Below are 92716 nucleotides of genomic sequence, written 5' to 3'. Positions count from 1 at the left end.
CGTTATCGAGTTAATCCGTATTTATAGCTTCGACGTTGACTTCCAGCGCGACATCCGTTCGGGCGATAGTTTCGAGATGATGTTCGAGCGTTTTCGGGACGAAGACGGAAGGGTCGTTCACAACGGAGTCGTGCTTTACGCGGAACTCATACTGGGGGGCAAGCCTTACCCGATCTACCGCTTCTCCCCGGAGAAAGAGGTCACGGATTATTTCAACGCGAAGGGCGAAAGCGTCCGAAGGGCTCTGATGCGCACCCCTATCGATGGGGCCCGCCTCAGCTCCGGTTTCGGGAAACGGCGGCATCCCATCCTTGGCTACACGCGCATGCACCGCGGTGTGGATTTTGCCGCGCCGACCGGCACGCCAGTCTTCGCTTCCGGCAACGGCGTGGTGGAACGGGCGAACTGGTATGGCGGTTACGGGAAATACATCCGCATCCGCCACAACTCCCGCTTCAAGACCGCCTACGCCCATCTCCAAAGCTATGCAAACGGCCTACGGAAGGGCGCGCGCGTCCGCCAGGGCCAGATCATCGGCTATGTCGGAACGACCGGGCGATCGACGGGGCCTCACCTTCACTATGAAGTCATCGAATTCGACCAGCAGATGAATCCGATGGGGTTGGATCTGCCGACCGGCCTGAAACTCGAGGGCCGGTTGCTGGCCGAATTCGAAACGAAGCGCGCCGACATCGACAAGCAGTTTGCCAAGCTTCCCCTGCAAACCCAGCTTGCCAGCAACGAAGACGACAAATAAGCGGGGCTCTTCTTAGGCCGCCTTCGCCTTGGCGGCTTTGAGAACGAGCCCTTCCTTGCCCTTCGAGACGCGAACGACGTCCCCTTCCTTAAGGCTGCCTTCCAGAAGCTGCACCGAAAGCGGATTCTCGAGATGGCGCTGGATGATCCGTTTCAAGGGGCGGGCCCCATAAACGGAATCGTAGCCGGCTTCGGCTAGCCAGGCGAGCGCTTCCTTATCAAGATCGAGGCGAATTTTGCGCGCCTCCAGCCGAGCACGAAGTCGGCGCAGTTGAATCTCGACGATTTCCGCCATGTGTTCCCGTTTCAGATGATGGAAAAGAAGAATCTCGTCCAGCCGGTTCAGAAATTCCGGCCGGAAGGCCGCCCGAACAATTTCCATAATCTGGTTGCGCACGGCGTTTGCGTCTTCGCCTTCCCGCTGACCGGCCAGGATATCGCCGCCCAGATTGGACGTCAGGATGATCAGCGCGTTCCGGAAGTCGACGACACGCCCCTGGCCGTCCGTAAGCCGGCCATCGTCCAGCACCTGCAGAAGAATGTTGAAGACGTCCGGGTGCGCCTTCTCAACCTCGTCGAACAGGATGACCTGGTAAGGCCGCCGCCGCACGGTCTCGGTTAGCGCGCCGCCTTCCTCGTAGCCGACATAGCCGGGCGGCGCACCGATCATGCGGGCGACGGAATGTTTTTCCATATACTCCGACATATCAAGGCGGGTGATCGCCGTTTCGTCATCGAAGAGGAAGGCGGCGAGCGCTTTTGAAAGCTCCGTCTTGCCGACTCCGGTGGGCCCGAGAAAGAGAAAGGAGCCCAGCGGCCGATTCGGATCCTGAAGTCCGGCGCGCGCCCGGCGAACGGCGTTGCTGACGGCAACGACCGCCTCGTCCTGGCCAACCACGCGGGCATGGAGGCTTTCCTCCATGCGAAGCGTCTTCTCCTTCTCGCCCTCGAGCATTTTTTCGAGCGGGATCCCCGTCCAGCGAGCGACGACGCTTGCGATGTCCGCTTCCGTCACCTCCTCGTTCAACATACGGTGGGTTTCTTCCGCTTCCCCTTTCTGCAGCTTGCGCTCCAACTCCGGGATAACCCCATACATGAGCTCGCCCGCCCGGTTGAGATCGCCGCCACGCTGGGCGACATCGAGTTCGTTTCGCGCTTGATCGAGCCGTTCTTTCAGCTTATGGGCGCTGAGAATCTGCTCCTTCTCGGCTTGCCAGATTTTCGTCAGTTCTTGCGAGCGCCTCTCAAATCCAATCAATTCCTTTTCCAGCTTCTTCAAACGGTCTTGCGAAGCCGGATCGGTCTCCTTCTGCAGCGCCGACCGTTCGATCTTGAGCTGGATAATTCGTCGATCAAGTTCGTCAATCTTTTCCGGTTTCGAATCCACGACCATGCGTAGCCGCGAGGCGGCCTCGTCAACCAGGTCGATCGCCTTGTCCGGGAGAAAACGGTCCGTGATGTAACGGTTCGAAAGCGTGGCAGCCGCCACGATTGCCGGGTCCGTAATGCGCACCCCATGGTGCAGTTCGTATTTTTCCTTCAAGCCGCGAAGAATAGAGATCGTATCCTCGAGGGAAGGCTCAGCAATGAGAACGGGCTGGAACCGCCTGGCAAGGGCGGCGTCTTTCTCGATATGCTTGCGGTATTCATCGAGGGTTGTGGCGCCGACACAGTGCAATTCGCCCCGCGCCAGCGCTGGTTTCAGGAGATTCGAGGCATCCATGGAGCCTTCCGCCCGGCCGGCGCCGACCAGGTTGTGCAGCTCGTCGATGAAAAGAACGATCTCGCCTTCGGCGCCGGTAACTTCCGCCAGGACCGCCTTCAGTCTCTCCTCGAATTCGCCACGGAATTTCGCCCCGGCAACCAGTGCCCCGAGATCAAGCGCCATCAGCTTCTTGCGTTTCAGGCCCTCCGGCACGTCACCGTTGACGATCCGCAAGGCGAGACCTTCGACGATCGCCGTCTTGCCAACACCGGGCTCGCCGATGAGAACGGGGTTGTTCTTCGTCCGGCGCGACAGCACCTGGATCGTGCGGCGGATTTCCTCGTCCCGCCCGATGACGGGATCGAGCTTGCCATCGCGGGCGGCGGCGGTGAGATCGCGCGCATATTTTTTAAGCGCGTCGTAGCCTTCCTCGGCGGTCGCTGAATCCGCCTTGCGGCCCTTGCGCAGATCTTCGATCGCGCGGTTCAGGCCTTGGGGCGTAACGCCGGCTTCCTGAAGAATCTTCGCCACGGGCGTGCCCACGGCCAACACCATTGCCAACAGGAGCCGTTCGGCCGTAACGAAGCTGTCCCCGGCTTTCGAGGCGATTTGCTCCGCCTGGTCGAAAAGACGCGCCGTTTCCGGCGCCAGGTGGACTTGACCGGCGCCACCGCCTTCAACCTTCGGAAATTTTGCAAGCACTGCCTCGACGGCATCCTTGGCCTGGGCCGCTTTGCCGCCGGCCGTCGAAATGAGCGAAGCGGCCAAACCTTCCGCGTCGTCGAGCAGAACCTTCAGCACATGTTCGGGTTTTAAAAACTGGTGGCTGGCACGAAGGGCCAGACCTTGCGCCGCCTGGATGAACCCACGCGAACGTTCGGTATATTTCTCAAAATCCATTCGACCCCCTTCACTCCGGCAGGTTGAATCCCCAGGCCCGTTCCGGCACCCGGAATTCTATATGGATTCCGATCCCCATTTTTCAAGTATGGGATTGGCGTTGGCTAAAAGAAAACGGCCCGCAGTCGTAGAAAGCGGGGGTATCAGGTCTCCCCGGCGGCGGGGTTTGCTTGCGGAGATTTCTGCCCCTCGCCCGCCGCCTGGCCATTGCCTGGCTTGGCGGACTGCGACGCCTCGTGCCGGTCCTGATCGGCGTGCAGGAGACGGTAGTAATGTTCGGCGTGCTGATAATAATTCTCTGCCGCGACCCGATCGCTGGATGAGGCAGCGTCTCGGGCAAGGGAGAGATATTTTTCAAGAACCTGGGAGGCGTTTCCGCGTACTTTTACACTTGGCCCGCCGCTTTCGAGCGACTTATGCCGATTTCCGCCGCCATTCCCACGACCGCCGCCGTTTCCACGGCCGCGATTTTTACGTGAACCCAAATCGCGTTTCATCGTCCTTTCGTCAACCCTTGTTACCACGGAAGCAACAGCAGCACTCCGCACAGTACTGTCACCGGAAATCGGGCGGCGGCAGCACCATAATTACAAAAAGCTGAGGGGCGATCTATCTCGCCGCTAGCCAAGAATCGGATCGTGGCTGTCGGGGCTAAGCCTAATCGGGATGCCGGAGATTTCCAACTTCTTTTTCGCCCCCTACCTTTGGAATTGAGCCACGATGCACCGCGGAAGGCCGGCAAGATCCTTGCAAAGCCTCCTCACCTCGAAACCATGCTCGGCCAGAATGCGAACAACCGCTGCCGCCTGCCCGTCGCCGATTTCCAGAAAAACGGCACCTTCCGGACAAAGCAGCCGGCGAAGATGCGGGGCCATTTCCCGGTAGCGAACGAGGCCATCGGCACCTCCTTGAAGCGCAATCCGCGATTCATATCGGGCAATTTCCGGTTGCAGGCAGTCAATATCGGCATCCGGAATATAAGGGGGATTCGAAAGAATAAGATCGAATCGCGCATCGATCCCCCTCCCCCAATCGGACACGAGAAAACGCGCGCGATCGTCATACCCAAGCGCCTCCGCGTTTCTTCGCGCGATCGCCAGAGCGGCTTCCTGAAGGTCCACCCCAAGTCCCGTCGCGTTCGGCAATTCGGAAAGAAGCGATAGAAGAAGGCAGCCGCTTCCCGTCCCAAGATCGAGGATACGCAACGGCGCTTCCCGGTTCGCCACGCGATCGAGCGCCGCCCGGATCAGGGTTTCGCTGTCGGGGCGGGGATCGAGGGTCGCGGGCGTCACCTGGAAGGGCAGACTCCAGAATTCCCGCACCCCCAACAGGTGCGAAAGAGGCTCGCGACTCGCCCGCCGCCGGAGCAAGCCGGCAAGCCGGTCCGCGGCGGAAGACGGGAGGGCGCGCTCAGGATGGCCTAGAAGGCTTTCCCGTGAAACGCCAAGGGCATAGGCAACCAATAATCGGGCCTCAAGGGGGGCCGAATCGCCGATGCCGGCGCGCCGAAGCATGGCGGCAGCGGTGCGGATTGCCTGACCGGCCGGGAGCACGGGCGGCAGATGGGAAACGTTCATGACAGTTCCGCCAGCTGATTCGATTCGTCTTCGGCGATCAGCGCCTCGATGATTTCATCCAGCGCCTCACCCTCCAGCACCTTGTCGAGCTTATGAAGCGTAAGTCCGATCCGGTGGTCCGTGACACGCCCTTGTGGAAAATTGTAGGTGCGGATTCGTTCGGAACGGTCACCCGAGCCAATCTGTCCGCGCCGGGTAGCGGCACGTTCAGCCTCTACTTCTTGCCGCTTGCGATCGTAGAGGCGGGCGCGCAGCACCTTCATGGCTTTCGCGCGATTCTTGTGCTGGGATTTTTCATCCTGCTGCTGAACGACGATACCGGTCGGCAGGTGGGTGATGCGAACGGCGCTGTCCGTCGTGTTCACGGACTGGCCGCCGGGACCGCTCGAACGAAAGATATCGATTCGAATATCCTTCTCATTTACTTCGATATCCACTTCCTCCGCCTCGGGCAGCACGGCAACCGTCGCCGCTGAGGTATGGATGCGGCCTCCGGATTCGGTTTCAGGGATACGTTGCACCCGGTGGACGCCGGATTCGAATTTAAGCCGCGCGAAAACGCCACGTCCCGAAACGAGGGCGGAGGCTTCTTTGTAACCGCCGATCCCGGTTTCGGTGATGCCCAGAAGCTCGACCTTCCAGCCCCGGCGTTCGGCGTAACGCAAGTACATCCGGAAAAGCGTCGCCGCAAAGAGCGCCGCTTCCTCCCCGCCGGTCCCGGCCCGCACTTCGAGAATGGCGTTCTTCGTGTCCGCCGCGTCCTTTGGCAGAAGGCGGACGCGCAGGTGCCGCTCGAGGTCGGGAATGTCGCGTTCCAGGATTTTCGCCTCCTCCTCCGCCAGGGCCCGCATTTCCGGCTCCGCGTTCTTGTCGTCGCGAAGAGCGGTAAGCTCCGCCAGCTCCTTTTGGGCCTTGCGAAGGGCGCGGATGGCTTCCACGACCGACGTAAGGTCGGCGTACTCTTTCGACATCTGGGCGTATTCACGCGAAGCCGGCCGCACCTCACCCGCCAGCGCCGAGGCGAGATCTTCGTGCCGTTGAACGATGCGATCGATATTCTGTTCGAAACTCACGCCCTTATTCTCCCTGGGCAACCGCAGATACCGTTATATGTGGAAAGATCAAAACCGATAACAAGCTGTGGTCGGCTTGCCAACTTGGATACCCGGCGTGACCGGCTAGCGGAAAACGGCGAGACGGTCTTGCAGCGCCTCGAGGGAAACGACTTCCTGTTTGCCCGAATCAAGGTTGCGAAGCGTTACCGAGCCCTTCGCAATTTCCTCCTCGCCCAGCAAGATTGCCGCCCTCGCGGAGAGTTTGTCGGCACGCTTCAGGCGCTTCGACAGGTTCCCCCGGTAACCGAGTTCGACGATGAAACCCGCCGCCCTAAGCTCTTGGGTAAGATGTAGGGCGGCTTTTTCGACGTTGCCGCTGACTGGCACGATGGCGATAGGGCGTGGCGTCGGTGGCACCGTTTCAAGCATCATCGCCATCCGATCCACACCGGCCGCCCAGCCAATGCCGGGCGTGGCCGGGCCGCCCATGGCGGCGACCAAACCATCGTAGCGGCCGCCCGCCAGAACCGCCGACTGGGCGCCCAGCGCCTCCGACGTGAACTCGAAGGCGGTGTGGCAGTAGTAATCGAGCCCCCGGACGAGGCGCGGGTTCAGCGTATAGGCAATCTTGAGATCGTCGAGCCCGGCGCGCACGGCGGCAAACATTTCGGCTGACTTCGCGTTCAAATATTCCGGAAGTAGCGGCGCATCTTTAAGGATCTTACGGTCGTTCGCGTCCTTCGAATCAAGAACGCGCAACGGGTTGCGATCGAGGCGGGTTTGGCTGTCCTTGGAAAGTTCCAGGCGGCGGTCTTGCAGGTAGCCGACGAGCGTCTGGCGATAGGCGGCCCGGCTTTCGGCATCTCCGATCGAGTTAAGCTCCAACGTCGCCATCCGAAGCAGGCCAAGTTCCGAAAGAACTTGGGCGCCAAGCGCGATAATCTCCACGTCGCCGAGCGGCTCCTCAACGCCGAGAAGTTCGACCCCGATCTGATGAAACTGCCGAAGGCGCCCCTTCTGCGGCCGCTCGTAACGAAACATAGGCCCCTGGTAGAAGAATTTGAGCGGCAGGTGCTGATGCAGACCTCCCGAGACAAGCGCGCGGGCGACGCCCGCCGTCCCTTCCGGGCGAAGCGTGATTTCATCGCCGCCCCGGTCTGCGAAGGCGTACATCTCCTTCGTGACGATATCCGAGGCATCCCCCAGCGTCCGCGTGAAAACCTCGGAAAATTCGAAAATCGGCGTTGCGATTTCCCGATAGCCGTAAAGCTCGGCGACGCGTCTACCGGTCTCGCAGATATGGCGATGACGACGAATCTCATCGGGCAGGATGTCATGCGTGCCGCGGACTGGCTGCAGGGACGACACGAAAACCTCCCGCCGGATTCAGGAAGCGGCTGCGATGGGTTCGGTGGGCTGAGCCGAAGTCTTGGCTGATTCTTCCGCCTCGATTTCGGCGACCTTCTTTTCCACCAGCCCGACGATGTGATCAACGATTTGCAAATCGTCAATCTTGTGGTCGGCAATGCCATTCAAATAGACAAGATGCTTGCCGCCGCCCCCACCCGTCAACCCAATGTCCGTTTCCCGCGCTTCACCCGGTCCGTTCACGACACAGCCGATCACGGAAACCGTAAGCGGGGTCGTAATGTGGGCGAGGCGTTCTTCCAGAACCTCGACCGTCTTGATCACCTGGAACTGCTGGCGGGCGCAGGAGGGGCAGGCCACCACCGTCACGCCGTGGCGCCGCAGTTGAAGCGCCTTCAGAATTTCGTAGGCCGTCTTGACCTCTTCCACCGGATCCGCCGAAAGCGAAACCCGGATTGTGTCGCCAATACCCGACCAAAGAAGCATGCCGATACCGATCGAGGACTTGATGTTTCCCGTCCGAAGCCCGCCCGCTTCCGTAATACCGAGATGGAGGGGGTAATCGCAGGCCTCCGCCAGCCCCTGATAAGCGGCGACGGCGAGAAAGACGTCGGAGGCTTTGACACTGATCTTGAACTCGAAAAAATCGTTGTCTTCGAGAATCTTGGCATGATCCAGCGCGCTTTCGATCATCGCCTCCGGACAAGGCTCGCCATAGCGCTCGAGCAGGTCCCGCTCGAGGCTTCCGGCGTTCACACCGATGCGCATCGCGCAACCGTAGTCCTTCGCCGCCTTCACGACGTCGCGCACGCGGCTTGCCTCTCCGATATTGCCGGGATTGATTCGGAGGCATGCCGCCCCCGCTTCCGCCGCTTCGATGGCACGCTTGTAATGGAAATGGATGTCCGCAATGATCGGTACCGTCACTTCCGGCACGATTTTCTTGAGCGCTTCTGTTGATTCTTTGTCCGGACAGGAAACCCGCACGAGATCGGCGCCGGCGATTTCGAGCGCACGAATCTGGTTGACCGTCGCCTTGGCGTCCGAGGTCAGCGTGTTTGTCATCGACTGAACGGTGATCGGCGCATCCCCGCCAACCTTGATCTTGCCCACCTGTATCTGACGGCAGGGCCGGCGGTGAATTTCCCGATAAGGACGAACGGACATGGGAACTGTATCGCTCTGTTAATGGACAAGCCGGCACGGCCGGACGGGTAATTTTATCTGCGGCAACCCTACGTAGCCCCCCATGCGATTATAGGGTGGGTAGAACGTATATAGCGTAAAACGCCCGCCAAATGAAGGCCGCCGGGCGGCGCGCTTCAATCGAGGACGGCGTTCCCGGCCTTGAGACGCACCGGGTCCAGCAGCACCTTGCGCAGGATGGCCCCACTCGGACCCAAGGGGGCGATCCCCTTGCCGTCTATCAGGATATCGACGCCGCGGGCGTCGCCCACCGCCAGCGTCAGCCCTTCCAGCCTTGGCGGCCTATAGCTTTCGTTCGCGTGTAAAATCTTGGCCAGGATCGAACGATCTTCCCTGGTGCGGATTTCGATCCAGACGTCGTGAACGGCCCGAAGTTCGATCGTGCCGAAAGCCACCGTGGCGGTCTGCGCCGCAGGTTGCACTTTGTCCGCCTGCGCCGCCGCAGGTTGCACTTTGTCCGCCGCCGCCGGGGAAGGGGGCGGGCTTGCCACCGGCGGCCCTGCGAGGATGGACGTCGGCGTTTCGGCCGCCTTCGTACTTTCTTCGGATGCCGCCGTCGCCGAAGGCCCTGCGTCCATTGCCACTTCCGCTTCCGCCGTCGCCGAAGGCCCTGCGTCCGCGTCCGCGTCCGCTTCTGCTTCTGCTTCTGCTTCTGCTTCGGTCTCCACCGCCAACGGGGCCGGAGCCGCTTCTTCTACCGGCGCGGTCCGTTCGGGCGGAGGCGTCCGATAGGACATGGCGTACCACACGCCATAGACAGTGAGCGCCAACAGGACGGACAGCAGAAGGATAACACCCCTCGGGGCTCGCCCCTCGCGGGCCGGAATGGGAAAGATGAGGGATGTCGCCTGCCCGGAAACGGCGGCCTCGCTCTTGAATCGACGGACGATTTCCTCGCCGTCCAGACCCAGATAATTTGCGTAAGACCGCACGAATCCCATGGCGTACGTATCTCCCGGAAGGTCTCGATAGCGGCCTTCCTCAATCGCCTGAAGATAGACGGCACGAATCCGCAGCCGGTTAGAAATATCGGCAATCTGTTCCTGTTTTTTCTCACGCGCATCGCGCAGCGCCTTGGCGACGCCCCGCTCGCCGCCCGGCTGATTGCCGAACAGACGTTTGCTGCGCTGAACGTCCTCGCTCATCCTGTCGAAAGACGTGGGATCCGACTCTTGCATGCTATTTTCTTTTCCTAAGGATCGATCTTGCCTAACGGCGAGCACGCGGCTAGCCCTAAGGATCAGGCTCTATTTACCATATCGCCGGGGGTTTTGCTGCCGCCGCAGCATAGAAAGGTTCGCCGAGGACGGTCAAGGCAAGGTATGGCGCCTCAAACGGCAACTCCACGATCCAGGGCATAGGCACGCAATTTGTCCCGCACGCTGTGATCGGGCAGGTTGTAAAGCGTTTCCAAGTAGCCGGAAAAATTCGCCAGATGGAGGCTCAAAGCTGCCGTTTTGACCGGCCCGATGGCGCCGGAAGACATCGAAAGGTTGCGAAAACCCAGCCCAAGCAGCGCCATGGCGTCGAGCGGGTGGCCCGCCATCTCGCCGCAAAGCGCCACCGGCATGTTCGCCGCCTGGCATTGCTGAACCAGCGTATGAAGGAACCGGAGAACGGCCGGTGAAAGCGAGTCGTAACGGTTGGCAAGGCGGGGGCTTCCCCGATCGCTTGCAAAAAAGAATTGAAAAAGGTCGTTGCTTCCAACGGAAAGAAAATCGATCTGGGGAAGAAGCGTCGGCAATTGCCAGAACAGCGCGGGCACCTCGAGCATAACGCCGACTTCGATCGTATCCGGCAGTTTCTCGCCGCGCTGTCTCTCGCGTGATACTTCCATCTCCAGAAGCTTACGGGCCGCAACGTATTCCATAACTTCCGCCACCATCGGAAACATGATGCGCAACCGACGGCCAGCGGCTGCGCGAAGAAGCGCCCGCGCCTGCTGGCGCAAAAGCTGGGGCCGGTCGAGAGCGATGCGAAGCGCCCGCCACCCCATGGCCGGGTTTTCCTCGGAATCGCTGCCGACGGAAAAGTAGGGGAGCTGTTTATCGCCGCCGATGTCGAGCGTGCGGAAGGTGACCGGCTTGTCCCCCGCCTGGTCTAGGATACGGCTATAAATTTCCGTCTGCTCCTCGACCCCCGGAAAGGAAGGACGCACCATGAAGAGGATTTCTGTTCGATAAAGGCCAATACCGTCCGCGCCGCTTTCCTCCAGGTGCCGAAGATCTATAAGCAGCCCCGCGTTCAGATTAAGTGAAACGGGAACGCCATCGGTCGTTACCGTCGGTTTATGCCGGATCGCCGCGTAAAGCGCCCGACGCTCAGCCAGTGCGCGCAGGCTTTCGGCGAAGGTTTGTTGGACGTCTTCCCCCGGCCGGATGAAGACCTGGGTGTTGTCGCAATCGACGATGACCGGCTCCAAATGGTCGATTTTCTCCAACACCCCCTTCACGCGCGCCAGCACCGGGATATCCAGCGTCCGCGCGATGATGGCCACGTGGCTTGTGGGCGAGCCTTCCTCGAGGACGAGCGCCCTGAGTTTCTTCGAGTCGTAGTCCAAGAGCTCGGCCGGCCCCATGTTGCGGGCGATGAGAACGACATCGGCCGGCAAATCGGCCGAAGGCATTTTGTTGTCGTGACCGGTCAGGTACTGGATCAAGCGATTGGCGAGGTCATCCAAGTCATAAAGGTTCTCGCGGATGATGGGGTCGACGATCGCCTCCATCCGCACCCGGGTTTCTTCCTGCACCTTTTGGACGGCCGCCGCCGCCGTCAAGCCGCTGACGATCGCTTCGTTGATCCGACCAAGCCAGCCCCGGTCCCTTGCGAACATCCGATAACTTTCAAGGATATCTTTATGCTTGCCTCCGATCACGATGTCGGCGGCGGTTATCAACTCGTCCAGAGTGCTATGAAACTTGTCGAGGGCCTCTTCGAAGCGGACGCGCTCGCGCTCCGGGTCCTCGGCCACGAGTTCGTGGAGTTCAATGCGCGGCCGATGCAAAACCGCCTGCCCCATTGCCAGGCCCGGACTCAACATAACGCCCCCGAGCCGAATAGGCAGGACGACGTTACCTTCGACTTGGAACAGTTCCTCCCTTGAAACGAGTTCGCCGCCGGCGACAAGTTCCGCCAGAACCATGGCGATCGTTTGCAGCAACTCGATTTCGATTTCGGAGTAGAGGCGGCGGGTTTTATTCTGCACGACGAGAACGCCGACCACGCGCCCGTCATGCAGGATCGGCACCCCCAGAAAGGAGTGATAGATTTCCTCCCCCGTTTCGGGGCGATAGGCAAAGTGCGGGTGGGTTTGTGCATCCGCCAGATTCAACGGCTTAGCCGTTGCCGCGACTTGGCCGACGAGCCCCTCGCCCACGCGCAAGCGGGTCACGTGGACCGCTTCCCGTTTCAAGCCCTTGCTTGCAAAAAGTTCCAGCACCTCGCCGGCGCGGAGCAAGTAGACCGAACACACTTCGGCCACGATGTCGGCGGAAATGATGTTGACGACTTTGTCGAGACGCTGCTGCGCTTTCCCGGAGGAGGCCATGACGTCCCGCAGCCGTCGTAACAGACGGCGGGGCGCGCCTTCGTCGACCTTCATCGTCATGACATTTAACTCAGGTTCGGCATCGTGCCTCCGCAGGGGCGCGCGCTTGCTCCAACAGTTCCTGGATGATATCCCGGGCGGGTTGCTCCTGCGTTACCATACCAACGCTTTGCCCTGCCATTATTGATCCATTCTCGACGTCACCCTCAATGACGGCCCGGCGAAGCGCGCCCGCCCAAAAGTGTTCGATCACAAGCTGGGCTTCCTTTTGGCTGAGATCCCCGCGACGAAACTTTTCGATGACATCGCGCTGCGTCTCCAGGAAGCGCTGGGTTGCCCGATTGGGCAAGGCCCGGACCGGGATGACGGAAAATTGCGGATCCAGCTGGACGGAAGGCACAGCGTCCCGGGCGCTTGCCTTAATGAACGCCCGTTTGAAGTTGGGGTGCGCGATCGATTCCGTCGCGCAGACGAAGCGCGTTCCCAACTGGCACCCGGCGGCTCCCATTTCTAGGTAAGCAAGAATGGCCTCCCCTCGGCCAATTCCACCGGCGGCGAAGACCGGCACCTCGCGGACATGGGGCAGAATTTCCTGGGCGAGCACGCTCGTCGCAACCGGCCCGATATGCCCACCGGCTTCCATACCCTCGATGACGAGCGCGTCCGCCCCTCGCCGGATCAATTTGCGCGCAAGGTTCAGGTTCGGCGCAAAACAAAGGACCTTCCTGTTCGCGGCCTTGACCCGATCGATCGCGCTGACCGGCGGAATACCCCCGGCCAGCACGATGTGCGTCACCTTAAGATCGAGGCACACCTCGATCAGCGCCATAAGCTCGGGGTGCATCGTGATCAGGTTGACGCCGAAGGGACGCGCGGTCAGCGCGTACGTCGCCTTAATTTCCTCCGACAACTGACCGGGAGACATCGCGCCAGAAGCCAGGACACCGAAGCCACCCGCGTTCGATAGCGCCGCAACCAGGCGGCGTTCCGACACCCACGTCATGGCACCGCCCAAGATGGCGTGATCAACGCCCAAGAATTCGCAACCTCGGCGCTGCAAGCGTTCGAGGTAGGAACCATTCCCGCCCATTGAACTACGAAACGTCCAGGCCGTAGGCCGAATGCAGCGCCCGGAGCGCCAACTCGGTATATTCTTCCGCGATCAGGACGCTGACCTTGATTTCAGAAGTGGAGATGACCTGGATGTTGATGCCCTTGTCGGCAAGGGTTTGAAACATGCGCTGGGCAACTCCGGCGTGGCTTCGCATGCCGACGCCAATAACTGAAATCTTCGCAACGTTCGGGTCTGGAACGAGAGATTGGTAGTTTAGCTCTTGCCTCTTGGCCTCGATAATCTCAATGGCGCGCTGAAAATCCCCGCGGGTCACCGTAAAGGTCAGATCCGTTGCGCTCCCGTCCTCGGAAACGTTCTGGACGATCATGTCCACGTTAACGTTTGCCTCCGCCAACGGCCCAAAAATGCCCGCGGCAACGCCTGGCCGGTCCGGCACTTTTACCAGCGTGATTTTCGCCTCGTCCCGGCTATAGGCAATCCCGCTCACCGTCTCATGTTCCACGATTTCCTCCTCACCGACGACCAGCGTACCCGGCTTGTCCGAAAAACTGGACAATACCTGAAGACGAACCCTGTGCTTCATCGCCAGCGCGACGGAGCGTGTTTGCAAAACCTTGGCCCCTTGCGAGGCGAGTTCCAGCATTTCTTCATAGGTGATTTTATCCAGCTTCCGCGCCTTAGCAACGATGCGGGGGTCGGTCGTAAAAACACCCTCCACGTCGGTAAAAATATCGCAGCGGTCTGCCTGCAGGGCGGCCGCCAGCGCGACGGCGGAGGTATCCGATCCACCCCGGCCCAAGGTAGTGACGCGCCCATCCGGCCCGATACCCTGGAAGCCGGTTACAACGGCGACCGTGCCACGGTTGAGGTCTGCCAGAAGCTTCGTCGCGTCGAGCTGTTGAATCTTCGCCTTGGCATGGGCGCCATCCGTCACCACCGGCACTTGCCAGCCCGTCCATGAGCGCGCGGGAATGCCTTGCGCCTCGACGGCAAGCGCAAAAAGGCCCGCGCTCACCTGCTCACCCGTTGAAATGACGCTGTCGTATTCCGCCGAATCGGTACGGCCGGAGATTTCCTCCGCCCAGGCGACCAATTGGTCCGTCGCATGGCCCATGGCCGAGACGACGACCGCGACCTTATTTCCCGCCTTCACTTCGGCAACGGTACGTCGAGCCGCGTTGCGGATACATTCCATATCCGCAACAGAGGTTCCGCCAAATTTTTGAACGACACACGCCATAGGGCCCGTTTCGATGGATTTTCCGGTCTTTCGGGAGCCTTCCCGATCCAGTAAGTTGCCGAAATCGGTGGCTATTCATACCCTTAAGGAATTACCGGCACAAGCCTGCCCGAGCCGGGGCAGCGTCTCGGTCGGGAGCCCCGGGGAAAGGCATGGAGAACGGGTGAGCAATACGATCCAAACACAGGCTTCGGGCAGCGTCGACGCCCGGGAGGTCGCGGCCTTCGAGGCGATGGCGGATAGTTGGTGGGATCCGAAGGGAAAGTTCCGCCCCCTGCACCAGATCAACCCCGTGCGGGTGGCCTTCATCCGCGATCACCTGGCCGCCCATTTTGGGCGCGATCCCCTGCGGCCGAAGCCCCTCGAAGGGCTTGCCGTTCTCGACATCGGCAGCGGCGGCGGATTGTTGAGCGAACCGCTGGCCCGGCTGGGGGCGCGGGTGACCGGCATCGACGTCGGGGAACGCAACGTCAAAGTCGCGCGCGCCCACGCCGAAGCGATGGGGCTTGACATCGATTACCGAGTTGCAACGGTCGAAGCCATGGAAGCCGGGAACCAGCGGTTCGACGCCGTCCTCAATATGGAGGTCGTCGAACACGTTACCGACGCGGCGGCCTTTCTGGGAAGCTCTGCGGCGCTGGTGAAGGACGATGGCGCCATGGTCGTCGCCACCTTGAACCGGACGATCAAGGCCTACCTTCTGGCAATCGTCGGCGCCGAATACGTGCTCGGCTGGCTTCCCCGCGGGACCCATCGCTGGCAGAAATTCCTGCGGCCATCCGAAGTGGCCGCCTATCTGCGGCCTCACGGATTCGCCCTTCAGGACTTGCGCGGGATAGCCTACGACACGTTGCGCGACACGTGGCACTTGACGAACCGCCCGGACGTCAACTATCTGGCTTTCGTGACGAAGGGCTCCGCCCGTTGACTGGTTTTTCCCTTGCCGGCGCATTCCCCCATGATGCCTGACCACGACTTGCCCGATCCTTCACCCTGGGTCGTTCGGTTCGCAAACCGCATCCGCAAGGACGGCGAAATCCTGGACGTGGCCTGCGGAGGGGGGCGCCACACAAGGCTTTTTCTGGACCGGGGCTATCGCGTCGTCGCCGTCGACCGGGACCTCGACCGGCTGGGGGATCTGCGCCACCATCCAAAGCTTGAAACCGTCGCCGCCGACCTCGAGGGCGGACGCTGGCCCCTGGCAGGCCGCCGTTTCGCCGGCATCGTCGTGACGAATTATCTCCATCGCCCTTTGTTCCCGCAGCTGATCGAGGCGCTGGAGGACAACGGAACCCTGATCTACGAGACCTTTGCAGAAGGGAACGAGCGGTTCGGCCATCCGAAAAACCCGGATTATCTTCTAAAGAGCGGCGAGCTTCTGAGGCGTCTTGTCGAGCCGCTCTACATTCTTTCCTACGAAGAGATCGAACGCGGCCCGCCGAACCCAGCGGTCCTGCAACGGGTTTCCGCCAGCAAAAACCCCGAACACTGGGCTTAGATCCGGTTCTGCTTCCGAAAACCTAGGGCAACGCCTTAAGCGTGAAGGCCCGGTCGTGCGCAAGGGCCGGGATCTGTCGCCGTGCCGCCTCGACCTTCCCGGGCGCGATCTCGGCCAGGACGAAGCCAACCTTTTCACCCCCATCGGCAAGCACCTCCCCCCATGGGTCGACGATCAGGGAATGGCCAAAGGTCTGGCGGTTACCCGCATGGGTTCCGCACTGGGCGGGCGCGAACACGAAGGCCCCGGTTTCGATGGCGCGGGCGCGCAGCAGGACATGCCAATGCGCCTCGCCGGTCTTCCGCGTAAAAGCGGAAGGAACGGTCAGGTAGTGGGCGCCGGCCTTGGCAAGGGCGCGATAGAGAGCGGGAAAGCGAAGGTCATAGCAAACCGTGAGACCGACCGGTCCCCAGGGGGAGACGGCCAGCACCGCCGCCTCGCCGGCACGATATGTCTTTGATTCCTTATAGGATTTATCGCCCTCTAGATCGACGTCGAACATATGGATCTTGTCGTAGCGAGCGACGATGCCGCCCGCGTCATCCAGGAGAAAGGACCGATTCGCGACGCAGGTCTCGTTCAAGCGGATGGCGAGCGACCCCACCACAAGCCAGGCCTTCGTCTCGCTGGCCAGACTGCAAAAATGCGCCAAGGCCGGATGTTCCGCTTCGGGCTTCGCCTTAGCCAGGACGTTGCGTCGCTGCGGCTCCATCATGGCGACGTTTTCCGGAAGCAGAATGAAATCCGCGCCGGCCTTCCGCGCCGCCCGAACCAGATCGGACGCGACGCTTAAGTTCGGCGCCATCTCGCGTTCCGAGTTCATCTGGATGCAAGCGGCAATGAACGTCTTGGTCATGAGCGCACTTCCCCCGGCATGTAAAGCTTAGCGAACCACGCGGGCAAGCGTAAGCGCATCGACGGCCGCAGCGCCGCCCTCCAACAGGGTTTCCGCACACGCTTCGATCGTGGCGCCGGTCGTCATCACGTCGTCGATGAGAAGAATGCGCTTCCCCGTAATCCGAGGTTGGCGGCCACGGCGAAGGGCAAAGGCACCCTGGACGTTACGGCGACGCTCGGTTGGGTTCCGGTTGCCCTGGGAAGGCGTGCGCCGCCGCCGCACCAGAAGATCCACGGCAACCGGCACGCCGCCGAGACGGCTTAGGGCCTGAGCCAGCAACCCCGCCTGATTGAAACGGCGCTGGAAAAGGCGCGTCCAGTGAAGCGGCACCGGCACCAGCAAATCGGCTTCCTGGAGCAACTCTTGACCCGCCCGATAAAGCCAGCGCGCGAAGACGGGGGCCGCGTAGGTCTTATCGCCGTGCTTGAAACCGAGAACTAGATCCCGCGCCCGCGGCGCGTAGCGCATGACGGCGCGCGCCCGACCATAGGGCGGACGCCGCTCAAGACAGGCGGCGCAGAGCGACCCTTCGCCGGCGTCGAACTCGAAAGGGTGTCCGCACGCCGCACAACAGGGCGGCGAGAGAAAATCGATTGCCTGCCAGCATGTCGCGCAAAGAGCGCCCTCTCGGTCCACCACCATGCCGCAAGCGAGGCATCGGGGTGGCAGGAAAAGATCGAGAGCGCGCGCCGAAAGGCGCTGACCATAGGCCGGTTGTTCGATCTGCTGCATCGGAGGAAAATCTGGGCGCGAAGGAGAGGGATTGTCAATTGCCTGAAGTGCGGGGGATCCGTTTTGTGAGAGGAACAGGATGTGCCATAAGGTTGCCATGCCCGACGGCGTAACTCTTTTTGACCGCAGCCTTGTTCGTCGGCATCGGGATCGCGCGGCCGAAACGTTCGATGAACACGACTTCCTCTTTCGCGAAGTAGCGGAACGCCTTCTCGATCGGCTCGACGACGTCCTGCTTGAGTTCCCGCAGGTCCTCGATCTCGGGTGCCACACCGGCTATCTCGCCCGCGAGGTCCGAAAACGGCGCGGCGTTCGCGAGGTCGTGGCTTCCGACCTTTCGCCCGCCATGACGGCGCGCGCCGCCGCAAAATCTGGCAACGTTCTCTTCGTCAGAGCCGATGAGGAATTCCTGCCGTTCGGCGAACGGCGTTTCGACCTTGTGCTGAGTTGCCTCAGTCTGCATTGGGTGAACGACCTGCCGGGTGCGCTTCTCCAGATTCGCCGCTGTCTGAAGCCAGGCGGCCTTTTTCTCGGCGCCATGTTTGGCGGCGAAACCTTGCGGGAACTCTACCAGGCGTTTCTTGTCGCCGAGGCGCAAGGGGGGGGCGGCGCCAGCCCCCGGATCTCGCCCTTCATCGACATCCGGGACGCCGGGCAGTTGCTGCAACGGGCGGGTTTTGTCGAACCCGTCGCCGATTGCGACAGGATCACGGTGATTTATGCAAACGCGCTTAAGCTGCTCGAGGATCTCCGCCGGACGGGCGAAACGAACAGTTTGCACGCGCGGCGGCGGAATTTCACCCCGAAGGGTACGGTTCTCCGCATGGCGAAAGCCTATGAGGATCGCAGCCGGGGGGAAGGCGGGCAGCTGCCAGCGACGTTTCGGGTCGTTTACCTGACGGGCTGGGCTTTGGGGCAGGCAAACGGCGCTTAAACCGCCTGCAGGCGCTTGTCCGCGAGATCAACGATGTCGCCCAAGATCACTGAAAAGTCGTAATCCTTCGGCGTGTAGGTGCGGGCGACCCCCATATCCTTCAAACGTTTCTCGTCCTCCGGCGGAAGGATTCCGCCGACGACGACGGGAATATCCCCGATGCCGCTTGCCCGCATCTGCTCCAGCATCGCCTGCACCAGGCCCAGGTGGGATCCGGAAAGAATGGAAAGCCCGATGACGTGCACACCTTCTTCGATGGCGGCGGCGACGATCTGGGAAGGTGTCAGTCGGATGCCTTCGTAAATCACCTCCATGCCGGCGTCCCGCGCACGCAGGGCGAGCTGCTCCGCCCCGTTCGAGTGACCGTCGAGGCCGGGCTTGCCAATCAGGAGCTTGACGCGCTGGCCGAACTTCTTCGAGAGCGCCTCGACCCGAAGACGCACGGCCTGAAAGTCCTCCGGTTTGCGGGCGTGGCCAACGGCCCCCTGAACGCCGGTCGGCGCCCGGTATTCCCCGAAAATCCCGCGCAGCGCGCCGGCCCACTCGCCCGTCGTAACCCCGGCATGGGCACAGGCAATCGAGGGCTCCATGATGTTTTGTCCCGCCGCCGCCGCCGCCTGCAACGCCGCCAACGCCTTGGCAACGCACACTTCTTCGCGATTCTTCCGCCACGACCGCAGGCGGGCGATCTGGGCTTCCTCGGCCCTGGGATCGGGCCTGAGATAGCCGCCGTCCTGGTCGGCCGTCAGTGGGGAGGGCGCCGTTTCCTCGTAGCGGTTGACCCCAACGACGACGCGCTCTCCCGACTCGACAGCGGCGATCCGCCGGCTGTTCGATTCGACCATCCGCCGCTTCATGTAGCCGGACTCGATACAAGGCAGGACCCCGCCGAGTTCTTCGATCTTGCGGAGCTCCTCAACCGCGGCGTTCTTCAATTCCTCAACCTTCGCCTCGATCACGGCCGAACCACGGAAAATGTCTTCGTATTCGAGAAGGTCCGTCTCGTACGCGACGACTTGCTGGAGACGGAGACTCCATTGCTGATCCCATGGCCGCGGCAAGCCAAGCGCTTCGTTCCAGGCCGGCAATTGCACGGCGCGCGCGCGCGCATCCTTCGAAAGCACGACGGCGAGCATTTCGAGAAGTATCCGATAGACGTTGTTTTCCGGCTGCTGTTCGGTGAGGCCCAAGGAATTGACCTGCACGCCATAGCGAAAGCGCCGAAACTTTGGATCTTCCACGCCATAGTGCTCACGCGTGATTTCGTCCCAAAGGGCGACAAAGGCGCGCATCTTGCAAAGCTCGGTAATGAAACGGATGCCGGCATTGACAAAGAAGCTGATGCGGCCGACGACCTGGGGAAAATCCGCCGTTGGCACCTGGCCGGAATCGCGTACCGAATCCAGAATCGCGCCGGCCGTCGCCAGCGCGAAGGCCAGCTCCTGCACGGGCGTCGCCCCTGCTTCTTGCAAATGATAAGAGCAGACGTTGACCGGATTCCACTTTGGGATTTCCCGATAAGTGAAACTGATCACATCGGCCGTAAGCTTCATGCTGGGGCCGGGTGGAAAGATATACGTGCCGCGCGAGAGGTATTCTTTGATGAGGTCGTTCTGTACGGTGCCGCTTAAGGTGCCACGCGCCAGCCCCTGCTTTTCAGCCGCCGCCACGTAAAGCGCCAGAAGCCATGGGGCCGTGGCGTTGATCGTCATCGACGTGTTCATGCGATCAAGCGGGATGCCCTCGAAGAGGGTCGTCATGTCGCCCAGATGGGAAACCGGAACGCCGACCTTGCCAACCTCGCCGCGGGCAAGCTCGTGATCCGAATCGTAGCCGGTCTGGGTCGGCAGATCGAAAGCGATTGAAAGACCCGTCTGGCCGCGGGCGAGATTCGTCCGGTAAAGCGCGTTCGAAGCCGAGGCCGAACTGTGGCCGGAATAGGTCCGGAGGAGCCACGGCGCTTCCCGGCCGGCCGGCTGGCCGTTCGGGGATTTCTTCCTAGCCGGTTTTGGTGATTTTTTTCCCATGGCTCTCGATGCTAGGAGGTTTTCGACGTTCCCTCAAAACGATTGTTAATCTTCCAAGATTTCCCGGAAAGAAGATTGAATGTTTCGTAAACTATACAACTCGTGAAATAAACTAATATATTTTGCATTGCAAAATTTTACGGCGGGCGTTAGAGGTAGCGTCTATTCAGAAGGCCAAGCGTCAGAAGGAGGGAGCCTGAACGACGATGACCGAATCCGCCAAGGTAATCGAATTAAACGCGCGCGCCGCGAAGAAGGACCTTTATGAGATCGGCGAGATTCCGCCGCTCGGTCATGTTCCGAAGAATATGTACGGCTGGGCCATCCGGCGGGAACGCCACGGCGAGCCGGAAAAGGCGATGCAGATCGAGGTGCTGCCGACGCCGGTCATCGATTCCCATGAAGTGCTCGTCCAGGTCATGGCGGCCGGCGTGAACTTTAACGGCATCTGGGCAGCTCTCGGCATCCCGGTTTCCCCATTCGACATTCACAAGGCGGATTTTCACGTTGCGGGCTCGGACGCTTCCGGCATCGTCTGGGCCGTCGGAAACAAAGTAAAAAACTGGAAAGTGGGCGACGAGGTTGTCATTCACTGCAACCAGGACGACGGCGACGACGAGGAATGCAACGGCGGCGACCCGATGCTTTCTCCCTCCCAGAGAATCTGGGGCTACGAGACGCCAGACGGTTCTTTTGCGCAGTTTGCGCGCGTGCAGGCGCGTCAGTTGATGCCGCGCCCACGGCATCTGACGTGGGAAGAAGGCGGCTGTTACACGCTGACGCTTGCCACGGCCTATCGCATGCTGTTCGGGCACCGGCCGCACATTCTAAAACCCGGCCACAACGTGCTGGTGTGGGGCGCGTCCGGCGGGCTTGGCTCGATGGCGATCCAGTTGATCGCGACGACGGGTGCCAACGCCATCGGCATCGTTTCGGACGAGTCAAAGATCGACTTCGTGAAGTCCCTCGGCGCGAAAGGCGTCATCAACCGCAAGGCATTCAATTGTTGGGGACCGCTTCCTGACGTCAAGGATGCGCGGGCATATTCGGAATACATCAAGACATGCCGCGAGTTCGGACGCGCCATCTGGGAATTCACCGGCAAGGGCGTGGACGTTGACTTCGTCTTCGAGCACCCCGGCGAGCAAACCTTCCCCGTATCCTGTTTCGTCGTGAAGCGCGGCGGCATGGTCGTCTTTTGCGCCGGGACGACGGGCTACAACATCACGTTTGACGCACGCTTCGTGTGGATGCGCCAGAAGCGAATCCAAGGCAGCCACTTCGCCCATCTAAAACAGGCAAGCCAAGCTAACCGTCTCGTCATCGAACGGCGGATCGACCCTTGCATGTCGGAGGTCCTCGCTTGGGAAGACATCGCGCGCGCCCATACCAAAATGTGGAAAAATCAGCATAAGCCGGGCAATATGGCCGTTCTGGTTCAAGCAAAACGACCGGGCCTGCGCACTTTCGAGGATGTTCTGGAAGCCTGATCGCCGGCCTTTTTTTCGAGACGGCCATCCGTTTGCGCCCAAGACGGACGGCGCACGCTTTGCAGAAGGGCAAGGCCGGACCCAAGCATGAACGACATGGCCGTCAAGCAAACGCCCCCCCTGCCCGACCTTGTCGGGCGCGCCGCCAAGGCCCTTGCCGCGGCCGAAAAGCTGGTCGAAGCGGCCAGGGAAGCCGTTGCCAACCGCCTTACCGAGGACGGCCAGCTGAAAGGCGCGCTGCTGGACCGCCATCAATTTGCCGCCCACGGCTTTGCTTGGCTTGCGACCTATGTGGAGGGGCTTCGCCAGTTGCTTGGCTGGGCGAAGCGCCTGACGGAAGCGGGTGAATTCGGCGAACGCGAATCCCTGATTCTCGAAATCGCCTTCGGCGAATATTTGGCCCAGATCGCCGGCGGAATCGCCATGAGTCAGATTGAAATCGTTCGTCCCGGCGACCTTGGCATCACGGAGAAAGACCTCGCGGCCTTCGTCGCGGACGAGGCGGTGAAAAATTTGGCCTTTCGCGGAAGGGGCGATGCGGCCCGACTGCGGCTGGCGGAGCTTCTGAAGGAAAGCCTTGAGACCGGAAATTTCGGCGCCCTTGGCCTAGCCGACGAAACGCTGGAGCTCATCCGTGAACAGTTTCGACGGTTCTCCGATGAACAGGTAACCCCTTATGCCCATCAATGGCACCTCAAGGACGAACTGATCCCCCTTAGCGTCATCCAGCACATGGCCGAGCTTGGCGTTTTCGGCTTAACCATCCCGGAAGAGTATGGCGGACTGGCTTTGGGCAAGACGGCGATGTGCGTCGTCACCGAGGAATTGAGTCGCGCCTATATCGGGGTCGGCTCGCTCGGCACGCGCTCGGAGATCGCCGCCGAGCTTATCCGCAACCACGGCACGCCCGCCCAAAAAGAGCGCTATCTGCCAGGCATCGCAAGCGGAGAGATTTTGCCCACCGCCGTCTTCACGGAACCGAACGTGGGCTCGGATCTGGCCAGCCTGCGCACGCGCGCCGTGCGGGTAACGGGTGCGGACGGCAAGACGGCCTACCGCGTCACCGGAAACAAGACCTGGATCACCCATGCCGCGCGGGCCGATCTCATGACGCTGCTCGTCCGCACGAATTCCGAGGAGAAAGGGTATCTGGGCTTGAGCATGCTGCTTGCGGAAAAGCCGCGCGGCAAGGACGGCGACCACTTCCCGGCAAAGGGCATGACGGGCAGCGAGATCAAGGTGCTCGGCTACCGGGGAATGAAGGAATACGAAATCGGCTTCGACGATTTCGATGTGCCGGCGGAGGACCTGCTCGGCGGGAAAGAGGGCGAAGGCTTCAAGCAGCTGATGGCGACCTTCGAGAGCGCGCGCGTGCAGACGGCGGCCCGCGCGGTGGGGGTGGCCCAGAACGCGATGGAGCTTGGCCTGCGCTATGCGCTCGATCGCGTCCAGTTCGGTCGACCGATCTATGAATTTCCAAGGGTCGCCGGCAAGATCGCCTGGATGGCGACCGAGATCATGCTGGCCCGCCAGCTTGCCTATTTCGCGGCCCGCGAGAAGGACGCCGAGCGGCGCTGCGACGTCGAGGCGGGCATGGCAAAACTGCTGGCGGCCCGGGTCGCCTGGGCCGCCGCCGACAACGCGCTTCAGATTCACGGCGGCAACGGCTATGCAGAGGAATACCCGATCAGCCGGGTCCTGTGCGATGCCAGGATTCTCAACATCTTCGAAGGTGCCGGAGAAATCCAGGCCCAGGTGATCACCCGCGGGCTTCTGGCAAAACGTAACTAACGGCGCCGACGCGGTCCTTGACAAAGGGACCGATAAGGGAATAAAATCCTACTCATCTTCGGAAGACATGCGCCCGCGGCAAGGCCGACGGGCGTTTTTTTTTGCCGCATTCCCTTCCTCCCAACGCAGGAGCCCCCATGACGACCCTTCTCCCCCGTGACGACGACAACATCCCGATCCAGATTCTCCGTCTCAAGGCCGGAAAAGCCCACGCTATCAGCGTGACGGCGACGAGCGCTCGCAACACGACCGCCTTCGATGCGAACACCCGCGCGATCGCCGTTTATGCGACGGGCCCCTGCTTCATGCGCAGCGGCGGCGCAACCGTCGTCGCGGTCGCGACGGACCATTACCTGCCGGGCGGCACCTATCTTTACTTGTCCCTCGGCCAAGGAAAGGCCGGGCGGGACACCCATATCGCCGCGATCCGCGCAAGCGCGGACGTCACCCTCTACATCTCGGAGCTGGAGTAATGCACGGTCAAGTGGGGGCGCTCCTCAAGCCAAAGGCGGCCTTTTCCCCCTTGGGCCTTCCGGGCCTGAAGCTGTGGCTGGCGGGAAACCGCTCGGCCCTAACCCTAAACGCCGGCAATATCTCCCAGTGGAACGATGTTTCCGGAAACGGCAACCATGCCATCCAAGGGACGGCGACCCAGCAACCGGCCTATTTGGCGAATGCGGTTGGCGGCTTGCCCGGAGCCGACTTCGCCGGGGACAACCTGGACGGTCTGAACGTGGCCGCCGCCGCTACGGTCAACAACCTGTGGGCCGGCGGCGGGTATTTGGCCGTGGTCTTCAACCCGGACCAGATCAAGAGCCCGGACGATTGGGAGCGCCTGCTTACGAAGAACAATTCCACAAACGATGGCTGGGATATTTATCTCAGCAACGCGTTGTCTGGGGCGGGGATGCTTACCTTCTTTCAGACATTCAGCACGACTGGCGGCCAGTGGGAAACCACGACGCCACGAAGGCCGATCGTCGCCGGTCAGGCTAATTTGCTGGAGGTTAGCTATGACTCCGGCAGCGTAGCGAACGACCCGGCAATCCGGGTAAATGGGGCGCTGATTTCACTGGCGGAGGTTGCAACCCCGGTTGGCGCCGCCTTGAACGACAGCGCGAATGTCCTGCGAATCGGCAGGGATTGGTCCGGTGGCCGCGACCTGGATGGCAAAGTCGCGGAGGTGGCGATTTATTCCTCCGTTCCAAGCGCGGCTGAACGGATGACTTTACGGAATCATTTGGCGGCGAAATACGGGATCACGCTTACATGACAAAATATATGGAATTTCCAAGCGCGGCGACGGCAAAAGCCTTTGCAGAAAAGATGGGGCAGGCTCTCGGGCTTTGTGACGCAAACGGCGAGCCGACGGCGAAGGCCGTTGCAACAAAAACCTACCGCTACACGGAGCCAACCGAGCACCCTTCGGACGGGCGGGCAATCTGCGCCGTCAGCGCGGACGCCGAACCTTTTCTTGTCGAGGCAGAGCTTGCGGCGCTGAAAACGCCGGAAGCCGTCGCCGGGTTTTTCCCGGCGGAAGAGGCGTAGAAAGGTTTGCGGCCGATGGGCCGGGCAAAGCGGGTTCTTTTCGCTGGGTCTTAGCCCTGCGTCGCGCTAATCTTTGCGGTATGGAGACACTGGCCCATATTCTTCCCTACTTTGTCGGCCTTGCGTTGCTTGCCACCCTCGCCGTGCTGGCGACCGGCGTTGTCGCCATGTTTCGCGGCGGCGCGTTCAACGCAAAATACTCGAACAAGCTCATGCGGTGGCGCGTCATCCTGCAGGGAGTTGCCATTGCCCTGCTGGGGCTCATGTTCTACTTCTCGACGCGAGGTTGAGCGCGCATGGTGCGGCTTACGAAAATCTACACGCGCGGCGGCGACAAGGGAAAAACCTCGCTTGGCGGAGGCAAACGCGTTCCAAAGCACGACCTGCGCGTCGCCGCCTATGGGACGGTCGATGAAGCCAACGCCACCATCGGCATCGCGCGCCTCCATACAAGCGGGGAGACGGACGCCATCCTCCGCCGTATCCAGGACGATCTTTTCGACCTTGGCGCCGATCTTTGCACGCCAGAGAGCGGCAAGGACGCCCTTCGCATCGTCGATGCCCAGGTCACGCGCCTGGAAAAAGAGATCGACACCATCAACGCCGAACTGGAACCTCTCAATTCCTTCGTGTTGCCGGGCGGCACACCGGCCGCCGCCCATCTCCACCTTGCCCGCACCGTCGTTCGCCGCGCCGAACGGAAGATGACGGAACTTGCCGGCAAGGAATCCGTCAATCCCCTCGCCATCCGCTACGTGAACCGTCTCTCCGACCTTCTGTTCGTGCTGGCCCGACACTTGAACGACGCCGGCAAAAAGGACGTACTGTGGCGCCCCGGCGTCAACCGTTAATCTCTTTCTGAACCTCCTGAAACTCCCATCTCCCCCGGAATTGACACCTCCCCCGCACACCCGTATTGTGCGACTGCGAAATGCCCGGATCGGGCCGCGTTGCCGGCACCGGTTTCTTAAATCCCAAGACCAGCCAACCGCCAAACGATTGCAAGATACGGTTCACCGATGAAAGTACTCGTCGCTGTCAAACGGGTCATCGATTTCAACGTTCGCGTGCGAGTGAAGGCCGACCATACCGGCGTTGAAACCGCAAACGTGAAGATGTCCATGAACCCTTTCGACGAGATTGCCGTCGAAGAGGCGGTACGCCTGAAGGAAAAGGGAGCCGCCACCGAGGTCATCGTGACCTCGATCGGGGGGGCCAAATGCCAAGAAACCCTGCGCACGGCGCTTGCCATGGGGGCGGACCGCGCCATCCTCGTCGAGACGGACCTTGAACCAGAGCCGCTTGCCGTTGCGAAGATCCTGAAGGCGGTCGTCGAGAAGGAAGGTGGCGGTCTCGTGCTTGCCGGCAAACAAGCCATCGACGATGACAGCAACCAAACCGGCCAGATGCTGGCCGCCCTGCTGGGCTGGCCGCAAGGCACCTTCGCCTCAAAAATCACGATCGCCGACGGCAAGGCCGAAGTTGTCCGGGAGATTGACGGAGGCCTCGAGACGCTTTCCCTGAAGCTTCCGGCTGTCGTTACGACCGACCTTCGCCTGAACGAACCCCGCTATGCCTCGTTGCCCAACATCATGAAGGCAAAGCAGAAAAAACTCGACGTCCTGAAGGCGGAAGCGCTTGGCATCGATGTGCGCCCCAGGCTTAAGCTTCTGGAAGTCAGGGAGCCGTCGAAACGCGAGGCCGGCGTCAAGGTGACAAGCGTCGCCGAGCTTGTGGACAAGCTGAAGAACGAGGCCGGGGTGCTCGGATGAGCGTTCTGATCATCGCCGAACACGACGCCTCCGCGATCAATCCCGCCACCCATCGTACGGTCACGGCGGCCCGCGAGCTGGGAGAAGACGTTCATCTTCTGCTGGCAGGCGACGGCGACGCGGAGGCCGCCGCCAAGATCGAAAGCGTCCGGAAGGTGCTTGTCGCCAAGGGCGCGCACTACAACCATGGCCTTCCGGAAAATCTGGCAGCGCTTGTCGTGAGGCTGGCCAAGACATACAGCCACCTGCTTGCCCCCTCGACGACGTTTGGAAAGAACTGCCTTCCGCGCATCGCGGCCCTTCTCGACGTCGCACAAGTCTCCGACGTCGTGCAGATCGTCTCGCCGGACACCTTCGTGCATCCTATCTACGCCGGCAACGCGCTGGCGACCGTCCAGTCCTCGGACCCGATCAAGGTCATCACCGTGCGTACGACCGCCTTCAAGGCCGCGGCGGCGGAAGGTGGCGCGGCCGCCATCGAATACGTCGAGGCAGCCGAGGAAAGCGGTCTTTCGAGCTTTATCGGGCAAGCATTGAGCAAATCCGAGCGGCCGGAGCTCACCAGCGCCCGGGTCATCGTTTCCGGTGGACGCGGCATGCAAAGCGGTGAAAATTTCAAGCTGCTGGAAGCCATTGCCGACCGTTTGGGTGCCGCCGTCGGCGCCTCGCGGGCAGCCGTAGACGCCGGTTTTGTGCCCAACGATTATCAGGTTGGCCAGACCGGCAAAATCGTTGCGCCCGAACTTTATATTGCGGTCGGCATCTCCGGAGCCATCCAGCATCTGGCGGGGATGAAAGACAGCAAGGTGATCGTCGCCATCAACAAGGACGAGGAGGCCCCGATTTTTCAGGTAGCCGATTACGGGCTTGTCGAGGATTTGTTCAAGGCCTTGCCGGCGCTGATGGAAGAACTCGACAAACTGCTATAACCAAGCCTGCAACTCAGTCGGAAAAACAACTCATGATCGAAAAAGCTGGTGTCATCGGCGCGGGGCAAATGGGAAGCGGCATCACCCACGTGCTCGCACTTGCCGGTATAGACGTTGTGCTAAAGGATGTCAGCGAAGAGCGGCTGAAGAAGGCGATCGAAACGATCCAGTACAATATGAACCGCCAAGTCAGCAAAGGAAAGATCACGGAGGCGGATCAAAAGGCGGCGCTAGGTCGGATTAAATCGACAACGGATTATGCCTCTTTCAAGGAATGCGACCTTGTGATCGAGGCTGCCACCGAGAACGAGGATGTCAAAAAGAAGATTCTGCTGGAACTTGTTCCACATCTGAAGCCGGACGCCATTATCGCCACGAACACGTCCTCCATCTCGGTGACGAAACTCGCCTCCGTCACGGATCGGCCGGAAAAATTCATGGGCATGCATTTCATGAACCCGGTTCCGGTGATGGAACTGGTCGAATTGATCCGCGGCATCGCGACCAATGAAGAGACCTTTCATGCGGTTCGCGAGCTTACGGAAAGGATCGGAAAAAAAGCATCCGTGGCCGAGGATTTTCCCGCCTTCATCGTGAACCGCATCTTGCTCCCCATGATCAACGAGGCGGTCTATACGCTATACGAAGGGGTGGGCTCGGTTGAGGAAATCGATCGCGCCATTCGCTTGGGCGCCAACCACCCGATGGGACCGCTGGAGCTTGCCGATTTCATCGGCCTCGACGTTTGTCTCGCCATCATGCAGGTCTTGAACGAAGGCCTGGCCGACACGAAGTACCGCCCCTGCCCGCTTCTGGTTAAATACGTCGAGGCCGGCTGGCTGGGCCGAAAGACAAAGCGCGGGTTCTATGACTATACGGGCGAACAACCGGTACCGACCCGCTAGTCCCCGGCGACGGGTTTTCCAAGATAGGAGCGGACGAGGGCGAGCGCTTCCGGCGTATCCCAGTCGGCGAGGCCGGCGTGGCTGCCAAGCACCCGGCCTTCGTGATCGATGAAGGCGGTCACCGGCACCCCCACAAGGCCAAACGCCTTCGCCACCCTGCCTTTTGGGTCGAGATAAATCGCCAAGCGGTTGATGCCGAGCTCTTCGTAGAAGGGCTTCACGACCGCAAGACCGCCACGATCGAGCGCAAGCGCAAGAACGACGATGTCCTCGCCGGCAAGCAGCCCCGCCAGGCGATCCAGGGTCGGCAGCTCGCGCACGCAAGGCCCGCACCACGTCGCCCAGAGATTGAGAACGATGCCCTTCCCTCGCCAATCGGCAAAGCGCCGTTCCCGATATTCTTCGTCGTAGAAGACCGCATCCGGCACTGGCCGGGGCTTGGAAAGCGGCGTAAAGTGCAGGGCCGCTGGCGGAGGAAAGTCGGCCGGCGGGCGGGCAAATTGCCACCACCACGCCGCCAGCCCGGCGCCAATGGCAACCGCCCCGAGAACAAGGATCAAACGCAATCGGCTGGACATGGCAACCGGCAGTTCGACATGAAGACAAAATCCCCCCCCGTTACGGACAGCGCCCCGCCCCTTCGGCAGGGCCGCTTCGACCAGGCTCCGGACATTACCCTCGAAACAATCAATGCCTCGATCGGTTTTGACAAGCGGCTTTATGCGCAGGATATAGCCGGTTCGAAGGCGCATTGCGCCATGCTGGTGGCAACCGGCATCCTCGCCCATCCGGATGGCGAGGCGATCCTCAAGGGACTTGAGCGAATCGATGCCGAAATCCAAAAAGGCGAGTTCGAGTTCAAGGCAGAGCTTGAAGACATTCACATGCATATCGAAGCGCGGCTTCGGAAACTCATCGGCGAGACCGCCGGCAAGCTGCATACGGCCAGGTCGCGGAACGATCAAGTGGCGACGGACTTCCGGCTTTGGGTGCGAGAGGCCGTCGATATCGCGACCATCGCGCTTCGGGAATTGCAGGCGGCTCTGCTCGACCGCGCGGAAGAGCACGCGGAGACCCTGCTGCCCGGGTTCACCCATCTGCAGGCGGCACAACCGGTCTCCCTCGGGCATCATCTGCTGGCCTATGTCGAGATGTTCGGCCGCGATCGGAGCAGGCTCGAAGACTGCCGGCGGCGGCTCAACGAAAGTCCGCTCGGGGCGGCGGCGCTGGCCGGAACGTCCTTTCCCATAGACCGGGAAATGACGGCCGCCACGCTTGGTTTCGACCGGCCGATGGCGAATTCGATGGATGCCGTAAGCGACCGGGACTTCGCGCTGGAATATCTGAGCGCGGCGGCAATTACCGCGACGCATCTTTCGCGGTTGGCCGAAGAGATCATTCTTTGGTCGAGCACGCCGTTCGGTTTCATACGCCTGTCGGACGCTTTCTCGACCGGCAGTTCGATCATGCCGCAAAAACGGAACCCGGACGCCGCCGAGCTGGTCCGCGGCAAGGCGGGGCGCGTACTCGGCGCACTGACCACCCTACTCGTTGTGATGAAAGGGTTGCCGCTTACCTACAGCAAGGACATGCAGGAGGATAAGGAGCCCGTGTTCGATACGACGGACACCCTCCTTCTCTGCCTCGCCGTGATGACCGGTATGGTCCGCGACCTCGCGGTTGACCGCGAACGCATGCTCGCGGTGGCGGGGGCAGGCTACACGACGGCGACGGACCTTTCCGACTGGCTGGTCCGGACGAGCGGGCTTGCCTTCCGGGATGCGCACCGAATCACCGGCGAAATCGTGAAACTTGCCGAGAAGAAGGGCGTTGGCCTGGAAGAACTTCCCCTCAAGGAAATGCAACGCATCGAGGCTCGGATCACGAACGCCGTTTTCGATGTGCTTGGCGTTACGCGTTCCGTCGAAAGCCGGACGAGCGCCGGCGGCACGGCGCCGGCAAGGGTACGGGAAGCCGTGCGCCAGGCGCGGAGCCGCTTCCTATGAGGCGGGCGCTTCTTTGGCTGCTGCTGGCCTTTTGTCTGGCCGGGACGCTGACGGCGTGCGGCAAGAAAGGGGGGCTCGAGCCGCCCCGGGATACGGAAGACACCTACCCAAGGCAATACCCGCGATGAATCATTTTTGCTATCGTGACGGGATCCTCGCCGCCGAGGAGGTCCCGATTCCTCGCATCGCCGAGGCGGTCGGCACGCCATTCTATTGTTATTCGACGGCGACGCTTACCCGTCACTACCGGGTTTTCGCCGAAGCGTTCGCCGGGTGCGACGCTATGATCTGCTATGCCGTGAAGGCAAATTCGAATCAAGCTGTCCTTCGCACGCTGGCCGATCTGGGCGCCGGCGCCGACGTTGTTTCCGGCGGCGAGCTTCGCCGGGCGCTGGCGGCGAAGATTCCGGGAAGGCGAATCGTCTTTTCCGGCGTCGGCAAGACGCGCGAGGAAATGGCCCTTGCCCTGGATGCAAAGATTCTGCAATTCAACGTCGAATCGGAGGCGGAACTCGAAGCTTTGAGCGCCGTTGCCGCCGAGCGCGGGGAACGGGCGCCGGTGGCCATCCGCATCAACCCCGACATTGATTCCGGTTCCCATGCAAAGATCGCAACCGGGCGTCGCACGGACAAGTTCGGCATTGCGTGGGAACGGGTTGAGGGGGTTTATGACCAGGCGGCGGCCTTGCCCGGCATCGAGATCGTGGGTATCGCCGTCCACATAGGTTCGCAGCTTCTCGACCTTGCCCCGTTCCAGGCTGCCTTCGCGAAAGTGGCCGGCCTCGTAGGCACCTTGCGCGCCAAAGGCCACCCGATCGAACGGTGCGACCTTGGCGGCGGGCTTGGCGTTCCCTACAACCGGGAAAACCCGCCCGATCCGATGGCGTACGCCGCGATCGTCCGCGAGACGACGCAACCGCTTGGTTGCAAGGTAATCCTCGAACCCGGCCGACTGATCGCCGGCAACGCCGGCATCCTCGTCACCAAGGCCCTCTACCTGAAAGAAAGCACGGGCCGGCATTTCGTGATCGTGGACGCGGCCATGAACGACCTGTTGAGGTCCGCCCTTTACGACGCCTTCCATCGCATCGAACCCGTGGTGGAACCGGCGACGGGAAGCAAGGAAGCGCCGGTGGATATCGTCGGCCCGGTTTGCGAAAGTGGTGACCGTTTCGCAAGCGAACGGCCGCTGCCCCCGATCGCGGCGGGGGACCTGCTCGCCATTCGAACCGCCGGCGCCTATGGCGCGGTGATGGCGTCCGAATACAACACGCGACCCCTGGTGCCCGAAGTGCTGGTAACCGGCGACCGTTTCGCCATCGTGCGGACGCGGCCGACCGTCGAGGCGATACTCGCCCGCGAACCGATCCCCGACTGGCTGCGATAGAAGTCAAAAGGTGTAGCGAAGACCCGCCCACACGGCAGCGGGCGCGCCGGGGCCCAAGAAACGGTTGTCCGCGCCGGGACGGCCAAGTTCGCTCAAGAAGACCTCGTTCGCTTCACCGAAGACACCGAAGGTTTCGTAGTCGGCATTAAACAGGTTGCCGATCCGAAGATACGCGACGAGCGAATCCCGCAAGCGGTATTCGCTGCGCACGTTGAGGATGCCGTAGCCGTCGATCGTCGGCTGGTCGTTCCCTTCATCGCCCCGCAAGAATTGATTGGAGGCCAGGACAGACTCGAACGTCAATGTCCACGCCGGGGTGACGCGATAGGCCAGACCCAGCTTGGCGGAGTGAAGCGGGATCCCCGGAATCCGATCGCCGGGACGGACCGTTACCTCGTCGTTCACGGCGGCCGGGTTGTTCGGGCTGGCCATCTGAAGATGGGATTCGAAGGTAGCCTCGACATAGGCGTAGCTCGCATACCAATCGAAATCTCCATAACGGCCATTCAGGTCGAGTTCGATGCCCACCCGTTGGGTGATACCTGCGTTTTGAAAGAATCCGCTGCCGAGAGTGGGGCCGGCGCTCACGAAAACGATGTCGTCGAAATTCCGCGCCGCGAACCCCGCGACCGACCAGTTGACCGGGGCGTTCCCGGGCAACCCGTTCAGGCGGCCCCGGAATCCGGCCTCGACCGTTCGCGCCACAACGTCCGCAAGCGGCGGGTCCGACACGAAGGCGTTGGGAACGCGGCAAGGCTTGGCCGGGTCGGCGCAGGAAAGCTCGATTGCGGTGGGCGCCCGGTTGGATTCGCCATAGGACGCGTAGGCCCCGATCGAATCGCTGACCGCGATGTTCACCCCGACCGCCGGGTTGAATCGTCCGAACGTATGGACGCCGGCCAGATCCCCCCCAAACTTATCCTCGATACGAAGACGGGCGTAATTGTACCGGCCCGCCGCCGTCACCGTAAGACGAGGGGTCAGAGACAGCGTCTCGTTGAAATAAAGGCCGCAATATTCCGTATGGGAACGGAGGCTCGTGTTGAACGCGTCGTTCGGCGCCGCACCCAAGACCCCGACAAAGACGTCGCTTCCCGCAATCGTCCGGTCCGGCGTCAGCCCACCGATCTCGGTGTTGTTGCCGAAATCGACTGTTGCAAAATCCACGCCCGTGCCAAGCGTGAATGTGTTGTCGAGGCCAAAAAGACTGCTGCGAAGGTTGCCCTGCAAGGACGTCCCGTAGCCCGTGGAAGAGGTCACGGAGCGATTGAAAACGCCATCGCCGCCATTCGCTTCGTCTTCTTCGATGAACCCTCCCTGTTTCAGGTTGACGAGTGGCGCGCCCGCGCCATCGTCGAGGCAGAGCTCCTCTTCCGCGTCGCCGTCGGGGTCGGCCGCACACGCCCCGAACTCAGCCGCGTCACCGTTCAGCGTATTCCGTCGCGCCAACCGAAAATAAAAATTCGACTGCGCGGAAAGCTGTTCCGTAAGCCCCCGGTGAATCTGGCCCTGCAAAAAGAAAAGTTCGTTTCGCGTGTTGTCTGGATGCGTGAAGACGGCGGCCCGGTCGACATCGAGAAGCTCGCGCGGCGCGGCGCCATTTCCGTTAAGGTCGGTGTCGGCATACAGAAGGCTCAGATTGCCCTCGAGATTGACCCCGCGAAAGGCGAAGTCACCATAGAACTGGGCAAGATCGGAAGGCGAATTGTCCCGCCACCCGTCTTCGTCGAAGCCGGTCATGCCGAAGTAAAGGGCGGTGTTCTGCCAATGCTCCCCATATTCCGCGGTCCCGTGGACGCGGCCGAACGAACCGCCGGAAAGTTCTGTCCTAAACCCCGGGTGACGAAAGCCGTTCTTCATCTGCAGCACGATGGCGCCACCCAGGGCGTTCAAGCCGAAGACCGGGCTGGAGCCCGGGATAACGTGGATGGAATCGATCGCGAATTCGGGCACCAGGTCCCACTGCACGACATCGCCGAACGGCTCGTTGATGCGAACGCCGTTTTGGTAAATGGCGAGGCCCTGCGGCAGACCAAGCAAGGGGGATGCCGTAAAGCCGCGGAAATTCAAGTTCGGCTGCAAGGGGTTGCCTTGCGCTTCGTTGAGGGTGACGCTACCGATCTGTTTCGAGAGCTGCTCGCTTACCGACGGGATTTGGGCGGGATCGGGGTCGTCCATGGCGACCACCCGCACGTTGGCGGGGATTTTTTCCTTGGGGAGGCCCACGCCGGGCACCGGCGAGGTTGGAAAGATGACGACCCGAAGGCCGGTTGCGTCTTGCGCCGCCTTCTCCCCGCCCACCGCCAGCGCTGGCCACAGCAAGATCTGAGCGCAAAGAAAACCTGCGAATCGGCGCATCGACCCACTGCTCAATCCAGAACACTCGCGAAAATACGCGCCTTTTGTATAGGCGGCTGGAAGGATTGGCAACCAAGCGTCGGCTGCCTCCAAGGCGCATGGTGCGCGGGGTGTCCGCGGCGTGTGGATCAGAAACGGAACTCGTATTCCAGGAGCCATTTGAAGGTGGCGTCCGGCGAACCGCTGGTAAGGCCGAAGAGTACGCCCGTCTCGTATTTGAAAGCGGACGTCTCGGTCACGGGAAATTTCCCGTACATGACCGGCCCCACTTGGTGTTCCTGCTCGGAGGTCGCCAGGAAGCCGTTTATTTCGCCGGGTTTTCCGAACGCCTCCAACCCGATCTCGAACATCGGCATGAAGCGGTATTTCGCCTGGGCGGCGTATTCGAACTCGAACTCCTTCTCCTGATTGGCGCCGATTTCCTTCCGGAAAAGGGTGTTGAAGGTAACCTCTGTCCGGCCAAATTCCTTCAGGAAGATCGGCCCGAATTTTATCTTGTCCGCCTTGCCCGGATCGTCCGCCAGGGAGTATTCGGCGTAGAGGCCGAGATCGAGGAAGTAGGCGCCTTGAGGCGTCAGGTGAAAGACGCTTTCGAATTCGACCGCCTCGAAATTAAAATTCTCTCCCGGTGCCTTCTCGTATTCGAAGACGACTTCCCCCCACCAGAAATCCGTGAAGCCGTAGCCGAGGTCGAGCTTGTGCTTGTTTTTCTTGTTCTTCAAGGAATCGTCGTCGGCATCCACATGGCCACGGTATTCGATTTCCGCCTCGCCTTCTTCAACGTGGGGGGAATAGACCTTGTGCGTCGCGTGCGCTTTCGGGGAAAGGCCCCCCAAAAGAAAAACCGCCGCCAAAAAAATCGAAGCCGTTCGCACGTTCGTCCTCGCCTCCAATGGACCGCACCTAGCCTACCAACCTTCAGGAGATACGGCCCAATGGCAAATCGTTCCTTTGTCGAAGGGGGATGGCTCCAAAGATTTGAGAATGATTGTTATTTTCACCTTGCTTTTGCCTCCGCACTATGAGATTGATAATCACTATCATAAAAAGCTTTGCCGCTTATCTTTTATTAACTTCTTGAATTATCAATATAAATCATAGGAAGCCCATGCCTAAAAATCATCGCGCTTTGCTCCCTTCCGTAGGGCTGGCGCTCGCCACCCTTGCGACGCCAACTTTGGCCCAGGAACCGCCCAGCCAGAAAGAAATGTGGCAAATTCTCCAGGAACAACGGGAGCAAATACGAGTACTCCAGGAGCGGCTCGACCAAACGACGCGGAAGGTCGAAACCACCGAAAAGAAGATAGAGGCGACCGAGGAGCGCGTCGAAGCAACCGGCGCCATGGTCGAAAAAGTACGCGAAACGCGCAGCGACACGCCGGGCTGGTGGCAACGCACGCGAGTCGGCGCCTACGGCGAACTGCATTACAACGGGGGCAAAAAAGACGAAATCGACTTACATCGTTTCGTTATGTTCTTGAACCACGACTTTACGGATCGCATTCGCTTCTTCTCGGAAATGGAAATTGAGCACGGCGTCGCCGGGGAAGGCCAGAATGGCGAGGTCGAACTCGAACAGGCCTATCTACAGTTCGACCTTAGTGACCGTCACCGTGCGAACCTTGGGCTTCAATTGATTCCGGTCGGCATCCTTAACGAAACGCACGAACCAACAACTTTTTTCGGGGTTGAACGCAACCCGATCGAAACGAATATCCTGCCGACGACATGGTGGGAAGCGGGCGCCGGACTCAACGGTGAAATCCAGGAAGGAATCGGCTACGACGTTCTCTTCCATTCTGGCCTTGCGACGCCAACCACCGGCGCCAACGCTTTCAAGATTCGGAACGGGCGCCAGAAAGTTTCGGAGGCACCCGCCAAAGACGGCGCCGTTACGGGACGGCTCCGTTGGACCGGTTTGCCGGGAGTTGAAATTGGTGTTACGGGACAGTATCAAATGGACGTCACCCAAGACGTTTCCGATACCGACGCGACACTTTTCGAAGCGCATACGAACCTTCGCCAAGGGCCATGGGGCTTGCGCGCCCTATACGCCCGGTGGGACCTCAACGGTCCCGAACCGGAGGTTCTGGGCCGGGACGTGCAGCAAGGCTGGTATATAGAACCTTCTTACCGTTTTCGCATGCGAATCGGTGAGGTTGGAATCTTTGCGCGTTATAACGAATGGGATAACAATGCCGGCAGCAGCCTGGATACAAAATTCCAGCAGATCGACGTTGGTCTAAACTATTGGCCCCATGAAAATGTCGTCATCAAGATGGATTTCCAGGTTCAGGATTCACCCGCCGGCCAGACGGAGGACGACCGAGTGAATCTGGGGCTTGGTTATCAGTTCTGATGATCCCTCCGCTTATCTCCATTCGCTTAAGGCCCATTGCCTGGCCGGGTGCCCTGGTGGCCGCTGTCATAAGCGCCTGCGCTCTGGGGTACCCGGCTGCCGCCGCAGATGTTTACCTAGAACCGGAGGCTTTCCTCACTGAAGCCTTTCCGGAAGCCCCACCGAAGGCGGAAGTCCTATGGATCACAAAAGAACGCGAGGAAACCGCGCGCCGTATCCTGGGTCATGCTTTTGGCGCCCTCCGCCAGCGCTATTGGCGGAATGGCGATCAAACCGCCTGGATCCTTGATGAAATTGGGAAGGAACACCCAATCACCACCGGCTTACTTGTGGAAAAACGGGCGATCAAACGGATTCGCGTTCTCGTCTATCGGGAAAGCCGCGGCTGGGAAGTGCGCTACCCGTTCTTCACCAACCAGTTTGACGGCGCAACGTTGACGAGTGACCTGGAACTCGACCGCCATATCGACGGCATCTCCGGTGCAACGCTTTCCGTACGGGCGTTGACGCGCCTGGCCCGTCTTGCCCTTTATTTTCACGGCGAAGCGACTGGCGCGCCATGATCAAGCGAATCGTGCGGGAAGCCCGGAAAAAGCCGGCCTATAAATGGCATCGTCATATCGGAATTCTGGCGGCAATCTTTTTTGTATTTCTCGCCGTGACGGGAGTTGCGCTCAACCATGCCGAAACGCTGAAACTGGGCCGGCAACACCTCGCAAACGAATGGCTGCTCGACTGGTACGGGATTGAACCGCAGGTGGACAGCGTGAGCTTCGCCCTCGCCGGCGGGCGCTGGCTTACCGGCACGACGGCCTGGCTTTACCTCGACGGCAAGCCTGTCGCCGCGACAAGCGAAAAGCCCACCAGCATCGCCGAAGCCGACGGCATGCTCGCCATCGCAACCAAGAACGAAATCCTTTTCTTGACGCCAGACGGCAAACTCCTCGAACGCAGCGTTCTCGACATCGCTCCCGGCCGCATCGAAAGATTCGGCGTAAGCGCGGAGGGACTGATTGTCGCCGAAACCCCGGCGGGGAAATTTCTTGCGGATAAGGATCTGCTGGAGTGGAAACCGTCTCAAGCAACCGCCGCCTGGTCGAAGCCGGCTGCCGCACCGAAACACCTGCTCGAGGAAGTGGGAAAAATCGAGAGGGGGCACATCCTCAGTTGGGAGCGCGTTCTTCTTGACCTGCACAGCGGCCATCTGTTTGGGAGTTGGGGCCCCTACTTTATGGATGGCATTGCGGTCTTGCTTCTCGTTCTCGTCGTGACGGGCCTCTATATGAGCTTTACGAAACGCGGCCGATGACGAAGCCATCGGATTCTCCTGCGCCCGGGTTCGTTTGCTCCCGCCGACGGGCCTTGCGTATCGTTGCTGGTTCGATCGGGATAGCCACGCTTCCCCGAGCGGCATTCGGCAAGCCGGCCGTTGCATCCCCGCCCTTGCATCGCTGGGAGGGAAAGGCCCTCGGCGCGGAAGGGACTATCCTTCTCTACCACCCGGATGCCACCTATGCGCGCACGTTACTGGACGGTTGTGTGCGGGAAATTGAACGCCTCGAATCGCTGTTTAGCCTCTACCGCCCAGACTCTGTGCTTTGCCGACTGAATCGCACCGGCAGGCTTGCGGCACCGCCCGAAGATTTTCGCCGACTGCTGATCACCGCCAAGGAATGGCATCAACGGACGGCAGGCGCTTTTAATATCGGCGTCCAACCGCTATGGGAGCTTTACGCACGTCATTTCGCAATGCCGACCGCCGACCCGACCGGGCCAGCGCCTTCGGCTATCGCCCATGCTCGGGGACTGGCGGATATCGAGGGCGTTTGCATAACGCGCGAAGAAATCTTTCTGAAAAAAGCCGGCATGGCTTTAACACTTAACGGGATTGCCCAAGGGTACATCACGGACCGGGTGGCGGAATTCCTGAAGACCCAAGGCATGCGGCATGTCCTCGTCGAATTGGGTGAGTTCCGGGCAATAGCTGCACGGCCCGATGGCAGGCCATGGCGGATCGGCATCGCCAACCCGGACCGACCCTGGCGAGCGATCCGGACGCTGCCCCTGCGGGAGGGTGCCATTGCCACTTCCGGCAGCTATGGCATGCCCTTTGAACCCACCGTTCGCCATCATCATTTGTTTGACCCATTCACCGGACGAAGCGCCAACCACCACCGAAGCGTGACCGTGCTGGCGCCGGAGGCAACAACGGCGGATGCCCTTTCGACCGCGTTGGCCATCCTGCCGCAGGCGGATGGAGAAAGATTGCTTGCCGAGCTTGACGAGGTCGGCGCGGTTTTTCTCAATGCTCAGGGCGCGGTTTTCGTCAACGTTCAGTCGGTTGAATAGGTCGGGCCGAAACGCTTGAGAAAGTCCGTCAGCGCATAGGTTCGCTGGTCGTAGAGGCAGATATTCCCCTCAAAGGAAAAATAATAGACGTGCGCCTTGTCCCCGGCGATCACGAGGCGGCAAAAACCGTTCTCGGGATGGTCCTCAGGGCAACGCTGAAGGTCCATGTGGGGTATCTGCTTCTCGAATTCTTCGTAGCTCAGCCAGCAAGATTTTTCCGCGGCGCGGGCGGCGCTCGAGGTCACCCCCCACGCCAGGAGCGGAGCCGCCAGTAACGCCACAAGCTTGTGGGCACCCGTCTTCGCCAGCGGTGCGGCCGGCCCCCCATATAGCCGCATCAGGAGACCGATGCCGAGCAGGGTCGCCCCGTAGAAGACGAGTTGAACGCCATCAGGCCGCGCGCTATAGCCGATCAGCGTATGCAGCAGCTGGCCGATCACGCTGCGCTCGGAAAGGAGATGGGAGGTGTCCCAAACCGCCTGCCCGAGGGCGGGAAGCGCACCGGCCTGCACGAGGTAATGCGCGCCTTGGGAAGCAAGACCCGCCGCCAGGAACAGGATCATCCAGCTGGTGACGGTGAAAAGGTGCTTCGTCGGGATACGCAGCAAGCCGAAATAAAGGGCAAACCCGATGGCAAACCCGCCGGCAATACCGCCCAGGCTTCCTACCAGCATGTCGGCCGCCGCGCTGCCGCTTAGCGCGATGCCGTAAAGGAAAAGAACGACTTCGGAGCCCTCCCGCAAGGTGGCGAGGCCGACGACGACGGCAAGCACGTAAAGCGGGCGCGCGCCCAGACTGACCGCATGGCCCACCGCGGTCATCTGCCTTGCGATCTCGCGGCCGTGGCGGCTCATCCAGACGTTGTGCCAGCCAAGCATGAAAACGGCCAGAAACAGCACGCCGGCGTTGAAAAATTCCTGCCCCATTCCTGCCGCCACGCCGCCGATCGTCTGGGCGAAGGCGGCAACCAGCGAAGAGCCCGCGAGCCCGCTCAGGATACCGTAGAGGACCCACCGACCACGTCCGGCGACACCCTTCGTCCCGGCCATCACGATGCCAACGATCAGCGCCGCTTCAAAAATTTCACGGAACAGAATGAGTGCGCTTGCCAGCATGACGCTTTCGATTCCTATTTTGCGAGGATGCGGCCCTTCGCCGTTTTAGGGTGGAACTCGCCGAAATATTCGTAGATTCCGGGATCGAGCGGGCCGATATAGACGACCCCCTCCTTGCCGCCGAGGATGATCTTCTCGCGGTTTAGAGCGTAGCTTTCGAACTCTTCCGGGGTCGGATCGAGATTCTTCACGAGCAGCTTGATCTTCTTGCCGGCCGGCACTTCAAGATCGGCGGGCGAAAATTGGTGGTTTTGGATGGTGATCGTGTAGGTCTCCTCCGCCCGGCCAGGCGCAGCCAGAAAGCCCAGGGCGAGAAGAAGCCCGGCGAGCGCGAACCCGATTTTTTGCGCAAGTTTTTGTTTCATCGTTTGTTTCACCCGGGCCCTTGATGGGGGTTGCCCCTAAAAGTGAGATTGCAAATCATTCTTAACATGGAAAAATAGGGGCGCTCCCCCGGCCTGTCAAGGAATTTGACGGTGGGGGCCTTCGAGAGAAGGGTTGGGGGCGGTTAAAAGCGCGTGGCCCAGCTATTCGCCGACAACCAAATTCTCGGCTGAGAAGCGACCGTTCTTGCCGGGCGAAAGCTCATACTCAACGCGCTGTCCTTCGGTCAACGTGTTCAAGCCGGCACGCTGCACGGCCGAGATATGCACGAACACATCCTTCGAGCCGTCCTCCGGCTGAATAAACCCATACCCCTTGACCGAGTTAAACCACTTCACCGTTCCAACAGACACAAGCTATGCACTCCTGATATCAAACCAAAAACACCCCCCGTCGCCGGCATCCGCCCGCCCGAACGGGATGACGCCACACACAGGAGGAAGCGTATTCTACCGTGGCCAAATCGGCTCGAAAAGTGCCTGGAAAGAAAAGATAGAGAAGAGAATGGTGCCGCCTGCGTGACTCGAACACGCGACCCCCGCATTACGAATGCGGTGCTCTACCAACTGAGCTAAGGCGGCGCAGGGCGCTGGCAAAGTACGACCGGAGACCCTTCACGTCAACGGGCGCGCCGCACCGTTGCCTTGGGGAAACCAGATGGTCTGAGCGGCGCCGTCGCGGCGGAGTTCGGGTCTTCCCTTGCCCAAAACCGCGCCGGGCAAGGCCCAGGCGAAGCCGTCGAAGGTGCCGCAATTCGCGCAGACCGGCGACCACGATTCGGCGACCGTGCCGCAATTCCCGCAAACCCACGCGGCGTCTGACGGCGCTTCGAGGACGCGCCGCCGCCAGGGTTCGGCCGCCGCCGCGTTGCCGGTTTCGGCTTCTTCGAGTTCCGCCATGCAACGGAAGGCGCGCGCCGATGGCGCCGCAGCAACCACCTTCGCCAAATGATCCCGAGCCACACCCCAGATATGCGCCGCAAGGGCGGCTTCCGCGATGGTAAGATGGCTTTCCGGGTGATCCGGGCGACGGACGGCCAGTTTCTCGATTTGGCGAAACCGCCGAAGCGCGTCCGAGGGCGGGAAGATTTCCAGATAAGCCATGGCAAGATTGGGGTGCGGCGTTTTCGACCACGCCTTTTCAATCGCCTTTCTGGCCCGGCGGGCTTTCCCGTCCTTCATGGAAAGGCGTGCGTAACGTATCGCCGCCGGCGCAAAGTCCGGCGCACTTTTCCAGGCCGCCTTCGCATAATCGCGCGCGTCGTTTGCCCGCCCCTCGTCCTCCGCCAATGCGCTCTGCTGAAGCTTCAGCGCTGCGATCTGCCGGTTTCCTTCCGCCGCCGGGATGACCCTGCGTTTTATCGCCAGCGTCAGCGTCGCCTCGGCTTCCCGCCAGTCTCCGGCGCGCCGGAGAAGGCTGAAAAGCGCCTGAACGACCCAAGGCGTTTTCGGATGCAGCGCGTAGGCGCGATCGGCGAGCCTCAACGCCTCTTTATCGTTGCCTTCGCGAAGGGCTTGCACGAAAAGACCGCGGATGCCGAGAAAGGCCATCTCCGGTTGATCGAGCATCGATTCGAAATAGCCGGCCGCCGCCCGTTCATCCCCCCGGAGCTGGGCGGCCTGGGCGGCAAGCAGCAGAACGAGCGGCGGATCGCGCAGGAGCCCTTCCGCCCGCTTGGCCAAGCGGCTCGCCTCTTCCGCATCGCCCGCCGCCACGGCCACCAGGCCCTGGGTCAACGCGCGCTCGCCCCGCCGCCGCCGTTTCTCCCGAAAGGCCGCGGCGATCCGGCGCGGGGCTGTGGCAAGGAGCCGCCACACCCGGTCAAGCAAGATCGCGGCAACCGCGCCCACCGCCACCGCAACGAGCAGGAAGCCCGCCGAGGAGCGAACGCGGTAGTCGCCGAAGGTAATCAGCACGGTGCCGGGATGCCCGGCCACCCACGCCGTGACGATGACCAAAACGGCGAGGATCAGAAAAAAAACGAAAGTGCGGATCATGGCTGCGCCGCCGACGGCTTCGCTCCGCCTGGGAAGGCAAGTTGCCGGAGACGCCGGATCGCGGCTTCCGCCGCAAGACGCGCCTCGGCGTCGCGGAGCCATGATTCCATCGCCCCCCCGGCCGGGCCTTCGATTCCCCTGAGCAGCGCGACACCACGTTCAAGATCGCCGGCCTCAAGCGCCAGTTCCGCCCGGGCCAGCACCGCTTCGAGGCCATCGCCCTCAAAATCCCCGGTCCGCCGGATGGTCAACACGGAGGAGAGGTTGGCGAGCAGCTTTTCCGTCCAGTTCGCATCGGGCTTCAACCGGTCAGCTTTCAAGGCCGCCGACGCCATCGCATCGTAGCGTGCCCGCAGCATCGGCAAGGTCGCAATGCCCCGATCCGCGTAGGCCGCGATGGGAGCAACGGCCTCCTTCATGATCGGGTCCTCGCCCGCCACCGCCAGCAGGTCCATCAACCGCTCGCGGAACGGGCCATATTCCCAAAGGCCCTCGCACAGGCCTTCGACAGCCAGGAAGCGGCGGTTGGCGACAGGATCGACCGGGTCGGCTTTCGTCACGCGGACAAGATCGGCAAGTTGAGCGGCAAGGCCTTCGACGGCGGTTCGAAGCGCTTCGATTTCCGCCTGCGAGGCCGCCTCGCCACCGCCAGCACCTTCGAAAATCTGGCTCTCGAGAGCGGCAAGCCGGCCATCGAGGGAAGCCAGATCGGTTTCGATCGCGTTCAGTTGCGCGGTCGTGCCTTGGGAGGTTTGCGGCAGGATTTCGAAGGCCTCTTCAAGGGCGGCTACGCGTGCGGAAAGGACGTCCGTTTCCTTCTGCGTTTCCTTCTGCGTTTCAGGCTGCGTTTCGGGAAACGCGAGCCAGCCCGTCCACTCCTTGGGCAAGGGAAAGGCATAAAGGGCGGCGAGACCACCCGCCAGCAGGAGCAGGATAAGAAGGGCGAGAGGCAACCAGAGACGACGCGCTTTCCGGGTTGGAGGGGCTTGCTCGGTTTCCGTCTTTGGTTCTTCCTGGTCGCTCATGGGAATCTATCCTTCGGGGTTGTCGCCGCGGCCGACGGCCGAGGCGTCTTCGAGCTCGCGGAGAAGGGATTCGACGTTCGGGGACGGTGCCACGCGAAGTCCTCGCCAGTGAATGGCCTTGGCCGCCTCGGCCACCGCGGGGCTCAAGCAAAACGCCAGAACCCGCTCGCAGGAAGCGGCAAGTCCCGCCTCGTTCACCAGCCTAACAAAGACGCCTGCCGTCCGGGGAGAGAAAAAAAGGACCGCGTCGATCGCCTCTTTTTCGAGCGCGCCGGCCAGCCTTGGCGAAAGCCCCTGGGCCGGCCGCGCCTCGTAAAACGCCTCGCACCGCACCGTCAACCCGCGCTTGGCAAGCGCGCCGGCCAGATCGCCGGCGACGTTTTTGCCGGCGGCGTGCAGAAGCACGCCCGCCTTTGGGTCCGCGCACTCGGCCACCAGGTTGGCCAGGCTTGCCACATCGCCCTTCGCACTTTGAACCATCCGAAAGCCAAGGGCGCGCGCAAGCTTTGCCGTCGCCTCACCGACCGCGTAAACCGGAAGATCCCGTTTGGCCGTTGCTTGAGCGAGCGCCCGCGCACCGTTCGCGCTCGTCAGCAAGAAAGCCTGCACGCCTTCCGTCGCAAGCGGAACGCCGGGAATCTGTTGGATATCGAGCATAGGCTCAATCAGACTCGTGATGCCGCGCGCCTGAAGAAGAACCGCCAAAGCCGCCGAATCTTCCCTCGGGCGCGTCAACAGAACGTACATCTTCGTCAACCGAGGCTCGCGAAGAATTCGGGCCCCGCCTTTTTCCTCAATTCCCCTCCCACCTCGCGGCCGATTGTTTCGGCGTCGTCGGTGCTTCCCCGGCGTTCCGCGTCGTAGCGAAGCGAGCCGTCGGGCAGCGCCACCATGGCGCGGAGAAGAAGCGTGCCCCGGTCAACGGCCTCGGCCAGGGCGGCGATTGGCGTGCGGCAGGAACCATCCAGGACGGCAAGGGCCGCCCGCTCGGCCGCGACGCAACGGTTGGTGAGGGGGTCGAAGATAGGTTCGAGAAAGTCTCGCAAGGCCGAATCTCCGACCCGGCATTCGACCCCGATCGCGCCTTGGGCGGCGGCGGGCAGAAAAGCGTCCGGTTCGAGCGTCGCCGTGATGTGGTCGGAAAGGTTAAGTCGCTTCAACCCGGCTACGGCAAGCAGAATGGCGTCCGCCTCGCCTTCCGAAAGCTTGCGAAGCCGGGTTCCCACGTTCCCGCGCATGGGCACGATTCGCAAGTCGGGCCGAAGGTGTTTCGCCTGCGCTTGCCTGCGCAACGAGGACGTCGCGAGCGACGCCCCTTTCGGCAGATCGGCGAAGCCGGCATAATTCCGCGAGACGAAGCCGTCCCGCGGATCCTCCCGGGGAAGACAACCCGCGATGCAAAGCCCGTCGGGCAGCCAGGTCGGCACGTCCTTCATCGAGTGGACGGCAAGGTCGAGGTCGCCGCGCAGCAAGGCCTCTTCGATTTCCTTCGTGAAAAGGCCCTTGCCCCCCAACTCACTGAGCGGGCGGTCCAGCACCTTGTCGCCGGTCGTTCGAATGATGTGAATCTCGATCGCCTGCGGCAGGCCAAGCGCGGGGTGGGCGGCGACCAGGCGGTTTCGCACTTCCTCCGCCTGAAAGCGCGCCAGCTTGCTGCCTCTCGTGCCTATGCGAATGGCTTTCCCCGCCGTCATTTCCTGTGTGTAGTGCTTGCCGACCCGCAAGGTAAAGTGGTTATTACGGAAAGGAAAAACCCTTCCACAAGGAACCTTGAAAAGCCGAGCGGAATGGAAAAACCGATGGTTGTGCTTGGGTTGGAGAGCAGTTGCGACGAAACCGCCGCCGCGCTGGTCAATGACCGCGGGAAAATCTTGGCGGAAGGCCTTTTTTCCCAGATCGCGGCCCATGAGCCCTATGGCGGAATCGTGCCGGAAATCGCCGCCCGCGCCCATCTCGAACGCCTGAATGAAATCGTGGCCGGGGTGATGAAGCGGGCCGGGCTTGGCTTCGACGCCCTCGACGGGGTGGCGGCGACGGCCGGGCCGGGGTTGATCGGCGGGCTTATCGTCGGCGTCATGACGGCGAAGGCGATCGCCGCGTTCCAAGGGCTACCCTTCCTCGCCATCAACCACTTGGAGGGGCACGCGCTTTCCTTCCGTCTGCTCGAAAAACTCGATTTTCCCTATCTCCTGCTTCTGGTGTCCGGCGGGCATTCGCAGTTCGTCGTCGTCGAGGGAGTGGGCCGTTATGTTCGGCTTGGCACGACGCTGGACGACGCCGTCGGGGAAGCCTTCGACAAGGTGGCGAAGCTTCTGGGCCTGCCCTATCCCGGCGGACCGCAAATCGAGAAGGCGGCAAGGCATGGAAATGCAAAGCGCTTCGAACTTCCCCGCCCGATGATACGGCGGGAAGGTTGCGACCTTTCCCTTTCCGGCCTGAAGACGGCGGTCCGCCAAACCGTCGCCGGCCTGAAGGGAGATGCCGGCCTCGTCGCGGACATGGCCGCCAGCTTCCAGGCCGCCGTCGGAGACGTGCTGGCCGACCGCTCAAAAAACGCGATCCGCCTTTTTCATGCGCGCCATCCCGACGGCAAGGCGTTCGTCGTCGCCGGCGGGGTTGCCGCGAACGCTTATCTGAAGACGAGGTTGCGGCAACTCGTCGAAAGCGAAGGCATGCGGCTGCACGTGCCGCCGCCGGAACTTTGCACGGACAACGGCGCGATGATCGCCTGGGCCGGTATCGAGCGGCTTCGTCTGGGGCTGACAGACGCCTTCGATTTCGCTCCAAAACCCCGCTGGCCGCTGGACCCGGCTGCTGCCCGGCACCCGGAGACCCCGTCTTGATCCGGCCCCTTTCGTGCTAGAGTAAACGCCATGGCACGGATCGGGGTTGTCGGTGCGGGGGCTTGGGGAACGGCGCTGGCGAGCGCCGTCCGCCGGCAAGGGGGCGAGACCGTCCTCTATGCGCGCGAGCCGGAGGTCGTCGAGGCTATCCGAAAAACCGGCGAAAACACGCCCTTCCTGCCGGGGGTCAGGCTCGACCCTTCGATTCGCCTGACGAACGCCTTCGAGGACGTCGCCAAGGCGGACACCCTTCTCCTCGTCACGCCGGCGCAGCACGTGCGAAAGGCCTGCGAGAATCTTGCCTCGCATTTGAAGAAGGGAACGCCGGTCGTCCTCTGCGCGAAGGGAATCGAGCAGGCGAGCGGCAGTCTGATGAGCGAGGTCGTTCGCGAGACACTGCCGCAGACCCCGCTTGCCGTGTTGTCGGGGCCGACCTTCGCGGACGAGGTGGCGCGCGGCCTGCCGACGGCGGCAACCCTGGCCTGCGAAGACGAGACGCTCGGCGAGCACCTGCAGGTCCTGATCGGAAGCCCGCGTTTTCGTCTCTACCTTTCCGACGACATCATCGGGGTTCAGGTCGGGGGCGCGGTAAAGAACGTGCTTGCAATCGCCTGCGGGATCGTCGAGGGCCGCGGCCTCGGCAGCAACGCCCGAGCCGCCTTGATCACGCGGGGGCTGGCCGAGATCGCACGCCTTGGCGTCGTCCTGGGCGGCCAGTTCAGAACTTTCATGGGGCTGTCCGGCCTTGGCGACTTGACGCTTACCTGCAGCAGCCGCCAGTCGCGGAATCTCTCCCTCGGCATCGCCCTTGGCGAAGGCAAGACGCTTGCGGAAGCGACGGCGGGCCGCAAGTCGGTTGCGGAAGGGGTGTTCACGGCACATGCCGTGTCGGAACTGGCTTCTCGCCTTGGCCTCGAAATCCCGATCGTGATGGCGGTTCGCGACGTGCTGCATCGCGGCGCAAGGATCGAAGAAGCCATCGAAGGCCTGCTTGCCCGACCGATCGGAGAAGAATTACCGGAAGAAGCGAGGGACGTCTAACCCTGCCGGCGTACGACCCGATGGAATTCCAAAAACCGTAACGGTCGCGCTTTATAAAATCGTCCTGCCGAAGGGAGGCTACGCAGACATCCGATGAAATACTGGCTTATGAAATCGGAGCCCGGCACCTGGTCGTGGGAAGACCAGGTGCGGAAAGGCACCGAGCCCTGGGACGGCGTTCGCAACCATCAGGCAAGCAACAACCTGAAGGCCATGAAGAAAGGGGACCGCGCTTTCTTCTACCATTCCGTCAACGAAAAGCGGGTCGTCGGCATCGTGGAAGTCGTCCGGGAATATTACCTGGACCCAACGGACCTTTCCGCACGCTTCGGCATGGTCGCCGTGAAGGCCGTCCGCCCTTTGAAGCGACCGGTGACGCTGGCCGAGATCAAGCGGGAACCCGCGCTTCATCATCTTGCTCTGGTTCGCCAATCCAGGCTTTCCGTCCTGCCGGTTGACCGGGACGCATGGGTGCGGATCTGCAAGATGGGCGAGACCGGGCCATAGCAATGATCGCCGCCAGAAAGGCGCCGCGATTCCTCTGCCGCCTTGCCGACATTCCGGAAGGCACGGCCCGCGGCTTTCCGATGCCGCAAGCGCCTTACCCGCGGGCGATTTTCGTCGTTCGCTTGGGACGCAAAGTGTACGGCTATTGGAACCGCTGCCCCCATCAGGGAACACCGCTCGACTGGACGCCAAACCAGTTTTTCGACTTTGAGAAGACGCATCTGCAATGCGCCACCCACGCCGCCCGGTTCCGGCCAGACGACGGCTTTTGCGTGGCGGGGCCTTGCAAGGGAAAGGCGCTCGAACCGGTGGTGCTTCGCGTGAAAAACGAAAGAATTTACCTGGATAGCTAGAGAGGGCGCCCCGGCCTTGTCTGGCCTCGCCAATGTCCTAAACTGGCGGGAAGCAAAAGAAAAAATCCGAAAGGAAGCCATCGCATGTCCGAACATCTCGTGATCCCGGTGCCCGAGGCGGTGGCAAAGGCCGCCTGGGCGGATGAAAAAACCTATGCGGAAATGTACCGGCGCTCGATCGAAGACCCCGAAGGGTTCTGGCGGAAGGAAGGCAAGCGGATCGACTGGATCAAGCCCTACACGAAGATCAAGGACACTTCCTTCACGGGCGATGCGCGCATCCGCTGGTTCTATGACGGGACGCTGAATGTCTCTGCCAACTGCATCGACCGCCACCTTCCCGAGCGCGCCGATCAGGTCGCGATCCTCTGGGAAGGGGATGACCCGAAGGAGGACAAGAAGATCACCTATCGCGAGCTTCACGCGCAGGTTTCGCGACTGGCAAACGCCTTGAAAGACCGCGGCGTCAAGAAAGGCGACCGGGTGACCATCTACTTGCCGATGATCCCCGAAGCGACCTACGCGATGCTCGCCTGCGCGCGGATCGGGGCAATCCACTCCGTCGTATTCGGCGGTTTTTCCCCCGCGTCGCTGCATGGCCGCGTCGCGGATTGCCAAAGCACGGTCGTGGTCACGGCGGACGAAGGCATTCGCGGCGGAAAAAAAATCCCCCTCAAGGCGAACACGGACGAGGCGCTCAAGAACTATTCGGGCGTTCACACCGTCCTCGTCGTCCGGCGGACCGGCGCCGACGTCAACTGGGTGAAAGGCCGCGACGTGGCTTACGAAGAGGCGGTAGCGGCCGCTTCGGCCGACTGCCCGCCGGAGGAAATGGGCGCCGAGGACCCGCTCTTCATCCTCTACACCTCGGGCTCGACCGGCAAACCGAAGGGCGTCCTGCATACGAGCGGCGGCTACCTTGTCTTTGCCGCGATGACGCACCAATACGTCTTCGATTACCACGAGGGCGACGTTTACTGGTGCACGGCGGATGTCGGCTGGGTCACCGGGCACAGCTATATTGTCTACGGCCCGCTGGCGAACGGGGCGACGACCTTGATGTTCGAGGGCGTTCCGAACTACCCGGACTATTCCCGCTTCTGGCGGGTCGTGGACAAGCACGGCGTCAATATTTTTTACACGGCGCCGACGGCGATCCGCGCCCTCATGCACGAAGGCGACGACCCGGTGAAGAAAACAAGCCGGAAGTCGCTGCGCCTCCTTGGCTCGGTCGGCGAGCCGATCAATCCGGAAGCCTGGCTCTGGTACCACCGCGTCGTCGGCGAGGAACGTTGCCCGATCGTGGACACCTGGTGGCAGACCGAAACGGGCGGCATCCTGATCACGCCGCTGCCGGGGGCAACGGCGCTGAAGCCGGGGTCCGCCGCGCACCCCTTCTTCGGCGTGAAGCTGGAAATCGTCGACGCGAAGGGAACCCCGCTGCAAGGCGCCTGTGAAGGGGGGCTTTGCATCGCCGATTCCTGGCCCGGCCAGATGCGGACCGTCTATGGCGATCACAAGCGTTTCGTTGAGACCTATTTCGCAACCTATCCGGGCTATTATTTCACCGGCGACGGCTGCCGCCGGGACGAGGACGGCTATTACTGGATCAGCGGCCGGGTCGACGACGTGATCAACGTGTCCGGCCACCGGATGGGGACGGCCGAAGTCGAGAGCGCACTGGTCGCCCACCCGAAAGTGTCCGAGGCAGCCGTCGTCGGCTATCCGCACGCCATCAAGGGCCAGGGCATCTACGCCTACGTCACCCTGATGGCGGACGAAAAGCCATCCGAAGGCTTAAGGAAGGAACTCGCCCAGTGGGTGCGGAAGGAAATCGGCCCGATCGCGGTGCCGGATTTGATCCAATGGGCGCCAGGCCTGCCGAAAACGCGTTCCGGAAAAATCATGCGCCGGATCCTGCGCAAGATCGCCGGAAACGAATACAAAGACTTGGGTGATACCTCGACACTTGCCGATCCCGACGTCGTGAACGAGCTGGTCGAGAATCGCATGAACCGCTAGCGGCTTCCTTCGACAAGCATTTTGCACCAAGACTGGCGCTTGCCACCCGCGTAGGTCCGCGCAAGCCCGGCCGCCAGCAGCGCCTCGCTCAAGTCCGCGCCGGTCGCCAGCCTAACCCGCGCCAGGACGCGGCCGGCGTATTTTCCGAAGCGAATGTCGGAAAGCCAGATATGGCCTTCGGCCGCCTTCTCTTCCACGAAGACGCGCGCCCGATCGGCAAGGACGCGCTCTTCCGCGCAGCGCGCTTTCCGTTCCGGCGCGTCAACACCGGAAACACGAACGAGCGTTTCCACCCGGTGGCCGAGCCAGACCTGCGCCCGCACGACAAGCGTGTCGCCATCCACCACGCGCAGCACTTCCGCCAACACCGGCCCGGGCAACGTCTCGCCGGCAAGCGCGCCCGCCGTCAGACCGCAGGCCAGCGGGAAGAATGGAAAAAACATCAAGAATCGCCGGAAGTAGCCAACCATCTCTGCCGTCCGTCTCGCGGGACCTTGGGCGGTGGAAGTATTCCACAAAGCCCGTCACCGCCCGGCACGCGATGGCATGAAAGCGCCTTCTAGCGCGCCGCTTTTTCCAAAGTGTGGCGCGTCTCCCGCCTCAAGGCAAGAGTTTTTAGGTTTTAATTCATAATTAAGGAATTATGGCCTAAAAATCCGAGCAGCGGCCCTTCTGTTCCCAGTCCCCATACCGGGTCGGCTCCGGTCCTTTCGGCCCGCCGATCTCCTGCAGCGGCGGGGCGAACTTGCCCTTCGCTTTCTTGACCGGCCCGGCTTTTTTGACACGTCCGGCACCGGCCGGAGAAGGGAACGGCGAGGAGCGCGGCTTATCGGAGCTTGCGGCCATCCGAAACCTCGTGGGAAGAGAAGGAAGTTGAAAGTTTAACATTGCCCTCTTTTTCCATGAACCCTTTTTCAAGCCCGCGTCAAGCCGCCCTGAAATTTCTTGCGGCGACCCTTTCAGGCAAGGCCTCCTTCGAGGAGGCTTTTGCGAAGGACGGCGAGATCGAACGTTTCGAGTCAAGAGACCGCGCCTTCGTCCGCAACCTCGTCGCAACAACCCTGCGCCGCCTGGGGGAGATCGACGCCCTGATCGATCACGTTCTCGAAAAACCCCTGCCCGCGAAGGCGGCGACGGTGCGGCACCTGCTGCGGATCGGGATCGCGCAGCTTTGCTTTCTTAACACCCCGCCCCACGCCGCCGTCCACAGCAGCGTCGAGCTTCTCGACGGCACGGTGCTTGCCGCTTACAAGGGACTTGCCAACGCCGTGCTGCGCCGCCTCGCCGCCGAGGGAAAGACCCTGCTCGGATCGTTCGATACGGAGCGCCTGAACACGCCGGACTGGCTCTGGCAGTCGTGGACACGGGCTTACGGCGAGGCGACCTGCCGAAAAATCGCCGCGGCGCATCTTCGGGAGGCCCCCCTCGACCTCACCTTCCGCAAAGGAAAGGAAGGCTTGGCCGAAAAGCTGGGCGCCACACGGCTGCCATGGGGAAGCTTCCGTCTGCCTGGCAGCGGCCGCGTGGACGAACTGCCCGGCTATGGGGAAGGGGCGTGGTGGGTGCAGGACGCCGCCGCCGCACTTCCCGCGATGTTCCTCGGCGACGTCGGCGGGACTTGCGTGCTCGACCTTTGCGCCGCGCCGGGCGGCAAGACGGCCCAGCTTGCCGATCGCGGAGGGCGCGTGCGGGCGATTGACCGCTCGCACGCCCGGCTTTTACGGCTGCGTCAGAATCTCTCCCGGCTTCGCCTCGAAGCGGAAGTTGTCGAGGCGGACGCCACGCAATGGCGGCCGGAGACGCCTGTCCCTTTTGTCCTTCTGGACGCGCCCTGCAGCGCGACCGGCACCATCCGTCGCCACCCGGATATCCTCTGGCAGAAGACGCCGGCCGATCTGCGGAAACTGACGGCCTTGCAGGACGCCCTGCTGAACGCGGCGGTGGCGATGACGGCGCCTGGCGGCGTCCTCGTCTATTCGGTCTGCTCGCTGGAACCGGAAGAAGGCAAAGAACGGATCGAGGCGCTGCTCGCCAAGGGCGCCCCGCTTGAACGCTTTCCCATCGCGCCGGCCGAGGTCGGCGGGGTCGAGGCGCTTCTCACGCGGCAGGGCGAGCTTCGCACGCTTCCCCTGCATCTCGAATCGCTTGGCGGGCTCGACGGTTTCTTTGCCGCGCGCTTGCGAAAGCTCTGCTGAGGGTGACGCCGTATCGAAGACCCCGAATCGCTTGCCGTTGCGCGGACATGCGCCGCCTTGCGGGCCTCTCGGGAAGCTGTTAGGAAAGCCCCATGCAGCAGCCGACGCGGATCGCGCCTTCTATCCTTTCCGCCGACTTCGCGAAGCTAGGCGAGGAAATCCGGGCAATCGAGAAGGCCGGCGCCGACTACATCCACATCGACATCATGGACGGCCATTTCGTCCCGAATCTCACCATTGGGCCAGCGGTGGTGGCGGCACTCCGGCCATACAGCGCCCTTCCCTTCGACGTTCACCTGATGGTAAGCCCGGTGGACCCCTACATCGCGCCCTTCGCGGAAGCGGGCGCAGACATCCTCACCGTCCACCCCGAGGCAGGTCCGCACCTGCACCGCACGCTTCAGTTGATCAAATCGCACGGCAAAAAGGCCGGCGTTTCGCTGAACCCAGGCACGCCGATCGCGGCCATTGAAAACGTCTTCGACGGCATCGAGCTTATCCTCGTCATGACCGTGAATCCGGGCTTCGGGGGGCAAAGCTTCTTGCGCTCGCAATTGGCGAAAATCCACGCCCTTCGGAAAAAGATCGACGCCAGCGGCCGAACCATCGATCTCGAGGTTGACGGCGGCATCAACGCGAAAACCGCGGCCGATGCCGTTGCGGCAGGGGCCGACATCCTGGTCGCCGGCACCGCCACCTTTGAAGGCGGGCCGGACTATTATGCCAAAAACATCCTGCGCCTACGAAACGGAGCCGATGTCGCCACTCGACGGGGCTGAAGGAAACGGCTTCGAACCGTCCGACCTGTATACGCACACGGGGTCGGCAGGATCGGCGTTTAGCGCGGCGGTCGAGCGTTCCTTGTGGAAATTTCGCGCCCGCATCGAAGCTGCGCTTTACGGCAACCCGCTTTACCCTTTCTTCCTCGTCGGCAAAACGCCGAGACGGCTTGAAGCCACCCCGGCGGATCCATGGCCGGGGGATCGCAAGCGGGGAGAGGCCATTCTCGACCGCGCCTTCCCGTTTCTGGGCGTGACGGTCCGCGCCGATCCGTCGCCGTGGCAGGTGGAGGCGGATCCGCGCTGGCTTGCCGAGCTGCATGGTTTTGCCTGGCTCCGCGACCTGCGCGCAATCGGAAGCGACGCGGCGCGAAGGCGCGCCCGCGAACTCGTCGTCGGCTGGGTCGAGGCAAACCGCGCCTGGCATCCGATCGGCTGGCGGGCGGACGTGCTTGGAACTCGCCTTGCCTCCTGGGTCAGCCACGGCGAGTTTTTATGCGCGAGCGCCGAAGACCGCTTCCGGAAAAGCTTCCTTGCCGCCCTGGGACGGCAGGTCCGACATCTTCTGCGAACGGCGCCCGGCATCCTGCCCGGACCGGCGCGCATCGCCGTTGCCAAGGGGCTGATCTATGCCGGCGCGGCCTTGCCCACGCAAGAGCGCGCCCTGCAAGCCGGGCTGCATTTGCTGGAACGGGAATTGCCCCGCCAGGTGCACCCGGACGGCGGACATGTATCGCGAAGCCCGGCGGTTCAGCTCACCATGCTCCGGGACCTTGCGGAGATTCGCCTGCTTCTTCATGCCATGCACCGGGAAGTACCCAACGCCTTGCAGACGGCGATGGACCGCCTGGGCGTTTTGCTGCGTTTCTTCCGGCATGGCGACGGCAGGCTGGCCCTTTTCAACGGCGCCTGCGAAGAAGAAGGCTGGCTGATCGACATGGTGCTGACTCGGGCGGAGGTGCTTGGCAACCCGCCGCGCAGCGCCCCCTATAGCGGATTTGAGCGTTTGCGCGCCGGACGGACGCTCGTGCTTTTCGATACCGGCGTGCCCGCCTCCGTCCCGCCCGGCAACCAACAGCCCCATGCCGGCACCCTTTCCTTCGAGATGAGCAGCGGCAAGGAACGTCTGGTCGTCAATTGCGGCGCCTATGTCGGAGGCCAGGAGGAATGGCGCGAGATCATACGATCCACCGCCGCCCATTCGACCGTTACGGTGGATGATAAAAACTCAAGCCAGATTGCTTCCGATGGCAAGGTAAGACGACGGCCCAGCCAGGTTCTCTGCCGTCGGGACGAACGGGATGGCAATGTCTGGGTCGAAGGCGGTCACGACGGTTATCGCGCGCCTCTCGGCCTTATCCATCGCCGGCGGCTTTATCTCGCGGCGAACGGCGAGGACCTGCGCGGAGAGGACCGGCTGGAGGGCTTAGGGGGATCCCGTTTCGACGTCCGCTTTCATCTCCACCCCGGGGTTTCCGCCTCCCTTGCGCAGGACGGCTTTACCGTTCTGCTTCGCCTTCCGAAAGGCGAAGGCTGGAAATTTCACGCCATCGGTGGTGATATCCACTTGGAAAAAAGCGTCTATCTAGGGGAGCGGGGCAAGATGCAGCGCAGCGAACAGATCGTCGTCAGCGGCATGCTGGCGGAAAGTGCGGCCTGCGTGAAGTGGGCATTCCGGCGTCTTCCCACACAGAAGCCGGCCTGATCGGACCGGGTATCCTTTACTTCGAAACAGGAACCACTGGACGATGCTAAGCAGCTCGATACGGTCTTGGATGGCGACGGCCCGTGTCGTTTCCAGAAATATCCGCCGTCACAAGTTCGAACCCGAAGTCGCGTACCTGAAGGATATCATCCGGCCGGACGATGTTTGCGTGCACGCCGGTGCCAGCGATGGAAGGCACACGCTGGTCATGGCCAACCTGGCAAAGCGAGGCAGCGTCTATTGTTTCGAGCCTTCAAGTTACAGCTTCGAAATTCTAAGGCGAGCGATGGCTGTTCATCGCCTTCGGAATGTCCAATGCTTCAACGTTGCCCTCATGGATTTCGAGGGGGAGATTAATCTGGCCATTCCCGTGAAGACGAGCGGCCGCCTCGGCCATTCCTTTGGTCACGTAACGTCCGCGGAGAAAGAAAGCCTCGCCTCTTTTCCGGATATCCAAGCGGATCGCGTTGTCACCGAGCCCGCACGCGCCGTCACGCTGGACGCCTTTTGCGATCGGAACGACATCGAGAAGGTCGATTTTCTGCGGTGCGACGTGGAAGGGGCCGAATACAGGCTTCTCATGGGCGGCGTGCGAACCATCGACCGTCACCTGCCGAACGCCCTCATAGAAATTCATCCCCACGCGCTCGAAAAAAACTTTCAAGCCTCGAAAGACGACGTCTTCGATTTCTTCCGGTCCCGCGGCTACGCGGCGTATTGCTTGAAGAACGGGAAGCCCGCATCGGTCGACGCAATCGCGGATGAACCGTGGCGGGATTATTTCTTCCTCCACCCTGCCCGACGGGTATCCTTTCCATGAGCCTTCCCAAACTGCATCGCGGGCATCTTTTCGCGGCGTGCGGCTTTCTCGTGCCGACGCTGGCGGTCTATCTCTCCGGCATGCTGATGCCGCTTCTTATCCTGATGGCGCTCCTCGTCCTCGGGCTTGCCTTCCGGCGACAGGAAGAGAGGCTGAAAATTTCGTGGATCGCGGTCGCCTTCTTCGCCGTTCTCGCCCTTTGGGGCGCCATGACGGCCTTATGGTCCGTGGCGCCGGAGCGCAGCGTGAGTCAGGCCCTCAGCCTTGTCGGCATCGCCGCGTGCGGGCTTGTGCTGTTGGCCGGCGTCCGCACGCTTGGGCCGGCAGACCGCCGCCGGATCGGTATGGGCCTGCTGACGGGGCTTGGTGTCGCCTCTCTTTTCATGGCCGTCGAGATATGGGCCGGGTTTCCGTTTTACACCCACACCTCTTCGCGTCCTCCGACGCTTGATCTCTTCAACCGATGGACGACAATCGCGACGCTGCTTATCTGGCCGGTTCTCTTGTGGGTCGGGCAAAACCCAAAGCCATGGCGGATAGCCGCTGTGCTTATCCCGGCGTTTCTCGTCCTGGTCCAAATGGAAAGTATCGCGTCACTAATCGCCCTTGTTCTCGGCGCCATTGCCTTCTTCCTGGCGTTCCACTTCCCAAAGCGGGCGATCATCGCGCTGATTTGCCTGACGATGGCGGGGGTGGTCCTGGCGCCGATCCTGCCAAAGCACCTGCCGGACCCGAGGGCGATCTGGGCGGCCGCGCCGAGCCTGCCCGGATCCGCCATTCATCGAATCTATATCTGGAAGTTCGTCGCCGAACGCATCGAAGAACGCCCTTTCCAGGGATGGGGGCTCGATACGGCCCGCAACATCCCGAACAAGGGACACATGATCTGGGCGGTTGGCGATGGCGGCGAGAGCCTGCCGCTCCACCCCCACAATGCCGTCCTGCAATGGTGGATGGAAATCGGCCTTCCAGGCGCCGTGATCGGCGGCCTTTTTATCGTCTGGCTTTTCGTGATGATCTTGCGAAGACGGATGGCGCCCTATCCGCATGCGGTATTCACAGGGTGTCTCGCATCCGCTGTTACGGTTGCCTTGTTTGGATACGGCATATGGCAGACCTGGTGGCTGGCCACGCTTTTCCTCACGGCTGTCCTTCTGCTTGGAATCGCGGAAAAAGAAACCCGCCAAGGCCCCACCCCTTGCCGAACACTAAAATAATTTTTCAGCAACTTGCTTTTGCAGAGGGCCGATCCGGCGAGTTATAACCCGCGTCATGGGATGGGTCCTCTTTTTGCTTGCCGGGGGAGCGGCGTTCCTGGTCGCCTGGCTGGGCACCGGTCTCGCCCGCCATTTCTTTCTTCGACACGCCATCCTAGATCATCCAAACCCGCGCAGCAGCCATAGCCGGCCGACCCCCACCGGTGGCGGTGTCGGCGTCCTGGCGGCCTTGCTGCCGGTTTGGGGTGTGGGAGCGTATTTTTTCCCGTCCGCGGTGGCTGGCGGGTGGCTACTTTTCGCCGCCGCCCTTCTTCTCGCCGCCATTTCCTGGGTAGACGACCTCCGCGGGCTTTCGCCGGCGATCCGTCTCCTGTTTCAAGGGGCCGCCGTCGCCTTCGTGCTGATTACGCTGCCCGAAGAATTTCGGATTTTTCAGGGTGTCCTGCCGCCGCTCGTTGACCGTATCGTGGCGGGGCTTCTCTGGATCTGGTTCTTGAACCTCTTCAATTTCATGGATGGGATCGACGGCATGACGGGCATCGAAACGGCGAGCCTCGGACTTGGCGTCGCGCTGGTGGCGTCGCTTGCGAACCTGGCCCCCGACTTTGCCTATTACGGGATCGCCGCGGCAGGTGCAGCGCTTGGTTTTCTGGTCTGGAATTGGCCGCCGGCCAAGATTTTTCTTGGCGACGTCGGCAGCGTTACGCTCGGCTTCCTGCTCGGCTGGCTCTTGCTTTCTCTCGCGGCGGCCGGCCATTGGGCGGCGGCGGTGATCCTGCCCCTTTACTACCTGATGGATTCAACGACGACATTGGTCCGGCGGCTGCTTAGAGGCGAACGTATCTGGGAGGCGCACGCCAGCCATTTCTATCAGCTGGCGACCCGCCGGGGACTTAGCCATGGGAGCGTCGTCCGGATCGTGCTGGCTGGAAACCTGGGCCTGATCGGGTTGGCCCTGCTCGCCGCCTCCGGGGTCGCCTGGTCTTCGCTGTTCGTGTCCCTGCTTCTGGTCGGCATGGTGCTGGGGATTCTCCGGAACCCTTTCCGGGAAAAAAGCTGATGCGAATCCTGATCACCGGCGCGAATGGCTTCATCGGCCAAGCTCTCTGTCCGGCGCTCGCCGCGGCCGGCCACGCCGTCACGGCCGCTGTCCGCCGCCCGGCGACCTTCGCGACGCACATCGCCGTTCAGGAAGTCCCCGACATCGTCTCCGAAATCGCATGGGTGCCTTCCCTGGAAAAGATAGATGCGATCGTCCATCTCGCGGCGCGAGTCCATATCTTGCAGGAGGAGGCCGAAGACCCCCTGACGGCCTACCGGCGCGTGAACGTCGAAGGAACCCGCCTGCTCGCGGAAAAAGCGCGAGACGCCGGCGTGAAGCGGCTGATTTTCCTGAGCAGCGTCAAGGTGCATGGCGAGGATCGGCCGCAGCCCTATAGCGAGACCGACCCGCCGACGCCGCAAGACCCTTACGCCGCCTCGAAATGGGAGGCGGAACAAACCCTCTGGAAGACACTGAAAGGCAGCGCCACGGAAGCCGTCGTCCTGCGGCCGCCTTTGGTCTACGGGCCCTGCGTAAGGGGTAATTTTCTGACCCTTCTCCGTCTTTGCGAGATTGGCGTCCCCCTTCCCTTCGGCAGCGTCCACAACCGGCGGAGTCTGATCGGCGTCGATAACCTGGTGGACGCCATCCGCCATTGTCTGACCCACCCGAAGGCCAGCGGTGAAACTTTTCTCGTCAGCGACGGCGAGGACGTTTCGACACCCGAGCTTATTCGCCGGATCGCGCGCGCGATGGGCAAGCGAATCTACCTGCCGCCATTTCCACCGGCACTTCTGCGGAACGTACTCCGGCTTGCCGGCAAGGAAGCCATCGCGCACCGGCTTCTCGGTTCCCTGACCTTGGATTGCAGCCATATTCGCGATGCTCTCGGCTGGCGGCCGCCGGAAAAGCTGGACGCGGGCTTGCGAAAGACCGCCGACTGGTACCACACCCGCAAGAGAAGCGGGCGGGCGGCAGGAAGCCCCTAGGCGTCCGCGCACGGCCGCCGCTATACTGCTGCGGATATCCTGCAAGGCATTGAGCATCATGGCCGATTTCTTCCGCCGCGTTAGCCACCCATGGATCGCCTTCGGCCACGACATCGTCATGGCGGCGGCAGCTTTCCTGGTATCGCTCTACCTGCGGCTGGGCGATCAGATGTTCGAATACGCCCAGGGCTTCCTGGTGCCGGCGACGCTCATTTTCACCGCCGTTGCGGCGGGCGTTTTTCTCTCGATGCGGCTTTACCGCGGAATTTGGCGGTACGCCTCTCTCGACGATCTCATCGCGATTACACGCGCCGTGACCCTCGTGATCTTGGTCTTTACACCGCTTATGTTCATGGTTTCTCGTCTCGAAAGCCTGCCGCGGTCGCTTCTGGTCATCAACTGGTTTGTGCTGATGGCGCTGCTGGGCGGGCCACGCTTCCTGTACCGGCTCCTCAAGGACCGCAGGTTCGACAACCTGCTGACGCGCGGCTCCCAACGGCGAGTACCGGTGCTGCTTATCGGCACCGACGAAGGGACGGAGATGTTCATCCGGGCAACCAGCCAAGAAGCCGGAGCGGCCTATCGGGTGGTCGGCGTCATCGACGAGAAGGGAAATCGGGTCGGGCGTCAAATTCGCGGCATCCCGGTTCTTGGCACGCCGGAAAACCTACCCGAGATCGTCGCAAAACTGGAACGAAGGGACGAGCGCCCTCAGCGCCTGATTCTCACCCGGCAGGACCTGGACGGCGCCCGGGTAAGGAAGCTGCTTGAAATCGCCGACGGGCTTGGCGTCACACTTTCCCGCCTGCCGAAAATCACGGACTTCCGGAGCGGGGAAACCGAAGGCCTTGAGGTACAGCCGATTGCGCTCGAGGATTTGCTCGGCCGGCCGCAGGCGGTGCTGGACCGGGCTGCCATGCGGGCGCTGATCATCGGCCGACGGATTCTGGTCACCGGCGCCGGCGGCACCATCGGCTCCGAGCTCGTCCGCCAGATTTCCGATTACGCGCCGGCGCATCTTGCGCTGTTCGACAATTCCGAATTCAACCTCTACCAAATTGACGAGGAGCTTGACCAACGTCATGCCGAGCTTTCACGAAGCGCGCTTTTAGGCGACGTGCGGGATACGGGACGACTTGCCGTCGTTTTCTCTCGTGAGAAACCGGATCTTGTTTTCCACGCCGCGGCTCTCAAGCACGTGCCGATGGTGGAACAAAACCCGATCGAGGGCGTGCTGACGAACGCCATCGGCACCCGGAACGTCGCCAACGCCTGCCAGAAGGCAAATGTGGCGACAATGGTCATGATTTCCACCGACAAGGCGGTGAACCCGGCGAACGTGATGGGAGCAACGAAGCGTTTGGCGGAAAGCTATTGCCAGTCGCTCGACCTCGCCCCCACGGCGAACGGGAACGGCACCCGCTTCGTGACTGTCCGTTTTGGCAACGTGCTCGGCTCAACCGGTTCCGTCGTGCCGCTTTTCCAGAAACAGCTTCGCCAGGGTGGCCCGTTGACCGTCACGCACCCCGAGGTGAGCCGCTATTTCATGACCGTCCGCGAGGCGGTCGAACTGGTCCTGCAGGCGTCCGTTCTGGGCACCCATGAACATGAAAAAGAACGGGGGGGCATCTTCGTTCTCGATATGGGCGAGCCTATCCGCATCCAGGACCTGGCCAAACAGATGATTCGCCTGGCCGGCTTACAGCCGGGAAAAGACATCCAGATCGAATTCACAGGCCTCCGGCCGGGCGAAAAACTGAGCGAGGAACTTTTTCACGCCTCGGAAGAGCTGATGAAGACGGCGCACAAGAGCATCCTGCTTGCCGCGCCGCGCACGGCGAACCATGCAATTCTCACCCGCGCCTTCGACGAGCTTTTGGAGCTGTGCAAAGCTCGCAAGACGGACGAGGCGAAGGCGCTGCTCGCCAAGCTCGTGCCCGAGTTCAAGAGCGCGGCCGCGGCCGCGAGCAGCGACCGGCGCGAATCCGTATCTTGATCTTAAGCCCGTGGTTGCCGTAGGTAAGCCGGTCATGCACACTCGCCCCCGGTTTTCTCATCCCGTTTTCAACCTTCTTGGAGTGGAGGGCACGCATGCCGGATCCTGACCTCGTTCCCGTTCGTCGGGCCTTGATTTCCGTTTCCGACAAGACGGGGCTCGAGAAATTCGCCCGTTTTCTGGCGGAATTCGGGGTGGAGATTCTTTCCACCGGCGGTTCGGCGAAAACGCTGCGGGACGCCGGCATCGCCGTCACCGAAGTTTCCGATCACACGGGTTTTCCGGAGATTCTCGATGGCCGGGTCAAGACGCTGCACCCGCATATCCATGGCGGATTACTCGCCCGGCGCGACGATCCCACCCATATGGAGGCGCTGGAGCGTCACGGCATTTCGCCAATCGACCTTCTCGTTGTTAACCTATACCCGTTTGAATCGACCATCGCGAAAAGAGCGCCCTTCGAAGACTGCATCGAGAACATCGACATCGGAGGACCCGCGCTGCTGCGCGCGGCCTCGAAGAACCATGCCTTCGTCACCGTCGTCGCGGACACGATGGACTACGCGTCGGTCATGGAAGCAATGGAGAAGACGAAGGGTTCGACAACGCTTGACTTGCGCCGCCGCCTGGCCGCAAACGCCTATCAACGAACCGCGGCTTACGACGCCGCGATCGGAAACTGGTTCGCCGGCGTTCTGTCGGACAGCTTCCCCAGGCGGATCATCCTTGCCGGCGAGCGTCGCGAAATCCTTCGCTACGGCGAGAACCCCCATCAGAAGGCGGCCTTCTATGTGGACGGCAGCCACCGTCCCGGTGTGGCAACGGCAACCCAGATCCAGGGGAAGGATCTCAGCTACAACAATCTGAACGACACGGACGCCGCCTTCGAACTCGTTGCCGAGTTCGGCCCCCCCGCTATCGCCATCATCAAGCACGCCAACCCTTGCGGTGTCGCGGAAGCCGAAAGCTTGCGCGCCGCCTGGGAAAAAGCTTTGCGCTGCGACCCGGTGAGCGCCTTCGGCGGCGTCATCGCCGTGAACCGGGATCTGGACGCGGCGACGGCGGAAGAAATTGTCAAACTTTTCGCCGAAGTCGTCATCGCACCGGGCCTGGACGAGGAAGCGAAGAAAATATTCGGCGCAAAAAAGAATCTTCGTGTTCTCTTGACCGGCGGCATGCCGGACCCGTCCGAGGGGGGCATGGTTTTCCGCGACCTTTCCGGAGGGTACCTGCTGCAAAGCCGCGATAACGGCCAGGTAAAGGCGAGCGATCTTCAGGTCGTGACAAAACGCAAGCCTACGGAAAAAGAGATCGCCGATCTCCTGTTCGCCTTCACCGTAGCCAAGCATGTCAAATCGAACGCGATCGTCTATGCGAAGGATCTGGCGACCGTTGGCATCGGCGCCGGCCAGATGAGCCGGGTAGATTCTTCGCGCATCGCCGCTCACAAGGCGGCCGACGCGGCCAAGCAGGCCGGCCAAAGCGCGAGTCTGGCGCAAGACTCCGTCGTCGCCTCCGACGCCTTCTTTCCCTTTGCGGATGGCCTGCTGGCGGCGGCGGCGGCCGGGGCAAGGGCCATCATCCAGCCGGGCGGCTCGATACGGGATGCGGAAGTCGTCGCGGCGGCGGACGAAAAAGGCCTTGCGATGGTGTTCACCGGTATGCGCCACTTCCGTCACTGAACGAAGGCGGAAGCGGCTTGCCGTTTTTGCCTATTCCTGAATGAGGGAACGCACCTGGCGGTTCGCGACCGTCAGCATCGCCAAGTCGAAATTGCCCGTCGCGCTGGCCGAACGGATGTCGTTGAAGAGCTGGCGGGTGCGCTCGACGGAGAGTTTGTTTTCCAATACCCAAGAATCGAAAACGTCGTCCGAAAGCGGCTTCCCCTCCCCGACCCGGACGATCCGACGCGTGAGCGCCGCCTGCTGACCGAACAAATCGTCCACGATTGCTTCGATCGCCGTTTTCTGCCAGTGGCTTTTGGAGAGGATGCGCCGCCCCTCGCTGCGCAGCCAATCAAGCCCAAAGGTGACGCCGAGCTTGAAGTAGAATTTGCCAATCTCCCCTACGCTGCGCCCGGAATCCTGCGCCGCCGCAACGACGTCGAAGGCGGGCACAAGAAAGTCCATTTCCGCCACTTCCCCGGCCAGCTTTTCCGGCACCCCCGCCGAGACATAGCGCTCCTTGTGGCGGCGGACATCGGCTTTGTCTTCCTCCGGTAAAATTTTACCGAGGGAGATTCGGAATGCATGCACACCGTTGCCAAACTTTTTAAGATGCGTCGCTATATCCAATGGACGAGTCGCGTTCCGCAGGCACCAAAGCGTGCCACGCTCGACCAGACGGGCGATGTCCCAGAACATTTCCGTTTGAACGCCAGCCGCGACTTTGTTATCGAGAGTCTGAATGCGCTCCCATATGTCGAGCAGATTAAAAACCTCGCGCGTAATCAGATAGGCGCGCGCGATATCGGAAAGCGGCATGCCGGTATTCTCGACCATCTGGCCGATCATGGCGCCGCTCATACGATTTACGAAGCCATTCGCGATCTGGGTCGCGACGATTTCGCGCCGCAAGCGGTGGCGCTCGATCGCGGCACCGTGGGTTTTTTGCAATGGCGCCGGAAAGTAGCGTTTTAGGTCGGCAACAAGAAGGGGGTCGTCGGGAAGGTCGCTCTCAAGCAGTTCGCCGTACACCCAGATTTTCGCATAGGACGCGAGAATGGCGATTTCCGGTCGCGTGAGACCCTGCCCGGCCAGGAGTCGCTCTTCAATCGTTTCGTTGGTTGGGAGAAATTCAATAGTACGGTCAAGCTTCCCCTTCCGCTCCAGAAGCCGCATCAAGGCCGCCTGCCGGTCAAGAAGGTCGGCCGCGTGCAACGCCACGTATGTGATGGCCTGGGTATGCAGGTAGCTGTCCTTGAGAACGAGATTCGCCACCTCCCTTGTCATTCGGGCCAGCAGGCGGTTGCGTTCATGTTCCGTAAGTTTGCCGCTCGCAACGATCTCATTGAGAAGAATCTTGATGTTGACCTCATGGTCGGAACAGTTGACGCCTCCGGAATTATCAATCGAATCCGTATTCAAACGTCCGCCCACCAACGCATACTCGACACGGCCGAGTTGCGTGAAGCCCAGATTTGCCCCTTCACCCACCACCCTGCAGCGAAGATCCCTACCGTTCACCCGGATCGCGTCATTGGCCCGGTCGCCGACGGCGGCATCGGTTTCCTCCGTTGCCTTTACATAGGTTCCGATACCCCCAAGCCAAAGAAGGTCAACGTCCGCCCGCAGGAGGAACCGAATCAAGTCATTCGGCGTAGCGGTCGCTGCCGTGATTCCGAATCGCGCCTGAATTTCAGGAGAAAGTTTGATCGATTTCGCCGAACGATCAAAGACGCCACCCCCCTTTGAAATCAGCCGGGGGTTGTAATCGCTCCACGCCGAACGCGGGATTTTGAAAAGCCTTTCGCGCTCGGCAAGGCTTTTCAAAGCGTCCGGATCTGGATCGATGAAGATATGCTGATGGTTGAAGGCGGCGAGCAGACGGGCGTGCTGGGAAAGCAGCATGCCGTTTCCGAAGACGTCACCGGACATGTCGCCGACGCCAACGACCGTGAAATCCGTCGCGTGTATATCAACGCCGGTTTCCCGGAAATGACGCTTGACGGATTCCCATGCGCCCCGCGCCGTGATGCCCATTTTTTTATGATCGTAACCGTGCGAGCCGCCGGAGGCGAAGGCATCCCCCAGCCAGAAACCGTATGCCTTCGAAAGCGCATTCGCGATGTCGGAAAAGGCCGCCGTGCCCTTATCGGCGGCAACCACCAGATAGGGGTCCGGATCGTCCCGGCAGATGGTGTCGAGTGGACGGATCGGCTGGTCGCCATCGAGGTTGTCGGTCAAATCCAGCATGCCGCAGATGAGCGTCTTGTAGCAGGCGACGACCTCAGCCATGAGCGCCTCGCGCCCACCCCCGGCCGGTGGGTTTTTAATGACGAACCCGCCCTTCGCGCCGACCGGCACGATGACCGCGTTTTTCACTGTTTGAGCCTTCATCAGGCCGAGAATCTCTGTTCGGAAATCCTCGCGCCGGTCCGACCAGCGAATGCCGCCGCGGGCAACCCGGCCGCCGCGCAGGTGAACGCCCTCCATTCGGGGCGAGTAAACGAAGATTTCGAACATCGGCCGCGGCAGCGGAAGCCCCTCGATAAGCTGGGCCGCGAATTTGAAAGAAAGGTAAGGCTTCGGCCTTGCTTCCGCGTCCTGCTGAAAGTAATTCGTGCGCTGAGTCGCTTCAACGAGGTTACCGTAGCGCCGAAGGATCCGATCTTGATCGAGATTTGGCACCTTCTCCAGCGCCTCCTCGATTGCGTTGCGAAGCTTGGCGGCGCGAAGTTCTGCGCGGTGACGGTTCTTCGGATCGAAAAGGGTCGCGAACAATTCGACAATCATTCGGGAAATAGGCGCGTTGCGGACCAAAGTCTCGCTCATATAGGCCTGGCTGAACGGGATGCCGATCTGGCGAAGGTATTTCCGGAAAGCCCGCAAAATCACGATCTCCCTGGACGTCAGACCCGCGGCAACAACGAGGCTGTTGAAGAGATCGTTTTCGACATCACCGTTCCAGATATTCCGGAACGCTTCCTCGAAATTCGCCTTCACGTCCTCCAGCTTGACTTCATTGCCACGCTGTACGACCGCCCGAAAATCGTGGATGAAGACGCCTTCCGCCCCCTTTGGTGTGATCTTGAACGGCACTTCGCCGATGACGCGAAGCCCCATGTTCTCGAGCATCGGCAGCACATCCGAAAGCGGCACTGGGTCTTTATAATTATAAATCTTGAAACGCAGTTCGTTACTGGCCGAGTCACGCAGCCGATAGAGATTTAGCCCAAGCTTTCTACTTGTCAGGACGTCGGAGACCTTCGCAAGGTCGCCAATGGCCGCTTCGGCGTCGAAATATTCGCGATAGGAAGAAGGGAAGGCTTTCGCGTATTCCCGAAAGAGTGCCAGCCCTTGCTCTTCGCCTTTGCCTAGGATCAGCGCTTCCCGGAGGTCTTCTTCCCAAGACCTTACCACTTCCACCAGACGCTGTTGAACCTTGCCTTCGTCAACTTTCCTGATTTTGCCGGACGTTCCATGAACGATGAAAAGGAGACGCGCCAGCACCGAATCGCCAACCTGGGTGTAGTAGTCGGTCATTTCCCCGCCATACGCCCGTTCAAGTTCTTCCTGAATGCGTTCGCGCATCTCCGTGTCATAGATGTCCCGCGGAAGATAAACGAGACAAGAGACGAATCGTTCGAACACGTCGCGGCGGGCGAAAAAGGCGACGCGCCGGCGCTCCTGAAGCGCGAGTATGCCCATACTGATCCGATGAAGCTCGGGCTCCGAAACCTGAAACAATTCGTCCCGCGGATAGGTCTCCAGAATATGGAGAAGCGCCTTTCCGTCGTGGCTTCCGGGAAGGAACCCGGCGCGCTCAAGGGTCGCGGCGACCTTGTGGCGAAGGATCGGAATTTCCCTCGGGCTTCGGCTATAGGCGGTCGAAGTGTACAAGCCATGGAAGCGCTGTTCGCCGATGACGTTGCCCTTCGCGTCGAAAACCCGGATGCCGATGTATTCCATATGGGCCCGGCGGTGGACGGTGGCGCGCGCATTCGTCTTGGTAATGGTCAGCAACAGCTTTTTATGAGCGAAGCGCCGCACGTTGGGCGAAAGGGGCTGCTGGCTGTGGGCTTTGGCCTCCGGCGTCATCTTGCGCAAAATGCCAAGACCGGATTTTGGAACGGGGCGAAGGTATTCCTTCCCCTTCTCCTCCACCAAGCGGTACTCGCGATAGCCAAGAAAAGTGAAATGGTTGTCGAGAAGCCAGCGAAGGAAAGCGATGCCTTCGGAAACCTCCGACGCCGGTAAAAGAGGCAGCTTTTTATTCAGACGATCGGCGATCTCGCCCATCTTGTTCCGCATCGGCAGCCAGTCCTTCACCGTCAGGCGAGCGTCTTCCAGAATGTTCTGGAGACACTTCTGGACATGCTTAAGGAAATCCGGCGACGTCTGCTGGTCGATTTCGATATGCATGAAGGATTCGCGGAGCACCGAATTCTTGCCGCCTTCACGCGCGTTGATATGGAGAAGCCGGCCGTCTTTCGTGCGCTCAACGTCAAAGACGGGGTGAATAATGTGATGAACCGTCAGATCGTGGCGATTCAGCTCAGCCGTCACCGAATCGACGAGAAAGGGCATATCGTCATTGATGATTTCTATAATGGTGTGCGACGACTGCCAGCCGTCCTTCTCCGGCCGGGGATTGAAAATCCGGATTTTCTCTTTTCCGGGTATGCGCTGCCGGCAAAAATCCCAAATCGAAAGCACCGCTCCGCGGAGATCTTCAACGGAACAATCCGCCAGGTATTTGCTGGATATGTCCGAGTAATAGAGGCGGATAAACCGTTCGAGGGAAGCCTGCGCAGCCCCCTTTTTTCCCTTCGCCGCACCGCCGACGATCTGGCCGACCAGGCTTGCGGGTTTGGATCGGGGTTGTTTTGCGGGCATATGTATTCGTCTAGAACGGTGGTGAGTTGCGGGCGAACAGGCTAGCCTATTTCCTAGCCATTCCAAAGGACCGGGGCAGTCGCCTGTCGACATCGAATCGGCGACGGGTTAGGCCTTGACGGCGGGGGCTTCTTTACCAACCATTCGATTGTCCGGGGGAATTCCTGATAAAAGGTAAAAAAATCACTGCGTTATTCGTTTGCCGTCGGCGCGCCGGCTTCGCTGCGGCGATGCTGTTCAGCTTGTTCGTCGCCCTCGGCCCCACGCGCGCCGAGGCGCCGGAAACGGCTTCGCTGCGGATTGCCTTCCTGGGTATGCCAGAAGCGCCGCGCGCGACGTTCTCCGATCTCGAACCGGAGCCCCTGGACCTCGGCCTTCAGGGCGCCCGTCTTGCCATCCAGGATAACAACACGACCGGCCAATTTCTTGGGCAAAGCTTCCATCTCGAAGAAAGCCTCCTGTCGCGCGAAGACGATCCGACGGTTGCCTTCCGCGACCTGGTGGCAAAAGGCGCGCGCTACGTCGTCACCCGCCTTCCCGCCGATGCCCTGCTCAAGATCGCGGACCTTCCCGAGGCGCGGGAAACGCTTCTTTTCAACGCCGGCGCGCCAGACGATCGGCTGCGCAACGCGGCGTGCCGAAGCAACGTCATGCACACGCTGCCAAGCCGGGCGATGCTGGCCGATGCGCTTGCCCAATACCTCGTTCGCAAACGCTGGCCGCGGTGGTTTCTCGTCGTCGGACCCCAGGAAGGCGACCGGCGTTTCGCCGACGCCGTCCGGCGCGCCGCCGGCCGTTTCGGCGGGCGCATCGTCGAGGAAAAGAACTGGGCCTATACCCACGACGCCAGGCGCACGGCGGAATCCGAAGTGCCGGTGTTCACCCAAGGCCCCGCGTACGATGTGCTTATCGTGGCCGACGAAAGCGGCGATTTCGGCGAGCACTTTGCCTACCGGACGTGGGAGCCCCGGCCGGTGGCCGGCACCCAGGGCCTGACACCGCTTGCCTGGCATCGGGCCCATGAGCAGTGGGGTGCCGCGCAACTGCAGCGGCGTTTCCAGGCGCTCGCCGGGCGGGCTATGCGCCCTCTCGACTACGCCGCATGGCTTGCGGTGCGGGCCATCGGCGAAGCGGCCACTCAAACGCAGCAGACGGCATCGTTGAAGGTCACCCGCGACCATCTCCTGGGTTCTGGTTTTGCCCTGCAGGGGTTCAAGGGCCGGAAACTGAATTTTCGCCCGTGGGACCACGAACTTCGCCAGCCGATCCTGCTTGCCTCGCCGAACGCCGTTGTTTCCGCCTCTCCCCAGGAAGGATTCCTGCACCCCAAAACGACGCTGGACACGCTGGGCTATGACGAGCCCGAAAGCGGCTGCCGCCTGTCCGGCCACTGAAAGGAAAAGGAGAAACGTATCGCCATGAAACACCTTCCGGCCATCGTGGCGAACCTTGCCTTCGCGCTTTTCGTTTCACCCGCTGCGGCCATTACCGTTTACGTTTCGAACGAAAAGGACGACACGATTGCCATCCTCGATGGCGAGACAGGTGTGTTGAAGCAAACGGTCACCGTCGGCCATCGCCCGCGCGGGATCGTCCTCAGCCATGACAAGAAGACGCTGTATATCTGCGCCAGCGACGACCACGCGATCCAGGCCCTGGATTTGAAGACCGGGAAAGTCACGCATAGCTTGCCTTCCGGAAAAAACCCGGAAACCTTTGCCCTGCATCCGAACGGCCGGCTTCTCTATGTCTCGAACGAAGACGACAACCTGGTCACCGTCGTCGATGTGGAGAAGCGCAAGACGGTGGCCGAGATACCGGTCGGCGTCGAGCCCGAAGGCGTTGGCGCAAGCCCGGACGGACGGTGGGTGGTCGCCACGTCCGAGACAACGAACATGGCCCACTGGATCGATGCGAAAACAAACACCGTTATCGGCAACGTGCCGGTGGACAGCCGCCCGCGGCGGGCGGCCTTCACGCCGGATTCGAGGGAAGTCTGGGTTTCCAGCGAAATCGGCGGCAGCGTGAGCGTCCTTGACGCCGCCTCCCGCAAGATTACGCAAAGGATCACCTTCGCGATTCCCGGAATCGAAAACGCAAAAGTCCAGCCGGTCGGCATCGCCCATGGCGCGAAAGGGGAAAGGTCTTTCATAGCCCTTGGCCCCGCGAACCACGTCGCGGTCGTGAACCGCAAAACCTACGAGGTGGAGAAATATCTTCTGGTCGGAAGCCGGGTCTGGAATCTCGCCTTCTCGCCGGACGAGAAGTGGCTCTATACGACGAACGGCGCCAGCAACGACGTTTCCTTCATCGATGTCGCAACGCTGAAGGTGCGCAAATCCGTTCCAACGGGCCGTTTCCCTTGGGGGGTCGATGTCGGACCTTAACGCAAATAAAGACGCCGCCCTTTACGTCGAAGGGGTGGACTTCCGTTACGGCGCAAGGCCGGCGCTCGAAAAAATCCATTTTGCCATCGCGCCGGGCAGCTTCACCGTGCTTTTGGGCCCGAACGGCGCCGGGAAAACGACGCTTTTTTCCCTCATCACGCGGCTTTACGACACGCAAGAGGGCGCCATCTGGGTGAACGGCTTCAACCTTCGCAAGGATCCCTTGCCGGCCCTTGCCGCCATGGGAGTGGTTTTTCAGCAACCCACGCTCGACCTCGATCTGACGGTGCGCCAGAATCTTCTCTACCATGCCGCCCTTCGCGGAATGCAAAAGAAGAAGGCGCTGGCGCGGATCGAAATCGAGCTTCGCCGCTTCGACATGGCTGCCCGCCAGAACGAAAAGGTCCGCGCCCTGAACGGCGGACACCGGCGACGGGTCGAGATCGCCCGTGCCCTTCTTCATCAGCCGCGCCTTTTGTTGCTGGACGAACCGACGGTCGGGCTTGACGTGCCGACGCGCCGCGCCATCGTCGAGCACGTGCACCGGCTTAGCGAAAAAGAAGGCATCGCCGTCCTCTGGGCAACCCACCTGATCGACGAGATCGCGGCGAACGACCGGATCGTTCTGCTGCACGAAGGCCGGGTCCGGGCGCAGGGCGCGGGCGCGGAAGTAACGGCAGCGGCGGGTGGTCGTACGATCGAGGAAGCGTTCACGAAACTAACAGCTAAGGAAACGGCGGCATGAACGGTGGCCATTACCTACGCTGCTTCCTCGGCATCCTTACCCGGGAGGCGCTGCGCTTCGTACACCAGCGTGAACGCTTCTTCGCCGCGCTGGTCAGGCCCCTTATCTGGCTTCTCGTCTTCGCGGCGGGGTTTCGGGCCGTACTTGGGCTCGCCATCCTCCCTCCCTATGAGACCTATATCACCTACGAGGTCTATATCGTTCCCGGCCTCATCGGCATGATCCAGCTTTTCAACGGGATGCAAAGCTCCCTTTCCATGGTGTACGACCGGGAAATGGGCAGCATGCGCACGCTGCTCATCAGCCCGCTTCCCCGCTGGTACCTGCTGGTCTGCAAGCTGGCGGCCGGGACTTTCGTATCTATTTTGCAGGTCTATGCTTTCCTCGGCATCGCCTGGTTCTTCGGGATCGAGGCGGAAGCCCTCGGCTACCTTGCCCTATTGCCCGCCCTTGTCCTGTCGGGCCTCATGCTTGGCGCGCTTGGCTTGTTGTTTTCCTCCGCCATCCGCCAGCTCGAAAACTTCGCGGGTGTCATGAACTTCGTTATCTTTCCGATGTTCTTTTTGTCGTCCGCGCTTTACCCACTCTGGAAGATGCGCGAATCGAGCGTCCTGCTTTACGAGATCTGTCGCTTCAACCCCTTCACCCACGCCGTCGAAATGATTCGCTTCGCCCTTTACGGTGAAGCCAACCTGGCGGCAATTGGCGTTACCGCCGCCGTCTTTGCCGCGTTCCTGGCGCTTGCCGTCCTCGGCTATAACCCGGCGCGCGGCATGATGCAGAGGAAAACGGGGATTTAAGCCCTTTCGCCGCCCTCGGAACCCGCGTTACGGGCTTCGAGAAGCAGGTTTCGGAACGTTGCAAGGACGGTGGGGTCGGCGCGCTCGGATCGCGGCGCGGTAATCGCAACGTCCGCCAGCACGGCAGCCGGCGATCCAGAGAGGACAAGCACGCGATCGGCAAGCGCGATCGCTTCGTCCGTGTCATGGGTGACAAAAAGCACCGCGGTTGGCCTTGCCCCCCAGATTTCCAGCAGAAGGCGGCGAAGCCGCCCGGCCGTCGGCGCATCGAGAGAGACGAAGGGTTCGTCCATCAAAAGCAAATCCGGCTCGACGGCAAAGGCCCGCACGATCGCCGCACGTCGACATTGGCCGAGGGAAAGTTTTTCCGGGTAGGCATCCTGGAACGCCGTCAAGCCGGCGTCCTCAAGCAGCGAGTCGATAAGATCCGCCTTCGCTTCGGGCCGTTCGAGCGCGAGCGTCACGTTCTCGCGGGCCGTCCGCCACGGCAGCAGGCGCGGGCTCTGGAAGACATAGCCAATGACCGGGGACGCCCTGCCGGAAGCGGTGGAAAACCGCACGCTTCCCTCGTAAGCCGGATCGAGGCCGGCGATCAGATTGAGAAGCGTTGTCTTGCCGCAGCCGGAGGGGCCAAGAATCGCCAAGAATTCCCCTTCGCCGGCGGCGAAGCGAAGACCGCCCAGGATCTCGCGCATCCCCTTGCCGTCGGGGTCGGGAAACCGTTTCGTACGAACAGCAACCTCGATCCCGCTCATCGCCGCCACCGGAACGCCAGACGATCAAGCGGGCGAAACGCCACCATTTCGATTACCAGCACGATGGCGATGAAAGCGACCGTGTAGGCGAGGATCGAAGCGACATCGAACAACTGAAAATAGAGGTGCAGCTGGAAGCCGACGCCGTCGCTGCGCCCAAGCAGCTCGACGACGAGGACAATCTTCCAGATCAACGCCAAACCCGATCGGGCGGACGCCAGAAAATAGGGTGAAAGTTGCGGCAGGATGACATGGCGAAGCATCCGGAAGGGACCAAGACGGAAACTCCGCGCCATTTCGAGGAGGTCGCGATCAAGGGCGCGGGCTCCCTCGCGCAAGGTGACCGCGACGTTCGGAATCTTGTTCACCGCCACGGCCAGAATCGCCGACGCCTCGACCAGCCCGAACCAAACATAGGCCAACAGAATGACGATCAGCGCCGGCACGTTAAGGAAAATAACGAGCCAACTGTCGAACAGGCGGTCAAGCAGAGGAGAACGCCCCATTGCAATGCCGATAGCGGACCCGATCGCCATGGCCAGCACGAAGCTTGCCGCCACGCGGGCAAGTGTAATGGCGATGTGGTGGGGAATTTCGCCGCTCTGCGTGCCCTCGATCAGGACGAAAAGAACGGCACCCGGCGGCGGCAGGAGGCGGCTGCCGAGCGCCATCGCGCCCAGCTCCCAGGCCAGAAGCAAGAGGAGAAAGGAAGCAAGTCGTAGGCCAATTTCCTTCCACCGGGTCCTGTTCAAAAACGGTCCCCTTCCCAGAACGTTCCCGCGGCAAGGGCGTCGTACCCTCCCGTCACCGCCTTCCCGCCGATTTCCGAAAGAATTTGGAAGAGAGCATGGGCGGATCGGCGTTCCTCGCTTCCCCAGTGTTCGAGAAGGCCCCGTCGATACGCATCCCGCACGGCATGAAGCTGGGTCGCATTTGTCGCCCGGGTAAGCGGGGCGATCCGGTCCCATTCCGAATCCGATTCACGAAGGATCGCCTTCGCCTCGCGGGAGGCGGCGAGGAAACCCCGCACCGCCTCGAAATTTCGCTCCGCCCAGCTTTCCGAAAAGACGTAACCCAGAAAGGGGACACGGCGATCAATGCCCAAGCGCTTCGCAACCGCCTCGGTGTCGGTAAGTTTACGAAATCCGCTCGCTTCCAGCATCGCCACGTCCTGCCAATAGGTAAGCACGGCGTCCACACGGCCGGCTTCCAGTTCCGATCGCAAAAGCGGCGGGGCACCAAAGACGACGTCCCCTGCCTCGGCAAGTTGCATCCCTTCCTCCCTGGCGGCCACGGCTTGCAAAAGAAGCCAGTTCTTGTCGATCGCCCCACCCGCCACGCCCAGGCGGCGACCGCGAAGGCTGGCGAAAGACCCAATTGAAGAGTCCGCCGGTACGACAAGCCCGCCCGCCCAGGCGCCATAAGGTGCAAAGGTGACGTCGGACCCTCCCTGACGAACCCTGGAAACCCATAGCCAGTCGGAAAGGACGACGTCCACCCGGCCCGCCTGAAGCGCCACCTGCAAGGCCTGGGTGCCGGCAAGGCCCACACGCTCAAGCGCGAATCCGTGCTTCCGGTCAAGCCCGTGGTGCGCGATCACCTCAAGTTCCCAGGCAAGGGAGCCATATTCGAGCACGGCAAGGCGGATCGGCGAAGCCTTTTCCGCGGCGGCGGCATGGGCGGCAAGCAACGCGAACGCGCTGGCAAGAAAGGCCGCGGCCGGTTTCCAAATGGTTTGCCATAGCGGCATTACGACGCCCTTTCTCGCCTTCGACAAAGCCCTTGCCTCCCTCGGCGTGGAAAGGTCATACTTTGCATGGAATTGTCGGAAACGAAAAGATAACACGGCCAAAGGAAACGGATATGCGGAAGCGGTGGAGAAAGCCTCGGATCCAAATGATCCGCATCGGCCTTGAGATCAACGCGTACGCCTGCGCGGAAGGCTGATCTCACCCCTTTAAGTTTTACACGATCCACAAGGAACCACCCAAAATAGGAGGCGTCGGGTGTTGCAGATTCTCGTCCTGGGATCGGCGGCCGGCGGCGGCGTCCCTCAGTGGAACTGCAATTGCGCGATCTGCCGGCGTGCGCGCCTAGGCGATCAAAGGGTGCGTGCGCGCACGCAGTCTTCCTTGGCGGTGCGGGCGGATGAGGGCCCATGGTTCCTTCTCAACGCCTCGCCCGACCTTCGCCAGCAGATAACCGACAACCCTGCCCTGCACCCGGCGGACGAAAAAAAGCGGGGAAGCCCAATCGGCGGCGTCCTCGTGACGAACGCCGACATTGACCATATCGCAGGACTTCTGACCCTTCGCGAGAGCGAGCCTTTAAGCCTTTACGCGACGAACCGCGTGCAGGAGACGCTTTCCGCGAACCGCGTTTTCCATGCGCTCAACCCAGCGTTCGTCCAGCGGAAAACCTTTACCCTGGATTTGCCGATGCCGCTCGAGAATGCCGCGGGCGAGCCTTCCGGCCTCGTGGTCGAGGCCTTCACCGTCCCCGGCAAGGTCGCACTTTATCTGGAGAACCCAAAAGCCGGACCCAATTTCGGAAGCGTGCCGGAAGACACGATCGCCCTGCGAGTGGCATCCGCGGCCGAGGACAGCTATTTTTATTACATCCCCGCCTGCGCCGCCTTCCCGGAGGGGCTGGCGGAACGCTTGCGCGAAGCGCCGCTCGTCTGCTTCGACGGAACGCTTTGGCAAGACGATGAAATGATCGCGACCGGGGTCGGCGCCAAGACGGGCAAACGGATGGGTCATATGAGCATCTCGGGCGAAGACGGAACCCTTGCTGCCTTCCGACCGCTACGGGTGAAACGGAAGGTCTTCGTGCATATCAACAACACGAACCCCGTGCTGATAGAGGATTCGCCCGAACGCGCGATCGCAACGGGGGAAGGCTGGGAAGTGGCCCAAGACGGGATGGAGATCCGGCTGTGAGCGGCCCCCCTTTGACACCGGAGGCGCTGGAAGCGGCGCTTCGCGCGATCGGGGAGGAGCGTTACCATGACAAGCATCCCTTCCACGCCCTTCTCCACGGCGGAAAACTGCGGAAAGGCCAGGTGCAGGCTTGGGCCCTCAACCGCTACTGCTACCAGGCGCATATCCCGATCAAGGACGCCACCTTACTTTCCCGGATGACGGACCCGGCCTTGCGGCGCACCTGGCGCGTACGCATCGAGGACCACGACGGCACGCCGGAACGCGAGGGCGGCATCGCGCGCTGGCTGAAACTTACGGACGGGCTTGACCTAGCCCGCGAGGACGTTGTCGCCATGAAAGGGGTCTTGCCGGCCACGCAGTTCGCCGTCGAGGCGTACGTCCACTTCGTTCGCGAACGGCCGCTTCTGGAAGGAATCGCCTCTTCGCTTACAGAACTCTTCGCGCCGAAAATTCACCGCGAGCGTATCGCCGGGATGCTGGAACATTATGACTTCGTCAGCGAGGCAACGCTTGCCTACTTCCGCAAGCGTCTGGACCAGGCGACACGGGACGCCGACTTCACCCTCGACTACGTCAAGCGGGAAGCGCGAACGGCGGAAACGCAAGCCGGTGTTTTGCAGGCGCTGCGCTTCAAGTGCAACATGCTATGGGCGCAGCTCGACGCGCTGCATCACGCCTATGTCGAACCCGGCAAGGTGCCCCCCGGCGCCTTCCGGCCGCAGGAGAACCCATGAACGGGCGGCACCTGCTGGAGGGCGAATCAAAGCCTCGGCTCACCCCCCACGTCCGGCTTCGTTTCGATGAAAAGCGCGACCGCTGGGTCGTGCTGGCGCCCGAGCGGCTTTACGTGCCGGATGAGATCGCCATCGAAGTCTTGAAGCTGTGCGATGGAAAGGTTTCGGTGGGCGAGATGATCGAGGGACTCGCCGAGCGCTACCAAGCTTCGCGCAAGACGATCGAAAAGGACGTTCTGGAGCTTCTGCAAGGCCTCGCAGACGAAGGGATCCTCGTCCCATGAAGCCACCTTCGCCACCGCTTGCCTTGTTGGCGGAACTTACGCATCGCTGCCCGCTGCGGTGCCCCTATTGCTCGAACCCGGTTGCCCTCGAGGACGCCAAAACCGAGCTTGCGACGGAGGAATGGCGCCGCGTGCTGGAAGAAGCGGCTTCGCTTGGCGTCTATCAGGTCCATTTTTCCGGGGGCGAGCCACTTCTTCGCAAGGACCTTTCGGACCTTGTTCGACATGCAAGCGCGCTTGGACTTTATACGAATCTGATCACTTCCGGCATCCTCCTGGACGAAGCAAAGGTGACGGCCCTTGCCGAAGCCGGCCTCGAACACGTGCAGCTAAGCCTTCAGGACGCAACCGCCGGGCCCGCCGATCGCGTCGCGGGGTCTCCCGGTGCGCATGAAAAGAAGCTCAAGGCCGCCCGTCGCGTGCGCGAGGCGGGCCTTGCGCTTACAATCAATTGCGTCTTCCATCGCCAAAATCTGGAGCGCTTAAGCGAGGTGATCGCCCTGGCTCTTGAGCTTGGCGCCGGCCGGCTGGAGATTGCCCATGCCCAATACTATGGCTGGGCTATCGCCAACCGAGCAGCACTTCTGCCCGATCGCGAGCAGCTCGAAGCGGCAAACGCCGTCGCCGCCGAGGCCAAGGAACGCCTGACCGGCGTGCTCGCCATCGATTACGTTCCGCCGGACTATCACGCAAAATACCCGAAGGCCTGCATGGGCGGGTGGGGCAACCAATTCCTGAATGTCACCCCCTCGGGCAGGGCGCTCCCCTGCCACGCCGCCGAGACGATCCCGGACCTTCGTTTCGAGAGCGTCCGGGAGAAGAGCCTTGCCGACATCTGGGAAGAATCGGGAGCCTTCCGGCGTTTCCGCGGCACCGGCTGGATGCCGGAACCCTGCCGGTCCTGCGACCGGCGCGAGGTCGACTGGGGCGGTTGCCGCTGCCAAGCCCTGCTGCTGACGGGCAACGCCGCCAACACCGACCCGGTCTGCGAACTTTCCCCGGAGCACCACCGCATGCAAGAGCTGGCGGCAAGCGAGACCCTTCGCGAGCCCCCACCCTTCCGCTACCGCCGGATGGGCAGCTAGACGGCTAGCGCGCGGCCAAAAATGGCCTATTCCGGCTACAAGCGACGGGGAATGGGTTGCAAGGCGCTTATATCTTTTGGATACTGTCGGCCGGTTTTACGGGCCTCGAACGTTCTGGAGAAAATAGATGAAAGTATCGAAGTTTCTAGGTCTTGCCGTTGCCTTCCTCGGCGTCCTCGCCAGCGGGTCTGCCCTGGCCGACGGCGATGCGGCAAAGGGCGAGAAGGTTTTCAAAAAATGCATGGCCTGTCACACGCTGGAAGCGGGCAAGCACAAGGTGGGCCCGTCCTTGGCCGGCATTTTTGGCCGCAAATCGGGAATGGCGGAAGGCTTTAGCTATTCGGACGCGATGCAAAAAGCCGATATCACCTGGGACGCGGAGACCCTCTCGAAGTATCTTGCCGACTCGAAAGCAGTCGTTCCGGGCAACAAGATGGCCTTCCCGGGCCTGAAGAAGGAAGACGACCGCGAGAATCTGATCGCCTATTTGAAACAAGCGGCAAAGTAGCCTTACCCGCTATGCTTGCCTGACGGCGCCGCGCCCGAAAAGGACGCGGCGCCGTTTTCGTGAGAGCCCCCGTTAAAAAGGAGAGAAAGTGGCTATCGGAGCATCTCTTCGATTTGGCGGAGCCTGTCCTCCACGGAAATCGGCATCTCGGAAGTGATCTCGAGCGCCCGATCCTCGTAAACGTTTCGATCCGGATATTTTTCCTGCCACGCGCGGACGGAAACGTCTCGGCGTGCAACGAGATCGAAGATTTCCATCTCAAAGAATCGAAGCATGGCCGTGATCCAGCGGTTAACCGGCAAGGAGGGGCGCGCCTGATCCATTTTGAAGACTTTCACCATCCGGCAAACGTCCTTCGCCGCGTACCAAACCTCGCCCGTCACCCAGCGATTCGTGGTGAAAAGGCTGATCGGATAGCCATAGTCGTCCATGGCAATGGCAACCAGGTGACTGAGGGCCGCGTTCTCGCCCTCCGGCAGTGCAAGATCGGACAAAGGCGCCGGCCGGATGCCCGCCGGCATGCCTTGCGGCCGTAGAAAAGTGTGAAAGTGGCCGTGTTCCTCCCGATCCCCTCGGTGCGCATGGTAGTAGTACTGGGAATGGGTTTCCGCATCGAAGGCGTCCCCCTCGGGGTAGTGGTTCCATTGATAGAAAGTGCCCTGGCCGCGAAGCAATTCGCCGACGATATTGTCGTCCGTCTTGTCGAGAAGGCGGTGGTATTCGAGGACTTCCCGCCCGGCCGCTTGCATGGCCTTAAGCCGGGGTCGGGAAATCGGATGTCGGGCGTTCCGTTGCATTCTAAAAGAGGGCCCTAGGTCTCCAAGCGCACGAAAAGGTTAATATTATTTCTTCATTAAAATCAATATGTTATAAAAAAACTGGCGCGCCTTAAGTCCAAAGGCGTCGGCGGCAGAAGGCAGATGATAATAACTGGATTTTCCGTTCAGTTGAAAATATGTTAAGCAATTCAAGGTGCCTAGGGGGCGCTAGCAACAAAAAACGTAAAATATTCAAATCGAAATTTAAGGACAGTGAGGAAACACACCATGCGTTCAAGTTTTGTGAAGTCCCTTCTGTCGTCCGGAGCGATCCTTCCATTGATGGTTGGAACCGGCGTCATGATGACCGCCGCATTCGCCATGAGCGCATCTGCCAGGGCGGAAACCGTTCACGTACCCTTCTTTCCCTTCGAACAAATTGCCGAAGGAAAGGACGCGCCACCGGCGTTCATGCGGGGCGGACATGAATACAATGTCGTCAATTCGACGTTCGACGGGAATCCCGCACGTCAGAACTTCATAAAGCTAGAGCCCAATCAATACCGCTTCTACCCGGACCCGGTGGATAACCCCGGCACGTTCTATGCGCCGAAGGGCTGGCCCTTCAAGGACGGCGAGATCATTAAAGATGTCCAGGTCGAGGGCGTTGACCTTCTCGCGGAAGGTTTCGCCAAACGCTATATCCTTGGCGAAGACCATGCGCAACGCGTGCGGCCCGGCCAGCCGTTCAACTATGATTTGTTCGTTCTTGCCGTGACGTCGCTTTTCGCGACCGGACTTTACTGGGAAATCGTCGTCCACCGCGAAGGAGACGCGCTGGTCGTCAACGCCATTGAATCACCGGTCGTGCGCGGTCAAGTCGTGGGCCGCGAAGACCTGATGTCGGCGGAAGAAAAGGCCGCTCTCGAAGCGCAGAACAAACTCACCAAGAAAGAAGCGAATGCGCTCTACCACGCTGTTCTCTTCAAGATGATCGAGAAGTGGGAAACTTCCGGCAACGAGGTCGTTTCCGAATACACCGAATGGAAACGCTATAATGTCGTTCCCTTTCATACCGACGCCTTCGTAGGCGATTACTACATCAACCTCTATTCGAACGACAAGGTGGAGGAGTGGGGTAACTTCGACCGAATGCCGGCTGGAACGATTCTGGTGCTGGATAGCTTCCATGGCGATGCGAACCGCACGGGTTCCTCCGCTAATTGGAAAGCTGGCGAATTGATCATCATGGAGAAGATGGAGAAAGGCTTCAACGCCGCGACCGGCGACTGGAAATTCACGAGAATCGACGACAAGGGCAAGGCTCAGGATATCACGAAAGAAAAAGGCGTGAGGTCTGCTTACCTTGTTAATATTCCCGATGAGTACAAGAAGAAGATTTATTTCTAGTCCTGTCTGTACGTTCGCACGGAATCACGCATTGGGGAGCGCTTCGGCGCTCCCCTTTTTTTGCCCCATCCTTGAGAGGGCGCCGCTAGCCGTGAGTTGATTTAAATCAACTCTGGAAGCGGCGGTTTCATCCAAGATACTACCCATCTCTAGATTTTCGAATCTTCATCAAAAAAAGACAAAGGTGAAGATAGAAGGAGGCGTCCGATGGGTACCGTTTTTCTGAAGTCGTCAAAATTCCTATTTTATGCCGGCTTCTTACTTACGCTCCTCATAACCACTCCCGGCTCTCCGCGCGCGGAAGAGCCGGCGACCCCGGAGGAAGCCGAGAAAACATACGACGCGCTCCGTCGAGCCATGGTGGATAGCTACCAGGCCGGCGGCAATCCCATTGCGGCCACCTACATGGGCTGGCAGCGGTTCAACTCCGCCCCCTTCCTTTCCGGAACGCACGGTGCCCGCTATGTGAACACCTATGGGAATGAGAAAGCGAGCGGCTATGGCCTGTTCGAAAAGGGCGGACCGTTGCCGAAGGGCGCCATCCTGGTGAGGGACAGCTTCATGGTGTCGGACGCCTGCCTGACCGGTGACGTCGTGTTTGGTGAAAAGACCCCCCCCGGCGTTATCGCCTGCGTAGGGCCGCTTTTCATCATGGAAAAAATGGAGAAAGGTTTCAACCAAGCAAGCGGCGATTGGCGCTTCACGATGATCTGGCCAGGGGGAACCTTGTTTGGCACGACGAAAGGACCGGGGGCAAAGAACATAGATTTTTGTATGAATTGCCACGAAGTGGCCGAGAAAGACGATCACATCTTCTACACCCCGGAAGAATACCGCCCAAAATAGCCGGCGCAGGGAAGCAATTGCCGGAGAATCCTAAAGAAAAACCGGGCAGCGCAACACGCGCTGCCCGGCCATTGTTTTGTTTACCACTTCGCTTTTTTTACGGCGTTTAAATTGATCTGCTCGGGATCAATGTCGGTGTTAAACCGCAGGCCGTCGTCCGTCATCAAGATGGTCGCATGCCCGATGAGGAAATCGAAGGTCGCCGACCAACCTGGCCATAGAACCACGCCATTCGGGTCGTTCTCCGTCGGAAAGACGTGATAGCCTTGGATCGCCGTTTTCCAGAGATTGCCCTTCGGTGTAAAGAACTCCCCCAGATATGGGGTGAAGAATTCCGCATCGATATAAAGCAATTTCCGGCTATAGGGATGCCGTTCCGGTGTTTTTGCCTCAACAACATAGACGTCGCGAGGTTCCCACGTATCGACCGGGTTCCAATGAGGCGGATTAGCCAGATCGAAAAGGGATAATTGTTCCCGCGGGGTGTGGGCGTCTTTTTTCCAGAAAGGCTTGGAGGTATTGGCGATCACCAGCATTTTCTTTTTCGCGATCACCTTGAATTCCGGGTACCAGGTCGGGTGCGCGCCAATGATCATCAGATCATCCGTCAAAAGATCCGTGGACCCCAGCTGATCCATCCAGAAGTCCCCGGAAAAGCGTCGGACCTTGCGTGCAGCCACGGCATAGGCCAATAGCCAGTCCGGATCGCCGTTCACATAGCGGATAAGAACCAACCCGTTCCCCTTGAGATCCTGAGGCGCGGTCAGAACGGTCAGGGTCTTTTCGAGGATTCGTTTATCCTCTCCCACCCCCTCGCCGCGGCGCAACGCACCCCGCACGAAAACGCGTTTAACGAACTGCTTCTGGAGCCGCTCAAGCCCCGTTTTTTCATTCACGAGAGCAACCACCGTGTGCGGGTATTCCTGGCTGTCGCCCTGCGCCTTGCCCAAATAGACGTTCCACATGATCTTGAGACCGGCCTGCGGGTCGTTGAGATCGATGTCGGGGAAAGGAACGCCAGCTTCCCATCCTTCCACCTGACGGGTTGCAACGTCTAACGTTACCTTCCCACGGTTAAGATTTGTGGCCGCCACCCATTTTGGGTCCTTTGGATGGGGCTTTGAATGCGCGAGCTTCATGGTCAGACCCTTCTCGCGGATCTGCCACTGAAAGTGCTCGGAAATAAGGCTTTGGATAGTTGCCCCCTCGAAGGTTTTATCGAGCAGGGAATCGAGACTTTCGGCACTGACGATCGTTCCATCGGGCACTTCCTCGGCGCGAGCCGGCGCACCGAGCAGGATCCCCGCGGCAAGGACGGCCACCCCCCAAATCGCTCTTGTTTCTGCCAACATCCGTCCCCCCCTTATCAATCTTGGAACCCTTTAGCATACAAAGAGTTCAGAAAAATGCTAGATGCGCCAGGGAGGGGCGTTGGACATGCTTCCGTTTCGGCGGGGCGGCTTTCCCGATAAGCCTTGGCCTCAACCCGCAGCGAACGGCTTACCGGGACGGGCCCCCAAGGAACCTCCGTATAGAGGCCGCGCACCGTTCAATCGGCGTGGATCACGCCATCGGGATGGAATGCGTGATAGGCAAAGGCAAAACCGATGTCGTGAACGACATCCTCCAGGCCGGTCGCGGTTTTCCGCTGCACGGTGACGTTTCCGACGTCGTGGCCGTCACGGATGCGCTCGGCGTCCAGCGCCGAGTTCTGACCGGGTTCCCAGGTAAGGATCAAATCCCCGACAACGACCTTTCGCCGTTCCCGCAACAGTTTCAGACTCCACGCCTCCTTGCCGACCGAAACGACACGCTCCAACGGTGCCACCTTTTCCGGTAGATCGCCCCGGTAGAGGAATGGAAACTGGCTGCCGTCGTACCCGGCGTAAGGGTTGCGGCCATACGCCCGCATGCGGGGAGAATTCGGGACCAGCACGCTTCCCTTCGGAGCATGCTCGCGAAATCGCGCAAAGGATTCGATCCGGGAGGGAAGAAAAGCAAGTTTTTCGCCGGTAAGCTCGCCCACAATCGCCTCGCCGGTAAATTGCTGCCACCAGCTTTCCGTCTGGCGATCGTACATCACGAGGTCCGACCGGCGGAGCTTGCCCGTCGTGCCGAAGGAAAGAGTCTTGCCCTTCAACCTCCGATCGAAGACGACCGCCGAGTTGCAGAGCGGGCAGTAAGTGACGGTGATTGGCACCGTTCCAATCTGGTCGTTGACGATTTCGTGCCATATCAGGATTTGGAGAGGGTAGGCACGCGTTTCACCGCCGATCGTTACGCTGATTACCGGTTCCTCTTCACCCAGCGTCTTGATCGCGGCGATGGGCTCAAATTTTGGATTATCAATGGCCGGGATACCGTCCTTCGAAGGCCCGCCGGAAGCGATTTCCCCAAAATCGATCGCGGTTTTCGCAAAATCCGTGCGCGGCCATTCCGCCCGCCACTTTCTCACATCGCTAGCAACGGCGTCTTGCGCCAACCCACAGGCAAACAATATGCCAAGAAGGCAAGCACCCACTACTAACCGCGGAACCCCTCCTTTTCGTCGCATGGCGTACCCCTGGTTCGGTTTGACCCTTACCTTTTTCGATACTCTTCAGGGAGGAAGAATAGATAATCATAGTCTTCCGCCGCCGCGTGGCAGGCCGCGCAAAATTCAACTTTGTCGGAATTCTTGCCGTTTGTCGTTCCAAAGATTTGGCCGTTCGGCAACACCATCGTATAACGCCAATCGCCGGTTTCGGCGTTGAAGCCGGCCCCCATCTTTTCCATGACGAAAAGCGGCCCGATCGGGGACTGCGAGGCGGCACCGCACGGGTTGCATGGGTTGCAACTTTTTGCCGCGCAAGGGTTCTTGGCGGCACAGGGATTTCTCGCTGCGCAAGGGTTCTTCGCCGCACACGGGTTGCAGGGATGGCAGCCTTTCATCCCCGTACTCATGAAACTGTCCTTCACAAGGATCGAACCTTTGGGAAGCTTGCCCGCCTTTTCGAACTTGCCATACGCGGCAGCCTTTTCATTCGCGTAGTTGTTTACATAGCGCTCGCCATGGGTGGCGGAGATATAAGGAACCGTGTTGTAGCGCTTCCAATTCTGGTATTCCGACGTATAGGAAAGGCCGGATTTTTGATAGGCCTGTGCCGTCGCCTTGCGGTTCTTCTCGTAATGGGCGGCGGCTTCCTTGTCCGAAAGCTTCGGCCCCGCGGCAGCGGCCCCACACGGACCACACGGATTGCAGCTTTTCGCCGCGCAGGGGTTCTTCGCCGCGCAGGGGTTCTTCGCCGCGCAGGGGTTCTTTTTCTTGCTGTCGTAATAGCCCGCGAGCTGATCCGCCGCCCGGGCCGAAAGGCCGCCGGCCGTTATCCCGGTGGCGAGGACGCCGGCCCCCACCAACAGAGGAAGAACGGTGCCGGAAAGCAACATGGATTTCAAAGACTTCTGGGAACTTTCGTGCATCCTATCCTCCTGATCCCAATGGGTTTCTTCCGAAAAAGAATGGGAGCCAGCGCCAGCCTGCATCCTGGCCAAGCGTGTTCCGCCTTATTACCTTAGATGCCTGCGTGGCGAATTTCGTCGCATCACGGATTCGTGAGAAATGCCCCCGCGCCGCCTGTGGCGTCACGTAAGGGCGTTGCGGAACCGATTGACTTTCCTTATTTTTCACCCACTCATGGGCGGGGGAACGGAGAATGGAAAAGCTCAATCACAGGGATCGCGAGCAGCTCATTCAAACGCGGGCCGCTTGCGTCTGCCACAATCTCCGCCGTTCGGCGCGGGCGGTGACCCGGTTCTACGACGAGGCGCTGGCGCCAGCCCACCTGCCCGCCAACCAAATGGCTATTCTGGTTGGCATCGCGATCGCGGACCGGCCGACGATCTCCGCTCTTGCCCGGGACATGGCCATGGACCCTTCCACCCTTTCCCGGAACTTGCATCCCCTCGAACGGGAAGGCTTGATCCAAGTAAAGGCTAAATCGAAAGAGCGCCGGAAGCATCTTTCCGTAACGGCAAAGGGCATGAAGCGAATCAAGCAAGCGCTGCCTCTTTGGGCGAAGGCGCAAGCCAAGCTGGCCGAGCGGATGAAAGCCGGCCAGTGCGAGGGCGTGGTGGCTGACCTGGCCGCCATCACCTCACATGCTCAGGCTTTGGCCGAGCCGGCCTGAAGCCGAAGGTACGCCGTCAGCAACAATTTCCTCCCGGCCCACAGACCGGTGCGGCGTCCGTCGTGGCGGCGTAGCCCATGCCCTTCGTTTCCCGGGGATGACGCGGAGCGGCGCGGGCGCAATCGAAAGGGGTGGCTTTTTCAAGCGGGATATCCACCCGCGGCGACACCGGAAAAATTTCGTTCCGGTAAGGCTCGGACGTGAAGATCCGGTAAGTCTTGTCGCAAACGGCGGTCGACACGCCACGGCGAAGGACGTGTCCATCGTCGTCCCGAACCTCCCGCCACGGCCCCTTGTAGATGACCGCCTGATGGCGCTCCCAGCAGGCGCCCTCTTTCCCCTTGTGGGCGGTCACGGTCATGGCGCGGAATTCGATTCCTTCGACCGTCCGCCACGGTTGCGCGTCGCGCTTTTCGATCGCGATCCCGTGGAAACCCGCCTCCTCGAAGGCGCGCAGGAAGGCGCTTTCCTGAAAGGCGCCCGAAACGCAGCCGGACCAAAGTTCGGCATCCTCCCGCAGATGGGCGGGCACTTCCTCGTCGGAGACGATATCGGAAATAGCAACGCGGCCGCCCACTTTCAGAACCCGGTACATTTCCCGAAAGAGGTCTTTCTTCTCGTCAGGATGGACGAGATTCAGGACGCAGTTCGAAACGATGACGTCCACGCTGTCGTCCGCAACCAACGGCGTTTCCATCGCCTGGTGACGAAAGGCCTCGAAGGCATCGTAATCCGCATAGGTTGCGATCGGATGCTCGGCGATTCTTGCCTCAAGACGGGGGATGTCCGTCCGCAGATCCTGAATCCGCGCCCTTCGGAAGGTGACGTTGTCCCACCCGATCCGCCGGGCGATTCCCGCCCGGTACCCTTCCGCCAAGGCCAACATGTCCGGGTTGAAGTCGACGCCGATCACGCAACCCTTCGGTCCCACGACCTGGGAAAGTATGTAGCAGGTCTTGCCGCTGCCGCTGCCGAGATCGAGGACCGTTTCGCCCTCGCGGACGTAAGGCGTGGGATCGCCGCAGCCATAGTCGCGTTCGAGAATTTCCCGAGGCAGCACCTTCAGGTAAGCAGTGTCGTATTGCGTCGGACAGCAAAGCGCCTCCTCACGGGCTTTCGAGGCAGCGGCGTAACGCCTCAAGACCTCGCGGTCTTTATCCAACGTCATTGTGTTCGCGTTTATGGCGTTCATGGCATTTTCCTTATTCATCGACATCTGCCTTCACGATTGGATTCCCTTCGGCCTTCCACCGGTAGGCGCCTCCCGCAAGGTTATAAAATTCCGCAAGGCGCATGCGCTTCAGATTTTCCTCGATGCGGTAGGCAAGCCGCGTGCTACGCACCCCTGTTCTGCAATAAAAGACCACCGTCTTTCCCGCAAGTCGATCGCCATACCTTCGCAGGAATGCCTCGTCTTTGATGGCGGGATCAACCCGAATTGCATTCGCTAGATGGCCTCCCAAAAATTCAGCCTCTGTCCTGACGTCAAAAAGCACGATGTCTTTCTGCCGAATGGCGAGTTCCCGCGCCAGCGATTGGGGGGATATGTTCGGAACAATGCTCCAGCCCGCGATTTCGTTCTTCACCGCATAGACAGCGGCAAGGCCCGTAACCGCGAAAAAAAGGGAAACCAAAAAAATTCCCTTTTTTAGAAATCTCTTCCTTCGCTTGGGCACAAGCTTACTTCCCAGAACGCTTGAAACGGACTCTAAAAATAATTCGCCACCAGCCACCACAGGATGGCGAAAATGGCCGCCACAATCGTAAATCTGAATCGGGAAATCATTAAACTTCTCATGCTTTCATTCGCCGCCTCCAGGAAACCGAGGCTCCCGAAGCCTACTCTAGCAAAAGATGGCAACCCGAACCGAGTTGCTAGCCAAGCTTTTTAAATGCGGCGGGATTTGGCGAAAATCCGTACCAATCAACCCGGCCCTTCCCCGTCTTCTTTTCTTACGCTATTCTGATAAGCGTGTATTTACAAGATACACCAACATTGGAGGATCGCATGTCACCGGAGAAAAAGGATCTCTGTGAGATCTGCCTTCAGAGCGGAATCGAGGTCGCAGCCTCGACCGCGCGCATCCTGGCCCACCACCCAGACCCCGACATCGAGGACTGCCCCTGCGGGGGAAGACTGGTCAACCTTTGCGCCTCTTGCGAGGCGAACGAGATGGCCGCCGAGGAAGCGGCCATGGAAAGCCCTGCTTTTTCGCTCTAGACCCCCATCAAGTTTCCGGCGCGATGGAGGCTGGTTGTTTTTTTCACACCCATGCTCGGTTTGCGTCTCAGGATGAACCCACAAATTGTCCGCGGCGTCGAACGTGGATTTCGTTTATCTGAAACGGCTGCTTCCCGACCGGCATCCAATATCCAATCGAAGCCCGGCAAAGGGCCGGCGCGTATAAACCCAAAGGAGTGAGGACGATGGCCTACAAGGTGCACACACCGGAAACGGCCCCCGCGAAAGCGCGGGAGGTTTTGGAGACGGCCAAGAAGGCCTATGGTTTCGTTCCGAATCTGCTTGGCATCATGGCGGAATCTCCGGCGCTATTGAAGGCTTACACAACGCTTGGGTCGCTTTTCTCGGAAACGTCGTTGAGCCCCACCGAACAACAGGTTGTTCTGCTCTCGGTGAGCCTGGAAAACGCCTGCATCTACTGCGTTTCCGCCCATAGCGTCATCGCCGAGATGAAGGAAGTGCCAAGTAAAGTTATCGAAGCGCTCCGGAATGGGGTTGCCATACCCGATAAAAAACTGGAGGCGTTGCGCGCCTTCACCGTTTCCGTCGTTCGCTCGCGCGGATGGCCGTCGGAGGAAGAGGTTCGATCTTTTCTCGCGGCCGGTTACACGCAGGCCACGATCCTGGAGGTGATCCTTGGCGTCGGCATGAAGACGCTTTCCAACTACACCAACCACATGGCGAAGACGCCTCTCGATGCCGCCTTCGCGAAGGCGGCGTGGTCGAAAGTGGCCTGAGACGGGGAAGCCTTCCCCTACCCCTTGAGCGAGGCGTAGTCGCCGGGCGCGAACACGTCGACCTGGATGACCGCTTCACGCGCCGCGTCGGCCTTATCCAGCTCTCGCCGTTCGGTCTCGGTGAGGATTCCGGCCGTGACGGCCGCTTCACGATCGACGGCGGAATCGCCTTGCAGGCGGCCTTCGCGGAACGCCCGTTTGAGTTTCGCCCTGGCCGGCTGCGCCGCGACGATTTTAACGAGCGCTGCCTCTAGCGCACCCAGCCCTTCCTCCTGGCTGGAGGGTATGTAGATATCGGATGTCAAATGCCGGCGCAGTTCGCCATCGTCCAGAATGGCCGCCGCAACCTCGCCGCCGAGAGTATCCCGCGGCGGACGCAGGGTCCTCCCCCACGGGAAGGTTGCAAGCCTCAAGAACACGGCTATCGGTTTGCTGGGAAGGTTATCGAGAACCTCGCACAACGCCGTCTCGATCTTGGCGAGAGCGAGCTCTGCCGACCAGCGCATGACCGCCGTGTCGCGGGTGGGCTGCCCTTCGTCCTCGAAGCGCTTGAGGGTAGCCGCGGCCAGGTACTGCCAGGCCAACGCATCGGCCAGACGGCCGCCGACCTTCTCGCGACGCTTGAGGTCGCCACCGAATATGGCAAGGGCGGCATCCGAAATCAGGGCGAAGGCGGCGCTTAGGCGAGTCAGCGTACGGTAGTAATCGGCCGAGGGACCGGAAACCGGCGCCGCCATAAAGCGCGCGCCAGTCACGCCCAGCAAGAAGGCGCGAGCAAGATTCCGAAACGCAAAATTGACGTGCCCGAAGAAGGCGCGGTCGAAACGAGCAAGGTCTAGGCCCGCCACGGCTTCCATCTCCTCGCGAACGAAGGGGTGGGCGCGCACGGCACCCTGGCCGTAGACGATAAGCGAGCGGGTCAGGATGTTCGCCCCTTCGACCGTGATCGCGATGGGAACGGCCGTAAAAGCGCGTCCCAGAATGTTCTTCGGCCCACGGCAAATTTCCGCACCGGCCCGAATATCCATCGCGTCGTTGAGCACACCCCGCATGCCATTGGTGAGATATGCCTTAACGATGGCGGAAAGGACGGCCGGCTTCTCGCCGGCATCCACGGCGCCGCAGGTTAATTTTCGCGCAGCATCCATCAGGTACGTAAAGCCGGCGATCCGGGCGAGCGGTTCCTCGATACCCTCGAGACGGCCGATGGGCAGGTTGAACTGTTCGCGGACGGTCCCGTAGGCGCCGGCGACACGGGTCGCCATCTGGGCCGCGCCGATCGAAAGCGAAGGGAGCGAAACCGAACGCCCCGCCGCCAAACTTTCCATCAGCATCCGCCAGCCATGGCCTATGCCGTCCCGGCCGCCAATCACGAAGTCGAGCGGGATAAACGCGTCCCTCCCGAAGACCGGCCCATTCGGGAACGGCACCCCCATCGGATCGTGGCGGGCGCCGATTTCGATCCCCGGCAAGCTTCTGGGGATGAGGGCGCAGGTGATACCGAGGTCTTTTTCGTTCCCGAGAAGGCCGTCCGGGTCGTAACAGCGGAAGGCAAGCCCGACGACCGTGGCGATGGGAGCAAGCGTGATATAGCGCTTTCGCCAGTTCAAGCGGATGCCAAGCACCTCCTTTCCCTCATAGGTGCCGCGGCAGACAGTGCCGGAACTGGTCATGGAAGCGGCGTCGCTTCCCGCCGTCGGCTCGGTTAACGCGAAGCAGGGGATTTCCTCGCCCCGCGCCAGGCGCGGCAGGTAATGGTTCTTTTGTTCTTCCGTTCCGTAATGGAGAAGAAGCTCACCCGGGCCCAAGGAATTTGGCACCATCACGACGACGGCGGCGGCACCGCTTCGGCTGGAAATCTTCGTGACGACGGCGGAATGGGCAATGGCCGAGAAGCCGAGCCCGCCATACGCCTCGGGGATGATCATGCCCAGAAAACGGTGTTGCTTCAGGAAGTCCCAAACCTTCGGCGGGACATCCCGCCCTTGAGCGATCTCCCAGTCGTCGAGCATGGCGCAAAGCTCTTCGACCGGCCCGTCGAGAAAAGCGCGCTCCCGCTCCGTCAGCGGTTGCGACTGAAAACGGATAAGCTTCTGCCAGTCGGGGTTGCCGGAAAAGATCTCGCCATCCCACCACACGGTTCCCGCTTCGAGCGCGATGCGTTCCGTATCCCCCACCTTGGGCAGCACCTTTCCCATGAACCGCATGACAGGCAACGAAACGACCGGACGGCGGAGCGCGGAACGCCCGAAAAGAAAGGCGACGGCGAAGAAAAGGCCCGCGACGATGCCGAAAGGGGTGGCGGGCTCCGGGCTTGCCGCAAACCAGGCGAGCAACAGCGCCGCGCCGAAGGAAACCCAGGCCCAATAGCCTTTCCCGACATAGAGAAAGCCTAAAAGCAGGGTTATACCGAATGCTACCAGCAAGGTTTCCATGGCGGCGTCCTTTTGGTGATTGGTTCAGTTGCGCAGCGGTTTCCCGGTCTTCAGCATGTGCACGATGCGCGCGACGGTGCCTGAGCGACAGGCAAGGCGAGTGAAGGCCCTGCGTTCGAGCGTCAAGAGGTCGTCCTCGCCTAGGGTTTCCGTAACGTCGGTCGCGCCACCGCTCAAGACCCCGGCCAAAGCGCCGGCCACCACCGTGTCGTAGGCGGTCGCAAGCCCGCGCCGGCGAAAGTCGTGAACGGCGAGTTCCATCGCCGCCCGGGCACTTGGCCCCGGCAGCGCAAGCGCAACCGACAGTGGCGGCCGATAGCCGGCAACCAACGCGAGCGCCTTGGCCTTGGCGTCGGCCAGCAGCCGATAGCGGTTCATGGTGATGCCATCCTCGGGCCGCAAGAAAAGGTACGCTTTCGCCTCCGCCGCCGATTTCGCGACGGTCGCCGTGCTGACCGTCTCGAAGACCTTGGCGACCGGCGGCATCGGACCGCCGGGACGGTGCGGCTTGACCCACCAGCGCGTCAGCATCTCCTTGCAGCCGCCCCAGCCGGGGATAAGCCCGACGGCGGGCTCAACAAGACCCATATAGGTTTCGGCATGGGCCTGGATGGTGTCGCAATGCAGGAGCGCCTCGCAACCCCCGCCGAGCGCCATGCCGGAGGGCGCGCCGACGACAGGGAAGGGCGCGTATTTGAGCGCCTTGAACGCCCGCTGTCCCCGGCCGACCATCCAACCGATCAAGGGCGCCAAGCGCAGCATGGCGGGAACCAGCAGCAACGCCAGATTGGCGCCGACCGAAAAATTGCTGCCTTCGTTATAGACGACAAGCGCCTTGTAACGACCCGGCACCAGCGCCGCGACCTTGCGAACCATCGCGAGTATCCCGAGGTTGAGCGAATTCATCTTGGAATGGAATTCGAGGCAGGCCACGCCATCGCCGATGTCCCAGAGGCTCGCCGAGCGGTTCGCAACAATCGGCTTCGAACGAAGCTTGATGTCGGCCAGCATGACGACACCGGCCGGCCGGACCATGTCGCGATAGGTCCCGTCCAGCGCCAGGCGTTGACGCCGGCCGTTCTCCACCCGGTAGAAGGAACGGCGGCCCGCCTTCGCAAGAAAGGGCGGAACCGGAAGACCCTCGGCCGCAAGCCTTCCGCTAAACCAGGCGGGGCCTAGCCTGTCGAGCATCTCGAAGGGGCCTTGCTTCCAATTGTAGCCAAGCCGCATGGCCTCATCGATAGCGGCGATGTCGTCGGCGATCTCCGGCACCAGGGAAGCGGCGTAGCTCAAGGTTTGCGAAAGCACGCGCCAGGCGTACCGGCCGCCCTTGTCGGGGTGTTCGACGACTGCCCGCAAGCCTTGCTTGCGGGCCGTCTTGACGCTTGTAAATTTCGGCTTCGCCGCCCGCCGGTATTCGCCGCTTTGCAGGTCCATCGCCTGTTTGACCTTTTTGCCGGACGCTTTATCGATGCGGTAGAACCCGCCCTTTCCCTTCCGGCCGGTATAGCCTTGGGCGATCATCCGTTCGATCATCTCGGGTTTGCGATAGATGGCCTGAAAGGCGTCTTCCTTCGGCAGTGCATCCGCCAGCCCGTTCAGGACGTGGGGCATGAGGTCGAGCCCGACCAGATCGAGAAGCCCGAAGACGCCGGTCTTGGGGAATCCCATGGGTGGACCTACGACGGCATCCGCCTCCTCGATCGCAAGCCCGCCATCCATCGCCTCCACGACACTGCACTGAAGCCAGAAAGTACCAATGCGGTTCGCGATGAAGCCCGGCGTGTCCCTGCAATCGACAACGCTTTTTCCAAGCGCGATATCCGCGAAGGCGCGCATGGCCGAAACTGCTTCCGCCCGCGTTTCCTTGCCGGCGACGA

The 92716-nt window shown here is 61.2% G+C and carries 85 protein-coding genes, 1 tRNA gene and 1 pseudogene (2 of these 87 only partly in view); 49 read left to right on the top strand and 38 right to left on the bottom strand.

Annotated elements, in window-relative coordinates:
* Positions 1-757 carry the 3' portion of a M23 family metallopeptidase gene (locus tag AB1781_07025; GenBank protein ID MEW5704325.1) on the top strand. Its footprint begins 590 nt before the window's first position, so only the last 757 of its 1347 coding nucleotides appear in the window; its start codon lies beyond the left edge, outside the window; its stop codon occupies positions 755-757.
* Between the two features lie 12 nt (positions 758-769).
* Here the strand turns inward: AB1781_07025 and clpB are convergent, their stop codons facing one another.
* The 10 genes from clpB to AB1781_06975 all read right to left on the bottom strand — a co-directional run bounded on the left by clpB (position 770) and on the right by AB1781_06975 (position 14429).
* Positions 770-3361: an ATP-dependent chaperone ClpB gene (gene clpB / locus AB1781_07020; GenBank protein MEW5704324.1), complete on the bottom strand. Its 2592-nt coding sequence runs from the start codon at positions 3359-3361 to the stop codon at positions 770-772.
* Between the two features lie 143 nt (positions 3362-3504).
* On the bottom strand, positions 3505-3858 hold the full coding sequence (locus tag AB1781_07015; GenBank protein MEW5704323.1) for a DUF4167 domain-containing protein: 354 nt from the start codon (positions 3856-3858) through the stop codon (positions 3505-3507).
* A 201-nt stretch (positions 3859-4059) separates the two neighbouring features.
* Positions 4060-4938, bottom strand: coding sequence for a peptide chain release factor N(5)-glutamine methyltransferase (prmC, locus tag AB1781_07010; protein MEW5704322.1), 879 nt, complete (start codon positions 4936-4938; stop codon positions 4060-4062).
* Entirely contained in the window at positions 4935-6011 is a 1077-nt protein-coding gene (prfA, locus tag AB1781_07005; protein ID MEW5704321.1) for a peptide chain release factor 1, read from the bottom strand. Before prfA ends, prmC begins: the two co-directional genes overlap by 4 nt.
* A 105-nt stretch (positions 6012-6116) precedes the next feature.
* On the bottom strand, positions 6117-7361 hold the full coding sequence (hisS, locus tag AB1781_07000) for a histidine--tRNA ligase (GenBank protein MEW5704320.1): 1245 nt from the start codon (positions 7359-7361) through the stop codon (positions 6117-6119).
* A gap of 18 nt (positions 7362-7379) precedes the next feature.
* A complete protein-coding gene (ispG, locus tag AB1781_06995) occupies positions 7380-8528 on the bottom strand; it encodes a flavodoxin-dependent (E)-4-hydroxy-3-methylbut-2-enyl-diphosphate synthase (GenBank protein ID MEW5704319.1) in 1149 nt (382 codons plus the stop codon).
* Between the two features lie 155 nt (positions 8529-8683).
* Entirely contained in the window at positions 8684-9745 is a 1062-nt protein-coding gene (locus AB1781_06990; protein ID MEW5704318.1) for a RodZ domain-containing protein, read from the bottom strand.
* Positions 9746-9897: 152 nt separating this feature from the next.
* Entirely contained in the window at positions 9898-12174 is a 2277-nt protein-coding gene (gene ptsP / locus AB1781_06985) for a phosphoenolpyruvate--protein phosphotransferase (GenBank protein ID MEW5704317.1), read from the bottom strand.
* Positions 12175-12184: 10 nt separating this feature from the next.
* Positions 12185-13204 (bottom strand): nitronate monooxygenase, encoded by a 1020-nt coding sequence (locus AB1781_06980; protein MEW5704316.1) that lies wholly within the window; start codon positions 13202-13204, stop codon positions 12185-12187.
* Positions 13205-13208: 4 nt separating this feature from the next.
* Positions 13209-14429, bottom strand: coding sequence for an aspartate kinase (locus AB1781_06975; GenBank protein ID MEW5704315.1), 1221 nt, complete (start codon positions 14427-14429; stop codon positions 13209-13211).
* 163 nt (positions 14430-14592) lie between these two features.
* Here AB1781_06975 and ubiG point away from each other — a divergent pair, with 163 nt between their 5' ends.
* Complete coding sequence (ubiG, locus tag AB1781_06970; GenBank protein ID MEW5704314.1) at positions 14593-15357, top strand: bifunctional 2-polyprenyl-6-hydroxyphenol methylase/3-demethylubiquinol 3-O-methyltransferase UbiG; 765 nt, start codon at positions 14593-14595, stop codon at positions 15355-15357.
* Positions 15358-15387: 30 nt separating this feature from the next.
* Positions 15388-15927, top strand: a complete 540-nt coding sequence (locus tag AB1781_06965; protein ID MEW5704313.1) for a methyltransferase domain-containing protein — start codon at positions 15388-15390, stop codon at positions 15925-15927.
* Between the two features lie 22 nt (positions 15928-15949).
* Here AB1781_06965 and AB1781_06960 read toward each other — a convergent pair whose 3' ends face one another.
* Together AB1781_06960 and AB1781_06955 are read right to left on the bottom strand one after the other, a co-directional pair.
* Complete coding sequence (locus AB1781_06960) at positions 15950-16783, bottom strand: carbon-nitrogen hydrolase family protein (protein ID MEW5704312.1); 834 nt, start codon at positions 16781-16783, stop codon at positions 15950-15952.
* 27 nt (positions 16784-16810) lie between these two features.
* A complete protein-coding gene (locus AB1781_06955; GenBank protein ID MEW5704311.1) occupies positions 16811-17557 on the bottom strand; it encodes a ComF family protein in 747 nt (248 codons plus the stop codon).
* A gap of 79 nt (positions 17558-17636) precedes the next feature.
* On the opposite strand from AB1781_06955, the gene AB1781_06950 reads away from it, so the two are divergent.
* Positions 17637-18491: a methyltransferase domain-containing protein gene (locus AB1781_06950; GenBank protein ID MEW5704310.1), complete on the top strand. Its 855-nt coding sequence runs from the start codon at positions 17637-17639 to the stop codon at positions 18489-18491.
* Here AB1781_06950 and AB1781_06945 read toward each other — a convergent pair.
* On the bottom strand, positions 18488-20518 hold the full coding sequence (locus tag AB1781_06945) for a protein meaA (protein MEW5704309.1): 2031 nt from the start codon (positions 20516-20518) through the stop codon (positions 18488-18490). The two genes, AB1781_06950 and AB1781_06945, sit on opposite strands and share 4 nt — an antisense overlap.
* 206 nt (positions 20519-20724) lie before the next feature.
* Between AB1781_06945 and ccrA the strand changes: the two genes are divergently transcribed.
* The 10 genes from ccrA (at position 20725) to AB1781_06895 (ending at position 28953) form a co-directional block, all read left to right on the top strand.
* Positions 20725-22008 carry a crotonyl-CoA carboxylase/reductase gene (gene ccrA, locus AB1781_06940; GenBank protein ID MEW5704308.1) on the top strand — a complete coding sequence of 428 codons (1284 nt, stop codon included), beginning with the start codon at positions 20725-20727 and terminating at the stop codon, positions 22006-22008.
* 96 nt (positions 22009-22104) lie between these two features.
* Positions 22105-23799, top strand: coding sequence for an acyl-CoA dehydrogenase family protein (locus AB1781_06935; protein MEW5704307.1), 1695 nt, complete (start codon positions 22105-22107; stop codon positions 23797-23799).
* Positions 23800-23936: 137 nt separating this feature from the next.
* A complete protein-coding gene (locus tag AB1781_06930; protein ID MEW5704306.1) occupies positions 23937-24272 on the top strand; it encodes a hypothetical protein in 336 nt (111 codons plus the stop codon).
* On the top strand, positions 24272-25072 hold the full coding sequence (locus AB1781_06925) for a LamG-like jellyroll fold domain-containing protein (GenBank protein ID MEW5704305.1): 801 nt from the start codon (positions 24272-24274) through the stop codon (positions 25070-25072). The genes AB1781_06930 and AB1781_06925 overlap by 1 nt, the downstream gene beginning before the upstream one ends.
* Positions 25069-25347 carry a hypothetical protein gene (locus AB1781_06920; protein MEW5704304.1) on the top strand — a complete coding sequence of 93 codons (279 nt, stop codon included), beginning with the start codon at positions 25069-25071 and terminating at the stop codon, positions 25345-25347. The genes AB1781_06925 and AB1781_06920 overlap by 4 nt, the downstream gene beginning before the upstream one ends.
* 80 nt (positions 25348-25427) lie before the next feature.
* The gene (locus AB1781_06915) at positions 25428-25637 is read left to right on the top strand and encodes a twin transmembrane helix small protein (protein MEW5704303.1); all 210 of its coding nucleotides are present in this window, start codon (positions 25428-25430) and stop codon (positions 25635-25637) included.
* A gap of 6 nt (positions 25638-25643) precedes the next feature.
* Positions 25644-26198, top strand: coding sequence for a cob(I)yrinic acid a,c-diamide adenosyltransferase (locus tag AB1781_06910; protein MEW5704302.1), 555 nt, complete (start codon positions 25644-25646; stop codon positions 26196-26198).
* Positions 26199-26366: 168 nt separating this feature from the next.
* Positions 26367-27119: an electron transfer flavoprotein subunit beta/FixA family protein gene (locus AB1781_06905; protein MEW5704301.1), complete on the top strand. Its 753-nt coding sequence runs from the start codon at positions 26367-26369 to the stop codon at positions 27117-27119.
* Positions 27116-28048, top strand: coding sequence for an FAD-binding protein (locus AB1781_06900; GenBank protein ID MEW5704300.1), 933 nt, complete (start codon positions 27116-27118; stop codon positions 28046-28048). The genes AB1781_06905 and AB1781_06900 overlap by 4 nt, the downstream gene beginning before the upstream one ends.
* A 32-nt stretch (positions 28049-28080) precedes the next feature.
* Positions 28081-28953 (top strand): 3-hydroxybutyryl-CoA dehydrogenase, encoded by an 873-nt coding sequence (locus AB1781_06895; GenBank protein ID MEW5704299.1) that lies wholly within the window; start codon positions 28081-28083, stop codon positions 28951-28953.
* Here AB1781_06895 and AB1781_06890 read toward each other — a convergent pair.
* The gene (locus AB1781_06890) at positions 28950-29531 is read right to left on the bottom strand and encodes a TlpA disulfide reductase family protein (GenBank protein ID MEW5704298.1); all 582 of its coding nucleotides are present in this window, start codon (positions 29529-29531) and stop codon (positions 28950-28952) included. The genes AB1781_06895 and AB1781_06890 overlap by 4 nt on opposite strands.
* Positions 29532-29549: 18 nt before the next feature.
* On the opposite strand from AB1781_06890, the gene argH reads away from it, so the two are divergent.
* Complete coding sequence (gene argH, locus AB1781_06885; protein MEW5704297.1) at positions 29550-30959, top strand: argininosuccinate lyase; 1410 nt, start codon at positions 29550-29552, stop codon at positions 30957-30959.
* 124 nt (positions 30960-31083) lie between these two features.
* Positions 31084-32346 carry a diaminopimelate decarboxylase gene (gene lysA, locus AB1781_06880; protein MEW5704296.1) on the top strand — a complete coding sequence of 421 codons (1263 nt, stop codon included), beginning with the start codon at positions 31084-31086 and terminating at the stop codon, positions 32344-32346.
* Between the two features lie 3 nt (positions 32347-32349).
* On the opposite strand, the gene AB1781_06875 is transcribed toward lysA, so the two are convergent.
* Both AB1781_06875 and AB1781_06870 read right to left on the bottom strand, forming a co-directional pair.
* Positions 32350-34704: a TonB-dependent receptor gene (locus tag AB1781_06875; GenBank protein MEW5704295.1), complete on the bottom strand. Its 2355-nt coding sequence runs from the start codon at positions 34702-34704 to the stop codon at positions 32350-32352.
* Positions 34705-34832: 128 nt separating this feature from the next.
* Positions 34833-35579, bottom strand: coding sequence for a hypothetical protein (locus tag AB1781_06870; GenBank protein ID MEW5704294.1), 747 nt, complete (start codon positions 35577-35579; stop codon positions 34833-34835).
* Positions 35580-35812: 233 nt separating this feature from the next.
* Here AB1781_06870 and AB1781_06865 point away from each other — a divergent pair, with 233 nt between their 5' ends.
* From AB1781_06865 to AB1781_06850, 4 genes are read left to right on the top strand one after another with little or no spacing between them, the layout of a single operon-like run.
* A complete protein-coding gene (locus AB1781_06865; GenBank protein ID MEW5704293.1) occupies positions 35813-37063 on the top strand; it encodes a porin in 1251 nt (416 codons plus the stop codon).
* Positions 37063-37626: an FMN-binding protein gene (locus AB1781_06860; GenBank protein MEW5704292.1), complete on the top strand. Its 564-nt coding sequence runs from the start codon at positions 37063-37065 to the stop codon at positions 37624-37626. Before AB1781_06865 ends, AB1781_06860 begins: the two co-directional genes overlap by 1 nt.
* The gene (locus tag AB1781_06855; GenBank protein MEW5704291.1) at positions 37623-38372 is read left to right on the top strand and encodes a PepSY domain-containing protein; all 750 of its coding nucleotides are present in this window, start codon (positions 37623-37625) and stop codon (positions 38370-38372) included. Before AB1781_06860 ends, AB1781_06855 begins: the two co-directional genes overlap by 4 nt.
* Positions 38369-39412, top strand: a complete 1044-nt coding sequence (locus AB1781_06850) for an FAD:protein FMN transferase (protein ID MEW5704290.1) — start codon at positions 38369-38371, stop codon at positions 39410-39412. The genes AB1781_06855 and AB1781_06850 overlap by 4 nt, the downstream gene beginning before the upstream one ends.
* 332 nt (positions 39413-39744) lie before the next feature.
* Here the strand turns inward: AB1781_06850 and AB1781_06845 are convergent.
* From AB1781_06845 to hemC, 8 genes and pseudogenes are all read right to left on the bottom strand, one after another.
* Positions 39745-40527 (bottom strand): annotated as a pseudogene (locus tag AB1781_06845) (FTR1 family protein).
* 14 nt (positions 40528-40541) lie between these two features.
* A complete protein-coding gene (locus AB1781_06840; GenBank protein MEW5704289.1) occupies positions 40542-40892 on the bottom strand; it encodes a cupredoxin domain-containing protein in 351 nt (116 codons plus the stop codon).
* Between the two features lie 162 nt (positions 40893-41054).
* Positions 41055-41264, bottom strand: a complete 210-nt coding sequence (locus AB1781_06835) for a cold-shock protein (protein MEW5704288.1) — start codon at positions 41262-41264, stop codon at positions 41055-41057.
* Between the two features lie 152 nt (positions 41265-41416).
* Positions 41417-41492: transfer RNA gene (locus tag AB1781_06830), tRNA-Thr, on the bottom strand.
* 33 nt (positions 41493-41525) lie between these two features.
* Complete coding sequence (locus tag AB1781_06825) at positions 41526-42908, bottom strand: heme biosynthesis HemY N-terminal domain-containing protein (protein MEW5704287.1); 1383 nt, start codon at positions 42906-42908, stop codon at positions 41526-41528.
* Entirely contained in the window at positions 42905-43933 is a 1029-nt protein-coding gene (locus AB1781_06820) for a mitofilin family membrane protein (GenBank protein MEW5704286.1), read from the bottom strand. Before AB1781_06820 ends, AB1781_06825 begins: the two co-directional genes overlap by 4 nt.
* Before the next feature lie 6 nt (positions 43934-43939).
* Complete coding sequence (locus tag AB1781_06815) at positions 43940-44680, bottom strand: uroporphyrinogen-III synthase (protein MEW5704285.1); 741 nt, start codon at positions 44678-44680, stop codon at positions 43940-43942.
* Between the two features lie 5 nt (positions 44681-44685).
* A complete protein-coding gene (hemC, locus tag AB1781_06810) occupies positions 44686-45627 on the bottom strand; it encodes a hydroxymethylbilane synthase (GenBank protein ID MEW5704284.1) in 942 nt (313 codons plus the stop codon).
* Positions 45628-45732: 105 nt separating this feature from the next.
* On the opposite strand from hemC, the gene tsaD reads away from it, so the two are divergent.
* The 5 genes from tsaD to acs all read left to right on the top strand — a co-directional run bounded on the left by tsaD (position 45733) and on the right by acs (position 50699).
* The gene (gene tsaD, locus AB1781_06805; GenBank protein MEW5704283.1) at positions 45733-46776 is read left to right on the top strand and encodes a tRNA (adenosine(37)-N6)-threonylcarbamoyltransferase complex transferase subunit TsaD; all 1044 of its coding nucleotides are present in this window, start codon (positions 45733-45735) and stop codon (positions 46774-46776) included.
* A gap of 30 nt (positions 46777-46806) precedes the next feature.
* Positions 46807-47817, top strand: a complete 1011-nt coding sequence (locus AB1781_06800; protein MEW5704282.1) for an NAD(P)H-dependent glycerol-3-phosphate dehydrogenase — start codon at positions 46807-46809, stop codon at positions 47815-47817.
* A gap of 93 nt (positions 47818-47910) precedes the next feature.
* Positions 47911-48324 (top strand): EVE domain-containing protein, encoded by a 414-nt coding sequence (locus AB1781_06795; protein MEW5704281.1) that lies wholly within the window; start codon positions 47911-47913, stop codon positions 48322-48324.
* Between the two features lie 2 nt (positions 48325-48326).
* A complete protein-coding gene (locus AB1781_06790) occupies positions 48327-48677 on the top strand; it encodes a Rieske (2Fe-2S) protein (GenBank protein ID MEW5704280.1) in 351 nt (116 codons plus the stop codon).
* An 84-nt stretch (positions 48678-48761) separates the two neighbouring features.
* Positions 48762-50699 (top strand): acetate--CoA ligase, encoded by a 1938-nt coding sequence (gene acs, locus AB1781_06785; GenBank protein MEW5704279.1) that lies wholly within the window; start codon positions 48762-48764, stop codon positions 50697-50699.
* On the opposite strand, the gene AB1781_06780 is transcribed toward acs, so the two are convergent.
* Positions 50696-51142: a thermonuclease family protein gene (locus AB1781_06780; protein MEW5704278.1), complete on the bottom strand. Its 447-nt coding sequence runs from the start codon at positions 51140-51142 to the stop codon at positions 50696-50698. The genes acs and AB1781_06780 overlap by 4 nt on opposite strands.
* A gap of 205 nt (positions 51143-51347) precedes the next feature.
* Positions 51348-51587 carry a succinate dehydrogenase assembly factor 4 gene (locus tag AB1781_06775; GenBank protein MEW5704277.1) on the bottom strand — a complete coding sequence of 80 codons (240 nt, stop codon included), beginning with the start codon at positions 51585-51587 and terminating at the stop codon, positions 51348-51350.
* A 14-nt stretch (positions 51588-51601) separates the two neighbouring features.
* Between AB1781_06775 and AB1781_06770 the strand changes: the two genes are divergently transcribed.
* The 9 genes from AB1781_06770 to purH all read left to right on the top strand — a co-directional run bounded on the left by AB1781_06770 (position 51602) and on the right by purH (position 63124).
* The gene (locus AB1781_06770) at positions 51602-52894 is read left to right on the top strand and encodes a transcription antitermination factor NusB (GenBank protein MEW5704276.1); all 1293 of its coding nucleotides are present in this window, start codon (positions 51602-51604) and stop codon (positions 52892-52894) included.
* A 92-nt stretch (positions 52895-52986) separates the two neighbouring features.
* On the top strand, positions 52987-53673 hold the full coding sequence (gene rpe, locus AB1781_06765; GenBank protein ID MEW5704275.1) for a ribulose-phosphate 3-epimerase: 687 nt from the start codon (positions 52987-52989) through the stop codon (positions 53671-53673).
* Positions 53651-55378 (top strand): heparinase II/III family protein, encoded by a 1728-nt coding sequence (locus AB1781_06760; GenBank protein ID MEW5704274.1) that lies wholly within the window; start codon positions 53651-53653, stop codon positions 55376-55378. The genes rpe and AB1781_06760 overlap by 23 nt, the downstream gene beginning before the upstream one ends.
* Before the next feature lie 70 nt (positions 55379-55448).
* Positions 55449-56198 carry an FkbM family methyltransferase gene (locus AB1781_06755; GenBank protein MEW5704273.1) on the top strand — a complete coding sequence of 250 codons (750 nt, stop codon included), beginning with the start codon at positions 55449-55451 and terminating at the stop codon, positions 56196-56198.
* Positions 56195-57415 (top strand): O-antigen ligase family protein, encoded by a 1221-nt coding sequence (locus AB1781_06750; GenBank protein MEW5704272.1) that lies wholly within the window; start codon positions 56195-56197, stop codon positions 57413-57415. Before AB1781_06755 ends, AB1781_06750 begins: the two co-directional genes overlap by 4 nt.
* A 55-nt stretch (positions 57416-57470) precedes the next feature.
* The gene (locus tag AB1781_06745) at positions 57471-58475 is read left to right on the top strand and encodes a glycosyltransferase family 4 protein (GenBank protein MEW5704271.1); all 1005 of its coding nucleotides are present in this window, start codon (positions 57471-57473) and stop codon (positions 58473-58475) included.
* Positions 58475-59446, top strand: coding sequence for an SDR family oxidoreductase (locus AB1781_06740; protein ID MEW5704270.1), 972 nt, complete (start codon positions 58475-58477; stop codon positions 59444-59446). Before AB1781_06745 ends, AB1781_06740 begins: the two co-directional genes overlap by 1 nt.
* Positions 59447-59504: 58 nt before the next feature.
* Positions 59505-61442, top strand: a complete 1938-nt coding sequence (locus AB1781_06735; GenBank protein MEW5704269.1) for a nucleoside-diphosphate sugar epimerase/dehydratase — start codon at positions 59505-59507, stop codon at positions 61440-61442.
* 95 nt (positions 61443-61537) lie between these two features.
* On the top strand, positions 61538-63124 hold the full coding sequence (gene purH / locus AB1781_06730; protein MEW5704268.1) for a bifunctional phosphoribosylaminoimidazolecarboxamide formyltransferase/IMP cyclohydrolase: 1587 nt from the start codon (positions 61538-61540) through the stop codon (positions 63122-63124).
* A 30-nt stretch (positions 63125-63154) separates the two neighbouring features.
* Here purH and AB1781_06725 read toward each other — a convergent pair whose 3' ends face one another.
* Entirely contained in the window at positions 63155-67999 is a 4845-nt protein-coding gene (locus tag AB1781_06725) for an NAD-glutamate dehydrogenase (GenBank protein MEW5704267.1), read from the bottom strand.
* 230 nt (positions 68000-68229) lie between these two features.
* On the opposite strand from AB1781_06725, the gene AB1781_06720 reads away from it, so the two are divergent.
* Genes AB1781_06720 through AB1781_06705 form a run of 4 tightly spaced genes read left to right on the top strand, consistent with a single transcriptional unit; the run spans position 68230 to position 71931 of the window.
* Positions 68230-69393, top strand: a complete 1164-nt coding sequence (locus AB1781_06720; protein MEW5704266.1) for an ABC transporter substrate-binding protein — start codon at positions 68230-68232, stop codon at positions 69391-69393.
* A 24-nt stretch (positions 69394-69417) separates the two neighbouring features.
* Positions 69418-70386: a PQQ-dependent catabolism-associated beta-propeller protein gene (locus tag AB1781_06715; protein MEW5704265.1), complete on the top strand. Its 969-nt coding sequence runs from the start codon at positions 69418-69420 to the stop codon at positions 70384-70386.
* Complete coding sequence (locus AB1781_06710; GenBank protein ID MEW5704264.1) at positions 70373-71131, top strand: ABC transporter ATP-binding protein; 759 nt, start codon at positions 70373-70375, stop codon at positions 71129-71131. The genes AB1781_06715 and AB1781_06710 overlap by 14 nt, the downstream gene beginning before the upstream one ends.
* Entirely contained in the window at positions 71128-71931 is an 804-nt protein-coding gene (locus AB1781_06705) for an ABC transporter permease (GenBank protein MEW5704263.1), read from the top strand. Before AB1781_06710 ends, AB1781_06705 begins: the two co-directional genes overlap by 4 nt.
* Here the strand turns inward: AB1781_06705 and AB1781_06700 are convergent.
* From AB1781_06700 to AB1781_06690, 3 genes are all read right to left on the bottom strand, one after another.
* The gene (locus AB1781_06700; protein MEW5704262.1) at positions 71928-72686 is read right to left on the bottom strand and encodes an ABC transporter ATP-binding protein; all 759 of its coding nucleotides are present in this window, start codon (positions 72684-72686) and stop codon (positions 71928-71930) included. The two genes, AB1781_06705 and AB1781_06700, sit on opposite strands and share 4 nt — an antisense overlap.
* Positions 72683-73357, bottom strand: a complete 675-nt coding sequence (locus AB1781_06695) for an ABC transporter permease (GenBank protein ID MEW5704261.1) — start codon at positions 73355-73357, stop codon at positions 72683-72685. Before AB1781_06695 ends, AB1781_06700 begins: the two co-directional genes overlap by 4 nt.
* Positions 73358-73434: 77 nt before the next feature.
* A complete protein-coding gene (locus tag AB1781_06690; GenBank protein ID MEW5704260.1) occupies positions 73435-74436 on the bottom strand; it encodes an ABC transporter substrate-binding protein in 1002 nt (333 codons plus the stop codon).
* A 113-nt stretch (positions 74437-74549) separates the two neighbouring features.
* On the opposite strand from AB1781_06690, the gene pqqA reads away from it, so the two are divergent.
* The 6 genes from pqqA to AB1781_06660 all read left to right on the top strand — a co-directional run bounded on the left by pqqA (position 74550) and on the right by AB1781_06660 (position 78242).
* Complete coding sequence (gene pqqA / locus AB1781_06685; protein MEW5704259.1) at positions 74550-74633, top strand: pyrroloquinoline quinone precursor peptide PqqA; 84 nt, start codon at positions 74550-74552, stop codon at positions 74631-74633.
* A 59-nt stretch (positions 74634-74692) separates the two neighbouring features.
* Positions 74693-75628: a pyrroloquinoline quinone biosynthesis protein PqqB gene (gene pqqB, locus AB1781_06680; GenBank protein ID MEW5704258.1), complete on the top strand. Its 936-nt coding sequence runs from the start codon at positions 74693-74695 to the stop codon at positions 75626-75628.
* Entirely contained in the window at positions 75625-76365 is a 741-nt protein-coding gene (pqqC, locus tag AB1781_06675) for a pyrroloquinoline-quinone synthase PqqC (GenBank protein MEW5704257.1), read from the top strand. Before pqqB ends, pqqC begins: the two co-directional genes overlap by 4 nt.
* Positions 76362-76649: a pyrroloquinoline quinone biosynthesis peptide chaperone PqqD gene (gene pqqD / locus AB1781_06670; GenBank protein MEW5704256.1), complete on the top strand. Its 288-nt coding sequence runs from the start codon at positions 76362-76364 to the stop codon at positions 76647-76649. Before pqqC ends, pqqD begins: the two co-directional genes overlap by 4 nt.
* Positions 76646-77734 carry a pyrroloquinoline quinone biosynthesis protein PqqE gene (gene pqqE / locus AB1781_06665; protein MEW5704255.1) on the top strand — a complete coding sequence of 363 codons (1089 nt, stop codon included), beginning with the start codon at positions 76646-76648 and terminating at the stop codon, positions 77732-77734. Before pqqD ends, pqqE begins: the two co-directional genes overlap by 4 nt.
* A gap of 127 nt (positions 77735-77861) precedes the next feature.
* The gene (locus AB1781_06660) at positions 77862-78242 is read left to right on the top strand and encodes a cytochrome c family protein (protein MEW5704254.1); all 381 of its coding nucleotides are present in this window, start codon (positions 77862-77864) and stop codon (positions 78240-78242) included.
* A 92-nt stretch (positions 78243-78334) separates the two neighbouring features.
* Here AB1781_06660 and AB1781_06655 read toward each other — a convergent pair whose 3' ends face one another.
* Positions 78335-78991, bottom strand: coding sequence for a hypothetical protein (locus tag AB1781_06655; GenBank protein MEW5704253.1), 657 nt, complete (start codon positions 78989-78991; stop codon positions 78335-78337).
* Between the two features lie 297 nt (positions 78992-79288).
* Between AB1781_06655 and AB1781_06650 the strand changes: the two genes are divergently transcribed.
* Both AB1781_06650 and AB1781_06645 read left to right on the top strand, forming a co-directional pair.
* A complete protein-coding gene (locus AB1781_06650; protein MEW5704252.1) occupies positions 79289-80410 on the top strand; it encodes a hypothetical protein in 1122 nt (373 codons plus the stop codon).
* Positions 80411-80617: 207 nt separating this feature from the next.
* The gene (locus tag AB1781_06645) at positions 80618-81256 is read left to right on the top strand and encodes a cytochrome P460 family protein (protein ID MEW5704251.1); all 639 of its coding nucleotides are present in this window, start codon (positions 80618-80620) and stop codon (positions 81254-81256) included.
* Positions 81257-81336: 80 nt separating this feature from the next.
* Here the strand turns inward: AB1781_06645 and AB1781_06640 are convergent, their stop codons facing one another.
* The 3 genes from AB1781_06640 to AB1781_06630 form a co-directional block, all read right to left on the bottom strand.
* Complete coding sequence (locus tag AB1781_06640; GenBank protein MEW5704250.1) at positions 81337-82608, bottom strand: DUF1329 domain-containing protein; 1272 nt, start codon at positions 82606-82608, stop codon at positions 81337-81339.
* A gap of 197 nt (positions 82609-82805) precedes the next feature.
* Positions 82806-83711 carry a DUF3179 domain-containing protein gene (locus AB1781_06635; GenBank protein MEW5704249.1) on the bottom strand — a complete coding sequence of 302 codons (906 nt, stop codon included), beginning with the start codon at positions 83709-83711 and terminating at the stop codon, positions 82806-82808.
* A gap of 125 nt (positions 83712-83836) precedes the next feature.
* Positions 83837-84715, bottom strand: coding sequence for a hypothetical protein (locus AB1781_06630; protein ID MEW5704248.1), 879 nt, complete (start codon positions 84713-84715; stop codon positions 83837-83839).
* 233 nt (positions 84716-84948) lie between these two features.
* Here AB1781_06630 and AB1781_06625 point away from each other — a divergent pair, with 233 nt between their 5' ends.
* Entirely contained in the window at positions 84949-85422 is a 474-nt protein-coding gene (locus tag AB1781_06625; protein MEW5704247.1) for a MarR family winged helix-turn-helix transcriptional regulator, read from the top strand.
* A 16-nt stretch (positions 85423-85438) separates the two neighbouring features.
* Here the strand turns inward: AB1781_06625 and AB1781_06620 are convergent, their stop codons facing one another.
* Both AB1781_06620 and AB1781_06615 read right to left on the bottom strand, forming a co-directional pair.
* Positions 85439-86614, bottom strand: a complete 1176-nt coding sequence (locus AB1781_06620; protein MEW5704246.1) for a methyltransferase domain-containing protein — start codon at positions 86612-86614, stop codon at positions 85439-85441.
* A gap of 10 nt (positions 86615-86624) precedes the next feature.
* Positions 86625-87155 carry a rhodanese-like domain-containing protein gene (locus AB1781_06615; protein ID MEW5704245.1) on the bottom strand — a complete coding sequence of 177 codons (531 nt, stop codon included), beginning with the start codon at positions 87153-87155 and terminating at the stop codon, positions 86625-86627.
* 275 nt (positions 87156-87430) lie between these two features.
* Between AB1781_06615 and AB1781_06610 the strand changes: the two genes are divergently transcribed.
* Both AB1781_06610 and AB1781_06605 read left to right on the top strand, forming a co-directional pair.
* Positions 87431-87643: a hypothetical protein gene (locus tag AB1781_06610; GenBank protein MEW5704244.1), complete on the top strand. Its 213-nt coding sequence runs from the start codon at positions 87431-87433 to the stop codon at positions 87641-87643.
* 206 nt (positions 87644-87849) lie between these two features.
* Positions 87850-88401: a carboxymuconolactone decarboxylase family protein gene (locus AB1781_06605; protein MEW5704243.1), complete on the top strand. Its 552-nt coding sequence runs from the start codon at positions 87850-87852 to the stop codon at positions 88399-88401.
* Positions 88402-88418: 17 nt separating this feature from the next.
* Here the strand turns inward: AB1781_06605 and AB1781_06600 are convergent, their stop codons facing one another.
* The gene (locus tag AB1781_06600; protein MEW5704242.1) at positions 88419-90836 is read right to left on the bottom strand and encodes an acyl-CoA dehydrogenase; all 2418 of its coding nucleotides are present in this window, start codon (positions 90834-90836) and stop codon (positions 88419-88421) included.
* A 24-nt stretch (positions 90837-90860) separates the two neighbouring features.
* Positions 90861-92716, bottom strand: the 3' portion of a protein-coding gene (locus AB1781_06595) for a 3-hydroxyacyl-CoA dehydrogenase NAD-binding domain-containing protein (protein ID MEW5704241.1). The gene runs 472 nt beyond the window's last position; 1856 of the gene's 2328 nt are visible here — the last part of the coding sequence; the start codon falls outside the window, past its right edge; it ends in the stop codon at positions 90861-90863.

Source organism: Pseudomonadota bacterium (genome assembly GCA_040752895.1).
GTDB lineage: Bacteria > Pseudomonadota > Alphaproteobacteria.
Note: the sequence above shows the minus strand (reverse complement) of the source record. Positions and strands in the feature narration are given on the sequence as shown.

Excerpts from the sequence above, each read along its gene's own strand:
- AB1781_06925 (MEW5704305.1), top strand. The coding sequence starts at position 24,272 with ATGCACGGTCAAGTGGGGGCGCTCCTCAAGCCAAAGGCGGCCTTTTCC.
- AB1781_06965 (MEW5704313.1), top strand. The coding sequence starts at position 15,388 with ATGATGCCTGACCACGACTTGCCCGATCCTTCACCCTGGGTCGTTCGG.
- AB1781_06815 (MEW5704285.1), bottom strand. The coding sequence starts at position 44,680 with ATGTACGTTCTGTTGACGCGCCCGAGGGAAGATTCGGCGGCTTTGGCG.
- AB1781_06895 (MEW5704299.1), top strand. The coding sequence starts at position 28,081 with ATGATCGAAAAAGCTGGTGTCATCGGCGCGGGGCAAATGGGAAGCGGC.
- AB1781_06955 (MEW5704311.1), bottom strand. The coding sequence starts at position 17,557 with ATGCAGCAGATCGAACAACCGGCCTATGGTCAGCGCCTTTCGGCGCGC.
- AB1781_06990 (MEW5704318.1), bottom strand. The coding sequence starts at position 9,745 with ATGCAAGAGTCGGATCCCACGTCTTTCGACAGGATGAGCGAGGACGTT.
- AB1781_06790 (MEW5704280.1), top strand. The coding sequence starts at position 48,327 with ATGATCGCCGCCAGAAAGGCGCCGCGATTCCTCTGCCGCCTTGCCGAC.
- rpe (MEW5704275.1), top strand. The coding sequence starts at position 52,987 with ATGCAGCAGCCGACGCGGATCGCGCCTTCTATCCTTTCCGCCGACTTC.
- AB1781_06735 (MEW5704269.1), top strand. The coding sequence starts at position 59,505 with ATGGCCGATTTCTTCCGCCGCGTTAGCCACCCATGGATCGCCTTCGGC.
- AB1781_06760 (MEW5704274.1), top strand. The coding sequence starts at position 53,651 with ATGTCGCCACTCGACGGGGCTGAAGGAAACGGCTTCGAACCGTCCGAC.
- AB1781_06740 (MEW5704270.1), top strand. The coding sequence starts at position 58,475 with ATGCGAATCCTGATCACCGGCGCGAATGGCTTCATCGGCCAAGCTCTC.
- AB1781_06745 (MEW5704271.1), top strand. The coding sequence starts at position 57,471 with ATGGGATGGGTCCTCTTTTTGCTTGCCGGGGGAGCGGCGTTCCTGGTC.
- prmC (MEW5704322.1), bottom strand. The coding sequence starts at position 4,938 with ATGAACGTTTCCCATCTGCCGCCCGTGCTCCCGGCCGGTCAGGCAATC.
- AB1781_06945 (MEW5704309.1), bottom strand. The coding sequence starts at position 20,518 with ATGGGAAAAAAATCACCAAAACCGGCTAGGAAGAAATCCCCGAACGGC.
- purH (MEW5704268.1), top strand. The coding sequence starts at position 61,538 with ATGCCGGATCCTGACCTCGTTCCCGTTCGTCGGGCCTTGATTTCCGTT.
- AB1781_06915 (MEW5704303.1), top strand. The coding sequence starts at position 25,428 with ATGGAGACACTGGCCCATATTCTTCCCTACTTTGTCGGCCTTGCGTTG.
- AB1781_06860 (MEW5704292.1), top strand. The coding sequence starts at position 37,063 with ATGATCCCTCCGCTTATCTCCATTCGCTTAAGGCCCATTGCCTGGCCG.
- pqqD (MEW5704256.1), top strand. The coding sequence starts at position 76,362 with ATGAACGGGCGGCACCTGCTGGAGGGCGAATCAAAGCCTCGGCTCACC.
- AB1781_06725 (MEW5704267.1), bottom strand. The coding sequence starts at position 67,999 with ATGCCCGCAAAACAACCCCGATCCAAACCCGCAAGCCTGGTCGGCCAG.
- clpB (MEW5704324.1), bottom strand. The coding sequence starts at position 3,361 with ATGGATTTTGAGAAATATACCGAACGTTCGCGTGGGTTCATCCAGGCG.
- AB1781_06960 (MEW5704312.1), bottom strand. The coding sequence starts at position 16,783 with ATGACCAAGACGTTCATTGCCGCTTGCATCCAGATGAACTCGGAACGC.
- AB1781_06710 (MEW5704264.1), top strand. The coding sequence starts at position 70,373 with ATGTCGGACCTTAACGCAAATAAAGACGCCGCCCTTTACGTCGAAGGG.
- AB1781_06705 (MEW5704263.1), top strand. The coding sequence starts at position 71,128 with ATGAACGGTGGCCATTACCTACGCTGCTTCCTCGGCATCCTTACCCGG.
- AB1781_06720 (MEW5704266.1), top strand. The coding sequence starts at position 68,230 with ATGCTGTTCAGCTTGTTCGTCGCCCTCGGCCCCACGCGCGCCGAGGCG.
- acs (MEW5704279.1), top strand. The coding sequence starts at position 48,762 with ATGTCCGAACATCTCGTGATCCCGGTGCCCGAGGCGGTGGCAAAGGCC.
- AB1781_06645 (MEW5704251.1), top strand. The coding sequence starts at position 80,618 with ATGGGTACCGTTTTTCTGAAGTCGTCAAAATTCCTATTTTATGCCGGC.
- AB1781_06875 (MEW5704295.1), bottom strand. The coding sequence starts at position 34,704 with ATGCGCCGATTCGCAGGTTTTCTTTGCGCTCAGATCTTGCTGTGGCCA.
- AB1781_06655 (MEW5704253.1), bottom strand. The coding sequence starts at position 78,991 with ATGCAAGCGGCCGGGCGGGAAGTCCTCGAATACCACCGCCTTCTCGAC.
- AB1781_06910 (MEW5704302.1), top strand. The coding sequence starts at position 25,644 with ATGGTGCGGCTTACGAAAATCTACACGCGCGGCGGCGACAAGGGAAAA.
- AB1781_06800 (MEW5704282.1), top strand. The coding sequence starts at position 46,807 with ATGGCACGGATCGGGGTTGTCGGTGCGGGGGCTTGGGGAACGGCGCTG.
- AB1781_06980 (MEW5704316.1), bottom strand. The coding sequence starts at position 13,204 with ATGGGCGGGAATGGTTCCTACCTCGAACGCTTGCAGCGCCGAGGTTGC.
- AB1781_06600 (MEW5704242.1), bottom strand. The coding sequence starts at position 90,836 with ATGGAAACCTTGCTGGTAGCATTCGGTATAACCCTGCTTTTAGGCTTT.
- AB1781_06620 (MEW5704246.1), bottom strand. The coding sequence starts at position 86,614 with ATGAACGCCATAAACGCGAACACAATGACGTTGGATAAAGACCGCGAG.
- AB1781_06795 (MEW5704281.1), top strand. The coding sequence starts at position 47,911 with ATGAAATACTGGCTTATGAAATCGGAGCCCGGCACCTGGTCGTGGGAA.
- AB1781_06610 (MEW5704244.1), top strand. The coding sequence starts at position 87,431 with ATGTCACCGGAGAAAAAGGATCTCTGTGAGATCTGCCTTCAGAGCGGA.
- AB1781_06775 (MEW5704277.1), bottom strand. The coding sequence starts at position 51,587 with ATGTTAAACTTTCAACTTCCTTCTCTTCCCACGAGGTTTCGGATGGCC.
- AB1781_06930 (MEW5704306.1), top strand. The coding sequence starts at position 23,937 with ATGACGACCCTTCTCCCCCGTGACGACGACAACATCCCGATCCAGATT.
- ptsP (MEW5704317.1), bottom strand. The coding sequence starts at position 12,174 with ATGACGATGAAGGTCGACGAAGGCGCGCCCCGCCGTCTGTTACGACGG.
- AB1781_06840 (MEW5704289.1), bottom strand. The coding sequence starts at position 40,892 with ATGAAACAAAAACTTGCGCAAAAAATCGGGTTCGCGCTCGCCGGGCTT.
- AB1781_06820 (MEW5704286.1), bottom strand. The coding sequence starts at position 43,933 with ATGAGCGACCAGGAAGAACCAAAGACGGAAACCGAGCAAGCCCCTCCA.
- AB1781_06700 (MEW5704262.1), bottom strand. The coding sequence starts at position 72,686 with ATGAGCGGGATCGAGGTTGCTGTTCGTACGAAACGGTTTCCCGACCCC.
- AB1781_06900 (MEW5704300.1), top strand. The coding sequence starts at position 27,116 with ATGAGCGTTCTGATCATCGCCGAACACGACGCCTCCGCGATCAATCCC.
- AB1781_06650 (MEW5704252.1), top strand. The coding sequence starts at position 79,289 with ATGCGTTCAAGTTTTGTGAAGTCCCTTCTGTCGTCCGGAGCGATCCTT.
- AB1781_06660 (MEW5704254.1), top strand. The coding sequence starts at position 77,862 with ATGAAAGTATCGAAGTTTCTAGGTCTTGCCGTTGCCTTCCTCGGCGTC.
- ispG (MEW5704319.1), bottom strand. The coding sequence starts at position 8,528 with ATGTCCGTTCGTCCTTATCGGGAAATTCACCGCCGGCCCTGCCGTCAG.
- lysA (MEW5704296.1), top strand. The coding sequence starts at position 31,084 with ATGAATCATTTTTGCTATCGTGACGGGATCCTCGCCGCCGAGGAGGTC.
- pqqE (MEW5704255.1), top strand. The coding sequence starts at position 76,646 with ATGAAGCCACCTTCGCCACCGCTTGCCTTGTTGGCGGAACTTACGCAT.
- tsaD (MEW5704283.1), top strand. The coding sequence starts at position 45,733 with ATGGTTGTGCTTGGGTTGGAGAGCAGTTGCGACGAAACCGCCGCCGCG.
- AB1781_06950 (MEW5704310.1), top strand. The coding sequence starts at position 17,637 with ATGTGCCATAAGGTTGCCATGCCCGACGGCGTAACTCTTTTTGACCGC.
- AB1781_06905 (MEW5704301.1), top strand. The coding sequence starts at position 26,367 with ATGAAAGTACTCGTCGCTGTCAAACGGGTCATCGATTTCAACGTTCGC.
- AB1781_06625 (MEW5704247.1), top strand. The coding sequence starts at position 84,949 with ATGGAAAAGCTCAATCACAGGGATCGCGAGCAGCTCATTCAAACGCGG.
- AB1781_06640 (MEW5704250.1), bottom strand. The coding sequence starts at position 82,608 with ATGTTGGCAGAAACAAGAGCGATTTGGGGGGTGGCCGTCCTTGCCGCG.
- AB1781_07015 (MEW5704323.1), bottom strand. The coding sequence starts at position 3,858 with ATGAAACGCGATTTGGGTTCACGTAAAAATCGCGGCCGTGGAAACGGC.
- AB1781_06605 (MEW5704243.1), top strand. The coding sequence starts at position 87,850 with ATGGCCTACAAGGTGCACACACCGGAAACGGCCCCCGCGAAAGCGCGG.
- AB1781_06770 (MEW5704276.1), top strand. The coding sequence starts at position 51,602 with ATGAACCCTTTTTCAAGCCCGCGTCAAGCCGCCCTGAAATTTCTTGCG.
- AB1781_06935 (MEW5704307.1), top strand. The coding sequence starts at position 22,105 with ATGGCCGTCAAGCAAACGCCCCCCCTGCCCGACCTTGTCGGGCGCGCC.
- pqqA (MEW5704259.1), top strand. The coding sequence starts at position 74,550 with ATGCGGAAGCGGTGGAGAAAGCCTCGGATCCAAATGATCCGCATCGGC.
- ccrA (MEW5704308.1), top strand. The coding sequence starts at position 20,725 with ATGACCGAATCCGCCAAGGTAATCGAATTAAACGCGCGCGCCGCGAAG.
- argH (MEW5704297.1), top strand. The coding sequence starts at position 29,550 with ATGAAGACAAAATCCCCCCCCGTTACGGACAGCGCCCCGCCCCTTCGG.
- AB1781_06690 (MEW5704260.1), bottom strand. The coding sequence starts at position 74,436 with ATGCCGCTATGGCAAACCATTTGGAAACCGGCCGCGGCCTTTCTTGCC.
- AB1781_06695 (MEW5704261.1), bottom strand. The coding sequence starts at position 73,357 with ATGGCGCTCGGCAGCCGCCTCCTGCCGCCGCCGGGTGCCGTTCTTTTC.
- AB1781_06750 (MEW5704272.1), top strand. The coding sequence starts at position 56,195 with ATGAGCCTTCCCAAACTGCATCGCGGGCATCTTTTCGCGGCGTGCGGC.
- AB1781_06850 (MEW5704290.1), top strand. The coding sequence starts at position 38,369 with ATGACGAAGCCATCGGATTCTCCTGCGCCCGGGTTCGTTTGCTCCCGC.
- AB1781_06715 (MEW5704265.1), top strand. The coding sequence starts at position 69,418 with ATGAAACACCTTCCGGCCATCGTGGCGAACCTTGCCTTCGCGCTTTTC.
- AB1781_06890 (MEW5704298.1), bottom strand. The coding sequence starts at position 29,531 with ATGTCCAGCCGATTGCGTTTGATCCTTGTTCTCGGGGCGGTTGCCATT.
- AB1781_06780 (MEW5704278.1), bottom strand. The coding sequence starts at position 51,142 with ATGTTTTTTCCATTCTTCCCGCTGGCCTGCGGTCTGACGGCGGGCGCG.
- AB1781_06865 (MEW5704293.1), top strand. The coding sequence starts at position 35,813 with ATGCCTAAAAATCATCGCGCTTTGCTCCCTTCCGTAGGGCTGGCGCTC.
- AB1781_06755 (MEW5704273.1), top strand. The coding sequence starts at position 55,449 with ATGGCGACGGCCCGTGTCGTTTCCAGAAATATCCGCCGTCACAAGTTC.
- AB1781_06920 (MEW5704304.1), top strand. The coding sequence starts at position 25,069 with ATGACAAAATATATGGAATTTCCAAGCGCGGCGACGGCAAAAGCCTTT.
- AB1781_06630 (MEW5704248.1), bottom strand. The coding sequence starts at position 84,715 with ATGCACGAAAGTTCCCAGAAGTCTTTGAAATCCATGTTGCTTTCCGGC.
- hemC (MEW5704284.1), bottom strand. The coding sequence starts at position 45,627 with ATGACGGCGGGGAAAGCCATTCGCATAGGCACGAGAGGCAGCAAGCTG.
- AB1781_06975 (MEW5704315.1), bottom strand. The coding sequence starts at position 14,429 with ATGGCGTGTGTCGTTCAAAAATTTGGCGGAACCTCTGTTGCGGATATG.
- AB1781_06855 (MEW5704291.1), top strand. The coding sequence starts at position 37,623 with ATGATCAAGCGAATCGTGCGGGAAGCCCGGAAAAAGCCGGCCTATAAA.
- AB1781_06825 (MEW5704287.1), bottom strand. The coding sequence starts at position 42,908 with ATGATCCGCACTTTCGTTTTTTTTCTGATCCTCGCCGTTTTGGTCATC.